The sequence below is a fragment of the Paenibacillus sp. cl6col genome, from assembly GCF_900102125.1.
GTDB lineage: Bacteria > Bacillota > Bacilli > Paenibacillales > Paenibacillaceae > Paenibacillus_B > Paenibacillus_B suaedae.
This window is the reverse complement of the sequence record NZ_FNAZ01000002.1, coordinates 700,130-815,472: the sequence shown is the minus strand read 5'-3', so window position 1 is coordinate 815,472 and position 115,343 is coordinate 700,130. Positions and strand designations below refer to the sequence as shown.

The window sequence follows — 115,343 nt, the reverse complement described above, 5'->3', positions numbered from 1 at the left end:
GATAATCTGCGCGGATTATCGTCTTGCCGAGCATTTTACTCACAACAAGCACCAGTATTTCGGGCTTTACAAACATTTCATCATGGTTGTTCATTTCTTGTGTCCTCCCTTTTTACCCTTATGTTGCATGGCAATCGACTTTTGCCACGCCCGTTTATTTATGAGATACCCCGTTTTATCATCCACAAACTTGTTTTCACGCTTCTGTACAAGGTAACGCTCCCAATGCTCTGGCGCCAATGATCCATCGGCAAGAGCGACAAGAACTGCGCAGCCCGGCTCCGTCTGATGGCGGCAGTCACTGAAGCGACACTGTGTGATTAAATCCTCCACATCGTGAAATCCCGCGCTGATCCCGTCGTCCGCACCGAACAACCCAAGTTCACGCATTCCCGGCGTATCAATAACCATCGCGCCTGAAGGGAGCATGAAAAGCTGGCGATGCGTTGTTGTGTGCCGACCCCGGCTGTCGGCCTCGCGGATACCCTTGACAGTCATTACATCCTGATTCATCAATGCGTTTAGCAGCGAGGATTTCCCCACGCCGGACATGCCGAGGAATACCACGGTTTTTCCTGGTTGCAGATATTCACTCAACTCATCTAAGCCACTCCTGGTATGACTGGAAACTGCGTGTACCGGCACACCAGGGGCGGTTTTCTGAACCTCAGCTAACGGTGTGCTGAAATCCGGGATCAAGTCAGCTTTTGTTAAGATTACGACAGGCTGACCCCCGCTCTGCCGTGTCTGTGTCAGGTAGCGCATGATGCGGCTGACCTTGAAATCCCAGTTTAGGGACGACGCGATAAATACGTAATCAAAATTCGTTGCTACGACTTGTTCCAGTATGGTTTTGGCATACCCTGCTGCGTGTCCCGAATAATCAGCGCGGGAAAATTTCGAGCGGCGAGGCAGCAATTTGGCAATGCGCGAAGCGCCGCTTTCGTTGTATTGTAGAAATACAAAATCGCCAACGCACGGAAACTCCTCTCGAGTCCCCACAGAGTGGTAGAATGCACCCTTCAATACAGCCGTCACTTCTCCTTGTTCGGTGATGACGGTATATTGGTCCCGCTGAAGTTCCGTAACCCTTCCGGGTATTAATCCTATCGGCGGCGTTTCGGCTTCGATATAGCCGTATTGTTTTAAATCAATCATTGAGCCGATCCTCTCCTAAAATTAAAGTTGTTTTTGGGCATAAAAATACCGCGAACAAGCAGCCTCCTAAGAAGCTGCTGTTTCGCGGCGAAAAGCCAAAAGTCGGCTTATAATCAAAAAGGGATACGACCTACGTCGTATCCCGCTAACAGCAGTATTCACGAAAGGTTACTGTTTACGGCATAGCAAAAAAACACGGGTAGTTCTCCCGATTGCTCTCATTCCAAGCTATAATTAAAGATTGGAATTTACTATGCCCGATATTCGGCTAAGTTAAAATCACCAATACCATATAAGCAGCCATTTAAAACATCTCCTTTCGAGGGAAAAAGTGGAATTACAATTTCACTTCTATAGTTTTACATAAACCTTTGTGGAAATCAATTGGAAATTAGTATTTGATCTTTCGTACATATTGATCCTCGCCCTGATTTTTCACAACGATTCCTAGTTCACGTAAGTCCATTTTTAAATTTGTGGCCTTTTTCTTATCCCCTTCCCTAATTGCATTTCGACGTTCATATAAGATAGAATTCGCATTTTCTCCACATGCATGATCATCCAGGTTCCAAAGATTGAATTCATCTTTATACGGATCCTGTTCACTCCATGGGTAATGATGATACAGGAAGATTTCTCGTATTTTTTGTTACTGTTATCGATTCCAATGAATCCGTATCGGCCGTAACCGAAGGATTGTTCGAAGAGGATAAAATTGTCACCGGCAGCCAATCGTTCAACGTTCCGTTCCAGTCGAATACAATTTGCCACATCATCACAATGGAAGCGGCGGGCACTACGAGCGGCATTACAAAGGCAGTTTGCAGCCAATTGCGGATAAACAGCCTTTGGTTCAGAAGATGGGCAAAAATAGTGACAGAGCAACGATTAGCGGTATGCATACACCGGTAAATAAAAAAGTGTTAGCTGCCGCTTTGCGGAAGGAAGCGCTCTCCAACAGTGACTCATAATTGTGAAATCCGACAAAAGAGCCGTTCCCCGGGCTATCTTGAAATGAATACAGAACCCCCATGATAAAGGGAATCAAATAAAAGATGGCAAAGCCGAAAGCTTGGCGACAGGAAGAGCGCAGCCACGGCCATTTCATTGCGCAGCAGCTTATTCATTCAGTAACGTGGTTACCCGATTTTGAATCAGCTCGGCCACAGCTTCCGGAGTTTGCTGCCCGCTGAAATAGGCAATCGACTCTTCCTGCACAATTTGATCGATTTTGTTAGTATTTTTCTGAGGCGAAGAAGCAATAGAAATGGTTCCGCTCACGAGCTTCTCCAAAACATGATAGTTGGCTCCGTTCACAAACTTCTCTAAATCGTCAATATCCTTTTGGATAATCTCAAATACTTGGCCTTTCATAGGGCCGACTTCTTGATCGGATTCCACCTTCCCCGTTTTCAGCAGTTCCTTCGCTCTCTTCTCATAGGAAGCTTTATTTATTGAGAAAGCGCTCATGCGGCACCATTTCGAAGCGATCCTCTTGAAGCAGAATCAAATCCATCAGCTTCAGGGATAACGATTCCAATCGTTTTCCTTCGGAATAAATCACATTCAAGCCGTCGAGGAACACCTCCTCGTTGTACTTGGTCGTCCTCATAAAATTGGCATAGCCGATAATGGAAGTTAAAGGCGTTTTTAACTCATGAGTAAAATTATCGATAAACCGTTGCTTTTGTTCATTGAGCCGTTCAAGATCCGAAATTTTATCCTCTACGACTGCCGCCATTTCATTAAAGTTGTTGGCGAGCACTCCGATTTCGTCCTTGGACTTCAATCGAACCCTTTCCGAAAAGCCACCTTGAGCGATAACCTTCGCTGTCTTGTTTAGCCGGTCTATGGATCGTGTCAATCCTCTGCTCACGAAGAACATAATCAACATAAACAGGAAGCAGGCAGCCAAATCCACCTTAAAGAAAAAATGATATTGATCCACCCGATCCTGATATACGGGAGTCACATCTACCATGTAAGTAAACATATAAGGTTTATGATTGATATTCGCCAGGTTCGAAGTGAAGAGAATCGTGCGCTGGTCGATGTCCCGCAAAATATAGCGGATTTCATTCTCCTTCAGCTTGTCCAGCTCGTTGCGCTGAGCAGGCAGCGGAAAATTTATATTGCTGAACACCGGCCGGTTCGTTTTGTCCCTGATATCCAGGTACACCCGTTGATCACTGTTTTTATGTATAAATTCATTGGCAATTCTCGTTAATACCGTTTTCTCGTAATCAATAGAGTCATAGATGCGCAAAATCGGTACAATCGCCTCAACGCTCGTATGGATACTCATATGTTGACTCATCGCGTTGTTGATTTCTTGCTCTAGCATTTTGTTATGGCTCCGCTCAATGACCATGATGGAAGCTGCATGAAAGATGAGGAGAAATACGAGGATCGTGAAGACATAAATTTTCTGCCAAAACTTCATCCCCTAGTCCTCCAGCCGGTAGCCCATTTTGTATATCGTCTTGATATGATCATGGAGATCCAATTTCTTGCGAAGCGATTTGATATGCATATCAACCGTTCTCGTCTCCCCATAATAGTCGTATCCCCATACTTTTTCGATGAACTGTTCTCTGGAGAGGGCAATATTTTTGTTTTTCAGCAGAACGATAAGCAAGTCGTATTCCTTCGGCGTTAGCTCGACGGGTATCCCTTGTTTGATGACTTCTCTTTTGTCCAAATCCACTTGAATCGTTTGAAATGCCATCAGCCGCTCTTCTTTTCCATATCTTCGCAACACAGCTTCGATCCGGGCCAGCAGCTCAATCGCTTCGAAGGGCTTGACGATGTAGTCGTCCGCTCCGAGCTTCAATCCGTCGACCTTGTCGTATACTGAGTTTTTCGCTGTCAGAAAAATGACCGGAATGCGGTAGGGCCGAATTTTCTCCATCAATTCGAATCCGTCCAGATGCGGAATCATTACATCCAACAGGATGAGGTCGAACGGCCCCCGCTTCAGCGCCTCCAGCGCTTCCAAGCCGTCGTAAGCCTCGGCGGTCTCATAGTTTACTAGATTGAGGTTCATTTTAATAATTTTCGAGATATGAATATCGTCTTCGACAATCAATATTTTTTGTGTCATGACCTCAGCACTCCTTGCAAGCAGTTCTTATGTTCCATAATAAGGAGAATAGATTGCGACAGCAAGTGCAACTGCGAGGCGGAGGAAAATCGTTACCGGATCGCGACTACCAATATAGTAACTGACAAAGGATCTGCCTGGCGGCAGTTTTCTACCTTTCCAACAGATCCTTTGTTCTGTAAGCAGTTTATTGTGACCTTCTTAATTAACCGCATCGTTTCATACTGTAAGTATTATGGCAGACCGGCAAACGAACCGGGATTACTGTTTCGTTTGTTGTTCTTACAGATCCTGTACAATCTCTCGGATGAGCGAATCATACAGGAAGCTCAAGTAAATCCGGCATACAAATGGTTTATTGGGATCAATCCAGAAGACTCGCTTCCAGATGCGCGCTTCGGCTGGAAGAGCAGTTCCAAATCGTTTTTTGGGTACAAAGAACATATTGCAATGACGGAAGAAGAAATTATTACCGCCCTAGAGGTGACACCGGGAAGCACCGACGAAGGGAAGCAATTGTTGGCGTTGCTCGAACAGACAACAGCAAATGGCATAAACGTAAGCGAAGGCTTCGAATATAACAAGGACGCCGATTTCGTCGTCTGTCCAGCTGTTGTAAACGCAAAGCGGATGGTAAAACTAATAGAGCAAAAGCAGCCTATTCCTCAAGTGAGGATAGACTGCTTTTTTCTCTTATGAGACTACTGCAAAACGAATACAGTTAACGTCTATTTGCTCGATCTGATGTACACGGGTTTCTTTTCAGCATCCAACGCTGCTTGCAATACCGTCTCTTTACCTTTAACAAAATAATAATCTTTAAATAGGTTGTCCCACTTCACTTCACATCCCGAAATATCGATATTGAATAATTCCTTGGCAAGCGGAGCGACCACTTCCTTTGCATCTTTTTCCGTAACCTCTTGGTTGGTCGTTACCTTTTTTCTTGTATTATTAAATACGTTCAAGACCTTTCCCTTTTTTGCTTCCATCTGAAGTGACACATCGTTATCCTTAAGTGATAACGTTTGAACTTTGTCACCTTTAGAATAAAGTTGAGCTTCTGTGATTTCAAAATCATGATCAAATGCCGTTTTCATCGCTTTTGCTGCCGTTTCCAGCGACTTTGACTCGAGCTCTTCCTTGGCAAGCTTTATTAAAACTCTACTCTCAAATTCCGCCTTACCCGATGCTTCCCAATGTGCCTCAAAATCCTTCCCTGTCAACCAATACGAAAAATAATCATCTTTTAGTTTTTCATTTTTACCATCATAAAGGCGACTCAGAACCACTTCTTTATCAAGGACGTATGTTTTCTTCGCGTATGCACTTTTCAGTGCTTTCAGGATCTTCTCCTGATCCTGTTTGCTGATTTTATCGATTGGGATCGTTCCGCTGATTTGCCTTACTTCTCCTTTTTCATAATCGAAGTAGACGACATATTTTCCATCAATCGATGTAACCTTTGCATCTGTAGCAAATGTAGTCTCGGCAGCCTCCTGCAACTTTATCTCTTTCTCCGCGAATTGCTTTACCGCTTTTTGCAGCTTGGCCGCCAGCTTCTGGTCGATCTGAACCTTCTTATTATCCGTTTGCTTCTGCGCTTGCGCAGCCTCGGCTCCTGCAACAATCGGGCCTGCCACGGCAACTAACATACTGGATACGATCATAGACGCTAGAATTGCTTTTTTTAAATTCATACTAAACCCTCCTACATATTCTCATTGCGTACCACTGGTGTATCGCTGATACTGAGTCAAAATATAATTAAATGGTTCATTTGCAACGTTTATTTAGATTTCACTTCCATATCTGCTACATAACCGTCGAACTGCGCATCAGCAGCTTTCCCAGCGCATATGTATACAATCTTTTTATTCGCATCGAGCGCTGCTCTCACATTCATGCCATTTTTGCTGGTGAAATAATAATCCTTCCTGTGTTCATCCCATTTCACGCTATGTCCATTCATGTCGATATTAAATAATTTCTTTGCTAACGGGGCAACCGCTTCTTTCGCCTCTTTTTCTGAAATTCCCTTATGATCTCGTACTCTTATTCCAAACTCATTGTACATGCCTTTTATTTCTCCTGTATTGGGATCCGCATAAACCGTAACTTTGCCATCATGAAATACCCACGCTGCCTCTGCTTTATTTTTCCCATGAGCCGTTATTGGGAATACATTAACTGCAAGCTGAGCACTTGTCATTTCAAATTTATGTTGAAACGCCGTCTTAGCAGCAGCTATAACTGTTGGCAGCAATTTCGGATCAAGCTCTTTCTTATCAAAATCAATACGGAGATAATCAGTTTTCAGTTGACCATCATCATCAAAATCGATTGAGAAAGTGGAGAAATCTTTTCCTTTCAATTCGTACCGTTTCTCCTTAGATAGCTTTACTCTGTCAAGAGGATTAAATGCTCTAACGTTTAGTTTACTCACCCAAACTTCTTGTTCAAAGGCGTACTTCTTCTTTGCATACTTGGCATACTTCGCATCTATTACTTTCAACCACTTTAAGACTTCTTCTTGATGCTGCTTGCTGATTTGGTCGATCGTGGTTTGGCCGCCTACCCACAAGATAATTTCCTTATCCTTAAGACTGTCAAATTGTACACAATATTTTCCATCTACCGATCGAACTTCTGCCAGACCTGCAACAACCTTATTATAAATTAATTCACGCTTGCCCACCTTCTGCAATTCAACATCTTTCCCGGCAAATAATTTTATCGCTTGATTCAGCTTTTCAGCAAGCTTCGGATCTATTTGAATCGTCCGGTGATCCGATTGTTTCTGTTCTTGCGCCTTGGCCCCCGCAGGAATCGGGCCTGCCAATGTAGTCAGCATGCTGGATACGACCAGTGTTGCGACGATTGCTTTTTTCAAATTCATGATAAATCCTCCTATGTAATTACTTGAATATAAAATCGATTAGATATTTTAGCGTAGGAATTGGTAAATAACCACATAACATTCCATTAACATCAATTAAGAACACGTTACTATTCCTTAAGGCTTCTTACCTGACGCTGCTCGCGCTTGTATAAGCAACTCTTGCGCCTTGGCCTCCAATACGGCAGCCGCTTCATCCACTGACTTCTTGTTATCGACAACGGCTTGCAGCTCTTCCCGCAGCGGCTCATCGAACAGCGTGAAGAACTTGAATGGAACACGACCGCTCTGCCGTATGGAGTCAGCCTGCTTGACCTTCAGCATATAGAACGCTTCCATGCTCTTGCCCTTGAATTCCTTCACATATCCGGTACGCGAAGGCAAAGTGCCGTCCATCGTTTTCGAACGGGCATGAGCCATTTCCGGGCCGCACACGAACTTGACGAATTCCCAGGCAGCTCGCTTATTAGACGAGTCGGCGGCAATCGCAAAGAGAGAGTCAAGGTACACGCCTGTAGATTTATCCGCAGGATCAATCGGTACCGTGACAGCTTCCCACTCTACCGGCACCTTATCCGCGTTAAATCCGAATTCTCCGGCATGGGGGACACCTTTGAACGTCATCGCGGCCACGCCGTCGTCGAAGAGGTTTTGCGACGAATCGAGTTGAGCTACGGGGTCGAAATATACCACATTGTTGCGTACTGCATCCGTAGCCAGACTCATCGCCTCTTTCCAGCCTTTGGAATTAATGAGCACCTTCTCTCCCTTCGGATCGAACAGCTGCAATCCGTAGGTCTTGGCGATATCGTACATCAAATCGCCAACACCTCTCAAGTCATCAAGAAAAACGCCGCGCACCGGACGATCGCCGTGTTTAATATTGGAAAATATTGCACCTAGCTCGAAAACCTCCCGCCAGGTCATCTTGTTCGTTGGTGGATCGATCTGATTCTCCCGGAACAATGCGGTGTTATAGTGCAAAGCCTTAATGCCGACTGCAGGAGTCAGCCCATATAGCTTGCCGTCGCCTAAATTTTTGATGACATCGATCAGTCCCGGCATGAACCCTTCGATATCATAGTTGTCCTGCCGAATCGCTTCCTCTATGCCGTACAGCTTCCCATTGGCGGCGAATTGCTCAAAATTTTGCTGATCCAGCAATAGCACATCTGCACCAGAGCGCTCCAACAACTTCCTTACCTCTGAATCATATTCATCTGGATTAATCATTTTCCCGAGATTTTTCAGTACCTGAATTTTAGGGATGACTTCAACTTCAATTTGCGGGTAGTTCATCTTAAAATATTTTCCATAATCTAGGTCAAATGCTTCCTCAGTCTGATAGATCACCTTGATTTTGCTTGGCTGTATAGGCTCCAGCACTTCCTTCTTGCCGAAGCAGCCGCTCATTAAGGAAACGATCATTAGCAGCAAGATCACAATCTTCCATCTATTATGCATATTTTCTATCTCCCTCTTTGTTCAAGCGCAGTTTGCAATGAACCCTGTACTTCTTCTAGTTTCAAACTGAAAGAAAGGTTAATCAGATAACGTCTATTTGCTCGATCTGATGTACACGGGTTTCTTATCAGCATCCAACGCTGCTTGCAATACCGTCTCTTTGCCTTTAACAATCTTTAAATAGGTTGTCCCACTTCACATCCCGAAATATCGATATTGAATAATTCCTTGGCAAGCGGAGCGACCACTTCCTTTGCATCTTTTTCCGTAACCTCTTGGTTGGTCGTTACCTTTTTTCTTGTTTTATGATACACGTTCAAGACATTTGAACCTTGTCCCCATCAGAATGAAGTTGAGCGGATGTTAATTCAAAATCATGAACAAATGCCGTTTTCATTGCTTTTGCTGCACCACTTCTTTATCAAGGACGTATGTTTTCTTCGTGTATACACTTTTCAGTGCTTTCAGGATCTTCGCCTGAGCCTCTTTACTGATTTTATCGAGTGGAATCGTTCCTTCTACCGCCGATACTTTACCTTTTTTATAATCGAAGACAACGACATACTTTCCATCTACCGATTTAACTTACGCCTCTGTATTAAATGTAGACTCGGCAGCATCCTGCAACTTTACCTCTTTCCCCGCAAATTGCTTTACCGCTTTTTGCAGCTTGGCGGCCAGTTTCTGGTCAATTTAAACCTTCTTGTTAACTATTTGCTTCTGCCCTTGCGCAGCCTCGGCTCCTGCAGGAATCGGTCCTGCCACGGCCACTAACATACTGGATACGATCAAAGACGCTAGAATTGCTTTTTTAATGTTCATTTTATTTCCTCCTATAATGGAACAACTGATAGCTATAATGCTAATGAATGGAATAGAACTTTACCACGAAACTTTATATGAATAAAAATTAAGAGAACATTAATGTTTGGATAGAAGTATCGGAGCACATAAAAAAAAGCACCCTTTCGGATGCTTCAAATGGATAATCTCTACTTCTACTTTTTTGCATTATTCCTCTAGTCTACTTCTAACAGGGCTTTCTCCTCCAGTAAGTGCATTATCCCCGGATTTAAGGTACACTACCTTTTTATTGGCATCTAATGCCACTCTTACTCTGGTTTCTTGATCTTTAACGAAGCAGTAGTCTTGATATAAGCTATTCCACTTTACTTCGTATCCCGTAATATCGATACTGAATAATTCCTTGGCAAGCGGAGCGACCACGTCTTTAGCCTCTTTTTCCGTATTTTTTTGTTAGTCGTTACCGCTTTACGCGCTTTATGAAATACGTTAGTTACCTTTCCCAGCTCCTTTCAACCGATACATCCGTATCCTCAAGCATCCATCTAAAGCCGTTTGTTAGTTTAGCATATTTTCCGTCTATGGATTCAACCTTTGCACCATCAGGAGAGGATTCTATCTTCTCGCCGACACTCTTCAGCTTAATCTCTTTCCTGCATATACTTTGATTGCTTTTTGCAGATGGAGGCTTCTCCCATCCAGTATAGCAAAGAGCCTTTTTTAATTCGCTTATTACCCCTACTTGGTTTACCGCAATCGATCTAACATTTCTTGCCGCTTGATCTGAAGCTCGGCAACCGCATCGTCCAGCGTTTCCTCTTTGTTAATAATGGATTTCAGCGCAGCCGACAATAACGAATCGAATTCAGCTTGGTAACGCTGGGGCTATATCCAGTTATTAAACAATTTAAACCTCGTTACCTCCACTTGAAATTGTTATAATGTTTTTAATATTTTTATAATGGAGGGCTAGAGAATGAAAATTGCAATAGTCTGTTTCGATAACTTTACTGATATAGATGTTTTTTTACCATGGGATTTATTAAATCGTGTACGTCTAGTTGGCGGTATTTCTGATTGGAGTGTCCAACTATTAGGAACGGAAAAAACTCATATATCCATGTCTGACTTACGTATCCCCATGACAGGAAGCATATCTGATATACCTTCCGCTGACGCTGTAATATTTGCAAGTGGTAAGGGTGTACAAGATTTATATCAAAATCAAGAATATCTTAATAGCATTCATGTAGATCCTCAAAGACAATTAATAGGCTCTATGTGTTCTGGTTCACTACTACTAGGAGCTAAAAAATTGTTAACTGGCAAAAAAGCAACTACATATCCATCCGTAGTAGAACAACTTAAAGAATTTGATGTAGACGTTATTGAGCAAAGTTTCGTAAACGAAGGAAATATCTCGACTGCCGCAGGTTGTTTTGCTGCTCAAGATCTCTCAGCTTGGATTATAAGAACCCTAATTAATGAAGAAATGGTTGACACTGTGCTAGAAACTGTTCAGCCAGTGGGCAAAGGTTTATATTTTTAATTTCAAATCAAGTCAGAAATAGATAATGCTACACGACAGCTACTCAACTCGGCGCCTTCGGCTACCGCTTCTGGAGCAAGCCGATGCCGAAGCTGAAACGATATCTTAAAAAGGGAAAACCACATCCGTTGGAGCAGGTCACCGACAAGAAAGACAGACAGCGGATTCGATTGACATTTCAGGCCATCGAAGGATTCGTCATGTGCAGTTGCTTCGTAACGGGACTGGTACAGATGATCTCCTTGCGCTTTTCTCTTTTCTGAGTGCGCTCCTAACCTGCTCTTCCGCTATCTCCGGACTCCATCCAAGACCGTCATTACCGGACGGTCACTGGGTTATATTACATGATCCCTCTACGGTTCTGTTTAAACAGCTTGATCGTGTTATCAATTTTCGCTTTGATCGTGTTGAGCGGCATTTCCGTCATCTCCGTAATTTCTTCTATCGTATATCCTTCTACATACTTCAGTTGAATAAGCAATCGCGTCATTGGCGACTGTTGTTTCATAAAGGCTTGCAACTCCAAATTCTCTTCCGTCGTTTGGCGTTTCACAAGTCCCTTAACTTCTTCATCATCGATGAAGACAATTAATTTACTATTGAGCAAATGGGATTTGCATTTTCGCAATTCGGTACGATTCGTCTTGAATTTGTTGTATTAACATACGCGAAGCTGTTCATATCGCCCCGCTGCGCACGGTCAATCATCATCTTCTGATCCATAGTTTCTCCTTGGCAACGAGGCATGAGTGCTCAAAATAGTTCTGGAATCTTCACATATAATTATATTCGGATGTTTTTTTAAAACGAAGATTCTGTCACTGTGGCTCTCTAGCAGCATTGTTATCATTCCCCCCGGTTCCATTAAGTCTAAAAATGTCTTTGATTATAGAGGTATTGTTCGTAAAAGCGGTTAATATCACGCTAATGAGGGTAACTGACAAAGGATCTGCCTGGCGGTAGTTTTCTACCTTTCCAACAGATCCTTTGTCTTGTAAGCAGCTTATTGTGATCTTCTTATGATTTCAATCGCTATTCGGGTTAATTTTTCAGGCCCTTCATCGGCTGCTGCTCGAATGTATGGAATGTCCCTTTTGGATTGACAAGCGCGATAACGGTCGGCTGTCCTTGCTTTGTGAACGTATAGCGGTCGAGCTGTATCGCTACCTTCGTTCCCTTCAAATCAACGCCAAATAGCTGCTTTACCTTCGGCGCGGCCTTGGCTATCGCCTGTTCGGACGTGAGTATCGGCTGGGCAAACGCTTGCTTATATTCATCATCGGATTTAAAGGATTCTTCTTCTCGAAGCAATACGGCCCCCCATATCTTCCCGGTAATGGCTCCGATGTGGAGGATACATATCTTCAATTCTGCATCAATGAACTCTAGTACCTTGCCCTCCTTGTTCTGAGGGTTATGATTCAAGTTCACCCCATTAAGTACCTTTACGTCCTGCCCGCCGTTTAATAGTTTCATCGTTTTGCGCGCAATATCAACCTTGGAGTTGTCTGGCGCCTTCGCATAGCTAACTGTTGCCTTTGTTACTTTGCCGCTTTTGCCATCAATCGTGACAGAAGCGAAATTCTGACCTTGCAGGATCCATGTATCCTGTCCTCTATATGCGCCTTTCACCTGTGCCATCTTCGGATCCAATTCTTTCAATTTATTCTTGCCCGTTGTCAAAATGGACATAGGTACATCCTTAAGATCTGCAACTAAGCTGAAAGATACGATTTCTCCAGATTGCGAATTGACGATAATGTCTCCGCGTTTATCCTTAAGCTTGAACATAATGTACTCCCCATCAGGCAGATTCGGCATTCCTACCCGCGAATAATCGACAATTTCATAAACCGAATTTGGCATGGCATCCTTTATTGCCTTTTTCACCTTCGCAATGATGTCTTCGCTAACTTCGATTTTGTCCTTCGATTGTTGGGCAAAAGCCCTTGGCAAATAAGCCGCTTCGGATAAGACCCCTATAGAGAGTGAACTTACAAGCATTACAGCGACAACTGTTTTCTTCACATTCATTTCGATTCCCTCCTAAAGTTGAAATATTATAATGTATACTTCATAATCGAACGATTGGATCGTTATAAGACAAAAGGGCAATCCTTTATTATTCACTTGAAAGAGAACGTCAGAATACAGAAGGTTCCCCTGTAATCAACTTTTCAGGGAGAGGTCTGCTCTTTTTTCTCCCTCTCCTCTGTATGCGCCTTGTTCAGCATTTGCTGCCCCTTCGCTTCCAGTTCATTGACCGCCTCATCCGGCGTCATCTCGCGCTGCATGACCGCTTGCAAAGTTTTGTCCAACAATTCACTGAACGGTGAGTAGAAGTCTTCCGGCACATGTTTGTTGCCGTACCCTACCCAGAATCCCAAGCTCCCTTCAACAGGGGAAGATTCCGTAGATGACTTGGGTTTCAACATATAGAACGGTTCTGTGCTCCTGCCCTCCAATTCCTTGAAAAATTGGTTTCTCGTCGGCAAAGTAGATATCGGATTGCGGGAAGCAACCTTCTCCATGCTCGTTCCATTGACGAATTGGACGAACTCCCAGGCAGCCCGCTTGTTCGCGGAGTCCGCCATTACCGCAAAAATTTCCGACAAGCGCACCTTGGAGGACTCGTCAGGTCTTGCTAAGTCGATCGGTACCGTAACGATATCCCAATTGATAGAGCTCAATTTTTTATCGCGCAGAGGGGCACGCCGCAGCTCTTTGGCGAACCAAGGGCCATCCATGACCATGGCCGCCTTCCCCTGAAGGAACAGATTGTTCATTCCTTCTACTTGTCCGGGCGGATAATTCCGCACCGCATCCGTTGCCATCCGAATGGCTTGCTTCCACCCGTCGGATCGGATGCGCATCTTCGCTCCCTTCGCATCAACGACTTGAAGGGAAGAAGTCGATGCAATATTTATCAATAATTCGGAAGGCCTTTGATACAAACCGTAAATTTCGTTATTGCCAGTTCTCATATCGTCAAAGCGCTTGGATAAAGACAGCACTTCCTGCCAGCTCATCTTGTTGCGTGGCAGTTCGATGTTGTACGCTTGGAACAAGTCGCGATTGTAATAAATCACTTGATTATAAAAATAAGGGGACAACCCGTACAGCTTCCCTCTTCCTTTCGTACGAATCATTTCGATTAGGCCCGGCATGTAGCCTTCCAGGTCGAATTTTTCTTGTGCAATAATGTCATCCAACGCATAGAGCTTTCCTTGCTGCGCATACGATTCGAACATATGCTCACTCAGCAGCACAACGTCCGGCTTGTGCTTGTCCAGCAGTTTTTCCATATCTGCTGCCGTATCCGCCTCAGCAGTGCTAATGATTTCAACCTCAATATTCGGGAATTTGACATTGAAATAGCTTCCGTAATCGCGGTAGAACGATTCCTCACCGTAATAAGTAACTTTTATTTTCCCCTTGTTTTCATCCAATGGATCCAATACCGGCTTTTCCAAAAAACATCCCGTTAATACAGACAACATGCTCAGCAGCAATATGCCCAACCTCCATCTTTTACTCAAGTCTTTCTCCCCTCCTTGTATTTGAATAGCCTCTCGGCATTCGCCGAGTCAGCTTAATTTTATATGTACCGACTGCGATGCTTCCTGTTCTTTTTCGGCTCCATTATTACATGCTCTCATTTGCTGCATATGCGAAGGAAATTACCGGACAGTCACTGGGTATATTACATCCTCCCTCTACGGCTCTGTTTAAACAGCTTGATCGTCGTGTTATCAATTTTCGTTTTGATCGTGTTGAGCGGCATTTCCGTCATCTCCGTAATTTCTTCTATCGTATATCCTTCTGCATACTTCAGTTGAATAAGCAATCGCGTCATTGGCGACTGTTGTTTCATAAAGGCTTGCAACTCCAAATTCTCTTCCGTCGTTTGGCGTTTCACAAGTCCCTTAACTTCTTTATCATCGATGTAGACGCTTAATTTACTATTGAGCAAATGGGATTTGCATTTTTGAATCACAATCCGATTGAACCAAATATTGAATCTTTCCGGATTATCGAGTTTTTGGATATGAATAACGGCTTCTTCCACAGCATCACATACCGCGTCCATGCTGGCGGCTTCATCGAGTAGACAGCTATTAGCAATTCGGTACGATTCGTCTTGAATTTGTTGTATTACAAACGCGAAGCTGCTCTTATCGCCCCGCTGCGCACGGTCAATCATCATCTTCTGAACCATAGTTCCTCCTCGGCAACGAGGCATGAGTGCTCAAAATAGTTCTGGAATCTGCAAATATAATTATTTACGGATGGTTTTTTTAAACCGAAGATTCTGTCACTATGGCTCTCTAGCAACATTGTTTTCATTCGATTTTTTTGCAATCATGGTAACTCCCGGTTCCATTAAGTCTAAAAAAAGTACCCTTTTATTAAGTTCATATCACGCTAATGAGGGTAACTGACAAAGGATCTGCCTGGCGGTAGTTTTCTACCTTTCCAACAGATCCTTTGTTCTGTTTGCAGCTTATTGTGATCTTCTTATGATTTCATCGCTTTTACTTGTTAATTTTTCAGGCCCTTAATCGGCTGCTGCTCGAATGTATGGAATGTCCCTTTTGGATTGACAAGCGCGATAACGGTCGGCTGTCCTTGCTTAGTGAACGTATAGCGATCGAGCTGTATCGCTACCTTCGATCCCTTCAAATCAACGCCAAATAGCTGCTTTACCGTCGGCGCAGCCTTGGTGATCGCCTGTTCGGACGTGAGTATCGGCTGGGCAAACGCTTGCTTATATTCATCGTCGGATTTATAGTATTCTTTTTCTCGAAGCAATTCGGCCTCCCATACTTTCCCGGTATCCGCTCCGATGTGCACTTTGTGCAGGATAGAATTCTTCAATCCTTCATCAAAGAACTTCAGCACCTTTCCCTCCTTGTTCTGAGGATTATAATTTAGGTTCACCCCATCAAGCACCTTTACGTGCTGTCCGCCGTTTAAGAGCTTCATCGTTTTACGCGCAATATCAACCTTAGATTTATCTGGTGCCTTCGCATAGCTAATGTTTGCCTTTGTTACTTTTCCGCTTTTTCCATCAATAGTGACAAAAGTAGCTAAATTCATACCGTGCAGGGTCCAAGTATCCTTGCCTCTAGATGCGTCTTTTACCTGCGCCATCTTCGGATCCAATTCTTTCAGTTTATTTTTGCCTGCAGTTAGAATGGACAAAGGTACATCCTTGAGATCCGCCACCAGGCTGAAAAGCACGATTTCTTCGGATTGTGAATTGACGACTATATGTCCACGTTTGTCCCTTAGCTCGAAACGAATGTACTCCCCGTCAGGCAAATTCGGCATTCCTACCTGCGAATAATCGACAATTTCATAAGCCGAATTTGGCATGGCATCTTTTATTGCCTTTTTCACCTTCGCAATCATTTCTTCGCTAACCTCGATTTTGGCCTTCGCTTGTTGGGCAAAAGCCCTTGGCAAATAAGCCGCTTCGGATAAAACTCCTGTAGATAGTGCACATACAAGCATTGCAGCGACACCGGTTTTCTTCACATTCATTTCGTTTCCTCCTAAAATGAGCAAAACCTAAGTGACTTATTTGTCTTCTGTTGGCATTGGCAATGGTACTTTCCAATTCAGGTCATAGCTCTTTTCTGCCAATTCTGAAGTAAGACTAAGCTTTTGAGGGAGTTCTTTCATGTCATAGCTTTGCAATTTCATTCGGATATGGTTTCTGCCTTGTTCATCTTTTCCTATCATTTTAAAGTCTCCACCTGTTACATCGTATACTTTGCCCGCTTCATCCTTAATCGTCCAACCAAAACGATTTATAATTTTATCTGTGTCATCATCCATTAAAATCGTATCTGCTATATTAATATAGGTTATATCCTTTAAATAAGCCTCTAGTAAAATCGTAACGTGCTTCTCAGTCTTGGGAGATGCTTCATTTATTGGTTCATCAAAGGATACGGACTTGATCTCAATCGTTTTGCCATCCATATCTACTCGTACAGGTTTGTCGGCAAGCTGTTTTGGCTCAAATGATATGCCTAGCTCATACGGTTCTGTTTTTACTAAAGAATCCAATACTAGCGTATATTGATGATCAGGAGACAGTGGAGCAAATCCATACTGCCGATTCGAATGACCGTATTCTCCCAAGGCCTTGCGTGGCGCATCAAGCGCCCTAGTTAAATCACTTACTTTCTCTCCTTTTTCATCTTCAACATGAAAATTCAGTTTAAAATCATCATAGCGAACATAAGGATCAGCTGAATCTAATTTTCCTTTCACTTGTTTGCTTTCCTCTACTAATCTTTTCTTTGCCTCTTCCGTCCATTTCGTTTCATAATCCACAAGAGCAGCAGTTGGTGAATGCATAATGCTGTTTAGTTTGATTTGCAGTCCCTGTGGTGTGGTATACGTCTTATCGATTGGCAGCACCTGAGAAGCCTTTGTTGTTTTTTCTAAATCAAAAGGAATCTTTAAGGCCCAATTTCCCTTAACCGAGTCGATCTGATTTCCCTCGAACTGTAATACAAGCTTCTGTTCTTCTGTTTCCCCGGGTTTTTTTAGAGTGAGATATCCGTAATTTTCTTGCTTTTCTAACTGATATATTTCAGTTTCTTTAATGACATTCCCTTTCAAATCTGTTACCTCTACGTTACTTATTTGAAGCTTATCCGGATGAATAAAGTTCTTTTGCTGATCCTTGATCGAATAAACGGCTACAATTCTCATTGGATCGGCCAATATCTCCTCTATTTCAAGGGTATAGCCCTGATCAGTAACAGAGGCATTTACCTTCTGTGAAAAACCCTCTTGCACTGCATGTTGCAGTTCTTGATCAGAACTATCAAATAATGATTTAACATAGGCCGCAAAGGTAGGACTCACCGAAATCGTTAAAAGCAGAGCGCAGCTAATGGAGACGGGAAGTACCCAAGTGCCTAGTAAACGCGACCTTTTTCTTTTAGCGGCTACCACTTCGTAAGGGATCACAAAATTAGGCTGATCCAATTCTCCAGCTACTTTTTTTAGAGTTTGTGTAATCTGTTGGTCAAGATTAGTCATGCACGACCACTCCCATCTCAGTAATTACCTGCGTTTCTTTCTTCGCTTGTATGTTTTCAGCAATTAACTTTCTGGCCTTATGTAACCTTGATTTTACCGTTCCCTCAAACACACCGAGGATTTTGGCAATTTCAGCTATACTAAACTCTTCATAATAGTAAAGAATAACGGCAGAGCGATGCTTCGGCGTCATCAACTGAATCGCTTGCCAAATCTGCTGCTCCTGCTCCCTTTGCAGAATACTCTCCAATGGATTTTGCCCAGGGTCAATAGTGTCCATATATTCTTCCGTTTTTTTCTTTCTTCGCACTATATTAAGTGCACGATGTGTCACAATTTTCATAAACCAAGCTCGAAATGATGTCCCTTTTCGTTCATCATATCGATAAAGGGATTGATACGCTTCCCATAGAGCTTCTTGAACGGCATCCTGAGCTAGATGGTAATCATGGACGATCAAATAAGCAACTCGAAATGCACTAGTTAAGTGAGGTTGAACAAGTGTTTCAAAATCATCTGGATTTCCCTCCCTGGGTATTGGATAATGATTGCTTTCTTTCACTTCAAAGACCTCCTCATTTTTCCTTTCACTTCTTATTCACCAGTTCTCGTATTTTGGTTCATAAATAGAGAAAAAAACTTTTCCCTTACTTGGGTGAACTGGTTGATGATCAGATTGACAGAGCTTTTTTACATCTGTAATTGACTCTGGGAAATACAAAAAAAGAGCCGCAACCGCGACTCAAACAAGTCAACTGAAAAACTGCCGTCAAATATGGTTCCATATCCGTAAATCAACCGGTTCGAGGATATACCCATCAGGCAGAGATAGCTCGACCGGGACCATAGCCTGCGTTTCAGTGTGTATCTGTGTCTCATCCGGATTGTCCTCTGAGAAAAGTAATGACCAGCCTACAACCTCATTATAATTAATATATTTTTGTATTTCATTAAAGCGTTTAAAAAGGGCTTTGACATGGACAAGAATTCTGTGTATCAAACAAACAGCTTCTATTGGAATACAAAAGGAAGCGACTTCTTAGGAGCAATCGTGCTTCCTTTTTACGGAGCATTTGTCTCCGAAGAAAAATGCCAGCTTTTTGGCGATGTCTCAGGGAAAAAGATGCTGGAGATAGGCTGTGGAAACGGTCAATCCTTGCAATATCACGGGGAACGCAAAGCATCTGAACTATGGGCTGTGGATATATCAGAACAACAACTCGAAAAGGCAAAGCATCACTTGACGGCATGCGACTTGTCAGCAAAATTGATCTGCTCTCCCATGGAAGAAGAATGTGGCATACCAACGGATTATTTTGACTTTGTTTATTCGATTTATGCCATAGGCTGGACCACCGACCTTGAGGGTACTTTTGGCCGAATCGCTTCTTACCTTAAAAAAGACGGCGTATTTATTTTCAGTTGGTCTCACCCCATACACAAATGTGTTGTTGCAGAAAACGATATGCTTGCTTTTAATAAATGTTATTTTGATGAATCTTGGTATTCGGTATCTCTTGATGAAGGTGCGCTAACATTATCGGATCGTAAACTTTCAACCTATGTGAATGCGTTGGCAAAAGCGGGATTTGTCATTGAGCAAATGATTGAGGAATCTGATGATGAAATTTTGCAATCGCAGGACGATAACAACGATTTTGCAAAAAAAGCGAAGATGCTCCCTGTAACTTTTGTAATCAAAGCAAGAAAACGATAAACAGAACTCTCCAGCGGTAAAGAATCTTACATATTAATTCATTTGTATACGGGTGGTGTCAGCTAGCTGGTACTACCCCTATTACATATGAAAGACTGTTACATATGCCTAATTAACGACATCAGAACGCGTCTTTCTTCAATTAACCCGCATGAACCGATACGAGCCTCTGAAAGCAAGAATACCGGTTAGATCGCTCTAAACGCTATTTCAGCTTCACTCCTATCATATAACGGCCACCATATCCTCTTTTATTTGGTTACAATCCCATTAGCCGCTACAAGTTTGCATAATGCTTAAGTCTCCAGAAAATAATAACATGATTAAACAATGAGCTATTCCGGAGGCACTGCGTATGTCAGAAAACAGTAAGAATACTAAGAAACTGCAATGGTGGCAGCTCTCTTTGCTTGGTGTAGCTTGTACAGTCGGAACGGGGTTCTTCTTAGGTTCACATATCGCGATCCAAGTCGGGGGCCCATCAGCTGTCATTGCATACGCATTGGCTGCATTTGGGGCCTACCTTGTCTATGATTATCTATCTCAAATGACGGCAAAAGATCCGATGGAGGGCTCCTTTCGCTCCTACGCAAAGAAAGCATTCGGTCAGTGGGCAGGCTTCAGCAGCGGGTGGGTATATTGGTCGGCGGAATTGCTGATTATGGGGAGCCAGCTAACGGCCCTATCCCTGTTTTCCCGATTCTGGTTCCCGCAGATCCCGATGTGGTGCTTTGCAGCAGGCTTCGGAATTCTTGGATTGTTAATCATCACTTGGGGTACGCAAGGCTTCGAACGAATGGAAAGTATTTTCGCCGTGATGAAAATAGCTGCGATCCTCGTCTTCTTCATCATTGCTGCTTTGGCGTTATTCGGCGTATTAAAAACGAATTCCCATGGCCCGGATTTCCCAAAAAATTGGCTGCCTACAGGGATAACGGGGTTTTGGGCGGCCTTAATATTCGCATTCTATGGTTATGGAGGTCTGGAAGCGTTAGGACTAATGACGACGCGGTTAAAAGATCCCAAAGACGCCCCGAAGGCAGGCAAGAGTATGCTGCTTCTTCTAATGTTGACGTATGTCGTATCAATTGGTCTGGTGCTTATGTTGGAGCCATGGCAATCCTATGCGGCGAAAGAAAGTCCATTCGTAGTCGCATTAGTGGATTACAAGCTGACGTTTGTCCCGCATTTTTTCAACGCGGTGCTCATTATTGCAGGATTCTCAACGATGACGGCTTCCCTATTTGCCGTTACATCAATGATAGTAACACTGGCCTCCGATGGTGATGCCCCCGCCTTTTTCGCAAAAACAAGAAAGAAGGAAGAACGGAAACCATGGGCAGCCATTGGATTAACGGCTACCGGGCTTGCCGGATCGGTTCTATTCGCCTTATTGATGCCAGAGAGCATATATGAGTATATTACGACCGCCGCGGGCATGATGCTGCTCTATAATTGGCTCTTTATATTGCTGACGTCAGGCAGGCTGCTTCGATTGAATGGATGGGGAAAGGCAAAGCGTTACATTGGCATGGCATTAGTTGTATTAGCCTTGAGCGGCACCCTATTCCATAAAATCAGCAGGCCGGGATTTTTCATCAGTCTCGGGTTCGTTGCGGTCATAGGGTGCGTCACTCTAATCATGAGGCATTTTTGGAACAAGCAGGAACATGATTCCTTTGAAGAAAGTCGATTTACACCCGAAACAAAACGCGATAGGCTTCGAAACCGAAATAAAGGCCGAATCCGATAAGAGATAAACCGGAGATAATCGATATCGCTGCCAACAGGCGAGCAGTTAAAAATTTTCTGAACATGCTGGCTACGAGTGCCATTAGAACATCCCACAACAAAATGCCAGCCATTATCGCCGAGCTATATAATAGAACTTCTTTAGCATTGTACTTGGCAATCATGTCAGCCAGAACGGAGCCGTATATTCCGACCCAGAACAAAATCGAGAGCGGATTGGAGATCGACATTATGAAGCCGGCGCTGAACGATTTGGCTAGTGATTCTTTGCTGCTTCTCATTTCGTTTCCGGTTTTCCCTGCGTTAATCAGGCTCTCGATACCAATGTAAGTTAGGATAAAGAACCCGAACAGCAGCAGAAACGTCTTCATAAACGGAATGTTCAGGAAATGAATCACTCCAAAATAAACGAGCAGCATAAATACTCCGTCGGCAACCATTGCACCAAGGCCGACGAGCCAAGCATGCAAAAATCCCCCCCTTATCCCTCGATCCATCTGAGCGGCATTGATCGGGCCAATGGGAGCGGCCAATGATAAACCTAACAGAAAATGGTTAATCAATATATTCACTTTCGTACCTCCTCATATACACTGCTTATAGATAATATGAGGGGAATGTGGCTTGTACGACTACTTTAGATCAAACAGAAAGCTGCAATCTTGATGGTGGCAGCTTACGTTCAAAAAATGTTTATCTTTCAGATAACTCAGCAAATTTACCCATAGCGTATTCAAAACATTCGAGTAAGGTGAATAAATCTACTCTCTTGGAGCACATTACTTAAAAGATTCAATCTGTACCTAAATTTGCATGACTGGATAGGAGGATTTGCTGTGAATAATCAACTTGCAACGCATGAGGTATTGGAGATCCATGAACTGATGAATAGCAAAAACACCTGCATGAACAAAACGGCATCTATGTACAATTTGGTTTCTTGCGAACAGTTAAAAGCATTGATGGAAACCGACATTCAAAACTCAGCTCAAGCGATAGCCGACTATAAAAACATTCTGACTCGCATCCAACAATAAAGTGACTATCACAGAAAGGTGAACGAATTATGAATCACTTAGCTAAAAATTTTACCGGAATGAACGGAATGTCCGATCAAATCATTGCCTCTGACATGCTTATCACCGCAAAATCCGGAGTTAAAGATTTGGCGGTTGCCATTACAGAAGCCGCAACGCCGGAAATCAGAAATGTACTAAAAAAACATTTGGACACGGCCATTCAAACCCATGAAGCAATCACTTCCTACATGGTGGGAAAAGGTTTTTACCATCCTTACAACGTGCACGAGCAGTTGCAGGTAGACATAAATGCTGCAAATACATCCTTACATTTATTTAACGCTGAAAGGTAAAAGGAGCATAGAATATGGGAATTCTAACCGGTAATCCGAAAGATGAGCCATTACATTATGGAGAGATATTCGATGTATGGGGATTCTCAACCAAAGCTAAAGGGTGCGTCTCTGTATATCGAGCTTACCTCAACCATGCTGGGGACAAGGATCTAAAAAGGTTATTAGAGGACTTAGTTAACCAGGCTGAGCTTGAAGCAAAGGAATGCGATCAAATATTAATCGAGAATGGAATAGCACCTAGTCCGTACCCGCCTGAGAGACCGGAAGCCAAACTTGAGGAAATACCTGTTGGGGCTCGACTTGCGGATCAAGAAATTGCACCGTTGGTTTCTGCTGATACGGCAGCCAGCATGGTTGCCTGCAGCCAAGTAATGGGGAAATCCATTCGGGAAGACATTGGAGCACTGTTTGGAAAATACCACATGACTAAAGCAGCTCTTGGATTGAAAGCTCTTGAAATGAGTAAGGAAAAAGGGTGGCTAATTCCGCCTCCTCTGCTAATAAAGAGACCGGAAACAGATTAGAAGAATAAACGACAAGTTAGAGCAAAAAACTTAACACTCCATCTGTTGTTTAGATTAATCATCGCGTAGCGGTGTGGATATTAACGGTATCAAGAGCAGAATATTGACAATTGAGCAAAATAGAGGGTGCAGAGTTTCCTCGGCACCCTGATTTCTCACTAAAATATGGAGCTAGTCCTGTTTATCCTGTTCAGATCCGGTATTATTATCAACTTGATCGCCTGCCTTATTGCCTAACGATGCGCCTACGATACCACCTACAACAGTTCCTACAGGGCCCAAAGCAGAACCAACTACAGCACCTACAGCACCACCACTTACTGTTCCTACAGTCTCTCCAGTTCCCAGACCAGCCGTGTTGTGTTTAGAATCATCGTTTCGGTTACGTTCGTTGTGTTTAGCCATTTTTGTCACTCCTCATTTTGTGATAGGAAACGCTGCTGTTGCCTGCGTATCATTCCAAAACATATCTTTCCCTACCCTAACTAAATTGATTCACCAAGCTGGAGACGCACAACCAATAAGGAAAAATTTAATGAATGCATGGCTTCTACTATATTTGTATTTCAAACTCCCACAGAGCTCCTAAATGCCCCATGTTTTGGAGAGCATCTACCCAGGTGTGCTAATGCTGTTCATGATGATGCAGTTGATTAGGCATGATGTATAACATGGTGTGATCTCCTTCGAAAACTCCTGATAATGGGTATTGAGCATCGCTTCAATGATATAGTGGGAAATAAACAGCATGCCTCAGGCAATCATCCATACACCTTTATCATACCGATCATTTACTAATGATGACTTTCAAATCGACTGTTTTCTAGAGGGGAAATAACAAAGCGATGGGATGTGTGATGAATGGGTGGAAAGAAGCTCCGTAGAGTAAAAAACACCAACAAAAGGCTTCCCAAGAAAGGGGCTTGTACTGAAACACCTTAAGATTAGGAGAAAAGCGAAAAATACTGGGACTAGTACCTGTAGAGGAAAAACCGTTCATGTACTGAGGCGTGGTAGTCCGCCTGTGCTAACTGGAGATATTGTTCGACCAAGTAATCCAGAATATCAAAGCGCGCGGCAGGAGTTTAACCGCTACTTCAACAAATTCCCTCGGGTCATTGTTTTCGCTCGGGAAACTAAAGATGTCGTAAACGCTGTTCGCTGGGCTCGTTATTATAACGTCCCCCTTCGCATGCGTTCCGGACGTCACAGTTACGAGGGATTATCAGTCGTTACTGGAGGAATTGTAATTGACGTGACCAACTTGCATGAGGTAGATGTGAACCGGAAGAACAACACTGCCACTGTAGGGACTGGGATTCGCGGCGGTATGTTGAACCAAGCGCTCTGGGAGGAGAGACTTGTCGTTCCGGTCGGACTCTGCCGAACAACAGGCATCGGAGGGGTTACCTTAGGAGGCGGTCACAGTATTCTTTCTCGACAATATGGTCTCACACAGGACCACTTACTCGATGCTGAAATAGTCACTGCCGACGGACGTGTTCTCCATGCTAACGCCAACAATCATGCTGACCTATTTTGGGCGTTGCGTGGCGGTGGAGGCGGAAACTTCGGCATCTGTACCAAGTACCGATTCCGTACTCACCGCATTGAAAATGTCGCCTATGCTGAAATCACCTGGGACTTACGTGATATGGAACCAGTAATTCGAACATGGCAACAGCTTACTGCTCCCGGCTCAGACCCAAGATTGGGTCCCCTTCTCGCTATTAATAACGGACAACAAGGGCCCCCAGAGAAACCTATATTTTTTCAAGGCGTATTTCTCGGTACAACCACAGAGCTGCAACAATTACTCCAGCCATTACTGCTGACCGGCTCTCCAAGGAACGTATCCATTGAAGAGATAACATGGATCGATTCCGTAAACCGAATAGCGGATGCCCAGGTTTCGCAGCCTTATCCTTTTAAGGGCGTAGCTCCCTATGTTGAACACCTGCCTGACAAAGGCATATTCACCATTAGGCGCTTTATCGAAAATCCACCCACCTCCTCGGCAGGCGCCTTTTTTCATGGCTTGAACGCGGCGGTCGCCAACGTGCCAAGGCGGGCTATAGCTTACTTTTGGCGTAAGGCTTGGTCAGATGTGACAATCCAGGCTACTTTGGGTACATCAGTAGAGAACAAGCGGGGAATCCGTTGGGTGGAAGACTTTCGCCGAGCGATGCTTCCATTTACTCATGGAGTTTACGTCAATACACCAGACCTCTTCATTAAGAAATGGCCCCGGGCTTACTACGGCGCTAACTTTGCACGACTAACACGGGTTAAAAGGAAGTATGATCCGAAAAATTTCTTTCATTTCCCGCAAAGCATTCCGCCCACCCGCTGCTAAACTGCACTACCCTATCTTAATCTAAGCATTACGAAAATACTTTTTTTCTATTGGAGCGATAACGCGGCGATGGTTCTAATACATCTCGTCTTATCGGTACTTTGACTCTGTGCGCATTAACTAATAACAAAAAAGGATAGAACCCCACTGAGATCATCAGGGCTCTATCCTTTTTCGATTGATTATTTCCCGCCGGCGTTCGTTAAAACGTCAACCATTGCTTGGTACCCATGTTTTTTTTGCATGTTGCAATGGTGTCACTCCACTACTATTAGCCAGATTCACGCCGGCTCCCTGGTTCTCAACTCGCATGGATCCTATGTCATCGCCGAGGAAGATCGACTCTTCTTGTTCTGTCAGCGGATTAAGCTGGTAATGGACTTTATAGAAATCCCGAATGCTATGAATGTCGCCTGTCGCCGCAGTCGTGAACAGACCAGCAATCAAGAAAAAGACGGAAAGGCTAATGATAAGCATCGCTGTATAAGACAGCAGTAGTTTGACTCTAATTGACATAACTCACCTCAGCCCTTTTTGACAATGAATGCCCTATTCATCATTATTATAGTAAGAATCGAGTACGAACGTCATCGTACATGCAAACTAGAAAGAATCGATCTTAGACTCCAATATTAAGGAGATGGAATTAGAAGCTTTCTTTACTCAAAGTCTTGGTAAGGTTTATGAACATGACCAGCTGCACGGAACGAGCTATATCGTAACGTTAGAGCATAACCATCTTAATATAAGTGAAACAGCTAAAACATTGTTCATCCACAGAAACACGCTGATCTATCGCATTGAAAAAATCAATGAAATTCTAAACACTGACTTGAAAATCGCAGAGGAATTACTGAAAATCCAGTTAGCTCTAAAAATAGCTAGGCTTTTATAAAGATGGATAAATGATTGATATTGCACAATATACAAGCGGTAAGGCCATGATGATATTAAACGGCTTCCTGTTTATAATGACATAAAGAAAAAAACCGCATTTTAGCGGTTTTTTTAACGTCACTATGTTCTTGTCATCCGACAAACTAGTACATGTGACTCTCTCAAGTCTCAAGCCATCAATTGTTCAATCAGTTGCTTTAATATATATATCGCGACAGCCCAAATAATAATGGCCGAAATCTTATTGATATTACGGATTAACCTACCATTGCTATCTAATTTTCCTACGGCCTTCCCTGCAATCGCGAGCGCAAAAAACCAGCACCAAGATACAACGACGCAGGCAACAGTGAATACAAATTTTTCATTCCCCGTATAACTTAGTGAACTTGTGCCAATGACGCCTATCGTATCTAAGATTGCATGAGGATTTAGCAACGAGACAGAAAGTGCAAACAATATCTGCTTCTTGGCATTTAATACATTCCCGTCCTGCTCCGTGTTAGGAGGCTCACTCTTCCAGACGGACCATCCCATATAGACTAGAAATACCAGCCCAGCACCAAAGAGAATAAGCTGCAGCCATGCAAGCTGTAACACAACGAGTGAGACACCCAGCACAGCCAGCAAGATTAGCAAGGTGTCACATAATGCGGCAGTTAGAATTACGGGTAACGCTCGTGAAAATCTCTTCTGCAATGCTCCTTGATTAAATACGAATACGTTTTGCGCCCCAAGTGGAATAATGAGACCAAAAGCTAATGCGACGCCATGAAAAAATGCAACAGTCAAGATCCTTCCTCCTATTGTCCTGCTGAAATGCTATTCTATTCTTTTATTGCGGCTATTGCGGCCAAAGTGCCTTCCACAGATGTCTTCGATGGCGCTAAAGAAGCCGGGAACAAATGATTTAAAAAATCCAGTACAGTGATGCGCCTTCCTATATTCCTCGTCCTCCATTAGCATTATATGGGCTTTCTTCAAGTTGTAATGAGGTACAGCCGGAAATAGGTGATGAACTAGGTGGAAATTGTCGTGGTGGGGGTGAATTAAAAAACGTTCAATTGGATTGCCGAACGTGTTGCGGCTTGCGTACAGTTCATTGTCTGTCTTCAGACCGGAATGTTCTGCCATCTCAGCCCAATATCGAAAAATTTGAAAGGTCGTTAGCAATGGCACAAACCAGAATAATAAAAGTTCTTTCCAAAAACCGAAAGAAATACTGCTTGCTATTATTGTAAGCCAATAAATTGATTTGGCAAGCTTTTCTGACCGTGGTTCTTCCTTGGAAAGGATGTTTACGCGAATCGTACCGTAAATATACTTGGGAACATGTGTTAGGGTTAAGGGCTTGAGGATGTGACGAATCAGAAACTGTTTGATACTGTCCTGTGGCTTATCCAGCCCGATCAACGCGTAGCGTTTCGTATCTGGGTCATATTCTGGATCCCACAGGTGCTTGTGATGCATGTAATGTGATTTGCAATAAGTCGTGTAGGAAGTGAATACAGGAAATGCTACAAAAAAGCAAGCCATCCACTTATTCAGGTTGCGGTTCTCGAATAACAGAATATGACTAGCCTCGTGCATTAAGTTGTCGAAGGCTCTCATCCTACTGCCAATTAAGCAGAGACTAATCAAATACATCCACCAGCTTGGATAAGCTTTAGCGAGATAGATACCTCCTGCAATAATCAGCCAGTCGTAGCTAATTGCGAAAAAATTATACCAATTGTTCCTTTTCTGCAGCTTTTGTACTTTCTTTCGTATCTCAGTTGAGAATATCGCCTTCTTCACGATATGTTTCTCGCTGCGTACATCTTCCTCCATCATTATGCCTCCTTCTTAGGTTTCTCTACATCAACAAGGATTCTGTCTTATTAAAGAAGTAATGATACTAGGTGACATATCTTGATGGGCAACGGGTTGAATTCGCCGATTATCTCCGATACAAGCCTCCACCGCCTTCCATAAAGGGGCTTGTAATGGTAATTTTTATATATTTAACATCTATATATTACCTTATCTGATACTTTGTGTAAACAGCTCTTTAAAGGTTTAACGGTGTCAAAACAAATCCCCCTGATGTCAACTTCATCAGGGGGATCTTATTAATTATTAGTCAGTTTAGCTACACTAACAGCTACCTTTTCGATTTGGCTGCTGCTCAGTGAACCGTCAGGGGAGCTGAGCGTCACCGTCCGGTCGTCCAGTTTGAAACTCAGCAGTGGCGTATCTGAAGGTGTATACCACTTAGCGTTGACGCCATTGGACAGCTTTACCTCCTTGAATTTATAGTCGGAGGAATAATCCCGTGGCGACACATTAACGATCATATGTTTAAAGATCAGGTTGACTCCATCCTCTGTCGCTCCCACTTTAACATAGCTGTCGTTTTTGGCCATTTGCTTAGGAGCATAGGCCGTCTCAAAAGATTCAAAATCGGCGTAAGCCTCTTTGATCGCCTTTATCTGTGCTTTATTGTAATTGACCGTTGTCCATTCCCCTGCTGGCTGGCTATCGCCTGTCTGCTTCGTTTCCAGCCGAATCTGCTGGCTGGCTGCATCATACCCGACATTGATTCCAGTCATGTCGGAAATGACCCGCACAGGCAAATACGTCGTATTTTGATAGGTGATCGGCACCAGCCTATTGCCATTACTGTCTGTTAAGGACTGATCGGATCCGTTTACTTTAAAGATAATGCCGTGATTGAGATAAGCGTTGATATTCTCCAGCTTGCTTCCGGCATATACACCGGCGGCTCCCGATAGAGTCATTCCCAATACGATAGTGGACAGAAGTACTTTTTTCACAACGAATCTCTCCTTTTTATTGAACAAATTCATTTTTTGAAATCGACAATATGGGTTACGGCAAGCTTCTCTTTGTCATCCACGGTGATACCCAGCCTGGAGCCGGAAGGGTTCCAGCTTAGCGGGTATGCCGGATAATACGGTAACCCTAGCGGCGAAACCTTACCGGAGACTGTATCAAAAATATAAATCCCATTCATGCCGCCCTTATCCTCGGTATAAACAGCGAAGGCCAGCTTGGAGGAATCGGGAGACCAGGTTTGGTGGGACAATAGATCACCTTTGCCAATGAGCAAGCCTTGCAAATGACCACCCGTATCGTATATGAGCAGGCGCGATTCTCCCTGCCCGCCGCTGCCCGCCGTGGAGACGGCAATCCGCTGACTGTCAGGAGACAGGCTTAAGGTGGAGACATCAGCTGCAAGTAGGTTTGGCTTAGAACGTGTGGGGGTGAAGCTTTTCAGGCGGCTTTTAGCATCTGTGTAATATATCATTCCGTTACCCACAGCAAATTCGGTGAAGCACTCTATTTCGGAATCCTTCAGCTCGATCTTTTCCCGGGTACCGTCTACGGATATGTTCCATATCTCGCCTCGCCCCTCCTTCGAACCGGCTGCTAGAATATAGGAGGCAGAATTGAGCCAACCGCCTACTTCCATATAATTGTCGACCGCGACTTCACGCTGCTCCCCTGTAGCCATATTTTTGATCGCATTTACAGCCTCATATTTATTCTTCCAAGTCTGAATGAAGCTGTATTTCCCATCAGGGGATAGGAATGCTTTGATGAACTCTTCCTTTCCCGCTCCTGTCTGTTCCTTGATGCTCAGCCGCTTTCCAGTCTCCAGATCAAAACGGAATCGGCGGTAGCTATATTGCGCTTCATTCGCAGCGGTGGCCTGCTTCTCCAACGTGGTTACTTGGATATCCAGTTCATGGTCTGACAGCCATTTCTCTATATTTGCGCCATCAATCCGGTGTATATGCTGAACGGCAATTCCCTGCTCAGCAGGCGGTTTGCTCTCCTTGACCACTGTCAGTTCACGTTTTTCTCCTCCATCTCCAGTGCTGATTTGGCCTGTTGTAACCAGCGTACTGCTCTTCTGCTCTGCATCACAGCCGAATAAGATGCCAGCTGACAGCAAAGTCGCGGCAAGCAGTCCGGCGATGTATATTCCTTCGTTGATCTTCATCGGGGTCCTCCTGCTTCAAAATGTTATTCGGACCCAGGTCGCTTGATCCAGTTGTTGTCACCTTCCGAACCAACCGGCTGCAAGCTCCCCCATGCCCTTAGAATAGTGAGGCAATATTGCGCAAATATATCTGGCTTGTAACGAACTTGTAAACAATTCAGAAAGCTGGAATCAGATGAACGCTTAACCATTGTGAAGAGCCCGGATGATTTCATTCATTCCGGGCTTCGCCTTTGTCATTGGTGTATAGATTGACCTTTTCATTCGAAGCATGTAGTGGAAGCTCGACCCTGAACAGCGAACCGTCCGCTCCCGTCTTGGCAAGCTGTACAGTTCCTCCTTGCTTTTCGGCCAGATTGCGAACCAACGCTAACCCAAGTCCTGTCCCGCCGCTGGTTCTGGATCGGTCTCTGCTGACCGTATAAAACGGATCGAAAATGCAGGATACAGCTTCCTCCGGGATACCGATTCCTGTATCGGCAACCTCGATAATCATCCGGTGTGCTTCGTCTGCTGGCGCTATAGTGTAGTTAAGCAGGTGAATATGTCCGCCTGGCCGGTTATATTTCACCGCATTGTCCAGTAAATTTAGCATGATGTGCATCACGTTCTCTGGATCAGCCCACACCTCACCTGCAGCAAGCGAAGTAAGGATCGTAACCCTGCAGCTATCCGCCTTTCCTTGCAGCTGGGCCACTGCTTCCTCCAGCAATGGCTGCAGCGGAACCGCCTTCGCATGTGTCTCAAACTCGTAAACATCCATCGCTGACAGCTGTATTGCCTTCTCCACAAGACTGTATAACCTCTGTGCCTCCTTATGGATGCGCCTTCCGGCATCATCCAACAGGGCAGGATCATCGCTGTACATATTCAACAAATCGGCGTAGGCGATTATCGAGGTTAACGGCGTCTTCAGCTCATGGCTGATATTGCCGATGAACTGCTTTTGCTGCCGCTCCAGTTCTCGTAGTCGCCCCACGGTCTCTACCAGCTTCTGTTTTTCTTCACGCAAAGCACCGACTGACGTAGAGATGCTTCTGCTCATTTCATAGATTCCATGTGCCAGCTCACCCAGCTCATCCTTTCTGACTACCGAAGGGGCCGACAGGTAATCGCCTTGCCCAATTTGCGCTGCCGCCCTGTTCATCTTGTCAATGACATTAACCTGCCGCCGGACATACAAGTAACCGATGAGAAAACCGACACCTAGCACGATGCCTCCGGCAAATAGAAACAACCGGCGAATCTGGGCGTAAAACGTATTTTGCTCGGTGAGCAAAGCATGAAATTGCACCGTGCCAAGGCGCTGATCGGCATTGTACAGAGGAGCAAGAAACAACAGCTGATCCCCTTCAGTAATGTACGCCGACTGCCCCTGTGCTGTAAATTGCAGCGCATCCTGCACATCTGCCTGTGGCTGAAATGGCACTGAGGTGCCGGCAATGGAGCCATCCACTGTATACATCGTCACCGCCATACCGCTTTGTGCGCCCAAATCCACGGCCAGCCGTTGACCCATCTGCTTCATAAACTGATCCGGCGGCATCCTTCCTTCGGTCAGATATTCCTCCCGCACGCGCAGATTGGCAGCTTCAACCTGCCGGGTAAAAGACTGCTCCAACATGGTTCGCTGGTTCTCCCGGATGCCGCTCAGCACCAGCACGCTCAGGCAGGTCACTACAAAAACGAGCAGCAAAGCAAGCAACAAAGACATTTTCCCCTTCAGGCCCAGCCGAAATCTTCCGGTCATCTAGGGTGACCCCATGCTTTTATAACCGATTCCGTACACGGTCTGAATAAGCCCGTGGTGACTGCCCAGCTTTTTGCGCAGCCGCTGCACATGGATATCTACGGTACGAGTACCGCCCGCAAAATCCATATCCCACACCTTCTCCAGCAGCATTTCCCGTGAATAGACCCGCCCCGGATTGCGCATCAGCAAGACCAGCAGATCAAATTCCTTAGGCGTTAAATCCAGCAGTTCTCCTTGGATAGTTACCGTGCGGCTGAATATCTCTGCGGTCAAATCCCCTAGTCTCAGCAAATCCTCCTGCTGCTCCTGCTGCATTTGATGTACATAGCCTCCCCGGCGTGATAGAGCCTTGACTCTGGCCAGCAGCTCCCGCATATCAAAAGGCTTGGTCATGAAATCGTCAGCGCCCAGCTCCAGCCCCAGCACTTTATCGACAATATCATCCTTGACAGTCAGCAGCAGAATCGCAGGCCGCGGCTGTCCATCCAGCTTGCGACATACATCATAACCGCTTACACGAGGCATCATGACATCGAGCACCATAACCTCAGGTGAGAACGTCTCCACCTTTTCCAGAGCCTCCTGACCGTCCGCAGCTGTCTCCACTTCATAACCTTCCCTGCTCAGCGCGTACACTAATGCCGTCTGGATGCTGCTCTCGTCATCCACTACAAGTATTTTGATCATGGACATCTCCACTGATTTATTTATGGTTTAGCTCAACAATCCTTTTTGACGTTATGAGTTCTTATGGAATATAATACCTATTCGATGGTAACATAAGTTTGCTGCTAAGTGTACAAGAAAACCATAACGACGATGTACGAAATGTTTTATGTACATACAACCTTTTGATGCTATCTTCCCGCGATAGGCAGAATCGTGTTTTACTCTAATGCCGAATCAAATGCCTTTTCGATCTGCTCAGCATCAGCTGAGACCACAAACAGAACATAGTGAGACTTCACCTTTAGTACATGGTTTTCAAGCAGAGCATATTCATCAGGGCGATAATCTTTGAATTTAACGGCTTGAGCGTCGATTCTTTGTGCAATACTTGCTTTGACACTGTCTATTTGGCTTTCGTCTTTCACTTTAAGGACAACAATTTCATCCGCTCTAACGTTAGAGGAAGCAGTATATAGCAGGAAGTCCTCAACTTGTTCCAAACCAAGGTCGTACAGCTTCTTCAGCCTATGCGCGTCCCCTTTTTTCAGCTTATCCAACTTGACCGATTGTTTCATCTGATCCTCTATCTTGGCAGCAGAGACGTTGATGTCTGACTGCTCCGAAGCACATCCCGATAACACGCTAATTGTAAAGATGAATATGAGCAATGCGAAGAATCGTTTATTTTTAGCAATATAATGATAAGTGCTCATGGGTATGATCCTGTTCCTCCTTTACCCTTCTTCGTTCGCTAAATAATTGATTGATGGATCTTCAATGAATGTATTCATGTTATACAGAATCAACATGTCATGGATTTGATGCTGCCTCGCAAGCGCTGCTACATCTCCTTCATAATAGCGAAGGTCAACCATATAAATCTCACTGAAATGCGATGTTAAAAAAGGCACAAAGCTGTTCGCATAGGAATCCTTGACCACTAGCAGCTTCTTCCCTTCCCGATGACTTGTTTTCAACTGAATAAGAGAATGATTGCCGTTAAAAAACACAGTATACTTGTCCTTCTTCTTCACATTGTCCATCGCATACATCGAATTCGCGGACTGTTGCTCTTCGACATAATCGACGGTAACCTTCCCTTCATTCTTTGGTACATACAAATCTATACTATCCGAGTGCAAATTCCGAAATCCGCTCTTTGAATATAAGGAGCCATAGAAATCTTCCGTTACCGTTCGGATCTCGAATTCCTCTTCCTTCATCGGCTTGTATCCCATCCAATTGCCTAGCTGTTGGTACGCATAGTAAGCACCCTTACTTGTCCAATGATGATCAGTTTTATAGTAGATCGATTCATTCTGATGCGAAGACAGTGCAGGGTATACATCGACATAGCGAATGCTTGGATTCAATGATGTTTTTACGGTATGTAGAGCATCCAGCTCTCGATTCTCAGATACGTATTTAGGGAGCTTGCTTTGAATCACACTAACAGCGGTCGGAGCAAGGATTACATACTTATTAAGTTCAGGTGTCACTGTATGAAAAGCATTGATCGATTGGATTTTCTCTTCCAGCGCTCCTTTTTTCATTACAGCGAATTTCTGAATTAAATAACCGTCTTTACCAAGGTACACACCGTTACTTTCTTTTTTACCTATCGCTTGATCCGCATTAGACTTTATACCAATCCATACGTCTTTAACTACGAATTGATCCGTTATAAACTTTTCAAAGTTGGAGGTGAACTTCCCCGAAATAAAGCTGTGAAAGGAATACGTCGGGAACTGCTCAAGCTTCCGATTTTCTGCCTCTGAGAATTCCCGCTTCGGCAAGATCAGGTTGAGTACGAGAACAAGGCCGATTAATGAAAGAAACAAAATAGCGACAACAGACTGAGACAACTTGTCATAACGATTCAAGCGAAATCACCTCCTTTGTAAATTGTGATGTACGACTTCTTAAAATCGAAAGTATAAGAAGGGATTATACGTGTCATTGACCAAATAGGCTGTAGAAAGAAACAGGAACAGAACATACAGGATTGGCGATAAAATTGCGCTCCCTAATGGGTATCTTTGCTTTAGTGCTAAAAACATCCTCTTCGGCAATGGCGTCGCTGCCAGGATCGCAAGCAGCAATATAATCAGATTCGTCGACAAGTAATAATAAGTGTTGTTATCAATAAAATGGTGTGTGCCTAAGCCAAACATAGCCTCTACATATGCTAGGGCTGCTGATAAACGATCAAGATCAAAGAATACCCATCCAACCATGACAATGAGAAGTGTATATAAATTCCCTATTCCACGAGGGAGATGCTGCAACCATTTGTGCAGGAACAGATTCTCCATCACAATAAAGCATCCGAAATAAAGGCCCCATATGATAAAATTCCAGCTTGCACCATGCCACAAACCGGTCAGAAACCACACAACAAACAAATTGCGAAGCTGCTTTACGATCCCTACCCTGTTCCCGCCTAAAGGAATATATACGTACTCTCGGAACCATGATCCTAGTGACATATGCCATCTACGCCAAAACTCTGACACGCTGGTTGCTATATACGGATAGTTGAAGTTCTTTGTGAGCTCAAAGCCGAACATTTTTCCAAGACCACGTGCCATATCCGAATACCCGCTGAAATCAAAGTAGATTTGCAACGTAAAGGCAAGGATACCGATCCAGGAAGTTGCTACTGTCACGTCAGACATAGCTGTAGCTTTGATGCTTGACCAGAGCATGCCGATATGATTTGCAAGCAGTACCTTTTTTGCAAGTCCTCGAATGAATAATTGCGTTCCTTCCCCAAATAACGATATTGTAATCTGGCGGTTTGCGAGTTGTTTCGATACATCACCATATGCAACGATAGGCCCTGCAACTAGCTGTGGGAACATCGTCACATAGGTACCGAAAGCGATGAGATTTTTCTGAACGGGAACTTTATCTCGATACACGTCGATTATGTAAGACATGGTCTGGAACGTGTAAAAGGAAATGCCGACAGGGAGCGGAAGTGTCGTCACTTCGAAATGCAAGCCGAACAAAGAATTGATGTTCTCTACCAGAAATCCGTAGTATTTAAAGAAACCGAGAATCCCAAGATTTCCGACAAGGGAACAGACCAATAACGCTCTAGCTGTGCTTTTTCGATACCGATATTTATCAATAAGCAGCCCATACACATAATCGATTACCGTTGAAAAGAGCATGAGAAAGATGTAAACAGGCTCTCCCCATGCATAGAACACTAAGCTTGCTACAATCAAAATTGCATTACGCAGCTGATTCGGTGTTATAAAATAAATCAGAAGTGTTATCGGCAAGAAGAAGTACAAAAAAATCAGACTGCTGAATACCAACGCTTGTCGACCTCCTTCATGAGAAGCGTATTACAGTTCGCCTTTCAGAAAATCGAGCAAAAGCGGATAAAATTCAGCTTTGAAATGAATGCCGTCTTCCTCATAGAGGGCTGGATTCTGCTCAGCAATAGAGGACACATCTACATACTTCACTTGTTTTTTGCCAGCCAGTTCTTTTAACATTTGATTGTACGCGGCAATATTGGAGTACCTCGGCTCTTCTTTTAACGCTTTCTCTGTTACCGGGGTCACCGACAAGATCGTTATTTTGGTATGAGGGAGCTCCTCTTTCATTTTATCGAGCAGCAAACCGTATTGTTGAATCGCGAACTGTAATGGATTATCTGTTGGCCAAAGGATGTCATCTGAGCCGAGTGCGATAAATAGATGTTCCGGATTTCTCTCGACCAGTTTGGCCACGTCATTGTCTTTTAAGGCGAAAAAGGCTGTTTTTCCGGCCTCTCCAAATACATTCCTGATGTCCAAAACATCATGAAACATAAATCCTTCTGTAATGGAATCGCCAAAGAAAACACTTTTGTTGAATAATGCTTTCAGTTCATCATTTTCATTCATTGATGTTGAGGCTTCTTTTAACGTTTTTGCGTCTTTGTTTGCTGACGTTTCTGTATCACCTTCCTGCAGAGATGCCCCGCCATTTTGATTTACACAAGCTGTTAAGGAGACAACAATCATCCCAGCCAGAAGTATCGTTTTCCATGTGTTCAACATAATCTTCTACCCCTCCTGTGACTCACTTTTTGTCCATTAATGTACGTGACGTCCTTATCTCATAACAATGGATAGTTTAATGTGGAGAGATGCAGATAAAGTGCAGACGAGATTGATATCAAATAAAAAAAGAGCAGTTCTTGATATTATCAAGAAACTGCTCGCATATATAACGAATCTGAATGGGTTAGGCTTATTTAATAATTGCTTTTCTTCAGGTAGAAATAGAAGAGAACACCGTCCGTTGTATTACATGCGCCATAATCGACTTCATGCAATTCCAATATTTTTTTGGAAATGGCCAGTCCAAGGCCAGTCCCCCCAGTAGAACGATGGCGGGAAGCTTCTCCACGGTAAAAGCGATCCCATATTTTCTCGATTTTCTCTGACGGTATATGGACACCTGTATTTTCAATACATACCTTCACCGATTCCTGTTCCTTATTCATGGAAATATGAATGGAATTCCCCTCAGGTGTGTAGCGTATCGCATTCGTGATAAAGTTGAGGATTACTTGACCGATGAGGAGTTGATTGGCCACGACTTCGACCGGAACAAGAGATACATGTAAACTCAAATTCTTCCCAGTAATTTCTGTAGAGAGCTTCTTACATGATTCTTCAATGACTGTATCGATACGGAACGTGTCTAGTTGTATTTTATAGGTACCTGATTCATATTTCGCTAATTTCAACATGTCCACGATGAGAAGATCCATCCTCTTCACTTCACTCTCCATCGCGGCAAAGTAATAATCCTTCTTGTGGTTCGCTACCCCATCCTTCAAGATCGACAGACAACTCTGGATGACACTCAGAGGGGTTTTCAATTCATGCGATACACCGGAAATGAATTCCTTGCGTGTATGCTCCAACTGCTTTTCTTTTTCAATGTCATGCTGAAGCTTTTGGATATAGGAATGTAACGTGTCCGATAACTCATTAATATTGCGGGAGAGATCCCCGATTTCATCCTTTGAAGTAATCGGAAGCTTTTCAGAGAAATCCAGCTCCGTTATTTTCTTGGTCATTTGATTAATTCGCAATAAAGGTCTTGCGATACCTTTAGAATAATAGAACGAGGCCAGCAATATAAGAACCAGAACGAATACAATGAGATAAAGATAATAATCATGGATCATCTGTACAGCTTCATCAACTGGCTGCAGGGAGGTCATTGCAAATAGATAAGCGTCCTTCCCCTCTTTGTCTCTTATAGGCAAAACAAACTGTTTATATTTGATATCATTCTCTTCGTACGTACCTTCTAATGTAGCTGCTGCCTCCTCTGCATTCTTCACCAGCAATTCCGCTTGAAATGCTCTGATTCGGTCTAAGAACAGGTGGTTCGAATAAATAAATCGTATAGGTTCATTTTTTGCAGGAAGCTTCGTTTTCGTTATGGTTCCGTATAAGGAGAATATAGGGAATTTCCCAGCATTCTTATCTCCTTCATATCCATTTGGAAAAAGCTCATGCTCTTTTTTTGCGATTTGATTATTCTCCCACGTAAGTGCGAAGTTATATATGCTCATTCGATAAGGAATAACTTCTGTCCCTTTTCTAAGGACTTGAATTACGGCGTCGGTTCCTTTTCGTAGAAATTCATGTCCTTGTCGGATTCCCTGAAAATCAGTAAAGCTATATAAAGGGATTGTGATGGTTTTGGTCGCGTAATTCCCACCGCTAACGCCATTTATTTCAATTCCGATTGAGGAGTCATCATTGCTTCCTTTAATATTGCCGAGTTGATCCAGTACAGTTACCCATGTATTATGCTCTCGATAAAATTCCTGTTCCAACCGCTGTATCTCTACCGTGTGATTGTCTGGGTTAGCATAGTCTTGAGCGAATGCTTCAAGGCTTGCTTTCACATTCTCTACCTTTTGGTGAATATAATATTTCTTGAAAAATACGGTCTGGCCAAAATAAATGATGGCGAGGATGAGTAAACATAATGCGGTTGTTAACACAAATAATTTGAATACGATACCTTTTTTCATGTTATCTCCTCAAATTTATAGCCAGACCGAACAACCGTTACGATGCAATCAGATTTGTCCCCTAGTTTTTGACGCAAATTCCGAATATGACTGTTGACCGTCCGTTCATCGCCTTCAAAGTCATATCCCCATATTCTTGTTATCAATTGTTCGCGCGTGATAATAATCCCTTTATGCTTCATTAAGTATGTTAATATTTCAAATTCAGTATGAGTTAAGCCACAGCTAACTCCGTCTACTGTAACCGTGCGAGACTGCACATAGATTGAAATGCCGCTACTAGAGATGATTTCGTTGTCCATTTCTTGCATTTGTCGGTTTTCTAGCAATCTCTTCGCTCGAGCGAGTAAGATTGGTGGGCTGTAAGGCTTGGTAACGTAATCGTCCGTACCCAGTTCAAATCCAAGCAGTGTATCATCTTCATCGACGCGAGCGGTTAGCATAATAATCGGTACATTTGAAGTTTTGCGAATTCGACGACATACGGACCAGCCATCTAATTCTGGCAGCATAATATCAAGGATAAGCAGATCCACGTTATTTTCCTGAAATAGTTGTAATGCTGCTTTGCCATCCCCTGCTTCTAGAACGTTATATCCTTCGCTACTAAAATAATCTTTCATAATTTCCCGCAATATATGTTCGTCTTCGACAATTAAGATTGTTTTTGTCATGTTTGATACCCCGTTGATTATTGTAGAGTGAATACAAGCTGATCTTACAAGAAGTTTAACCATGATCCGGTATATATTTCAACCGTTTCATCGGGGGAATGCATAATGAAGGGATAGAAAAACAATGATAACTATGATTGAATACCATTTATGAAAAGGGGATTATTCACCATGCATTCTGATTTCGAAAACGCATTTACACGAATTCATCTGTTGTATCATGCGAATCAACATGCACTTACACCTGAGGAGATCCAACCTGAAATTAACAGCCACGGCTATCAATTTAGTCCACAGCAAATAAAACAAGAGCTGGATCATCTGACGAACGAAGGCTATTTAACTATAACAGCTTCCCAATACGATATTACATTAAGGGGAAAAGATGAACTTCGAGACGCTCAGCAGCATCTGGAGACATTATATCAAGAAGTCGCAAAGAAAAAAGTATAAGCAGCTGCTTGTATACACCAAAACCAATCTCCCATACGGTTTGTAATAACCGGGCACGAGATTGGTTTTGACATATATCTTGGATAGATCCAGCCAATCCTAATCGTAATGTAAGGTTATTACGCTTGGGAAGTGCATAAGTAGAAAGGGAGGAACAATGAAGATCCCTCCCCCTATATTTCAAAGTGAATTACAGCAGAAGCCAGTCAACTGTCTTAGCTATTGCTTCAGCAATGGCTACACCGTATGAATCAGGAACACCTGCCATGCGAAGGCCATCAAGAACAATGGTTCTGATGTCTTCAGTCGCATAATCCTTTGCCGTATCGATTTTGGCGATTGCGTTATCGATACCTTCAATGATTTTGCTGGAGTTGTTGGAAAAATATTTTGCCGTATCTTTATTAAGCCATTTTGCAACATTGTAGAGTACTTCACCACCAGTGTTAACAGATCCCTTAATTACACCGAGAGCATCACTAACCAGCACACCCAACTTTCCGGAAGCTTCAGCTTGTCCATCCATAACTTTGACAGCTACTGATGTTACAGGTGCAGGCTTTTCAGCAGCAAACGTTTGTGTCGCCGGAAGTATCGCACTACAAAATAGAACAGCGGCCATTGAAGTGATCATTAATGATTTCTTGAACAATTGGCAACCCCTCCTGGAATGAGAATGTATGATGGAGTAAATGCCCATCACCGATAATGATTATAACATTCCATATTTAGCCAAATGAGGTTCTGTTGAACTATTTTGTAAGTGATAAAGTAAATATTAGTGCAGAAAATTCTGTTATATTGTCGAACTATCACTACAGAGCGAATCCAGTCCACAGCATCGAAAGTCCTGAACACAAGAGGAGAACATCCAATAATATCGGAATGAGGCAATACTCATACGCTGCGCCACTCTCTTGGCAACGAACGTACCGAGCATGAGAGAGGTACCTACAATAACACCCTTTTGATATTAATCCGCTCTCTTTTGAAACAAAGCTGCCCATAATCCTGATGTGCCAAAACAGTCACTTGGTTGTTTTATAACCTTCATTCTCCGGATTTCAACAATTTGAAAGTCTTTAAATATCATCTTTAATTTCTCAGGAGTATATCCAAGTCCTCCTGCGGAGCAATATGGTGAAAGCATCCAGAATCGTATATTACATCGTATTGTATCTTCTGAATGTCCAAATCAAAAATGTTTTTAAAAATAAAACGAATGCTGACCCCTTGCTCTTTAGCCCTTTCCTTCCCCCATTGCAAAGCCTCATTGGACAAGTCTACTGCATCAACGTCATACCCTTGCTTAGCCAAATAAATAGCGTTTCTTCCCGATCCACAACCCAGTTCTAGGCCCCTTCCTCCTGGTGTAATCCATTTTTCCTTGAAATATTGAACCAAGTTTTCATCTGGGGAATTAACGAAAAACGGAACTGGCCTACCTCTTTCAGAATAGAAAGTATCCCAATTGAATGTAGATTGTTCTTTTAATAAGGAATCGAGCATAGTCAGGATATCCTCATTCGTATAAATTGTCTCAACCATAACGTTCCTCCTCGTCGACTTAATGTAAATAAACAGTCAAGTCCGGATACGACAATGCCAATCTTTCTATTTGTTGATTAAGTGTATCTCTATCGAATCCTCTGCCAAATAATTCAGGGTCGGGTCTAATGGTTATACTAGTACCATTAAATTGTGTTACGCCTACCGTCATTAGATCGGATTGTGGAATCCCGTGCTTATAATCTTGGCGATAGATATAACCTTCTCTTTGGACTTCAACAGTAAGACGGTAGGTAAGAGCGTTGACGATTGCAATGCTGATACCTTTTTCCGCGCCAGGTGCTTGGTACGGAGCCTCACTGCTAAATCTTTCGATGTCTGTTAATACAGTTTGTACCGTTGATTTATTACTGTTTTGAAATGCTCCAACGGGTATGCCTCTACCGTTATCGCTAACGGTTGCATCCCCATGTTGATGCAAGAAAATATGAACCTCACTCACGTAACCGGCAACGTGCTCAAGTATTGAATTCTCCAACACTGCCCATAAAAGCAAATTAGCATCAAAACCATCCTTGCTTATTTCCCCCAGATATGAACCTGCAGAATTTCTTACCTCGACCATGTCTAAATAATCGCTAGTATCTAACATATCCACCACGGCTGATAACAACAAAAGTAGTGGTAATTTCCGATGATCAGGTAATGTGTAGCGTCCACTTTTGTCCTGTGATAACAAGTCTGCACCTTGCAATGCCTTCAAATGGTGATATAACTGGCCAGTGGTACCCAAACCTAACTTTTCGACGATTTGTGTACCAGTAAGTGACTCGGTAAGAATGGATATTATAATATCGAGACGCGGTTTACTGCCTAAGGCTGAAAGTATTTTTGAAATTTTATCGGTGCCTATATGAAGTAACTGCTTTAATTGTCTTTCTTTTGGTTCCCAACGCAATAATTGTCCGTTTGATTGATACTGACCAGCATAATAAACGGAACCAGACGATTCACTTTCATTACTTGCATGAATCTCGTCCGACAGCTCAACAGAAGGACGACTGGTTGCAATATTTCGAACGAGTCGTTCTAGTCCTGCCATTTGTGTTTTCAATGCGTCTATCTCAATACGCAATTCTTCGTTGCTAATGAATACCACCTCCAAATATACGTTATTACGTAATATTTAATTATGTATTTACTATATCAATATTCTGACCACATGTAAAGGATTACCATGTAAGTGTTTCAATAATTAAGTAGGCCACCACTGTGATTGTGGCGGCCTACTTTGGCAAGCAACTAATTATCGAATTAAAAAAGCCAAGACGGAAATTATCTGTCTTTGGCCCTTAAATAGTATCTATTCCTATTTATTAATTTCGTATCCTGCTTTCTCAAAAGCATTCCGCATCGGGATATTTTCCACATCCGTATCGGCAAAAATTCTCCAAACTCCAAGTTCTTGCAATACTCTTGTTGACCTTAAAAGCAAATCATTAATAAATCCTTTCCCACGGAATTTTGGGATGACACCTATATAATGAATCGTCCCTTCCATCAATCCATTCTTCTCGCATCCCTTAAATACAACAGGCTGGATGACTCCTACAATTTCTCCATTATAGTAGGCCAGTTCTCACCATTCTTTATTGTATTGAAAATACTCCTCATCTACGTTACAAATGTTCTCCACGAGTTCAAGCACGTTTCAATTCCTCCTTAGGTTCAATAAAACTGCTTCCTCGCTACAGTTATGGTAATTTAGTTCAATAAACCATCGGCAGTATAGAACTTCATTGTTCCGACCTAAGGCCCGATGGCTTTATATTCGGGTCAGTCTAACACTCATTCTTCTTCGAACAATTTCTCTCCTCGATGGAGCCTCCATGCGATTGTCGCCGTATGAGGAGTCTCTCGTGAGGTAGGAGCATGCGCCGCTAAATAACGGGTAACCGCAAGAATCAGTGTTTCACGGGCTTTCTCTGCGAACGTTCCCGACTCGGAAGCCCAGCGGTCATATTCTGCTATGGCCGCCTCGTACATCTGGAAGGAGTGGAATTCCGCATCCTCTCGAAGCAGCGCATGCCCCAATACATTAAATAAAGGCTCCGGCTTCCCGCCGCTGCGCAGATATCGGATTACCCATTCCGCTGCCGGCGCCACCTGTTGCTGCTTGTCGAGAATCTCAAGCAGCTCGGCGGGCTGCGGCACTTCCTTGGTCGCACCAGTTGCTGACGGTCTCGGAGCCGCAGGGATGTTCAAAAACCGATCAAGGTAAATCGTAGCCGCTGTATGAAAAATTCCACGAACCAACCATGGGTCGGCGGAACGGATCAAACCTTCGTGAACAGCGTGAGCGTGCGTAAACGTGTGCAGCACCGAAATCCAGTCTCCGAAATCGTTTTGCATATGAAACCGGACAACCCGTTCAGCCGCTGCCAATGTGGCAATTTGCGAGATTCGAACCGGAGAGGCGCCATTGAGTAAAGCTTCCTTCAGCATGCTAACCGTCCTGAGCGGATCGTCTCCGAGTAGAGCAAGGAGCAGCTCCTCTTCATCGATGCCAGATTCCTCCCTGCTATCAGATGCAATCCTCTTATTAGACAGCTCCTCGAACGCTTCTTTTAATGGCTGAACCAAATTGATCGGAGACTGCCAGCTATGAAGCTCTTCGCTTCGAGATGCGCTTCCAAACATCGGAACGAGTGAAGCAAGGACATAATTACGCTGCTCTTGCCCGACATACTTCAAGCTCTCAAATGCTTTATTATGAAAATCCAGTGTATGGCCTCCGTTAATATAGAAGTGATCCGTTGCCGCCATGCTCATCATTGAGAATAATCGCTTCTCATCCGCCCCTGCCTTCACGAGGGTCAGCAGCACCCTTTCCGCGCCTTGCGTATCCCGAACTTCGATGCAATCACGATACCATTCTGTTAACCGTTCTTCGGAAACGTCTGTATTAGGGAGCGAATCGAGCAAGAAGCGGGTTCCACTTCTGGCAAAGTCGCGCGCCGTATGTAGCAAGCCTTGAAATAACGCAAGAATTCGACCTTGTTTATCAAGCTTAGGTAGGATGTTGACCATCGCGGTCAGGATCGTTAATCCAGATCCCCACCCTTGCCTACGTTGTTTGACTCCTATTTCGAGCCCGATTGCAGCGATTTCCGTCTCAGGAACGCCAGCTTCTATTAATCCGACTACAGCTTTGGCGATGACAAGGCCGATATTTTGCTCAATACCACTCAGAAGTCGGTCTTTATACAGTTGAACTTGATTGCCGTTCCGGGAATTCGGGTTGACCCAAATGAATCCGTCATTAACGGTTATATCGTGCACAGGTACATCATCCGCCCAAGGGTCAAGCGTTCCTCCACTGCATACGTCAAACCGCGCATGATGCCAATGACATGTCAAAATTCCATTGCACACACTTCCCATGTGAAGCGGAAAACCAAGGTGAGGGCACCGATTGTCAAGCGCATGCACTCTATCCTCGTGATAAAAAACAACGATGCCACCCTTGATTAGCTTCGATCCCCGCTCTCTCAGCTCATCTACCGTACCAGCCTGAATCCAACCATTCATGAAAACGCCTCCATTTTCAATATCAGATGACTCCCATATTTAGGATATCTTATTTCCAACACTTTTGAAACATATTTGTTTAGAAAGTCGATATTATTTTTTCTATGCCTTAGGTCATAACCTTTTTCCCTAATGGAATTCTCACCATCTGTTGGCTGTAATTCTTCAATATATAAAAAAATAGACTATCGAACCGCGATAATCTATTTCCCTCTTAGCTATTTATGCTTTTTTCTCAAAGATGATTTCGAAACTCAGAGTAGTCGCCCCATGATATGGTGGGATAACTTGAACTAAGCGCCAGCCGTCCTTAGCATGTTCGTGGATGATCTCTTGCACCTTAGTTTCTACGTTTTTTTGCGACGACAACCCAATCTTTACTTTCTCAAAATGATACGTATACATGTATGTATCCTCCTCGTGAGCCCCCTGCTTGATATACTCAGTCTAACACTTTATTTTTCAGTCTAGTACTTTCATTTTTTTACACTTCTGATCACAAACAAGGGTACCTTTGAGTCGTTTAACAGCATAAAATATGTTTCATTACATGGTTAATGTAGTCTAAATCTCATATTTTCACTTATGAAATTCGGTCAAAAATAAACTTTTGCATTTGATAAGCAAGGTCAATCGCATGTTCATCCTTGCCATGTTGTAAAGTCCAGTGCAACAATACCATGGCGTTTGCCACATACAAGTGGGACAGATATTCCATTGATATAGCCGGCGCCGTAACTTCCTTTTCCAGAAAGGATAAACAAGTTTGATATAAAATCTTCTCGAATTCCACATGCAAATCCGCCGAAGGTACATGTACGTTTAACAGTGTGGAAATTACGGTATTTTGCTTAACCGTTTGTTCGACGATCATTTCGATAACTTCAGCCACATTGTCTTGTTTCATGGAGTCAAAACGCCGCAATATTTCTTGCTCGAATGAAGCTGCATGCTGTTGAACAAGTTTCTCCAGAAGATCGTATTTATCGATAAAATGGCTGTAAAAAGTGGATTTGCTCGATAAAGAGAGGGTGCAGATATCTTTTACCGTAATGTGGGCAAAGTCCTTTTCTTCCAGTAAATGAATAAGTGCATCAGCAATGTTTTTCTTTGTTTTAAATACGCGAACATCTTCCACCATACAATCGATTCCTTTCTAAAAGTTGTTTTCCGAACTCTTGGCGTACATATCGTTCGATTTCGTACGCAAAGAACTTTTTTGCTTGTTGCTGGGTAAAGCCCCTTCCAATAAGATGGCCTTGTAACAACGCAAAGGAGGGATTGTATGTTTAAACACTATGTTGCCAATGAACAATTCAATTTGCAAATCAACCGTTTTTTAAATGATTACTATCAGGAAGACGAACGGGCAAACAGCGATTTGCAAGGAATAATTCCAAGATTGAAGGATATGAACAGCTGGTATGAATCTTGGCTGGAATATGCGGTTATGCGGGAAGAACGCCAGGATTATGATCTGGCTTCCGTCTATTATCAGGCTGCTGAATTTTATCTGAATCCGTCGAATCCGGCTAAAGAGAATATGTATCAAAAATACCGCGAGACTTTCTACAAGGGTTTCCATGATTTTGACTATGAGTCCTATCAAATTCCGTATGAACATTCCTATCTGCCAGCGATTAAATTGGTGACGCCTGGCGCCAAGCAAACGCTGCTCGTATTTGGCGGATATGATTCATACATGGAAGAAATGGTTAAGATGATGAACTTCATAAAAGGAATTCACTATCATATTATTGTTTTTGATGGTCCGGGACAAGGTACGGCACTTAAAAACGGCTTGAAATTCATTCATAACTGGGAAAAGCCGCTTGCAGCGGTTATCGATTACTTTAAAATCGATCGCGTAAGCATCTTGGGGGCTTCATGGGGCGGTTATTTGGCGATGAGGGCCGCCGCTTTTGAGAAACGAATCGATAAAGTGATTGCGTTCAATATTTTCTATAGCGGTCTGGATGCATTGAAGATTCGAATGCCTGAAGATGTCTGGAACAAACTAAGCACCCTTTTGGATGCCAATGAAGCTGATCAAGTTAATGCCATGATCGAAAACATGATGAAGGAAAGCATCGATTTGAGCTGGAAAGTCATGAAAGGAATGGAAAACACGGGCGAGAAAACGCCGTTCGCTCTGCTCAAAAATTTCGAGAAGCATACGATGGCCGGGATCGGCTCGTTAATCAATCAAGATGTATTGCTGCTGGCCGGAGAAGATGACCAGTATGTTCCGATCAGCCGACTGCCGCAAATTCAAAATGAACTATGCAACGCGGCGTCCATCACGACGAAGGTGTTCACCAAGGAAACAGGCGGCGAGCAGCACTGCCAGGCAGGACATCGCGATTTGGCTTTCAACGAAATGATCAAATTTTTACAAGCGTAATGCCGGATTCACCTAGTGTAGGATGAGGCAGCCTTATATAGGGCTGCTTCTACGCAGCATATCATACAGATTAGGAAATAATTTCCTTTAAAGGCAAGCCGTTAATAAATCCTTTCCCACGGAAATTAGGAATGACACCTATATAATGAATCGTCCCTTTGAAAATATTCTTCGTCTACGTTATAAATGTCGTCCACGAGTTCAAGATGACTCTCCGGTGTGATGTGTTTTTTACCCTTAAGTTCATTAAAACCTGCTTCCTAGCTACAATGAAAGTCTATTGACTGATTGATGTTGATTCTATAAACGGGCGGACACCCTGCCCCGAAGGAGGCAGCTGTTTGAAACAATAACGTTCTTACTACAACTCCTCCTGTTTCTTTGCTTGCATTTTCGATATTTTGACCAATTTCTGAAGAGTACTATGAACCGCTTCGAGGTCATCCATGCTCACCTTGGAGTAATAATCCCTTACCAACAACTCATCGATTCGGTGCAACAAAGCGGAATATTCCAGACCGCGCTCCCCTAATCGGATCAGCGCTTCCCTTTTATTTTCCGGATTCGTCCAGCGAACGATCATTTTTTGTTCCTCGAGTTTGGGCATAACGTGGCTGACGGCACTCATCGAGACGTCCAAATATAAAGCGATTTGTCTTGCCGTTACGGGCTCATTACGGACGATATAGTACATAATGAACTCCTGCTGCGGGGTTAGGTGGAAATGTTCCAGTTGTTTCGCTTCCGCTACCTCCCTTTGAACGATCGCCGTGAATTGCTCAAAGGCTTGATTGATTTGTTCTACTATTTTAAGATAATCTTGCATCGCCGCACCTCAATCAATAAAGTTACCTGTAGCATAAAAAAGTATTTCGATTTCGTCAAATCATACTAGTTCCTCTTTTTATTCGCTTCATAGTCATAAAACTGATTTACATGCTCCTCTTTCAACAACAAGGGATCAATCTCTTCATTCATAACATAATGATTAAAGTAAGCTACAATGTAGCGATTCATCACTTGATGAAATTCTTCTATATCGATCCCCTTCGACAACAGCGGCGATAAAAATGGAAAATCGGAAAAAGAATAATGATCTCCGGCATTAAAAATAAGTTGATAAGTATCTGCCCTAATCCCCTCTCTAAAGTGATAATCCGCAAGCTTTTTAATTTGACTATGATATTGCCGGAATTGCTCTGGCGTGATAGATGTATATTTAATTTCCTCATCGTCTAAATCCAGATAGTCTTTATTCAAAATAAACATAAATGGCCTTTCGAGCCCTTTGCTTGCTACCGGTTCATGCAATGGGCCGTCTATGTTGACCCCCGCCAAAATTCTTGCATCGTCCAATAACGACTGAGCAGCGGTTGAACCCCCGTAGGAGTGCCCCAAAATACCGATTCGTTCCATGTCCAGTTTGCCGGTGAACAAACCTTCGGGATCCCACTCATTCAATACCGTCAATTGATCGAGGACAAACGTCATATCTTCCGATCTTGCCCTCACATTTCGTTCATCTTCGATCGTAAATGAATACGAATAAGCATCGGCCTTACTCATGACTTCTCGCCCATCGGGAAATTGCGTAAAGGCCGCATCAATCATATGATCCACACTGACAACGATATAGCCATGGCTGGCCAGTTCCTCCATTTGAGAAAAGCTTTGCATTCTCGTGCTGCCAAACCCATGGGAAAATAACAGGATGGGGTATCGGTCTTGTTGATTGGACACGGCAATATCTTGTATGCTGTTGGTTCGGCCATATTTGAGATAGTCAAAAAAGAAGCGGGGCGTAGAAAAAAGAAATTCCATAGTTCCTGCCCATTCTGCATAGGGAAAGGATTGGTAACGGATAGGTTGTATGTCGTCATTGATTTCGGCGGGATACCATATTTGGATCATGAGCTCTTTTCCTACTCGCTCCGGCAAAGCGGCGTTCGTTCGAGATTCTTCAAGCAAGTGTCTAGAGCTCATCCCCACTTCGAACGATCCGGTTGGCTTGGGAAGTTGGAATACGGGAATCAATGTTGCAGGAGCGACGCTGCCGAACGCATACAGAATGAGCAGCAAGGCAAATAAAAGTTTTTGTGCTTTCCTTTTTTTTCTGTTCTCTGTCTTATCTTTCCTTCGAAAATATAGCATAAACGTGACTACAGTCAGAACAACAAACAAAGTATAGGTCACCGCCATCTGCCAGCGATAACCTTCTGCTGCCATGTGAAGAGTTAACAGAGCGAATGCGGCTATATTGGCACTTATTTTGATTTTGGCATCCGCCCTGAGTGAAAAAGAAAACAACCAAGCGATATGAACAAATATCAGAATACCTTCAAACAACCTCACTCATTTCATCTCCTTTTTAAAATGAAGTAAATCTTTTTAATCAACCCTCTTACAAATTAGTTTACTTTAGTAAAGTAAACTATAATTCAATATTATCTATTTATTTCCTGTTCGTCAACCTGGAAAATCACGATGTCCCACCGTGGCGTAATCCGATGCATAGAGGTCGTATTCCATTCGCCATGAATCTGGATCACCATAACGCTCAAATTTTTTTGTGTTTTCCAAACCACCTTATATGGCAGACTTTCACCATCGGAAGTTTCAACCATATCTGTTACAAGCTCAACATCTCCTATTGTCTCACCTTGCAACTCTTTGAGTTGATAATCTGCGTGGATTATCGTCTTAAAATCACCAACGCACGGAAAATCCTCCTGAGTCCCCGCATTCGGTAGAACGTGCCCTTCAATACAGCGTATTGTTTCAAATCTATCATTTGCCAGTCCCTTGTCGATCAAATAAAACGTATGACCATCATCTGCATTGCGGAGAATTGGGGATTTGCTAATTGCCGACAGCATATTGATGCCGTCTATCTTTCCAATCGCCTATGCTGAATCTGCACCTACATTAAGCTAATTGTAAAAGAAAATACGATAACAGAGCACCTTCCCACCATAACGGATCGCGGTCGAAACCTCGTCCCACATCGATTCGTTAGCGAAGCATTGGATGCGCAAGTAAAGTGGGATGATACACGCACACGCTAGACCAAGTTTTAAAGCAAAAAAAGCAACAGACATTTTGGCCATGTCCCGTTGCTTTTTTTTGTTGATTGAACTTATTTATTTTTCCTTTTTAATTGCCAAATCAATCGATTTCAGTTGTACTTTAGAGTTGATTACAACTCAAGATATATCCATGAATCATCATTTATTCTTTTAGTTGTGCTATCTTGTTTTATCAATTTACCATTTTTATCAAATGCACCAACCCAAAATCTGTATTTATGACCACTGTCCACATAGGTGAGATGCTTATTATCATTATTTTCCCTGTTAAAATATTGCCGGTCGGTATCTAAATTCCTGATGGAGATCTCATACCAAGCAGCACCGGGTACGTCGTTCCATACAATTTTGGCCAGTACCCTTTCTGCGGCTTGACTCACTGCTTTTGCCTCAACAGCAGAGGCTTGAAGCGGCTCCGCAAGAACTGCACCAGAACTAGCAGAGAACAACGTAGTTGCTGCAAGGATTGAAACAGAAAGCTCTTTTAACATAGTATTACCTCCCAAAATAATTTTGAGGCGGAAAGGAATCTGGGATGTTGTTCTATGTATCATTTTACAATTCAAACATGCTGCCAACTAGGGGAGCGTCATGACATGATTCACTGAATTTTTTTACTATTTTTGGGTTATACATCCAGAATAGGAAAATCAACATTTCCAATAAACCATCCTAACTAAAAGTGTTTGGTACAGTTGTATAATTGACATGCCCAATCGTTGTTAGTATGCGTAAGAATAGTTAAAGACGTACACCTTGTTTGACAACTGTTTCAAACACCTTGCAGCAAATATCTCTTTTTATTATCATTAAGAATTACTTCTTGACTATCACAGCTTCACTCCCAACGAAAGGGGTATCGTCAAAATATTGAATAATTTATACTAATCTATTTCCTTACTTCCACCATTGATCGAATGGTGCTACGGGCAGTTCACGTTTGTGTTGTGTCACCGCATAGCGGGTTTCAATATTCTCCTTCGCTTCAGGAGCAACTTCGTTACCGACAAGATATTCATCCAACAACTCATATTCCAAGCCAAGCTCAGCTTCATCAGCTTGTTGCGGCGTGTTGTCGAGAAGATCTGCTGTTGGCGTCTTCAGATATAGACGTTCCTGTGCATGCAGCTCGATCAAAAGTTCACGCCCTTGACCTTTCGTAAGTCCAGCTAGCGGGAGAATATCCGCTCCGCCATCACCAAACTTGGTGTAGAAGCCAGTGATTGCTTCTGCGGCATGATCGGTTCCCACAACAAGACATTGATGCTCGCCTGCCACAGCATACTGTGCAATCATACGCATTCTTGCCTTCACGTTCCCTTTATGGTAATCCGAAAGGGCCCTTCCGTCAGCACCCTCATAAGCTTCTGCCATAGCATTCACAGGAGTCTCAATATTGAATGTCAGCGTATCGTCAGGCTTAATAAACTGCAAAGCAAGCTGAGCATCGTCCTCATCTTGTTGTGTCCCATAAGGCAGACGGATCGCAATAAACTTGGCTTCATAACCTTCTGCACGAAGCTCTTCAGCCGCCAATTGGGTTAATCGACCAGCAAGTGTCGAATCCTGCCCCCCGCTGATTCCTAACACAAATCCATTCGCTCCCGTTGTACGGCAATACTCCTTAAGGAAATTCACTCGATTACGGATTTCTTCCGTAGGTACAATCGTGTGTTTTACATGCAATACGTTGATGATTTCGATTTGCTTATTCATATCCCGCATCCCCTTTCATTATTTGTATAGGTGATTGATTTGAATGTAATCGTAAACTCTATCAGGAACCAAGTAGCGCGGTTCTCCACCCATTTTGAATTCGTCTCTGATATAACTAGAGCTAATCTCCATTGCCAGCCCCTTGTCGATCAGATGAAACGTGTGGCCATCATCTGCATTCCGAAGAATTGGAGATTTGCTAATGGCCGACAGCATATTAATGCCGTCTCTTGCCATGACAATAAACTTATTATCACGAATTAGTTCCTCAGCCCGCTTCCATTTCCCTTCACCGATATCGACGAGCAGATCAGCACCCATGATGAAATACACTTCGTCATTCGGATATTTCGCACGAAAATGCTTCATTGTTTTGTACGTGGCAATTTCCCAACCAGGTTGATTCATCTCAAAATCGTCAACTTCAAATTTGTCGTTGCCCTCAATCGCAATCCGAACCATGCTCATTCGATGTTCATCCGACACATTCATTTGTTTATCTTGCCGCTTACTGGAACAAGGCAGGAAAATCACCTTGTCCAGCTTGCAACGATGCGCTACGGTGCTTGCTGTCCAAAGATGGACATTCGTGATCGGATCAAAGGATGAACCATAAATCCCGATTTTCGCCATCTCATCCAGCCTCCTTCTAAGCTTCGAGAGCCGCTTGAACTCTATTTCGAACTTCTTCAATCAACCGCATCTTATTATTCCAGCATTCTTGACTGAGGTTAACAGGGTATTCTGCTGGATTGAGCGTCCGTTTATATTCATCCCATAATACATCAAGATTTTCTTTTACAAACTCCCTAATGTCTTTAAGCGAAGGAACATCGTACACCAAGTTCCCACTTTCAAAGATGGTATGATGAAGTTCTCTCGCTTCAAATCCCGTTACGAATTTTGCAATATACGTGTGAACGGGATGAAACATATGCAAGCGCTGTTCCGACTGCGGTTCTTCATGTTCCAGTGCAATGTAGTCGCCCTCTGATTTCCCATTCGCCTTGTTGACGATACGGAATACACGCTTGCGTCCAGGGGTCGTAATCTTCTCAGGATTCGAGCTGATTTTGATCGTATCGACCATCGTTCCGTTTTCGTCTTCAATCGAGATCAGCTTGTATACGGCACCCAAAGCGGGTTGATCATACGCTGTAATCAGCTTGGTGCCAATGCCCCACACATCTATTCTAGCCCCCTGTGTTTTCAGGTTCATGATGGTTTGTTCGTCGAGATCGTTTGAGGCAAAGATTTTGGCATTCGGGAAGCCTGCTTCATCAAGCATTTTACGGGCTTCTTTCGATAAATACGCTAAGTCTCCACTATCAAGTCGGATGCCCTTAAAGCTGATACGCTCACCGAACTCTTTCGCCACTTTGATTGCCGTAGGGACACCAGATCTCAGTGTGTCATAGGTATCAACAAGGAATACGCAGTCTTTATGCGTTTCTGCATACGCTTTAAATGCCTTATATTCATCTCGATAGGCTTGAACCATTGCATGAGCGTGGGTGCCCGAGACAGGGATGCCAAATAACTTCCCTGCCCTTACATTCGACGTTGCTTCGAATCCCGCAAGATACGCAGCTCTCGTACCCCAAATCGCGGCATCCAGTTCTTGTGCTCGCCGAGTTCCGAACTCCATGCAATGATCCTCACCTGCTACTTGCTTAATTCGAGATGCCTTTGTTGCAATAAGTGTTTGATAATTAACGATATTAAGTATCGCAGTTTCAATTAGCTGTGCTTCCGCCAGTGGTGCTTCAATTCGCATAATCGGTTCATTCGCAAAAACCAGTTCCCCTTCTTTCATCGAACGAACGGTTCCTGTGAAACGAATGGCCCGAAGGTAATCTAGATATTCTTCGCTATACCCTTCTTCCTGAAGATAACTCAAATCGCTATCGGTAAAGCGGAAATCATACAAATAACGAACGACCCGCTCCAAGCCTGCAAAGATCGCATATCCGTTCTGGAAAGGAAGCTTGCGGAAGTACACTTCAAAAACTGCTTTACGGTTATGCATGCCATTTTGCCAGTAGACCTGCGCCATATTAATTTGATATTTATCGGTATGCAGCGCGAGACTGTCATCACCATGATTGAATACCGGAAGCTCAATTTTTTTCATCTTTGTTTTCCTCCTTTTTGACTACTGCAGCTCCGAGCGAACCCTTGAAATGTCTGAGTGCCCATACATGACCTTCGGCATCAAAGCTTGCAACGGCATCCTCATGAACGACAATATCGAAACCTTTATTGTAAGCATCTACTGCGGTGTGGAGTACGCAAATGTCCGTACAAACGCCTACTAGATGAAGTTCATTTATCCCTCTTGCTCGAAGTAAAAGCTCTAAGTCTGTACCAGCAAATGCACTGTATCTTGTTTTGTCCATCCAATAGACATTATTAGCGTCTTTATTTGCTTGATACAGATCCTCCAATTGACCAAATAGCTTCCGACCATCGGTTCCCTCAATGTTGTGCGGCGGGAACAGCTTCGTTTCCGGATGGAATGCGTCATTCTCCTTATGAATGTCGATAGCGAAAACAACGAAATCACCACTTTGAATAAACGCTTTCGTAATTTCAGTCATTCGCCCTTCAATCGCTTGCCCTGGTGCTCCGCAAGTCAATGCCCCATCCGCAGCAACAAAGTCCTTTGTATAGTCGATATTAATGAGTGCTTTCTTTTTCATTGTGTACTCCTCCTTTAATTTAACTATTTCATAATTGTTAATTGTTATTGTAAAAAAGAGTAGTGACAATAAAGTTAAGTTAGCACTTCACACCTCACACATCCCCTTCGAAATGCTATTTCCTTTAGTCACCATCTTATTGTAATCAGCTAACATCCATCACATTCTGGTATGGTAAATGGATTTGTTTAGATCCATTTCGACAAATCGGTACAGCTGTGTCGGTCGTTTCGATGTTCGGGTAGTCTTCTTCCCTACAACCTCTTGGATAAAGGGCAACGATTTGATCTTTCTTGCAAATGCCGGTTCCGAAGCAATTGCGGAATCATCTGTGACCGTAAGGAGAACGGCTTGCAGCTCCGAATACGTGAATTCTGCGGGTAGAAACTCCTTGGCGACAGTCGTTTCGAGAAGCTTCTGGCGAATCACATGAATCGCATCTGCGATGATTTGTGCGTGATCGAACGCAAGATCGAGATACATAACCTCTTTCACCGAGAACAATTGTACATCTGCGGCATCATCGTTTGCCTGTCTGTGGGACAACTTGTGTTCTGGCACAATCGCAAAGTGTGCATTGGTAATCATCCAGCCCCGCGGATCACGTCCAGGTTTATCGTATACACCATAATGTTCAAGATGAATGTCCTCTACACCTGTTTCTTCTTGCAGCTCACGTTGTGCACTTTCATAGGCAGTTTCATTGGGATTAACGAAGCCACCCGGCAATGCCCACTTCCCTGCTTCGATATTCGGCTTTCCTTCGCTGTTTAGCATACTCCGCTGAATGAGCATAATGTTGAGCTCCATCTCGGGCGGTTTGAATTCTTTGATTGTAACAGGTACTATCGTAAAAACAGCAATATCAGATGTATATCCATCTGGCGTTCGATATTGTTTGACATCATATTGTTCCAAAGCCTCTTTGTTTGACACGATAAGCACAACCTTTTCTCTCTTTTAACAATTACCAATGTGTTAATTGTATATTACGAGTAATTCAACCTTTTGTCAACCTATATATTCCATGTTTTTAAAGACCTTTATTCTAACTAATTATAAAGAGCCTCCTTTTGGGGGAGGCTTCTTTCAAAGTTTCATGTCTCAACACGGTTATATGTATGGTTAAACCATTGTTTACAAACTAAAAAAGACACCATTTAATAAACCATAAACCATAACTTTGTCTCCATTAACGTTATAAAATGAGAACTTAGAGAAGAAAATATAATTATCTCTTTCCATCCCCAGAAGCTTAAAAGCAACAGATGCTACAAAGTGATTTGCATCTGCTTTCTTACTCACATAATCAGTAAAGTCATCTTTATTCGGATTCGTAACGGCTAAAATGATCAGTAATACACCGATAACAACGTATTTGAGCGATGACTTCTTTGTTGTTTTTCCTTCTGTCATGATTGTACAATCCCCTATTTTCTATATATTTTCTCATCCAACACAAAAGACTAATGATATGTAATGATTCTGTATGATAGTTTTGTAGAATATGTATCCTGCATATATCCATGATTGTTGCAGATTATTTCCGTTTTAATTCTTCCAGCCTTTTTGCTCGTTCAAACGCTTTATGTAAAAACTCTTTAGCTGATAAATCCGCATAATCCCAATTCATGGCCTCTATTGCAATCGCGCCTGAATAACCCGTCTCCGCGATTTTTTTCAGGGTTGTAGACCAATCAATCGTGCCATCAAAAGGTAATCCATGTTGGGCATAACTTCCGTTATTATCATGTAAGTGTAGTGCCATCAGCCGAGAACCGTACACAGATAATAAATCATAGTCTGGATAATGGCGGTAGTGATGTCCGGAGTCATAACAGAATCCGATACGCTGGGAATCTACTTGCTCCAGCACATATGCTAAATTGGAAAGGTTCCATAAATTCTCCATTGCAACATTGACACCAAGCTGTTCAGCTTTTTCTGTGATTCGCTTGATTCTATCCAATCCCAATGTGTTATATGGATTGTCTTCGTTAGGCAAATGCACCACCATTGTCGGAATCTCAAAATCAGCGCAGTCTGCAACACATTGCAAATAGCAATCCGTTGCGGTTTCACCGTCCAGATTGTCAAGCCAGAGGTTGTTTTCGTTTTGGATTGGTGTGTGGATATTTTCGATAAATAGTCCCGCTTCTCGCGCTATTTGCGGCCCTTTGCGGTAATCGTTCCGACCAAAGCAGTCACGACCAAAGCCATCACTCCACCATATTAAAACGCCATCAAATCCAGCTTCTTTTATTAACTGAAAACGTTCCTTATTCGGCAATTCATAACCAAACCAATCATAAATGGTAAGCATAAGCCTCTTCCTTTCTTGCTTTTTTATCATAGCTTTTCCATAATTCATAGACTTTATCTCATTATAGTATACTTAATATTGGAAGTAGACAATAAATGATATCATTGCAAGAACGTATGATGATATCACCAGTGAGCTTCTCTCCCTCACAGTAATTTCGTTGTTCCATCTGAATACACTTTGATTGCTTCTGGCACCCGTTTTGGCTTGTATTATAATAAAGACTGCCAATAGATAGGCAGTCTTGTAGTCGGTCGTACTTCTAAAGCGGTGAAAACTTCGCAATTTCATCAGAAGTATAGATGGTAACTTTCTGTTCTTTGCTGTGTAAGGCGATAGCTTTCATGGCAAATGCGACCTGTTCTCCTGAAATAGAACGATATTTTCTCGCAGATCCCACAAGTACTGGATTCAGCATTTTCAAGATTATTTCCCCAACCTTTTCCCCTAACCGAAATTCTTCACGATTTCCTGTTAAAAGCGAAGGACGTAAGATGGACAGCCGCGGAAAATCCAGCGCAATCAATTCGCTCTCGATCATCCCTTTTACACGATTATAGTGAGACCATGATTTTTCATTTGCCCCAATTGCGGTAATTATGATGAAATGTTCGACCTTTTGCTTTTTTGCTAAAGCTGCTATGGTGCGCGGATACTCAAAATCCACCTTTTGAAATGCTTCGCGAGACCCTGCCTTTTTGATCGTTGTGCCTAAGCAGCAGAACACATCTTGTACTTCTCCAATATCCTCTTGCATGATTTTATCGAAATCACGAACAAGTACTTCTATCTTCGGGTGTGAATACGTTCCAGGACGTCTAACGATCATTTTCACCAGTTCGTACTCTTCACTGTTACAAAGCAATTTCACTAACTCGGCCCCTATGAAACCCGTTGCTCCTACCACTAATGCTGACCGTTTCGCTTCCATGTTCATCAATCCCATCCTTGCTACAATCCTAATGATATCTATATCGGTAAGAGATAAAATTCTAACGCAAGAACTTTTTGACCAATCTCAGTTTCTTCTCATTGTAAGGAGGCAAAATAAAACTGGTATCGATTTTTGTGGTCTTCTTTACAATGCTCTTATGATGTGAAAAAAGGTCGAAACTATATTTCCCATGATAGGCGCCTATGCCCGAATTCCCAACACCACCGAAAGGCAAATGATGATTCGCAATGTGAAGAATCGTATCGTTTACACACCCGCCACCAAAGGAAATTCTACGCAGCACCTCTTCCTCACAATTCTTATCCTCTGTGAACAAATACAGGGCTAATGGCTTCGGATGTTCTTGAATGGTGTGAATCGCATGGTCTAACTGATCGTATTCCAGAATCGGTAGAAGCGGTCCAAAGATCTCGTCTAACATCACCGCATCCGACCAAGATACTGCCTCCAGTAATGTTGGTTCGATATACAACTTCTCTCTTACTGATTTACCACCATAGACTACGTTATTCCTATCTTTTTCCAGAATTGAATTCAATCTATCGAATTGGCGTTCATTCACAATGCGGCCATAGTCCTTACTGTCCATCGGATCTTCTCCATAGTAATTCACGATGACCTCTTTCATCTTTGAAATGAGAGCGTCTTTGACTTCCGAATGGACCAACATGTAATCTGGAGCAATACAAGTTTGGCCTGTATTCATAAACTTGCCCCATACAATTCTTTTCGCTGCTGCATCTAAGTTCGCAGTCTTGTCTACAATGACGGGGCTCTTCCCTCCAAGTTCTAATGTTATGGGAACCAAATTCTTGGCAGCAGCCTCCATCACGATCTTTCCAACCTGTACACTTCCTGTGAAGAAGATATAGTCAAAAGGTGCATGAATAAGTGCTGACGTTATCTCCTTCTCCCCTTCTACGACGCGGATGTAGCTCTTATCAAAGATCTCGTTAATCATTTCATGAATGACCCGTGTTGTATTCGGTGTATGTTCTGAAGGCTTAAGTACCGCACAATTTCCTGCTGCAATTGCTCCAATAAGCGGTTCAATCAGCAATTGGAATGGATAATTATAAGGCCCTATAATGAGTACTGTCCCATATGGCTCTTTGACAATACGGCTTCTAGACGGCCATAAAGCTAGAGGGGTTTTTACCTTCTGGGGCTTCATCCATTTCTTCACCTGCTTCATTGTGTTCTTCATACTATCCAATACAAAGCCTATCTCCGTTGAATACGCCTCATATTCGCTTTTCCCTAGATCCTGATACAGTGCTTGTGTAATTCGGTCTTCATTACGCTTAATAGCATTTTTTAATTTGCTCAGCTGTTCAAGTCGAAATTCTAATGTTCTCGTTGTCCCTTGTTGAAAAAATTCTTTATGTTGCGCTATTATGCTATCCACTTCCATCTTCTCTACTTGATTCATCCGATACACTCCTTATCTCTTCTCACTATATAAACTCTTTATGCTCTTATCCATTCAACAATTCCGAACATCTAAATATCTAAACGTTCAAACTCTTCGACGTATATACGATTACAAATGCCTTTAGATTTGCTCTAAAGGCACTCATCTTCAAGTAACGAAAGTAGTTTTTTTAACGAATCAACAGCAGGATTCAAGGTTACGGAGTAATACCGCTCTGTACCGATCTTCTCCATCGTAACTAAGCCTTGATCCCGCAGCAATTTCAAATGATGAGATATCGCAGGACGCGATAATGTAGATTGCGCTGTTATTTCACCAACTGACATAGGCCCCTGTTCACTAAGCCACAGGATGATATCTTGACGATGCGGATCAACTAACAGCTGAAAAAATGGAATACATGTGCGAAATTGAGTTAATGCCTGTTGTCCCATACTCTATCCTTTCTTTCATAACGTTATAACGAAAGGTTTAAATACTTAAAGTCTTGAAGTAAGCGTTTTGTTAATCCATAAAGATAACAAGTATCTACAGATCCCCCGCGATCGAAGCATCCTTCTTTGTCAGCTTCAGATAGATCATATACACAATCCCAATGCCCATCCAAATGAACCCGAACTGTTTGGAAGCAGCGTCAAGACTGTACCAGACGTAGCCGATAATTACGAGTCCGATGAGCGGATAGAGCAGATGATTCAAGTAATCCCTGCTCTTCAGCTTCCGAAGGAAATAGTTGATTACCGACAGATGAAGAAACAGGAAGGCTGTCAATGCTCCGAAATTGACGAGCGAGGACAGAATGGCGATATGCGATGAAAAGCTGAGCGTGACGATCAGCGAAATTGCCGCGACGATCAGGACGCTCACATAAGGCGTTTGATACTTAGAGTGGACTTTGGCCAGGATCCCCGGGAGCTTCTTGTCCCGCGCCATGCTGTACAGGATGCGGGAAATGGCCGCTTGGGCCACCAACGAGTTGGCAATCCCCCACGCGAGTGCCGTGGCGATAATGGTTGTCCACTTCAGCCAAGGTCCGCCTGCGAGCTCGGCGATTTGATAGAAGGCGACATCAGCGTTCTCGAAAGTCGTGTAATCCGGCCACAGAAGCGCCGCAACCCAGGTTTGGACGATAAACATGATGCCGATAACCAGCAGAGAGAAGACGATGGAACGACCGACAGCCTTTTTGCCGCCGTTTGTCTCTTCTGCAAGCGTTGATACTGCATCGAAGCCAAGGAAGCTTAGCACCGCAATGGATACCGCCCCCATGATCGTGCCGATGTTGAAATGAGCTTGGTCATATAGGGGCTTAAATGTAAAGGTGGCGCCGTTAACCCCTTTCGCAACAGCAATAACCGCCGCAGTAATGAACACAGCAAGAATGAGCAGTTGCAGCGTGACTATGATTTTGTTTGCTTTTGCCGTAATCTCGATGCCGAAAATATTGATAACGGTATTGATGCCAATAAAGATCAGCAGCCAAACATAGGATGGGATCTCGGGAATTATTGCTCCTAGGGCTGAGGCGCTGATCAAATACAAAAGCGAAGGAATAAGTATGTAGTCGAGCAGAATCACCCACCCGGCAAAGAAACCGGCATGTTCATTGATGCCGCGTTGGGCGTAGGAATAGACGGATCCAGCAATCGGAAACGCTTCCGACATTCGCGCGTAACTCAGCGCCGTGAACACCATGCCGACCATGCCGATCAAATAAGCGAGAGATACCATCCCGAACGAGCCCTGCGCCACGTAGCCGTAAATGCCGAATGGAGCGATTGGGACCATGAATATAAGCCCGTAAATCAATAAATCCCAGAACGATAAGGAACGCTTGAGCTCTTGTTTGTACCCGAACTGTTCCAAATTAGCCAGACGCTCCGGCTGTGACGTCACGTTAGTCTTCAGACTTATCCCTCATCTCTCCCGGAAATTGTTGACTGTTCGAATAATTTGACATGATAAGCATCCAGCGCGCTATTCGGCATGAAGAATCTTGCTGTCATGAGCGGATCGACAATTTGCGAGATTTGCGATTGGCCGATGGCACTGCACAGCATCGTCAGCTCGCCCAAGGACAGCTCCATGTGGGGAAGCAGCGCATCGATCATGACTTCTACAGCCTTACGTGCCGCTTCATCGAGCGTAGGCTTGGATACGATCGAAGCTATCCCTTCTTGATTTTTCACAAAAGGATACGGGATGCTTGTCCCCTTGATGACTTCGAGCGTTACCGTTACACGAGCGGAAACTTCGATGCCGGAGACGCCGACTTCACCGTCCCCCATCGCTGCATGCAAATCGCCGAGGCCAAACAGCGCCCCTTCATGGAAAACGGGAAGATAGAGCGTCGCTCCGGTGGTGATCAGCTTCGTGTCCATATTGCCGCCATGCGCCCCGGGAGTGCCGCAGGAAATAGGCTCACCAGCCGGGGCAACGCCGATCACTCCGATCATAGGGGTCAAAGGAATGTGCAGCTTGTCATTAAATAGCGCCTTGCCGTTTTCTATGGGGATGATTTTGATTTGAAAGGCATCGATACGGTGCCCCATGACGCCAAGTCCGGGCCCTACAGCCATAACGCCTTGCTTGCCCAATTCAATTTCGTTGATATGTACTTTGAGGATATCGCCAGGCATAGCGCCTTCGACATAGATCGCTCCCGAGGCCGGATTGATCTGATTCCAGTCGATGGATTGGAACGTAGCTTGTTCCGATTGAATCTGATCCTTAAAACAATCGAAGGTATGGATGACAACACGGGAATTGGATGGAACGCGCAAAGCTTGCGAATTATCTTTGCTAAATGAGTAGAAAAATTGCTCGTTGGATACAGTAAACACTATGTACAAGCCTCCTTCAAGTTTTGCTTTCATAAAGTTTGTCAAATAAGCGGAAGCTTCAGCTTATTTCTATCGTATAACGGAAAACGATAGGGAGCAGTTTGCAGCCGTTGTCGAAAATAGAATGCCTCCGTCCAGCTTCGTACCTCACGGTTTCTTTTGAGCCCACACGTTGAATAATGGCAAACCGCTGGCCGCAAATATTCACCTCTCTTTCTATGGTTAATTATAGCAAGTTTCTACTCAAATAGAAGAAATCACACTAAAAATAGGATGTAGAAGGACACAACACAAGGAGGAGTCACATCTATATTAAAGGTGTTAAGGCAGACACTGTATCAAGCTGTCCGGAATATCCTGAAGATGTGTATACATCCGCCTGATTGCCTGCTTTGGCAGCCCTGCCATTAGAATATGTTCTCTAAGAAGATCAGCCAGCTTATTACCAAGGCTTCTCCATAATAGAGCTTGAATACATCGCCTATGTCCTGTTGGTTCCGCATGAGCCGATCCAGTACATCCTTTTGATCTGCACGATCAGAAATGGCGCTGACCATATAGGTTCTCGTCCATATCGTATGGTCGATCCAAACCTTCTGCATATCGACTTATGCGATCAAGACGCAGCGAATTTTATGGCTTTACACTTGATTAACAACATAAAGAGACCGAGGAATAGCTTCCTCGGTCTTCTTTGTTTCGGAATTGTGGAGACTACTTTCAGGAATTCCTGCACGGCGCTGAAGAATTACAATATTTCGATATACCCTTCTGTTCCATGCACACGAATTCGTTGTCCATCTTTGATCAGCTTGGTAGCATCCTCCACTCCTACAACTGCAGGCAAGCCATATTCACGCGCGATAACGGCTCCGTGGGTCATTAGTCCGCCAACTTCGGTGACGAGGCCTTTGATAGATACAAACAATGGTGTCCAGCTAGGATCCGTAAAGGCGGTGACTAATATATCTCCATCTTCGAGTTCAGCATCCTCCATGTTCAAGATGACACGTGCACGTCCCTCTATAACTCCGGCAGACACGGGCAGACCTACAATAGCATTCGTGGGGAGATTATCTCGTTTGTACTTCCCTACAATGATTTCGCCATCAGACGTGATAACACGTGGTGGGGTTAGTTTTTCATAGTGGTTGTACTCGTCTTTTCGTTTGCTGATGATGTGATAATCCAGTTTATTGGTGCGTACGACTTCGTGGAGTTCTTCAAGAGCGAGATAGAAGATATCTTCCTTTTCATGAATAATGCCCGCTTTTACGAGTTGTTCAGCTTCTTTCAGTAAAGCCTGCTTATACACGAAGTAGCGATTAATCAAGCTGTACTTTGGATATTCTCGAAACCCGCTGAAATTCCGGATGAGATTGATCATTCTTTTTGTTTCTTTGGCTTTTTGTTCGCCATCCGGCAATTGCTTTAATCGCTCTAATAACTCTTCTTCTTTCTTCAAAGCTTCTTGTTGTCCTTGCTCAAACTTCTGCTTGCTCGCATTAGGCTCAAAGTTTTTGATGTTGCCGAGAATCATGGGGACAAGCGTAGTTGGTTTCTCACTCCAACGCGTTCTCGTCATATCGATTTCTCCGGCACAGCGCATTCCATATTTGGCGAGATAAGCATCGATAGCGTGTCGGGTTTCCTGCCCGCCTTCTAACTTAAGCAGTTCATCCAAGAAGTGATCCTCTTTTACATGTTCTAAATAATCTATGACTTTTGGATAAGGACGGATCACATCTGCGACATCCAATAGCGCCAGACCCATTTCCGAAGTAATATTGCCCGGTACAGATTGAGAAAGTGTATCTGCAGCGTGTTTTTCACCTAACCACTCGTTCATGTTTTCATTGATCCATGCTGCAGCATCCATTGCAACCAGAATCACATCTATAATTTGCACATCAAATACAATCTTCTTTAATTGCTCGAGATCTTCGCAAATAAAATCCAACAAATCCGATCCTGATTTCGTTTGGATATTTTGTCTCAACGCTTCGAGCGATTCTTGATTACGCTTAATTGAATCAGGAACGATTGACGGATTGTTTTCAATTTCACGCATTTTATCTGCGGTGCTTTTATACGGATTTGGTGCTGTGGTATCAACTGGCAACGTCTTTATAAAATCTCGCTCTATTACGGTCATCAATGCGTCTTTGATTAGCGGATCGTTTCGTCCCAGGTAATGTAATGTATTGTCTCTGCTCGCCAGCATTGGGGTCACATCAACAAACAACCTGCCACCGGCTTTACGCATGGGTGCTGGATTTGTAAACTGGAAAAACGACAATCCCAGCGGTTTCATAGGATCGGTCATCATTTGTTGGTGACCGACAGATACATAAACGCGATTTTCCTGATCATTCGCTTCCGGAATCGGATATAACGTCGTGATTGGCCGACTCTGAACTATGTAAAAGGTATCCTCAACCAGACACCATTCGATATCTTGTGGGCAACCAAAATAGGCTTCGATCTGCCTTCCGATGCGTGCTAGTTGTAAAATTTGTTTCTCAGTCAGGGTTTGAGTCTCTTGCAGCTTAGGATCGATCTGTTGTGTCTCTGTTCCGCCTTCTTTTCGTCCATAGACCGCCAATTTTTTGGCCGCGATCCTCTTATCGATGATCTCCCCTTCCTTTACTTGATAACAATCGGCAGAGACCAGGCCAGAGACCAGTGCTTCTCCAAGTCCAAAACTGGCATCGATGGATATCACCTTTCGGTTAGACGTAATCGGATCAGCGGTAAATAAAATCCCCGAAGCTTGTGGGAACACCATCCTTTGAACAATAACGGCTAAATAAACGTGACTGTGGTCGAATCCATTTTGCATCCGGTAAATGACTGCGCGATCCGTAAATAGGGAGGCCCAACATTTGCTGATATGCTGCAGGATGGCTTCTTTGCCGATAATATTTAAATAAGTATCTTGTTGACCAGCAAAAGAGGCATATGGCAAATCTTCAGCAGTCGCACTGGAACGCACAGCATATGCATGTTCCTCGCCAAACTGGGAGAGATATTGAGATACTGCTTGCACAACATCAGAAGGAATTTCTACTTCCAGAATGATTTCTCGAATCTTCCTGCTGATTTCACCAATTTGATCTCGATCCTCAATGTTTAGCATCGTCAGTCGATTGAGCAAAGAATGGTACGTTTCGTTTTGCTCCATTGCTTTTTGATATCCTACTGTTGTCACACAAAAGCCTTCTGGTACTTGGATTCCTTCAATTTTTGATAACTCCCCTACATTCAACCCTTTTCCGCCAACGAGCAATAGCTGGTTATTTTTCATTTCCTGAAAACCGAGAACGAAAGAACTCATACCCTATCTCCCCTATCCATTCATTTTAGAATCAGCTCGGTACAACTGACCACATGCCGCGTTAATGTCCGCTCCGAATTGAGTTCGGACCGTAACGTTCACACCGAACATTTTCAACGTCCGCACGAACGTTTCGATCCTCTCTGGATCAGTTGGCAAGTAGCTCTGAGGCGTTACTTCTGTTGAATTGTAGGGAATGAGGTTCACGTGGTAGAGATGTTCCCAAGCTCCCCTTCCCCTTAACAGCGCAGCAACCGCTTTCGCATGCTCCGCCGAGTCGTTGAACCCTCGAAGTAAAATATATGCGATATACACCTTTCTTCCTGTATGTCGGATATGGCGATCCAAAGCATTCATCACGTCGTGGAGCGAAAACCGCTTATTGATCGGCATCAGTTCGCTCCGTTGATCGTCGAACGGCGAGTGCAGCGAGAAGGTTAGATTGACCTGTGGAAACTCCCGCGTCAACCTCTCGATTCCTGGCAACAGGCCGATGGTGGAAATGGTAATCCTTCGATGTCCTAAACCGAAGAGATTTGGATTGGTCAAAATCGCCAGCGCATCGAATAGGTGCGGGTTGGCGAGCGCCTCCCCCATGCCCATGAAGGACACGCTGTCCAAGGCGTGGCCGTTCAAGTGAAAGTGAAGCAATTGGTCGGTAATTTCGTCGGCGGTCAGATTTCGTTTCAGCCCGATGGTACCCGTGGCGCAAAAGCGGCACCCGAACCCGCAGCCGCACTGCGTGGAAATACAATACGATTTCCATCCCCGTTTATAGGAAAGTCGTACGGCCTCTATGCGTTCATCCCCACCGATGGCAAATAGGACCTTGCTGACCTGCTGCGATGTGAGTTCCTTTACCGGAATAACGCTGGAGACGTTCGGGCCAAGCGTTCGGGCCAACTCTTCTCGTAAAAATTTCGGCAGTATAGTGATCCGTTCGTATTCAGCGATTTTTTGTTTGAAAATAGCGTCTATAATTTGCCCATACCGGTACGCGGGCTGCTTGAAATCGGACAGGATCTGTCCTATCGTTTCATATTTCGAGGTTGGTTTCATGTGTTCTCCTTACCGCCGGAGAAAATGCAAAAAAGCAACCATCATCTGGAGCTTTCATGCGTCATTAACCAACTACTGAGGCAAAAACACGATTGCGTTTGCGGACATCATCGCTACGTGCATCTGTCGATAAATTGGTATACCTCCGGCAACAGATTTATCTTGTTGTGAACCGAGTCAGCCGGTTGGAACCGGTTCACAACATCATCTACAACCTCAACCTCAATGCTCATTGTTTTCATCCTCCTAGGGTGTGTTATATGTTCAGTTCCACCATTTTAGTTGCGATATGTTTGCAAAACTCGCTGTCGTGCTCCACAAATAGGATAGTTGGCGCATGCTCCAGCAGCAGTTCTTCAATTTGCATCCTGGAAATGACGTCGATAAAATTAAGCGGTTCGTCCCAAATATGCAAATGAGCGTGTTCGCAGAGGCTTTTCGCAATCAGTACCTTCTTCTTCTGACCGCCGCTATAAGAAGCAATGTCCTTTTCAAATTGCAAGCGCGAAAAATCGAGTTTTCTCAAAATCGCTTTGAACAAGCTTTCGTCAATCTCGCTGGATCTGGCGAATTCCGACAAATTGCCCTGCAACTGCGAGGTATCTTGTGAAACGTATGAAATTTTCAACTGGCTCCCTTTCCGAAACACACCGGAATAAGGAATCTCCTCGCCGCAAATCAGTTTGAGCAAACTGGATTTGCCAGAGCCGTTCGGACCGGAGAGCACGATGCGATCCCCTTGCTCGATAGTAAAGCTGATATCGCGGCATACGTTCTTCTCTCCATAATGAATCGAAACGCGATCAAGCTCGACCAATTGGTGTTTATGATAAGTCATCTGCGATATTTTCAGGCTTTCCGAGCTATCGACGTTTCTCAGAAGCTGTGATCGTTCCTCGATCGCAGAGTGCTGTCTTTGCTCGATCGATTTGGATCGCTTCATCATTTTGGCGGCCTTGTGACCGATGTATCCTTTGTCGACCTTGGAGCCGGAGTTGCGGGTGCCGTTTTTCGTTTTTTCTACTTCGTGCGACCAGTTGCTCGTTCGCTTGGCCGCTTCGGACAGCCTCTTAATGTCTTTCCTCAGTTTTTCGTTCTCAGCCAGTTCGAAATTATCCTGTCTTTGTTTGTTCTCCCACCAGTCTGAGAAATTTCCGTTCTGAATCTCGATATTGGTCTTATTGATCGAAATGATATGATCTACACAATTGTCGAGAAACGCCCGATCGTGTGACACCAACATAAAGCCGCTCTTCCCGTTCAAATAATCACTTACCAGCTTCCGAGCATGCAGATCCAGATGGTTGGTCGGCTCGTCGATAAGCAAAAAGCTGTTCTCCTTCAAAAACAGGACTGCCAGCATAACCTTCGTCTGTTCTCCGTTAGACAACGAGTCGAACGGTCGGTATAACACATCCTCTGACAACTTCAGCAGCGAAAACTCGCGCATGAGCTGCCAGTGCTCGTAGTCGGGATAGATGTCAGCTACCACATCGAATGTATACTTTTCCTTGTGTTCGACATGGAACGGGAAATACTCGAAGCTGACGTTAGAGGAAATCGTTCCGCTGTATTCATACTTACCGAGCAACAGATTGAGAAACGTAGTCTTGCCCCGGCCATTCCTCCCCGTAAAGCCTAATTTCCAGTTGGTATCGATTTGTAAACTTACATGCTCAAAAATGTTGTCGTAACTGCCGTCATAGGCAAACGTCAGATTTGTTACCTTGATCAATGACATTCCAGAAACCTCCTTGGTTCACAAATAAAAAAGAGCTGCAAGAAAGTTGACCTTTCTTACAGCTCAAAAAAATAAAACAAATCCAACCCTACACAGAGTCAGATAAGGATATATTTTGAGTGAAAAGAATAAGGTAACTTTCTTGCCAATAAAGAATAAAACAGCACAAATAGAACTTGTTTTATTCCTTAAAAGTTAGCAAGAAATTCTACATTACCCTCTTCAACTCCTATCGTAAGTGTTAGCGCAATAGTAACATACCAGAAATTTCATTGCAATAAGAAATGGCAGCATTTAATCTTTATGAGTCATGAGTAATTAGCCGCCACCCACTTCGGTGTTACATTTTCATTTGTAATTTTAATAGTCACGTAAAAGGCGTCTTCGGATTATTTTAGTCTCTTTTTGGTCTTGAATGAAGCACATACCGATTAATTGGTCGCCCTACGCCTCCATAATTCACCTCTAGATAGACATATCCTGTCTTTGACAAATATTCGAGGTATCTTCTTGCTGTCACTCTCGCAATCCCAACCCCTTCAGCTGTTTCTTCAGCGGATAGCTTACCACCTTTATCAGCCATTACCGCAAGCACTTGTTTAAGTGTTACTGGATTTAAACCCTTTGGCAGTTCTTCCATAGGTATAAACAATTCAGCAGGTGATGATGATTCGATAATGTTCTTGTCTCGTATTACACTCTGCCCTAGACTCTGCTCTAGTAGAGAAGATCCATCGTTCACAGTGCTATCCGTTCGGATCTCATCTCCCATTTGCAGAATACGATCAAGCTGCTCTTGGGTAACTGTATGATCGTCGGTTAACGTCTCGTATCGATCACGATAACGTTCCAATGTCCGTCTAACCCGCTCTAGTTTAAATGGCTTGATAATATAATCTACTGCACCATTTCGCATCATCGCTCGCAATGTTTCCGTCTCTTTGGCGGCCGTAACTACGATCACATCCACTGGTAGATTACGCGCTCTAATTTCCTGCAGCGTGCTAATTCCATCAAATAAAGGCATAAACACATCCAGAAAGATTAGATCCGGCTTCAGTTCTTCGATCATCCGCAAGCCATCCTGACCGTTGCCTGCCGTCCCAATCACTTTATAACCATTCACCCGTTCGATGAACATGCGGTTCACTTCCTGAACCATTGGATCATCTTCAATCAGCAATACTTGCACGATATGCTTACATTGCTCCTGCATCTCTTGTCGCCTCCTTCATCGGAAAAACGATTTCCATTGATGTTCCGAGTCCTGGGGAGGATTCACACCGAAGCTGCCCTTTACCTTTTGCAATAATCCCACTTATCAGAAATAGGCCTATCCCACGATGCTCTCCACTTTTGGTCGAGAAGCTGCGTTCCAGCATTCTTGCTTTCGTGTCTTCTGTCATACCACAGCCATTATCCTCAACTAAGATCGATAAATAATCTTCATCTTGTCCAATGTACAGATACACTGTCTTCTGATCAACCTTGATATTGGAAAGTGCATCAAATGCATTTTCAATCAAATTGCCTACCAGAAGCACGATATCTCGCCGATCAAGCGAATCTGGAAATTGACGCAAACCGCAATTCGGATCGATGATCACATCTATATCAAGCTCATTTCCGCGACTGATCTTACCAAGCAGTAAGCCTGCAACTCCATCATCCTCAAAATGCTCCTGCATAAATCGTGTTGTCTCTTCATGTTGATCAGATACCTCAAACAAATATCTTAATGCTTCTTCATGTTTTCCAAGCTGGAGAAGTCCCGCAACGGTATGCATTTTATTCGTATGCTCATGATTTTGGGCTCGCAAGGCATTCACAAATTCTCGCACACCTGTCAGTTCTTCTGCCATATGCGTAACCTCCGTGCGGTCTTGAAAAATCGCTATGGCTCCCTGTGTAACACCCTGCTCGATTATGGGTATTCGATTGCTCCAAATGAGCGTATCGCCAACCAGCAATTCGTGGTTCAAGAGCGGCATCTTTACCTTAAGTACTTCAGGCAAGCGAGAGTCTGGAATCACATCCCAAATGTTCACCCCAATAACATCCTTGGACACACCAAAAATGCGTTTAGCCCGTTCATTGAAAATCGTGATTCGCTCCTTGCTGTCGATGGCGATTACGCCTTCATGCATAGCTTGGAATGCTGCCGTATGTTCACGAAACATCGTGGCGATTTCATGCGGCTCTAGATTATACATCTCTTTCTTGATATGTTTGGCAAGCATCGCTGAGCCCATCATTCCAAACGAAAGCGCTAATATAATCATTACCATAACCGATCTGAGTTGCTCGGGGAAAATATCCTTCATGGTAGGCAGAAGTCCTCCTGCCATTACAACGCCAACCTGCTCATGCTTCGCGTTCATGATTGGCACGAATGCCCGCAAGCCAACACCTGCTTCACCTTTTACTTTGGAAACGTACATATGCTCAGCAAAAGCTGCATCCGCATCGTCGCCACTAAAATACGTTCCTATTCGGTCCGATAGAGGATGTGATAAGCGCTTGCGATTCATATCCAGCACGACAATATAATCAGCCTCATTCAGCATGCGAATTTTGTCAGCAACGGGAGCAATATGCTCTGCTCCATTCTGCTCATTGATATATTCTGCCACTCCCGGTAGATTAGCAACGGTTTGGGCAGTCGTAATAAGCCGTTGACGTAGGCCCTCTTCTTTGACGCTAGTCAAGCTTCCTAGCAAGACTTCCACAGCAATAAGAAGGGAGAACAGAACCAAACCGAATGAAAGTAAAATAATTTTCCAATAGATCCCTATTCGGTTCAAGTCTATTGCCCTCCTTTTCGAAATATTTACCTTTATCTGCTATTGTGCAATAATAAGTCTAATTTAGCAACTGGGAGGAGACAAATTTGAAAGCGATTGCAAGTATTGGAATGTTCATTATTGTTGGATTGTTAGCTGCATATCTCGTCGGATATCAACCAAACTGGAATGAACAGCTCTATCAGGATGATGAACAAACTGGACTTAAGCAACGGATCGTCATCAAATTCAGTCATGTAGTTGCTGAGAACACACCAAAGGGCCTCGCTGCAGCTGAATTCGCTGATCTAGTAAAGAGGAAATCAAAGGATCGCGTCGAGATACAAGTGTTCCCAAATGGCATGCTATATGGTGAGAATAATGAAGTTGCTGCACTTCAGCGTGGTGATATTCAAATGATAGCCCCATCCTTCTCAACCATGAGCGAGATCGATCCAGCATGGCTAGTCATGGATCTGCCATTTGCTTTCAAAGATCAGAATGAAGTTGAAAGCAAGCTGAATGGTTCGCTTGGAGACAAGCTATTCCAAACGCTCAAACCGCATGGCATGAAGGGAGTCGCCTTCTGGTCCAATGGCTTTAAACAAGTGACGAACAATGTACGGCCTATTCTGGGGCCTCAAGATTTCAAAGGACTAAAGTTTCGCATACAGCCCAGTCCATTAATTGAACGGCACATTAAGAACTGGGGAGGGAAGACAAGTGTTATTCCTTTTAACGACGCTTATCGCAATCTAGCCGACGGCTCAGTAGATGGTCAGGAAAACACCATATCGAATATCGTAAGCAAACGCCTCTACCAAGTACAGAAATATATGACGATTAGCAATCATGGATATTTGGGCTATGCCGTTATCTTCAACAAATCCTTCTGGGATAGCCTGCCTTCCGATGTGCAACAGATGCTCATGGAAGCACTGGATGAAACAACAGAGCAGGCAAATAAGAAAGCAGCTAGAAATGAGACTCATATGAACGAGATTAATACGAACCAGAATTTGCAGATTTCCATATTAACGAAAGAACAAACAGCGGAATGGAGGATAGCCTCAAAGGAGCTTTATAAAGATTTCGCATTGAAAATCGGAGCTGATGTAATGAGCGAAATCTCTGGACCTTAAAGACCATAAAGAACAATATGACCATATGCTTGTCACCTTCTCCCCTCTCTCTTACACTTAAGCACATCGAATAAAGCGCTTACAATGGTGAAAGCGAGGGGTAAGAACATGAAGTTAAAAAAAATCATGAAAAACATGACCGTTCAAGTATTAGTCGCGATTCTTCTTGGGGTTCTCTTCGGACAATTTTTCCCTAAATATGCCGTTGAACTGAAGGTGCTTGGAGACATCTTTATCAAGCTTATTAAGATGGTAATTGCACCAATCATCTTCTTCACCGTAGTACATGGAATCGCAAGCATGGGCGATATGAAAAAGGTCGGACGGATCGGTGGTAAGGCATTATTGTACTTTGAGATTGTAACAACCATAGCACTTACAATTGGCCTACTTGTAGTAAATATAGTTAAGCCAGGCTCTGGAATCGATATTTCAAAGGCTACAGGTGACGTTGCACAATATGCGGAGAAAGCGCATGATAATAGTGTAATGGGCTTCATCATGAACATCGTGCCTGATAATGTTATCGGGGCTTTTGCTAGCGGTGAGCTTCTTCCGGTATTGTTATTTGCTGTCCTGTTTGGTTTTGCTCTAACCGCTATTGGTGAAAAGGGGCAAGCCATCATTTCTTTATTTGATAAGCTCTCACACGTATTTTTTGGTATCGTTAATATCATTATGAAGGTTTCACCAATTGCCGCTTTTGGTGCTATGTCATATACGGTTGGCAAATTTGGTCTTGGCTCGTTGTTCACACTTGGCAAGCTGATGGGTTCTGTTTATTTGACCATGTTCCTATTTATAATCGTCGTACTCGGATTCATCGCCAAAGTATTCGGATTCAACATCTTCAAGTTTATCTCTTATATTAAAGAAGAAATCTTACTGGTGCTTGGTACCTCTTCATCCGAATCTGCTCTGCCGCGAATGATGTCAAAGCTCGAGGCATACGGTGCTTCCAAATCCGTTGTGGGACTCGTTATACCAACAGGATACTCCTTCAACCTGGACGGTACATCGATTTATCTGTCAATGGCTGCGCTGTTTGTCGCTCAGGTATCTGGTGTTGATCTAAGCATCTGGCAGCAAATTACCCTTCTGTTCGTATTGATGCTAACTTCCAAAGGTGCTGCTGGGGTTACAGGATCAGGATTCATTACACTTGCTGCAACTTTAGCTGCTTTCCCATCCATTCCGATCGCAGGCATGGCCCTACTGCTGGGTGTTGACCGTTTCATGTCCGAAGCTCGCGCAATTACGAATTTAATCGGTAATGGTGTAGCAACCGTTGTTATCGCCAAGATGGAGAATGAATTTGATCCGAATCGATTAGAAGCTGATGAGTCTACTGTAAAGAGCGGCAGCGGCAACATTGCCTATAATTAAGGCTCTCAGAAAGAGATTTTCGATTATTTATAATTGTAAAAAAGGATGAGTTTAGATCCATCAATAAATGTGGATCTTGCTCATCCTTTTTGTTAATATGCTGCTGTTTTAGAATGGTGACGAGGCCTTTGTATAGATACAAACAATGGTTTCCAGCTAGGATCCGTATAGGCTGTGACTTCCATCTTCTAGATCAGCATCTCCCATCGATCTCTCCGGTACATCGTATTCCATATTTATTGTGAAAAGCATTGATCGCGTCTTGGGTCTCCTATCCACCCTTCAACTGAATCAGTCCATCAGTATAGTTAACTATAATCTTATTATGTAAACTATAATCTTATTATGTAAACTATAAATGACTTCCAATCACTTCTGCGTCATCCAATAGCTCCAGACCCATTTCCGAAGTAATATTATTAGGTACTGAAACCCTGGTGAAGTCTTCCATTCATTGCTTTTAACACTTCCACTTGTTTGATTCAATTTTACTTAGCAATTCTTCCCGAGCCCTGTCATGTCAGAGTGCGATTCTGAGTATTTTGGTAGTAGCCCCCACGATAGATAAGATAAGGAGGTTCATTATGCAGAGGAAGAGTATACATTCAAGTAGAAGGTCTGCTGTAATGGTTGGGTTGTTATTCATAGTCGGATTGGTGGCAGGGATATGTAGTGTTGTGCCTGTTATTGATGGAGCAGACTATCTGGTCAACGCATCCACAAATGAAAATCAGGTGCTAATAGGAGCGTTTGCTCAGTTGTTAATGATTGTTGCCTACGTTGGTATTCCGATTTTGCTGTATCCGATGTTAAGCAAGCATAATAATGGTCTTGCTCTAGGCTCTGTTGCCTTTGGCATCATTTCAGGTGTGTTCATTATGATTGGTGTTATCATTCTTCTGCTGTTATTGACAGTAAGTCAAGAGTTTGCAAAGGTTGATGCTCTGAATGTATCCTATTTCCACACCTTGGGTGAATTGTTGCGGGACGGTCGGGATTTGGTGAACCATGTAGCAACAACACTGACATTTGTTTTAGCTATGTTCTTGTTTACCTGCATATTCATCCAAACCAAAATCATTCCCCGTTGGTTGTCAGTTTTGGGTTTGATTGGCTCGACACTATCTATATTGGCAAGTCTATTATTTATGATTCGCTTCATCGGACTGGACACAACCTACATGATACTTAACGTGCCGATCGCTTTTCAACAATTGGTATTGGCTATATGGCTGATCATGAAAGGATTCAATCGGGCGGAATAGTTTCTATTAAATATTCCGTTCCTCATACTCAAAGGGTTCTTCACATGAGTAAATGTCATGGAAAAAGCCCTTATACGGGATATCCTCTTCCATACATTTTATGAGATACGACAGTACCTCGTCACTCCTTGGCTCCTCACCGCTGTTCTGCATCACCTCGAAGTAGTCGACGATATTTTCCATGTCACACACCTGAATAAATAAAGGTAACTGATCCAACATCGAATCTTCGATCTGGGTCTCGGATCTGTATCCCTCGAGGACTATTTCAAAATAATCATCCATAAACGTTTTACGTTTAGCGGCATCTGGTTCAAATTGTACCCAGCCCACTCCGCTTATCCAGAGACCTGCCAGATCAAACATATACCAAGCGAAACATGAATTATCGAAATCATATACGGTTATTTGCCCGTTATCAAAATCTATCGAATAATTCCCATCGTTGTAATCAAAATGGTTCATACCGAAAGACTCATGGCTTCTGTCCAATCCTTCTAAGGTATGAAGGAGCTCTACCAGCTTCTTCTTAAGAAGAGAGAGGGAGTCGGGTATCAGTTTATTGATATATTCGACATTATATTTGTCAAAAAAGCTATACCTGCGATGGACAGGAGTATACTCTTTCGATATGTGGTGCAGTTTCCCCAGGGTTTTACCACAGTTATAAAAGTATTCGGAGAGAGGAACCCCTTCCCGGTACCGATAATGATTTTCCACAAGCAATTTTCCCTTGGCCTTTTCGAACAGGCAGATATAGAAGGTATGATTTTTATGCGTGATCTCTTCCAGCAGATTCCCCTTTTGGGAGCTGACTACATTCGAGACACTTCCGCCATGCTCAAATAAATATCGGATATACTCCACTTCGGCCAGGAAATCTCCCCGCTTCCTGTCAGGTAAGAAGGCGATTCTGAGAATTTTAGCGTCAGCTCCCTCTTTCTCACAGGTATATACGACATTCCGCCCTCCGTCATGTGCCGGAATAAGCTTAATTTCATAGCCTTCTAATCCGAACAACTCCGTTACTACTGGAAGTAAAAAGGTATCTCCGATTGAAACAACATCGTTATGAGTCATGATATTTTCTTTAGTTTGCAATCTCTAAGTGCACCTTTCTTTGTAAATATTCATCATTAATCTACAACTTGACCTAATTGATAACCACCTTGTTTAGCATTGACATTCCACTCCTTCCAGAATTATCTACTTCAAATTGTACCTAAATATCCCAATCAAAGTCTAGGGATTTTCTATATCCAGCATTTTGCAAAAAAAATCCATGAAGCGATTTTCATCAACGACTTCTGAACTTTAACGGGCCTTATTGGGTCTACCCTATCCATATTGGCAACCATATTATTTATGATTCGCTTCATCGGTCTGGATGCAGTCTACATGATGCTGAACTTTCCAATTGCCATTCAACAATTGGTTATTGCTATATGGTTAAACGTGAAAGGATTATTGCTTATTTGTATATCTGCAAAAAAGAGAACTAAATTCAGTTCTCTTTTTTGCGCTTTAATGATTTCACAAGAAAAGCTAATGGCCGACAGTGATTTATTATCTTCCCAAGGCGCATATTTGAGATTAGAAGACGAAGCAATCCAAGTCACAAAATCCGCTGCCATGATGATGATTGCAACTGTGATGCAAGCGCTGTTGCCTAAATGGTGGCCCTCCGGATCCATCGCCTCCGTCGTTCAATCCGTTATAGTAGCCTCCGAAGAAATTATGCGGTGACCAGTCAGGGCTCGCTTTTGGAGCAGGTGGTGCCAAGGAATGAAACTCTTGTGTTCCGTACACGATCTTGCCTCCTACAACTGTAAAGACTGACTCGATTTTTTTAATATCTTCTTCGGCGACTTGAAAGAAATTGTCCGAGAGAATCGTAAAATCAGCATAATGCTCGGCTTTAATTTGTCCTTTAACATCCTCCTCTTTAGAGAACCATGCATTCCCAGTTGTATACATACGAAGCGCCTGATGTCTGTCTACACGATTGGAAGCAGGGTACAAACTAAGCCCACCAAGTGTTTTTCCCGTTACTAACCAGTATAAGGCCAGCCACGGGTTATAACTTGCAACTCTTGTTGCATCTGTCCCTACTCCGACACGCAATCCAGCAGTCAGCATCTTCGTTATCGGTGGTGCATGTTCTGCTGCCGCTGCCCCATATTGATCAACAAAATACTCTCCTTGAAAGGCCATGCGATTCTGAACGGCAATCGATCCGCCAAGCGTGATGACACGCTCCAAATCTTTTTCCTGAATTGTCTCCGCATGATCGAGAATCCAACGTATGTCTTTGAAAGGAGCTTCTTTATTCACCCGTTCAAATACATCAAGAAAGCGCGTAATGGATTCTCCATAGGTTGCATGAAGACGAAACGGCCATCGATGCTTGGCAAGATGCTCTGTTACTTCGAATAGTTCATCTTCCAGTACGGCGGGCAGCTCTGGACGAGGTTCAACAAAATCTTCAAAGTCTGCCGCGCTGTATACAAGCATTTCTCCGGCACCGTTATGACGGTAGTAAGAGCTGCCCGTATACGGCTGCGTTGTTTCCGTCCAAGCTTTGAAATCGTTCAGTTCATTATTAGGATGCTGCGTAAATAAATGATACGCTGTACGAACTGTAATCTCACTGCGCTTATCCAGCTCTTCAAACACTTTATAATCATCGGGATAGTTCTGAAAGCCGCCTCCAGCATCAATTACACTTGTTACTCCAAAACGGTTCAATTCCCTCATAAACAGTCGGGTAGAATTCATTTGGTCATCATAGGAAAGCTTCGGGCCTTTAGCTAATGTGGCATACAAAATAGTCGCATTCGGGCGAGCGATTAACAATCCCGTTGGATTGCCCTGGCCATCCCGTTGGATTTCTCCACCTGGCGGGTTCGGTGTATTTTTCGTGTATCCGATCACACGCAAAGCCGCTTTATTCAAAAAGGCTTGACGATACAGATTCAGGATAAATACGGGAGTATCCGGGGCAATCCGGTTAATTTCATCTAATGTAGGCATCCGGCGTTCTTTAAATTGAAACTCAGTCCATCCGCCAACAACGCGAACCCAATGAGGCGGCGGTGTACGATCAACTTGTTCTTTCAACATCCTTAAAGCATCAGCCACAGAAGGTACGCCATCCCAGCGCAATTCGAGATTAAAGTTAAGCCCACCCCGAATAAGATGCAAATGCGAATCGTTTAATCCCGGAATTAACATTCGTTGGTTAGCGTTAATCACTTTTGTATTTGGGCCAACAAGCTTCATTATTTCAGCATTGTCCCCTACAGCACAAAATTGCCCGTCCTTTATTGCTAGTGCAGTCGCTGTGGGGTTGTCATCGTTCATCGTTACGATACTGGCATTAATAATAATCAGTTCAGCTTCCATTCGATTCGGCTGCTCAATCATCTTTTGTCCTCCTTCGTTTATTGTTGGTTAAACCATAGTTTGATCCAAGGTACTAGCCTTTGCCCAATAAACATGCTATTCGATTTCAACAGTAAGTCTATAAATTTCAATTGGATTGATCAATAAGGGGATTTCTATGGCAAGCATAAGCGTTTCTTATGCCTGATAAGCCAGCTATCGATTTCGTTATCATATAGTTTTTTACGATGGATCCTATAGAAAATTGAAGATGGTTTGCTCGTTCATGATCCCATAAACTTAAGACATGCAACAGAAGTTCGAAATCAGCTCTTTTCCGTTGCCACCATACTTAAAGAAGGAAGGGATCAACATATGTTTAATGACAAAACGGATTTACTGACACCCGAGAACTCCGTCATCATTCTTATAGACCATCAGCCCCAAATGTTGTTTGGAACACAAAGTGCTGACCGTCAAACGATTATTAACAATACAGTTGGATTAGCCAAAACGGCTAAAGTATTTAATGCCCCCATCATTTTAACAACGGTTGCTTCGGAAACATTCTCAGGCCCTCTTCATCCGCATATTCAAGAAGTATTTCCCGATCAAAAGCCAATTGACCGAACATCGATGAACTCCTGGGAGGACAAAAACTTCGTTGAGGCCGTAAAGCAAACGGGGCGCAAGAAGCTGATTATCGCAGCTCTCTGGACGGAGGTTTGTCTTGCATTTCCAACGATTTCGGCCATCAAAGATGGATATGAAGTGTATATTGTTACAGATGCTTCAGGCGGTACGACGACAGAAGCACATAACACATCCATTCAACGTATGATTCAAGCGGGAGCGATCCCTGTCACATGGCTTTCTGTCCTTCTTGAATATCAACGCGATTGGGCACGTGAAGAAACATACGATGCCGTTGTGAATGTTGCTATCCAACATGCTGGGGCTTATGGTACAGGCGTTGTTTATGCCAAAACGATGTTTGGGGGCCACGGAGGTTAAATTCAAATCCTCTACAATAGCTATCAACATATATATAGGTATAGGTACAGTTCCCATAACACCGGACTGTACCTTTTTGAGAACACGATCTCTTACATGGAAAGTGATTTCGCTGGTTCTAAAAAATAACTCATAAAATTTTGAATCGCGGGCTCAATAAACCGATCCTTTTGAACAATAAGCTTGACTTCACGTGCAGGAATCGGGTCTAAGAAACGTATTACTTTTACTTTCAAACATGATAAGCTTTCTATGAATGAAATTGGCAAAATAGCCACCCCCATTTTTTGCATGACCATATAGAGAACAATGGTGGATGAGGTAGACTGAAATTTCGTTTGAGGAGGCTTGGCAAGTTCGAACCCGGAAGTTTGCATTAGCTCTTCTGTATTTGTATCGCTAACAAACACATCTGAATCTATATGTTCCAATTCGTGAAGAGAAATGGCCGTTCGATCCGCCCATGGATGATCTGCGTAAACGATGAGCGCCTGTTCTTCTTTATATACATGTACAGCATATAGTTCCTTGTAAAGTTCCGAACAATCACTGAAAGCAATGTCAATAAACCTATTCCGTAAGTCCCCATAACCATTTTCGATATTTACAAAATGAAGCGCAATAGCCGGGTTCTGTTTATGAAATTTTAAAAAAAGGGGCATCAAATACGGACAATCGAATGGCGAGATGCCGATCGAGAGCGTGATTTGATTGGCTCGGGGATAGTTTAGTTCATATGTTTCTGTTTTCGACTCATCGATCAGCTCCATTACGGAACGAGCTTTCTCATATAGAATTTGCCCTGCAGCTGTAAGCTTTACCCCTCTACCTGCCCTTTTAAATACAGCAGTACCAAATTCCGCCTCGATATACCGAATCTGCTGGCTTAATGCAGGTTGAGAAATCAGGAGCGATTCTGCGGCTCTAGCAAAGCTGCCTTCTTCGCAAATATGAATAAAGCACTCTAATTGTCTGAACACGGATACACACCTCAACCTCTCTTTGTCATCCAGCCATTTGAGCTCGAATAAACTGATTCATCTCTTTCAAGAATGAACGTGCCGTCATGCTCCATACAAAGGAATTCAGATGGACTAGCGATACGTCCCAACAAGGTACACAGTCTTCAAATCTCACCATCCGAAAAGCATCTTCCTTGAGACTTTCAACCAAACATACCGGAAGAAGCGCTGCTCCAAGCCCGTGACGAATCCACTGAATTAATATAGAAATGGAAGTAGTTTCAATCATGGAACTCACAGTAAGACCACAGGATAATCCATACATTTCGATTACTGATTTGTATTGCTGCAGAAACAAAATGGTATTCATTTGCTTCAATGATCGAATAGGAAGGAAGGAATGAGCAGCCATAGAGTGTTTCGAATGAACGAAGAGCGCCATTTCTTGTCGATACAAGTAAGTCGCTACGATGGAATCCCTAGTCTTTGAATCGGAAGTAATCCCAATATCAACTACTCGTTCTAGCACACTATGTTGCACATCCGCAGTCTCAATAACTTTTAGTTGTACATAGGGATGCTTTTCATGAAATTTTATAAAGCAAGGTGCAAGATATTCAAGCTCAGCAGGACAACAACCAATTGCAAGCGTTTCTCTCACTGCTATCGCTTCGTTTTTCATTTGGTATCTAGCTTCTTCAAGCAAATTCATTATGGTGTTGCCCTTATGTAAAAGAATTTTGCCTGCTTCCGTCATCTCCACCCCCTTTGCGCCCCTATTAAACAATGGCGTATTAAATTCATTCTCTAATACACGAAGCTGCTGACTTAATGTAGGCTGCGTTACCCCCAATTCCGCTTTGGCTTTGGTGAGACTTCCCGATTTGCATATTTGGATAAAATATTGAAGCTGGCGCAGTTCCATTAGCGGCACTCCTCTCTACCTGTATATCAAGCGACTTACTTTTCATTGTAAAAATCGCTGCATAAAATGAACAGGTGCAATCCTATGCGTATCAGTAGCGATATTACTTCATTAAAAAAAGCATGAATCTGTCATGTAGCTGACGAATTCATGCTTCATATGATAATTACGGTGTTACGGGTTGACTTGAATCGTAAACGCAGAGGTTGGATTGTTTATTTGTGTTGTCCCGGACCCCATATTCAGAAATTGCAAGTTATTGAACGTAACGGATCCTACTGGCTGGTTCGCCCAGATTCCAAAGCCCGAATTGACTTCAAATGCATCTTCGCTCTTGCGAACGCCCGATATTTTAATGTTTGATAAAATCGTATCCGTGATCGGGAATTCTGGCGTAGAACCTTTATAGTTCGTCTGAAACATAATCCCATGGTAGGTTGGGTCAATAATTTCCACATCACTTATGCGAATACCTCGGTACTCTTTCGAGGCCGAAAATAGCCAGAGAGCCGGGAACGTCTGATTTCCCCAGAAATGACCGCCTGTACGAAGAAGCGAGACATTCTCGATCTTTGTTGGAGGAGCCGAACCAAAACCGCGGAACGCAATGCCAAAGTCCAGCGAACTGACGGTTAAACCCGAATAAGCGAGTGTGTCCGCAATGTAAATATTGCGAAACGTATTGTTGAAGCCGCCGTATACGGCAAGTCCTGCAGCCCTCCATGTGAGTAGCGATGTTAAATTTTCAAAGACATTGCCTTGATTGTCTTCGGAAGTGCCGCTGTCTACAGCATTAAACAAGGCAAAGCTATCATCACCGGTGCTGCGAGCCTCGTTGTTTGTCACCAAGTTGTTCGTGCTTCCGTTTGTAAAATTGATAGCGTCTGCAAATACGTTTCGAATCCGGGAATTTTTAATGATAGTGTTATCGACGTTCTGTCCCCAGAACATACACATCTGATGCTCGACCCAGATGTTGTCGAAAGTCATGTTGGCTACGTTCGTAAATGCGAATACTTTGCCTGCCCTATCATCACGGTTGTTATAGTTGCCAAAATAAGCAAAGTTGGCAAAAGTGGAGCCGTCAGCGCCTGCACTTGCTTCAAAACCGATATCTGTATTTGTCTGATTGGAAGGAGCTACAAACCGGGTATACCATGGACCAGCGCCGACCATTTTCACAGGCTTGCCGTATACTTGAAACTTGGCCCCTGTTTCATAGGTTCCGGCAGGCAAATATACCCCAATAAGCTTTCCAGTCGGATCCATACGAACTTGATCCAATGCTTGTTGAACAGCCTGGTGTGTAGTGTTTGTAGGTGTTACGTATTGGGAAGGATCTGGATTAGGCAGTGGCGATACTTGCTCCAGGCTGATGAAATCGATCGCATAGGTCGTTGTGTTTGCCGGATCCTTTTGCAGTTTGATCGTACTTCCCGCAGGAATCGTATTATCAAACATAATGTTCGCTTCATCGTAGATAAATCGAGCAGCGCCCGCAGAAGGGGAATTGCTTGGCGATGCCTCATTGCCGTAGAGCCACGAATACCTTGATGTCAGATTGAGCGACTTTGCAAACACGTTGTTGACATAAACATTCAGCGTATGACTCAATCCATTCCCGCTAGGAGCATCAGGTATGGAGAAACGCGCAACAAGCGTGTTCGTACTTGCTTTCGTCTTAAATTCAACGAAACTGCCTGTTGAGTTTAACGTGACTGCTTTTCTGCCGGAAGTTTCTCCAGCTAAATCACCAATGTTTCGGTTCGGACCGACGATAACTGCCCCGCCCCCGATAACGCCATCCTCCGCTTCATACATATCATAAGGCATTGTCGCGCCTTTTTGTGGCACCAAAGAACTGTTGGAGAATTTGAACCAGTTAATATTGAATAGTCCATCCCCGCTGCCCTTAAACTTAAGAAAGACATGGTGTAAACCGCTGATTGGATTTATACTGCAAAATTTTGTCGTCCATGTCTGCCATCCGCCTGTCGGCTCAACTGCGCAAGTACCTGCAAGTGTGCCTGTCAAGCTGTCCAATCTGATTTCAATATGTCCTCCGCCGCCATTACTTGCCACCCGCACCTCAAACTGCGATACACCGGAGCCAAAATCGATATTGTGATAAGCTGTATAGTCATCATTTTCGATAAAGCCGATATTAAATCCGCCTTCACTGGATGCTTCCGTTTGAATGCCCATTTGGTCGTCGTAGCTTTCTGCTTCGATGGTGGACAATGCAGATCTCGGCGCTGCGAACACTCCAAACTCAGATAACTGGGCGGCTATCCAACCATTATTGGCAGTGAAATTCAGTTTTACGTATCTTGCTGCCGTAGCTGGGAACTGGATGGTTACCGTATTCCCGCTGATTGGATCAAACGAATAGCTGGCCGAGGCAGCCAATGTCGTATAATTAAAATCATCGGTACTGCCCGACACGGATAAGGTTTGCTCTCTTTGCCCCCATGTTTCCGGGAGCTGTAGAACAACTTGACCGATCGTGCTTACATGGCCAAGATCGACACGAAGCCATTGCGGGAATGCATTGTTCGCACTTTCCCAATACGTCGACGGATCGCTGTCTACTGCTTTATCAGCCGTGTAAATATCGTTGTAACTGCTTGCCCAGACAGGCTTGCCTGCTGCCAAATTGGAGGAGGCTTGCACGGGGGTTGCACCAAGTGACAACTGTGTAAGTATTAAGCTTACAATGAGGGAGAACAAGAGAATCGTGGACTTTCTCGGGAGTCGTACTTGCATGTTCATAACCTTCCTTTCCTTTTTTGTTGAATCGAATATTTTAGACATACTTGTAACGCTAATTTCACACATGATGCTCTCTTATCTGACTGTCATCTGATTGTAAAACCTCTCCTGTACAAGCTGTGCAGCCGCCACCAACACCGTCTTTGGATCTGCATCCTCGCGTGAGAAAATATCCTGAACGACACCGGCCATCGTCGCGTAGTACTCTTGCGTATTGAACTGCGCCTCCAACTTTCCATCCATTAGCTCCAGTGTCTCAGGGGGGTATTGATACACATTGTCGTATTTTTCATAGACCGCCTTAACTTTTTCCGCATAGGCAGAATCAGGTGTGAAATACTCAATAACAGGCGGAACAAAATATTTTTGATCTTTCTGACGCTGCTGGATACTCGCTTCTATCGACAACAGTCCTTTATCGGTGAAATAATCAAACGTAGCATAACGAAAGGCCATCTTTTGTTCTTCACTCGTCGCTTTCGGATTGATAACTAGGAAATCCCCTCCAAGTACACCTATGTGTTTGCCTCCTTGTTCGACCGCCGGCATCGGATATACGACAATATCCTCAGGCTTCATCTTCCCTTGGTTGAGTGCCTGATCAATTGGGCCGTCAGGACCCGATATGATCATCGCCGTTCTTCCTTGAATCAAGGCGCCTATAGCATCTCCCCAACCAAGTGCCCAGTCTTTCGGGATTACCTTCGCTTCCCAAGCTAGATGTTGATAAAATGTGAGGGCTTTAATGCCAGCTTCCGAATGAAATACGGCCGTAATTTTACCGTCATCTGCTTTCTGAATATCGCCTCCTGCTCCAAATAGAAAGTTCGTCCAGTTCCAGCCGGCTTCATTCCCCTTGCCCATCAGTGCGATGCCCGAGATGCCCTTCGCAGGCTCAGCCGCCGCCTGTGCTGTAGCAAGCATGTCATCCCAAGTCCAATCAAAATGGGGCAGCGCAATTTTTTTATGAACTAAGAGACTTTTGTTTATAATTGTGCCGGTAACATATCCTTGCTGGGCAATTCCGTATACCCTGCCTCCAATAATGAACTGCTCCTGCAGTATCGGATTCATTTGATCTTTAAACGCATAATCATGAAACAAGCTCGTGATGTCAGCTGCCCATCCCTTATCTGCCAAAAATCTTCCTTCCGTTGCATATGTATTGAATAAAGTTGGCGCCTCATTGGCTCCCATCTTAATTCCGATTTGATTCGGATCATACTGCCAATCGCTTTTTACAACTTCCACATTCGGGTACTGTGCTACAAAACGTTTGATCTTGTCATCTTCAAGCGCCCTCTTCTCGATTTGATCAGGTGGAGGGTAGTAGATGCTGATCGTTACCTTAGCAGATTCCGCTGAATATTTTGATGCATCGTCAGTGTTGAGACTTGATGAACGACTGCATGCGGTTAGCATCAATGCAGAGATACATATGATTATCGAGGTTACGAGAATAACTCTACGTTTATCCATAAGGATAGTGGCTCCTTTGAGCGAATCTATTTACAATTATTATTGTAATTTGGTAGATTAACGATGAACATGTGTGATTCTCTGAAGATCATAGGCGATTCTACTTTTTGAATTCGCTCAGACTTACTCCATAATATTTTTTGAATATTTTACTGAAATGCTCCGGTGATTCGTAACCGACCTTTTCAGCGATTTCATAGCGTCGCAGATCAGTAGTTAGTAGTAGCAGCCTGCTTTCTTCCATTCTCAGTTTCACGACATAGTCCCATAGGTTGTAACCCGTTATTTTTTTGAATAAATAACTTAAATAATTTGGACTCACATGACTTTTTTGAGCAATTTCCAAGAGTGTTAATCCCTTTTGGGCAAAATACTCATGGATATATTTCTTAGCCTTATCTACAATTTGATTAGACTGCATGTGCACTTCGTCCTTCTTAGGCTCTTCCCCATCATGATTCCAGCAAAAATCTCCATAATAAAATACATAATGATCTGGGAATACGCGGTTAAAGCGGACTGCTCGTCGCGCCTGTTGATCCAATACGCTGATATACTCAAACCCCTGTAAAATATGGCTCATGCCGATCACACATTGCAGTGATAAGTAACCTTGAATGTTCAAGCAGAGTAATCTACCAATCACATCTAATTGACTGATTTTGTCTTCACCTGGATCACCATATGTTTCACTATCCCACTGGAGAATGACCGTAATCTCATGCTCTGACGAACAAAAAGCAATATAATTACACTGCCCTTCAAGCAGCTCATTTGTCATGTTTAAAACGGCATACTGCAGCAACTGAACATCTTCTCCCAACGATCGCTGTCTGTTTACTGGGGATTGCAATTGAAGATCGATTTTGAGCACCGAAAAATAGGGCCCCACTAATGAGAGATCACTCAACTGCTGAACAGCAAAAGCGTCCTTACATACATGATCAGGATGAACAAGCAGCCTGTTTAATAACGCTGTTGTCGCCGGATCTGGTTCGTTCATATGAAAGTGTTCATTTAATGGAGCGGCAACTCCATCGTGTGCGGTCGTTTTTGTCAGCCTCAGCAGCACGCTGCGCACGGAATCTAGGAACTGGCTGCTGTTAATGGGCTTGATCAAATAATCTTTTGCTCCCAGCCGCATAGCCAATTGTGCATATTGAAAAGTCTCATGCGCGGAGACAACAATGGATTGAACGGACGGCTTTGCCATTTTAGCTTGATGCATTAATTCGATACCGCTCATTTCACCCATCTGAATATCTGTAATCAATAAGTCAATGTCTTCCATCCGGATAAAATCCATCGCCTCATATCCACTGTAAGCGATGAAAACATTATGGATATGTAATCCTGAAGAAGCAAGCAGATTGCTTAATCCTTTGCAAATCCATGGCTCGTCATCTACGATCAAAATATTATACATTTAAAAAATTCACCCCATAAGTAGTTGTTTGCCGTGAGCAACTTCGCTTTTAGGCAGCGTAATGGTGACAATCGTTCCCTGATGCTCTTTTTTGCTATAGCTAATCCCATAGGAGCAGCCAAAGTGCAGCTTAATCCTCTGCTGAATGTTGCGGATTCCATACCCGACGGACAGCTCCTCCATCTCTTCATTCAACAATCGATGGATTTCTTCATAATCGACCTCTTTATATCCATTGTCTTCTACTCGAATAATCACAATATCGGATTGAATGTCGGCAGAAACAACAATTTCACCGTCATCCTCCATATTTTTCACGCCATGAATAATGGCATTTTCAATTAATGGCTGAAGGGTAATTTTGGGGATCTGCAAATGGCGCACCTCATCGGCTATATTCCATATAACACGAAACCGAAACTCGTATCTACGCTGCTGCAAACTAATGTAAGCTAAAGCATGCGCCAACTCCTCTTCAATGGTTATTAATTCTCTTCCTCTGCTTAACCCGATTTTCATTAATTTGGCTAAGTCTTTAATCATCTCGGCAGATTGCGTGCTTCCTTCCAACTTGCTTTTCCAGTAGATGCTCTCCAGCGTGTTGTACAATAAATGCGGATTGATTTGCTGATATAAAATTTGCAGCTGCGCTTCCTTTTGCTTAATTTCGTATTGATATTTATCGTTCACAAGATGATTTAGGCGGTCAGCCATATCATATACGGACGTAATCAGTGCACCCAATTCATCATTTCTGTTCCCCTCAACTGGTCTGGCCGCATGTTTCCCAGGTATATAACTGCGAATGAAACGTGATAATTTTTGCATCGGGTTCATCAGCGATCTCCAAAAATAGATGAAGGCCGCAAAAGCGAGTAAGGCGTAAACAATTGAAATGAGCTGAATAATTTGTTTGAGTTGGCTTTGCTGCTGGAGTAAAGAATGAAGCGGGAGTCGATAGACGAGCTTTTGCTGAAGATGATAGCTATAGTTAATAACATAGATGTGACCCGAATGGACAATGTCTAAATAGCCATCTTTTCGCTCGACTTCATTTGCACGGTCTGGAAGTTCCAATATGGCTCCTACTCCTTCCGCTGTTGAGGCGAAAATTTGATTGGACCAATCTGTTAAAAAAATTTCTCCTTGCGGCAAAGAAACCGTACTGAAGTCGTTTTGAATTATTTTTTCAAGCTTAGTGACTACAAGTACGCCAATCACACCGCTAGCCTGAGAAATATTATTGACGGCTCGGACATAGCTTAGTGTCTTTGATTGGGACAAGGAACTCATACTTTCAATGACTTTTAGACGCCCCTTCCCCTGCATCCGAAGAGCTTCCAGAAACCAATCGGGCTTGTCTTGCTCCGTCAAAAAATAGACACCGGCTTGAGGAACAGATCGATCTTTTGGAGCGAACGAATAGTAGTCAGCAGAATCATAAACATACAGGGAAAAATAAACCGCCTCCCCCCCATTTACGCCAATCGAGTAGCTTTTGAGCAATTTGTCCAACGCTTCGTATTTGCTGACCCGTTCAAGAATGGAGTCGGTACCACTCGGAATCATCTGCTGTGTAAGCGGATTTTGAATAATGGTTTTGGTCATAAGATCAATGGAGTCTATATCTCGATTTACAAGGTTTAAGTTCTGTTTATTTAATTCAAGATAGGCGTTGGTGACGGTTTGCTTCAATATGTGCTCTGCTGTCAAGTTTCCATAATAGGTAAGAATAAAAATAGGACTTACCATAAATATAAACAGGAGTAGGAGTTTGTAGGTAACACTCATTTTTGACCTAGGTTTAGAAAGCATTGTTCGCACGCACTTCGCTCCTTCAAAACTTCCGTTTGTTGAATCGGGCGAATCGATAAGAAATAGGAAAGAAAGATAATATATATTCATCAGGAGTAGATCGTTTAGGTTATATGAGGTGGAAAAAATATTTACTAGATTTTAGTAATGTGATTACTCTTAGTATATACGATCTATGGACAGCTGCGAGAAAAGAAATATGCAAATTGATGATCATCATCAATAGCTCAAACAACGGGCAGCATATTTTTTTTGTTATCTTTAATTCTCAGCTGAAAAACAGAGATATTCATTCAGTTAAGACTCTCCTAGTCCAATAGAAAAACCAGCGGTAGTCTTTGACCGGATGATAAGGTCTTAGACTGCCACTGGTTTATTGAAAATGCTTTGTCAATATGGTTACAGCTCAGTAATTGTGATGAACAGTTCATTTACATTACCAGTAGCTTCTAATTCCGCATTGCAGACGAACCAAAGCCTCAAAATAATAATAATCTCCCCAGATCATGTAATCATCCGGCCCACGATTTCCTCGTACGTGATAAGAGCCATGCTGCAGTAAACCTTCTGCATCTGGCATATTCATAGTTGAATAGTTCGCAACAAGGGACTCCATCTGTTCATGCAGCGAATTGGTGAAATACTCATGATCTGGATCCTCCACATCAAGGATTCCGATTAGCTCAATCAGGCCGCAGGCAATGATTGCAGAAGCAGAACTGTCACGAGGCGTTGACGCTTCAACAGGAACGTCAAAGTCCCAATAAGCAACATGATCCTCTGGCAGATGATCGATAAAATATTTCGCCATACGCTTAGAAGTAGCAAGGAAGTCAGGATCTTGCGTATATCGATAAGCAAGCGCAAAGCCATAGACACCCCAAGCTTGGCCTCGTGTCCAGGTTGAGCCATCCTGATAGCCCTGATGCGTGCCTCCACGCAGAGCATTGCCATTCTCCTGATCGAAATAGAAGGTATGGTAGGAAGAGGAATCGCCTCTTACTAGGTAGCGCAAGCTCTTGCGTGCATGCTTATACGCAATATCATAGTATTCCTGTTCACCTGTCTGCTCATATGCAAAGAACAATAACGGTAGATTCAGCATGCAATCGATGATGATTCTGCCGCCGTTCTCAGGATCTCCTTCTGTACCCCATGCTTGAATAATGCCCATCTTCGGGCGCCAGCGATTAGCAAGCACTCGTGCTGCCTGCAAGGCTACCTGCCTTGCTTCTTCACTCTTTGTTATGCGATACTGGGCAACCGCAGATAGTGAATAGAGAAAGCCGATGTCATGATGATCCAAATCCACATGATGATCCAAACGAAACTTAAAGTTCTCCAAGAATTTTTCTGCTGCTTCTTTATAATAGGAATCTTGAGTATATTCATAAGCCAGCCATATCATACCGATATAGAAGCCCTCGATCCAATCGTTGTTCTCTCCCCATTCATAACACTTGTCTCCCGTAATATGAGGAAGCAATCCTGGATGATTGCGCAGATTATTTGCTATTTTAGCCTGTGCATCTTCAATTGCTTTACGCCACATGAACGTTACTCTCCTGTCAGTAAAAGTTTGTAGGTATGCTGATAATTGCGACTAAATGAGGTGCTGTTTGGTTCTAAACTGTTTCCATCATCCTTTGTGATCTGTCCCAAGAGACAAACTCTCTTGGTGTTGTTCCTACATCACGCTTAAATAGTTTAATAAAATAGCTTTTGTTCGAATAACCGAGCAAATCTGAGATTTCCTCTACCGTTTTGTTCGATTGCAGCAGAAGCTCCTTGGCCTTCTGAAGTTTAACTCGATTCACATACTCAATAAAATTGATATTCAACTCTCGCTTAAACAGCCGACTGAAATAACTAGAATTGAGATTCAAATAGCTGGCCATCTCCTCCAGCGTTATCCGCTCCGAAACGTGCTGAATGACATATTGCTGCGCCTTAATCACTTCCGGACGCGAAGATATCGTAATCTCACTTAACTTAGCAGCCATACGTGATAAGTAGTCTAGGAACCACTCCGATAAATGCGACAAGGTTACGATTTGGCTTATCGTCAAATAGAGCTTCTCATCGGAAAACTCGCTTTGAAAATGAAGTGTAACTTTTATTTTCATATGTAAATCCAAAAGTAATTGCAGAACCCATTCTTTTACATAATCAGGATGAAAATGAGAGGCTTTCACCCAATTCGACCAATCTTGTATCGTCACCACGAGTCCAGACTGATTCTTAGCTGCTATATGCTCACTAATCCTGGAATAATATTTTGCATACTCTTGATACATATCAATTTTGCTGAATTCCTGCTTGGCCCATGTACTCACGCTGGATTCTGCACTGTAAAATCGATGCTCCAACTCCTGCAGCATAGGAAGCAGAGCATCTTGAATTTCTTTGGGTTTGCTTACTGTTCGACCAATGAAGCCGGATACATGGATTTTTAAGTACTGTTTGATGTTTGTAATGCAGGTCTGCATCATGTGATACACATATGACTGCTCAACACTCGGATCATCCGTTAAATAGAGAACAACCAAGTCGCGACTATTGTAGTTAAAAATAACGAAATTCCCTTTATCGCTCAATATCTCCTGAAGCACATTCTCCACCGCAAAAATAATCGTATGATCATTCAATCTGTGCACACGAGTCATCTCATTCAACCGATCTACAGAGAGGATCATGGTGACGTACTGTTTTGATTGAAGATTAATACCGTTTATTCCTGCTTTTTCAATCCAAGCATGCTTCGACCAGGAATTTTGATACAGGGTATCCTTCAAAAACTTGTTTCTGACAGCAGTCTGATTCATTTTGCCAAGTTGCTTGTAATGTTGAAATTCAGCCAATTGATCCTGTTTGGAGCATAATCGATGGGTTATCTTCTTTAATATCTGCTCTAATTGCTCTACTTCCAAGCTTTCCTTCAAAATATAGTCCTGAACATTCAGCTTAAGTGCTTGTTGAGCGTAATGAAATTCATCATGGCAGGATATAATAATCGCCGCAAAGTCAGGGTTAATTGAGCTATACTCCGCAATCAGTTCAAGTCCATTCATTTTCGGCATGCCAATATCCGTAATCACGATATCTGGCAATCGCTCGCACATCCGAATCGCTTCCAACGCTTCCAACCCATTGGAATACGTACCGAGCAATTCGATATGAAGCTGGTTCCATTTGACGGCTTGAGACAAATATTGAAGAACAGGGTAATCATCATCTACTACAATCGCTGTAAACATGTAGCTTCACTCCACTTCACGGTTTACTTGGGGTAATTGAAGCGTAATTGTAGTTCCTACATCAACTTCACTGTTAATCCGCATCAGAAACTTTTCGCCATATATTAATTTCAATCGCTGATAAACATTCGTCACGCCAATGCCAGAGAAGCCTGATTTGTTAGGCGCAGCATCTCCCTGCCCATTCTCAAGTTTGGTTATCAATTCTTGCAATCGTTCTGGCGTCATTCCGACGCCATTATCATGAATCTTAATCAAGAGGCTGCTATCTTCATCCACCTTTATCGTGTACGATTCGAGTTCAATTTGGCCGCCATACTGATGGAATCCATGAATGATAGCGTTTTCGATTATCGGTTGGATCATAAATCGAGGAACTAAGACGTGGTCACTACCCACGACAATGTTCTCGATCAACTGAACCTGATTCGCATGCCTAAAGTTCATCAGACGTATATAATGCTGAATGGTCTCGACCTCGTCGCGAAGCGATATCCATTCATTATCCCGATTAATTGTCATCCGAAGCAATGATGATAACGAACCGATTAACTTCGCATTCTCTTCATCGCCGCGAATCAGAATGTTTAAGCGAATCGAATTCAACAGATTGAACATGAAATGCGGATTAATTTGTGCTTGAAGCATCTCAAGCTCTGCTTTGCGTTTCTGCGTCTGCTCAAGCGTAATCTGTTCGATCATCATCTCGATTCGATCCAACATTTGGTCAATCGATTTGCCAAGTTGGCCTACCTCATGCTGTCCCCTAATCCCCGAACGAATATTTAGCTGCCCCATATTGACCTTGGCAACAAATTTACCTAACTGCGTAATCGGATTGGTGATCGCCGAGATCAGAATCATCAGTAGAATGCAGAACCCTGTAAAGAATAGAAACTGCATAATGAAGCTGGTGACTAATATCTGATTGTTAGGACCCACTGCCGAAGAATAGGGAACTAGACTGAGCAAGGACCATTTAGTTCCAGCTACAGGCTCTGACACATAAATATACTTTTCATTGTTGTAGACGAGCGTATTCTCGTTAATCGCATAATCATGGTATCGGAATTGTTGTCCGATGTTTAAGGAGTCCGACTGAGATAAAATCGTTCCTTGATCATCCATCAGCATAATTTTCTGTTCCGAATAGCTGTTTAGCTGACGTTGAATCTTACTTTCGTTCACACTGACAATCACATAGCCAAGCGAATGACCACTTGAGTTTTTCATCGTACGAGCGATGGTAAGCACCTTTGGTGACTTCTGCTTCGCTTCGAAATTGCCGTAGTAATTATCTTGTAAACCAATCCATGCCGTTGAAAAAGCAGCAAGCTTATCCAGTTCCTTGAATTCAATTTTTCCATGAAAGAAATTTGGGTTAAAATCACTAAAAGAATAATTCGTATACGCAAACCCATTTAAACCCAACACAGTGATGTACATATCTGAATTCTGGGCAAACAGATCATCCAGATTCGAAATCAAACGCATGTATTCTAACTGCTGACCTGAGTTATTACCTCTGGCAAACTGCTCCTTGCTAAGAGTTACATGTTTATTGATTTCATTATTCATTAAAATGATATTCGACAAAGATAGCATCTGTTCAACAGTACCGGATACATTGGAATCAACTAATATTAACGTATCCTGCGTGCTAGAAACCGCTTTTTGCAGCACAATATCTTTGGTTACATACGTAGTTAGAAAGTAGTTCACAATAAGTGGGATCATAAAACACATCAATGCCGCAATAACCAGTTTTGTTCGAAGTGAATATCGATCTATTTTCATAAATGGAACCCTCAAACGTTCTTCCTTTTAGAATAGGAACAGGGAAACGATTATCTCATTTCCCCTGTTACCTATATATAATGATCCTATCTAATTACGGTCAAGCAACAAGATCACATTTTCTATTTTTTGTTACTATTGATTACATCTGTGATCTTCTTGTCCATATTTTCAATTGTCTTAGCGATATCTTGTTTATCTAACAAGTACAATTCAACCTCTGCAATGGCGGCTTTCTCGACCTCACCAACGTAAGGAACCGGAACTGGCGCTTGACCAGGCTTCGTGTTTTTCATGGTATATTTTAAGGATTCCATATCTACCTTGGAAGGATCCTTCGAAGTGCTTACGATTTTCTCTGTCAACTTGTCAGAATCTGATTTAGCCCAACCGGAGAATACGCGACCGCCAATCTCCAAGCCCTCAGTTGTATACCATCTAACGAATTTGTATGCTGCTTCTTTGTTTTTGGACTTCGCAGCAACCCCCATGTAAGTAGGTTGTACTGGGGAGTAATGCGCAGCTGTACCATCCAGCTTAGGAATAGGAGCAAATGCTGCATGGAAGGTTGCAGGGATTGCATCCGTACCGCCCGATTCAGCAACCATCCAGTCACCGATTGGCACCATCGCTGCTGCACCGTTAAAGAACTGTGTACGATAATGCAGCTTCTGAGAAATAATGTCTTCGTATGGATTTGCTGTTTTATCTGTGTACATCATCGTTTTCAGCATTTTCAAGCTGGATGTAAGGAGTGGCTCCGTCGCATTGGAGGTTCCGTCCGCTTTCAAGAAATTGTTATCGATTTCTTTACTCTTTAACTGCAAGTTGTAAAGGTCTGGCCAGTTATGGAGGTATGCACCATACACTTTGGAAGCGCCTTCACCTTTTGTGAGCTTTTTAGCATAATCTTCGAAATCAGCCCAAGTCCAATCTTGTGGTACCGGCAATTGTGCTGCGTCCAGCATGTCTTTGTTTAACAGAACGAACCAACGCTGCAGGGAGGAAGGAAGCGCAAAAATTTTCCCATCCACGTGAGTATCTACTAGGTATTCGTCACCGTACTTATAGCCTTCCTTTTCAATGTAGCTATCAAGCGGTTCCAACAGACCAATAGAAGCACGCTGCGAGTAGTTTGTATACGGCATTTCGATAATGTCCAATTGATCATCTGATGCAGCCATCAAATCAAGCTTTTGCATAGATGCAACCGAATCGCCTTTTTCGTTTAGGAGATCAAGCTCTACTTTGATGTCTGGATTCGCCTTCTCAAATTCTGGTATGATTTTGCTCCATTGCGCCTTCGCATCTGTTTGCCAAGTGCTCAGCTTCAAGGTTACTTTCCCTGCAGAAGTGCCATCTGTTGCCGGAGTTGATGAAGAATCAGAGGAATTGCTGCCGCAAGCAGTTAGCGATAAAGCTAGTGACGCTGCTAATACAGTTTGAATTATCTTTTTCATGTAGACCCTCCTCATATGATGATGTCGAAAGTAAACTTCCTAATGTCGGTATAATCGTAACATGATTAAAATCCATTCAAAGCAGACAATTTTTACTGAGGTAAGATTATTTTTACTTCTTTATTAAAAAAGTAGATCATGATGTCGATCATGTTGATCGCCATGGTTATAGGCACTATACCTCGGATCCCAAGTAATCCGCAGATTGTCCAATTAACGAGGATATCTCCACAATCTAAGGGAAGCAGGAGATAAAATCCTGCTTCCCTATGAATTCGTCCATGCTGACAGTAACGTCAATTAATTGCCAGTTGCCTCATCGTACACAGATGCCGTAACCGTTTTTTGATTCATCATTGCGCCTTTAGGGACTTCCAAACCCAATAGATCTTCCTCTACAGTTAGTTCTTTATCTCCAAGCCATTTCGCATATAATACGATATCGCTTGTAACCATATCAGTATCGAAATTCCACTCATTGGTTAATTCTGCATCTCGGTACCAACCACCGAATTTACTTTTAGCTTTGGTTGGTGCTGTTGGCTCGGTAATTGTCCCCCCTATATCAGCGAACTTCTTCGTAACTTCACTGCCACCATTGGAATCAAAAGTTACCACATAAGGGTTGTGTACGCCGATCGAAGGCGTCCTGTCGCCAAGTGGATTGCCGAAGAAGTCCGTTCTCTCTGACCTATGAGGCAGAGCGTTCGCACGATCAACATACGGGCTTATTACCTTGACACCTGAACCATAGGCTATGTTGTCGCCATCGACAATTCGGAATCCGTCCATCACGCTGTAATCAAGCTTAGCATCAACGGTTCCACTGCTGGCAATCCAATGTTCCGGTGTAATCTTATAATCTTTCAATATGGAATATAGTTCATTTTCCGTTACGTAGCGGTTGGCAGCTGTTGTTACACCTGCACCTATATATCCGCCCCCGCCTGCGTTCATACTTCCAAAAAGATTAGCTGGATAGACAATGTTGTTCGTAAACCGTCCGGCTTTAAATGGAGCGGATGTTCCGCCGCCTTTTAGACCAACGCTGCTGTTAGCACCAGTATAAGCAAATATGTTATTTTGGAAGTAAATATGCAGGTTGGAGGCCGCTGGGTCAAACACTAACGAACTGTTATTCTTCAATGGAGAGATGATGATATTGTTATAGAATAATCCGCTTAATTCTTCGCTTGTTGAAGAACCTCCCGCAAGTAATACAAGACTGTTATAACTCTTGTTAAAATCCGGGCTACGACCGTCGTTCACGCTAATGTTATAGCGAACGATGTTGCCCTTGGCAGCATTCATCTGCAAGTACCAACCGCCATAGTTGTTCCGGCTGTAGTTATATTCATACACATTGTCCTGACAATAATTGTCGATATCCCAAGCCATACCGTCATTACTTGCATGATAAGGGTTATCTACAGCTTCATTGTAACGGAAAATCGTGCCTTTACTTGCCATAATCCAAGCTGCGGCATAGTTCTGTGAACCAAGATATGTTGGTGTTGTATTATTTGAACCCCAGTTCGGTACCAGTTTACCGCTCTTATCGCTTAAATAGCTGTATCCACTGTCCGTAACGACATTTCGTTCTACAAGGGAATTGTTCCCGCCGGACAGAACAATGCCATCTCCAACTGAACTAGAAACCCAGTTGTTTCTAAATACAGCGTTAGATGCCCAAGGATAGCTTGAATTGCTCCAATTGAGGCCCGTGTTGTTAGTCCCCGGGTTGTTTGGCCCATAAGCATTGTTGCGAATACCTTCATTATCGCAACGAAGGGTCTTATTGCCTTCAACCCGTACATCTACATAACCATTAATAATGATGCCGCCGGATATCTTACTGGCTCCATTCGCTTGATGCAGTCCATTTACATCATGAACATAGTTGTCTCGAATGACAATTCCTTGCATACGAGCATCCGCATAATCCTGAATGTTAAATTGACCTTGTCCCAACTTGGATATACGAGACATCACTGCAATACCGGAGCGGCCGTCACCTGCTGTAGTGTCGATGTTCGTGACTTCGATTCCACTGACTACCCAATAATTGACGTCGTACAACTCAATTGTACCGTTTAAGGAAATACCTGATGGGCTTGACGCAGTTCCTCCACCATTAATAATCGGTCGTTGGTTAGGATCGGTCGTATTATATTTAGTAAGTGTAATCGGATTTCTTTCTTCGCCGTTGCCGCGCAGTCTGATTTGTTCATTCCATACGCTGTTTGCATCCAAATAGATGGTTGAGCCTGGAAGGAATACGTTTTCATTTATTTTGGAAATTGATTTCCATGCTGTCTTCGGTGTGCGTCCATCGGCACTATCATCACCGTTATTGGAGAAATAATAATCACGGACTTCACGAGATGCAATGTTCAACTCGAAAGTAATTTCAGCAGGGTTCAGGTCGAGTCTAACGGTATATTTTCCTGGCATAATGTTGTTTCTTACAAATGCTTGTTTGTTAATCGTTAATACATTGCCGCTAACCGTATAATCCACAGCTTGTTCTAAGGTTGCATTACCGATTTTCACGCCAGCTAGATCCGCTAAATCAGGATTCACGGTAATTTTATAATCTTCCAAACCAAGAACATAAGTGCTGTCTTCGGAGTGAGTGTACACTTTAGGTAAAAGTTTTAATGTAACAGATGCTGTTGCTGTTTGGGCTGTTACTGCACTATCCATGACATATACGTCATCGATAAAATGCTTGTTCTGCATATCTTTAATCGTTCCGGCTTTATTGCCCCAGTTCGTAGCAAGCTGCAACGCATCAATCTTAAGAACATTGTTCGCTACATTAGTATTAAATGCGCTTCCATCTGCCATTTGTCTCTTTATTACTTGTCCATCAATTTTATAGGTTGTTCCCGTTGATGTAACGAACCATTGGAATTTATGCCAGCCTTTGCTGCGCTTCACGTCGACTGGATAGAACCTTCCCGTCGATCCGATTCTAACTGCGTAGTTGGTCTGGTTCGCCACCCAGTTGCCATCCGCATTCCCATAATTTATGGTGATATGTTCATTCGCGGACGGAGTAAAGCCAAATACCGCGTGATCACCGGATGATACCCCACCATCGTCGTAGTACCAGGCAGTGACGATTGTTGTCTTGCCGGCTTTAGGGGCGTAATTATAGGTTCCTGGGACAGTAGCCACCTGGCCAGCGCCACTCGTTGTCGCAGCCCTTGCTCCTGTGCGGGACATCACGTCACTTTGGACGTACCCGTTCTCACCAGTCGTAAACTTCTTATCCCCTTCAAATCCATCGTAGAACATCGTGTCAGCCTTATTGAAGTAATCAACGCTGGCATTCACGGTTACGACTTCGTTCTCTGTTGGAACATAGCCTTTCTTAACTGTTACGAATCCAGCAGCATCAACTTCGATCTTATCTTTGTCTTTCTCTGCTGCGCTGAAGCTAATGTTATCAGCTACGAACATATCGGCAGTATCAACGATTAGCCGCTGGCGCTCTCCTGCCTGTAAAGTTTCGTTCTGACGGATTAATGCAATGTTAGCTGAGTATGCTGAACTCTCCCCTGATTCATCAGAATCTAAGAAACGTGTTGTTGCGCTTCCAATCGCTCTAACTTTAAACGTATCATCAAAGCTCGGGGACAGAGCTACATCATTACTAGTCGCTGCGACGGGACTTCCTTTTGCAATTCCGTTACTGAAGAGCTGAACCGAATACGCAGATGCATGAGCAACGCTTTCCCAAGTAGCATAGGAACCGTTCCATCTACCATTTACCGGTGTAGATAAGTTCTCGATCGTTAATATTCCGTTAGCTGTAACTTCTTCACTTATGTTCTTTTCTGTATTCATGACGATAGCTGAAACGGTGTAATTACCCGCTCCCAATGCCCTCGCATATGGCAGAACATGATGTCTTTCATGATTGTTAAGCTGGTCAGGCCCCCCATTTTTAGATAAATAATAACCAACGGGTCCACCATCTTTGAACAGTGTTACAAGAGTATCCCCGTAATTGGAACTGCCTGTATAAATCCCTGTGTTCGGGTCAAGCGTCGGGTTAATTGGCGCATTTACCTGTGTATTTGTCTGAATCAACAACGGCGCAGCTTGGGATTTTACAACAGCTCCCTTTGCCGAAGTCACTAGGCAATAATAGAACTTTCCTTGCTGTGAAGCTGAGTCAACATTTGTCAGCATTAATACCGCATCTTTGGCTCCGACGACTTCCTCCCCGTTTAACCCTGTTTCGTCGTTAGCTACATACCATTGGTATGATGCAGCAGCGGCTGATGTCGTAACGCTAAATGTTGCTGTCTCGCCTAGGTTCACTTTTGCCGCGGTTGGTTGCGTGGTTATTTCCAAATCTGACACTCCACCTGGAGGTGTTAACTTCAATGTTAATGTTCTAGTACCCGTTACTGGAGCGACGTCTTTTACAACATAAAAGTCGTCGATAAGATGTTTATTATGAACATAAGAGATGTTGCCTGATTGGTTATTCCACCCTCCAGCAATTTTAGGCTGAATGGTTGACCCGCTCTTCATCGCTTTGTAGATATCATACTTTGCTGAATCAGGAATTGGAATTCCGTCAAGTTGCAAAGTCGCACCGTTCGGTGTAATGAGCCACTCAAATTTATGCCAGCCTGTGGAACGTTCAACCCCGCTGTCTTTCCAACGTTTCGCTGCTGAACCGGCTGATGATGGTGCAAATGCCCAAGTATATTTTGTCGGGTTATGAATAACGTCGACCTGTGAACTTTGATAGAATGTCCCGGCGAAGGTGGCGTTTTTACCATCCAAAATCGCAAATTGGGTTCTGGCAGTCGCTGTCTTCTCCTCATCCGGATACGGATCGTAATACCAAGCTGCCATTTTATAGTTGCTTCCGGCAGGTAAAACTACGTCTTGGCTTACATTCTCCGTATTCGTTGAACTTGTTGGTGTAATCGCTTTCAAACCAGTTCGCGGCTGAGCATCAGACAGTGTAAATGATGAACCAAGTTTGCTCGTTGCTGTCAGCGGACCATTGTTGTTCTCGAAGTCCTCCATGAATAACACATCTGAGTCATGATAATAACTCGTCGTGGCTGTGATCGTCACCGGGATGCCTGGTTCACCCGGAGCTGCAAATGTATAACCATTAGCTAATGCCACATTTCCGTTTTCATCAACCGTTAGTAAGTTCGAATTGCTTGAATCATAGCTGAACGCATCGATAACCGGCCCTTTAATCAGATTGCTTAATGGTGCACCTTTGTAAGTAAGGTTCACTCTGCCTGCATGATCCGTCGCTTGTGTCAGTTCCAGTGCAACAGAGTCAAAAGATTCAACCACTCTCTCTGCAGCCGAAACGTCAGGTACAGGCATTAAACCAGTCAGACCTGAGAATGTCAAAGTTGCTGCCGTAACAATCGATAAAGCTTTTTGCATCCATTTGGATCGTCTCATCTGGCAATCTCCTTTTCTATGAATTCATATTTATATAAATCTGAACCTATGAGAACCAAAATAGATTCAGATTTATATAAACGTAAGAATAGAATGTAACCTATTTCACTTCTAATTCATTGAATTGATTGCCGTTATACACAATCTTCGTCTTATCAGCTCTAGATGCAATCAACGCCCGCAAGTCAAATTCAGCCCGCCCGTATATCATGGAATCTTTCACTTTTTCCAGTGTAAGGTTGGTTATTTCCGGCTTTGTCATTAATGTGGCGATGACATCCTCACCCATGTATTTACCGATTACCGTCTCACCTACAGAGGCGGCCGCCAATGACTCCCAAAAGTATAGAGATTCAGTATCATCCTTGGATATATCCAATCGATTTAGTACTTTCTCTTCCATTGCTTGTCCAGTTCCTGCGAGCATGACCGTTAATTCATCGGCAGTGCGAACATATTCTACGCTCCTTGAAGCATATTCATCTTGTAACTCAGCATCGCCCATTTTCGTTTTTTGGACCTGGGTTTCAACCAACTCCGGCCAACGGGCGCCACTTACATATTGCATGTATTGGTATAAATCTAACTGAGGTAAACCGTAGTAAGTATCCCCTATATCCTCCATCTCAGCCCGCTTCTTGTTTTCGTCCTCCATGTCGGATTTCAGCTCGTCAAAACTTTTGTATGGGGCAATATCCCGCTCGTCAGCAATAATTTGCTCCTGTTTAACTCTTAGCAATGCAGTCATCGCAGATTTTTTGGCATACTCAGATGGTGTTTCCTGATTTTTTCCGTATTGACGTGTCCAGAAGCCTTCATCTACTTGCGCACCATAGGTTCTGTAGAAATAATCTACTGTTACCGCTCTCTGGTCGTTGATATAAAATAGAAATTCTTCATCTGTCACAGCGTATCCATCCACTGTAAACAACCAATTCTCAGGCAATGCAGCTTTTTTGTTAGTTAAAATTATCATGAATACAGCAAGTACAATTAGTATTACGGCTGTAAACCATATGATCACTGTTGGTTTTCGTCTTGTAAAACCCATATCAACCCACCTTTCTAATATGCAACTAGCTCAGGACAGGTAATAGTCATAGATGATAAGAATAAAACACTCGTTGAAAACGCTTTTATTAATAAATATATCTATTTTCATATGACCGACCAATTTCATATTTTGACCTTTCTCAGACGATTTTGACCGGATACTCCCCCCATAAGACAAAAGAAATGAACGCAATGGTTCATTTCTTCTAATTAACTATCTATCAAATTGTAGTGCTTCTATCCTTTTAAACATTTCTATCCCTTAACGCCTCCGAGCGCAATCCCCTCAATCACTTGCTTCTGCCCGATGATAAAGATAATGACCAGCGGCAAGATTGCTGACACAGCACCAGCCATCATCAAGGAATACGTATCTCCATATTGGTCACCGAACAATCTGATTCCAAGCTGAATGGTAAACAACTCTTTGCTTTTCAAGAAAATCAGCGGATACTGATAGTCGTTCCATGTCCAAATAAATCTGAGGATCGCATAGGTTGCGATGGCTGGACGAATAAGCGGCAACGCGATTTGGAAGAAGCTTCGCGCATGTCCAGCTCCGTCTATTTTGGCTGATTCGATATATTCGTTGCTGACACTCATAAAGAATTGTCTAAGCATGAAAGCTCCAATTACGCTAAATCCGTTCAGCAAGATAAGACCAAGATGAGAATCAAACAAATGTAAGGAACGGAAGAGCAGGAACTGCGGAACTAATGAAGCTTGAGGTGGAACCATATAAAGCGCGAGGACGAGAAGAAACATCGTATCTCTTCCTCTGAACTGGATTTTGGAAAACCCATAAGCCGCAAGTGCGCACACCGATACATTGAGCACAGTGGTTGCCACTGTTACATAAATCGAGTTTGCATAATATTTGACGAAGCTCCCTGTCCACACTTCCGCATAGTTCTCAAGCGCATTCCAGTTTCTCGGAATCCATTCAATTGGGAATGTAAAGACATCCGCCTCAGGCTTGAATGATGTCGATAACATCCATATGAAAGGAAGCAGGAATAGAAGTCCTATAGCAGCCATAATCATTGTGAAAATGATCTTTGAAACCGAAATTTTTTTCATGGATATTATTCCTCCGTTCTAGATCTCTTCTAGTAGTTAACCCATTTCTTCTGGGCAATCCATTGTCCGGCTGTTATGAATAAACAAATGAGGAACAATATGAGCGCCATCGAAGAGGCATAGCCTGTTTTCAACTGATTGAATGCAGTGTCATACAAATCGTAAACGATTACATTTGTTGAATTCGCAGGTCCGCCTTGCGTTAATACTTGAATGAGATCGAACACCTTGAAGGAACCGATGATTCCTGTTACTAGCAAGAAGAAGGTCGTTGGTGAAACATTTGGCACTGTGATTTGACGAAATTTCACCCATGTTCCTGCGCCATCGATATCCGCCGCTTCATACAGATCCTTCGGAATGGACTGCAGCGCAGCAATGTAAATAATAATGTTATAGCCAAGCATAATCCAAACTTGAATCATCATGAGGGAAGGCAATGCATAATCGATATCTGCCAACCATTTAGGTGGATTCTCAATGCCAAATGACATTAGCAGCTGATTTACCGGACCTAATGATGGATGGAAAAGAACCTGCCATACCATTGCGACGGCAACGACACTGGAGATATAAGGCAAGAAATAAACAACCTTAAATCCATCTTTGAAATAAACATGTTTGTCAATGAGAATCGACAGCAACAGCGATAAGATCAAGGTTATCGGAACCGTTATGATAAAGACCAAGTTGTTCAATAAGCTTTGTATAAACACATCGTCTTGGAACAAACGAATAAAATTATCAAAGCCTACGAATTTAATAGCGCCATATCCCGCTACGAAATTCCACTCCGTAAAGCTCAGCAATAGAGAGCACACAACAGGAATAAGTGTTAGGACCATTAATCCGATCATTAAGGGGGCTACAAACATATAGCCAGCTAGTGTCTCTCTAGCGCTAATTCCTAGTGATTTCTTACCTTTCATTTCTTATTCCTCCTCTGAGAAAATACGTCTTGTTCTATAGTGTCATTGTAATAAGAACGAAAGTCGCAAATAAGAACTAAAAACGTTCATTTTGAAACGAATTTTACTTTTCTCAGCTCATGCACTTGATAAAAAACAAGCGTTCTCTGAGTCTATAAAGAGAACGCTTCATATAATTATTTTAGTTGCGCGCTTGCTTATATGCCTTCACATACTGATCAGCCTTGGCACGAACGAGTGTATAATTGCCTGTTTCAATGGCTTCCTTCGTAAGATCCGAACCAATTCCTACTGCAAATGCACCTGCTTTGATCCAGTCACCCAAGTTCTCTACATTCACTCCGCCGGTCGGCATTACATTCGCGTGAGGCAATGGGCCTTTGATATCCTTGATCATCCCTTGCCCGAATTGACTTCCCGGGAACAGCTTTACGACATCCACTCCTAAATCTAGAGCGCTTTGGATATCGTGAATGGTCATAACGCCCGGCATGATTGGAACGCGATAACGATTGCACTGCTTAATCGTATCTGGATTCAACGTAGGGCTCACTACAAATTCAGCGCCGCTTAGCATTGCTTGGCGTGCCGTTTCAGGATCGAGCACCGTACCGACGCCAATTATCGCATTCTGAGCTGAATCAGGATGATTCCATGAATAACGGTTGGCAAGCTCTTCGATCGCCTTAAGCGCATGCGGAACCGTCATCGTAATCTCAATCACCTTAATGCCGCCAGCAATGGCTTCCTCGGATAGTCGCACCACCTGCTGCCAATTCTCTCCCCGTAATACCGCTACAACTCCTTCTTCATGAATCCGATTAATAATGCTCAGTTTCTTCAATTTCCTCTCCTGCCTTTCATTTATAGATAGATTCATTGGACTTAACGTTCAACATGCACTTTTCTACTAAGCTTCGCTTCTACCTGTGCCATTGTTGGGAGACCCTGCCAATCGCCTTCCGTCTGGATCACCATAGATCCAAGCAGATTTCCGATGCGAACAGATTCCTCAAGGGATTTATTTCTTAGTAAACCGCTAAGGAAGCCGGCACAGAAGGCATCGCCAGCACCAACGGTGTCTACTACGTGATCAGCAGCAAAATAAGGAATTCTAGCTTCCTTTCCGCCCTGTAATAAAACGTTTTCATAATCTCCGCCCTTGACGACGCATACGTTGCCAAGCTCATGCAGCTTCGCGAACAAAGCACTTTCGTCGTTAATTCCATAGAGCAGCTTCAATTCATCAAGCCCTGGCAGGAAATAGTCTGCTTCCGCCGCTAGAGGCAGAATGAATTGCCGAGCCTTCTCCACGCTCCAGAGCTTCAGGCGCAGATTTGGATCAAAGCTGACTTTAACGCCATGCTTGCGTGCAAGACGCACAGCCTCAATAACTGATTGACATGCCGTTTCGCTTATTGCCATCGTAATGCCGGTTACATGCAAAATGCGAGCACCTGCTATGTACGCCTCATCCAGCATAGCAGGCGACATTAGACTCGCAGCCGAATTTCGCCGAAAATAATAAACGGAGGATTGTCCGGCTATTACCTCACGCATCATGAGACCCGTTGAAGCAGCAGTTGTGCACTTCACGCGTGAGACATCAACGCCTTCGCCCCGCAATGCTTTGATCATCATCGTCGCCAGCGGATCTTCACCTAGTTGAGAGAACCATCCGACACGAATGCCAAGCCTAGCCAAACCGATGGCTACGTTGGTTTCGGCCCCACCGAAGGTGCATTCCAACGTATGGCTGTATTCGATTCCTTTATTTCCCATAGGCAGCATGAGTGCCATCGATTCCCCAAAGGTAACTACCTCAGGGCTTGTTTGCATATGGGACATACTTTGATCCTTCATCGACTTCCCTCCCCTTAGGTAATGAAAAGACTGTCATGGGTAATCCATAACAGTCCCCATTTTATGGGTTAATTCTATTGAATCGTTCATTCGGTCAATGCTTTTCAGGATTTGGATGATACATAACGAATATCCATGTTTATACTTTCGGCTATACATATATTTGGTTCTAATCCAAAGCTCATAAATATGATTGTCTTAACTATACACAGTCGAAATTTGCGGTACAGGACATATATTCGTGCATTCTCAAACGAATTTGACATGTTTACAAAAAAAACGATCCAAATGCTTGGATCGAAATGTATAAGCTATTTCTATATTTGCTCCATGAAACGAAAAAAAGCTTTTTATAGTTACCCTTGTGGGAACATAAAAAGCTTTACTCTGCAATCGCTCAATGAGTACATGACCCAATTCAATTCTGATCGCCACCAATGGAAATGGAAATTAAAGAAGCTGACTCCACTTGCAATAAGCGTAAATGTATCCATTCTACATAGGACATGTAGAATGGGGTATTCTACTCTGGCAGAATGGCAACTAAGGGAGAATGCCTGTCCAGTTGACTACTCCACACTTGGACTATGTTAATGGATTGAATGGATTCGTTGTGCTTAACCATAGAGCGTATGGTACAGGATGGAATACTGCGAGGTGATGAGACGCTAATTAGCGGTTAATTTCCAGTTTCATTACCCATTCATTATTGTTCCAAATATCGGGGTTATCAATGGTCTGATTCTCTCCACGCACCATAGAATCATAACTATCCTTTCCACTAGAAAACCAATCCGAAATTACTAACCTTCCATTCAAGTTCTGTACAAGGAATTCAGTCGGTTCTGCAAAGCTGCCTACATCCTTTTTCAAGCGCGTGTCTAGTTTGAAGTAGAAATAAGGGTTATCTTCACTAACAAGCTCCACTTTTCTAGCACCAACATCGATATCTGTCACCAAATTATCGGTTAGTTTGTTCTTACGGAATAATTCATGCTGGGAAGTAACTTTCTTTTGCATATATTGTTTCAGGCTTTTATTATCAATGAAAGCATCCAAGTTGATATCCGTGCCGTTCCAAATCGCCTTGTAATATGCAGACAGAGCACGCTCACACATTTCATAAGCGGTTTTATAATCCCAAACAGACAGACCATTTTTATCTTCTGCTAAAAATTCGAGAGAACTCTTCAAAGCATTCTCTTTCGTGATGGTTGAATTTTCTGTGTTTTTGGCTACCTTCACGTTGACTTCCATAGGAGTATTTTTTTCGTCGATATTCCCAGCAGCATTATTACACGCGCTTAGAGCGAATATAAGCACTAATAACAGGCAAACACGTTTCATTCTTTTCCCTCCCGTAAAAAATAATGATCATGGAGCAGCCATTAGGATTGATGCACACCACTTCTATAAGAATAGTTTGAAGTGATGTGCATCCTTCTTCAAATTTTACTTATAATAGCCAGACAATTTGATAACTCTTTTGCTATCACCTGGATAGACTTCTTCTGCCTTCTGGTTATTATTATATGAACCTTTTCCACTACGACCGGTTACCAATGCTCCTAAAACTAAAGCCGTATTAGTCTCGTAGTATTCCGTGATTATAGTTGAATGCCTCCAATTGTTATATGAACCACTCAAATAGAATTGCAGGATATCTCCAATAGCATATGGGTAACCTGAATTAGGATTATATTTGAATGTTGAGTAAGTAGTTACGGATCCAGCCGGTCCTTTTGTAGTATTGTTCACCAGAAAATCATGCAAGTTAGGGACACCTGACCAGGATGAAGAACGATTGCTCAGACTTCTGTAGTACCAACCCTTAGAGGAAATACCTGATCCATTTGTGTCATAGGGAATTGCGCCGCCAGCAAGCAAAGCATGAGATACAAAGTTAGTACAATCCCAATTTCCGGATATCTGAGAAAAATCGTAATAAGATACATTAGATCCGCCACTTGCAGGTGAATCTTTAGCCTTGTTGTTTTTTGCATAGTTGGCTATGGCTGTCTTATTTAACGAAGCAAGGGTAGCCAATGGTGTTATCTGTTATCACTTGATTGGTTGCCTCCACCCCGTCTGTACTAGTCATTTCTACTGGAAGTTCTCGATTAACCGAGAAATAATCAGTAATTTTTTTCTCAAGTTCCGTTTGTTTTTCGGCAATATTGGAGCTTTCTGAAATAGAGTTCATTGTAAGGTTACTTGAATGATCCAATGATCCTCTGACAAATTCATCATAATAGTCATCTGGCATATACCAATCGGACATCGTTAATCCCGTATCAGTATAGGTAAATACCACATTCGATACCTCGCCAAACCCAGACTGTACCTCAATTCCGACATAATTAAATGAAGCTTCTGTACTGATTGTTAGGAGAATCCCTTCTTTGGTCACTTCTGAAGATAGCAAGTTGAATGTTAAGACATAATTTTCTTTTTGTGCATTTGCAGCTTCTACGACAAAGTGTTTTGTATTCATTTTCTTTTCTACATATTCAGAGAGGTTATGGGCAAGCAATTTGGTATCATCAGTGAATGTTCCTTTAACTGATTGCTCTGTGCCAAGATCAATACGTTCATAATAATTTTTCAAAATATCTTTTGCCATAGAAAAACAAGATTCAACCGCTGACAAATCTAAGACATTCGATGAAGACTTATCGTTCAAATCATTGAGTTTATCAGATGATAGCAAAGTATCTTCAACAGGGCTCAAAGGTGAGTTGCTCTCAGCTAGAACAGTAGAACTACCCAAACTACTGACAAGTGCTGCAACGAGTGCAACAGTTAATAGCTTTTTCAATGATACGTCATTCCTTTCCTTTAATTTGTACCACATTAGTTCGCGGACAATCTGCTCTCAGTCGTAGCTATCAGGTAATGATAAACAAAAACAATGAATAACTTGCCTAGCATCGACTCCTCACTTTTAATATTAGTAAGAAGGCTAATCTAAGAGTATAAAATCGCTTGTATGTAACTCCTTACCTTAAAAAAGACGCTCATACGCTTATATGTGCAACACAATTATTCAGATTTTTTTTCCAACAAAACTGTTGGTACCTATGATCGATCGGACGCGAAAAGTTTGTATTTTGTTGCATAAATTAGTAAGAGTTTTTCTGCGACAATCGAATGTCGCTATAGTGAGTTCAAAGCGAGGGTACCGGGACGAGAAAGGAGGTGAAACTGCGGAACATCTGGATTTTATCAAAAGGACACTACAATGAATTGAACAGCATCAACCAGCCCATCAATTCGACAAGGCCATTTTGAGCAGTAATTCATCATACTCATCCATTAGAGCTTGATGACTCCCGGAAATTTTTTTAGTCACTCTCCCTCACCTCATTTTTCAGGAGATTCAATGCCCTACGTCTGGCTCGTGTTAAATACTGTCTAACGTTATTCACAGGGATACCCAATTGCCGAGAAATTTCACTATCTTTCATATCCATATTGCACTTGTAATAGAGCAAAGTTTTATCGCGATCTGTCAGCTTAGACAGCCTACTAAATATCTCCTGTCTGTCTTCTCTCCTGAATATCAATTCTTCTACGCTCAGTTGGGAGTCGGGAAGTTGAAAAGTTGATTAATCATATCATCGGTTTGTGCTGTACTGACCAATATTTTCTGCCGCTTCTTTGCTCTAATATAATCGACACCCATGTTTCTAATAGAATAAATGATGTAAGAAGTCTTTTCGCAATTTTCCATGGTTTGTAAAAGGGGAGTTTTTGGTATCAGTTTTAGGAAAACGTCTTGAATTAAATCATCTACTACATTGTAATCATTGGTTACTTCGTAAGCTTTCTTTCTCATAAGAGGGTAATACTGGTAAAATAAATCAATTAAAAAATCCTGATCTTTTTCTTCTTCAATGACTGAAAAAAGAATTAGTAGCATCTCTCAAACCGCCATTCTTAAATAGGTTCATTACTTTCTATATTAGTCAATTTGGAACTATATGTAAATAAAGTTCATTAATATGTAGAGTTACTTCATTACAAAATTTTTAAGCTTTAGATCCATAGCTACATTAACGATTCATTAAACGAAAAAAAGCTTTTTATAATTACCCTTTCGGGTGAACATAAAAAGCTTTACTCTGCAATCACTAATGCAATTCGTTTAAAATTTTTCGGGAAACTGTTTGACAATGCCTTCTGTCAGGATGTCGGCTAAATGAATCATATGGATCTCGTTTTTGTCGGTTGCTGCAATATCCGCTTTCCAATCTCCTTTGAGACAGCTCAGCACGATTTCCGTAATCAATTGAAGGTGCGTATACAGCATATCCTGAAGCTCTTTAAACTGCCAGTTTGGATTCGCATCGCTCAAAAATTTTGCGATCTCATCAGCGTTTTTATGCCAGTCTTCCTCTAGCCTCTTCACATCTGCCTGGTTGCCCGCTTTGGCCGCCTCTACGATTTTAACTGCGATTAAAATATGTTCTCTTAGAATTTCAGCCAGCTTATTGCCTGCGGCTTCCCCGTAATAAGGTTTGATTACATTTCCAATATCCTGCTGGTTCCGTAAAAGCCGATCCAGTACGTCCTTCTGGTCAGGACGATTCGAGATAGCACTGACAATATAGCTTCTCGTCCATATCGTATGGTCGATCCAAACCTTCTGCATATCGGTTTTCAGCTGCACCATTTTGGGACTCAGGCAAACCGAATCCTTCTTCTCGCTCATTTTCTCATTTGCCTGCACGGGTGCTGTAACCTGCGTCATGCTAACAACGAGTACTAAGGTTACAAGCAGCGCCAGCAACCATTTGTTTTTCATATTTATCTGCTCCTCCGTATGTGTGGATTAAAACAGGTTGTCTTAGTATGAGTTGCAGTTTCCATTTTAATACAATATTGTTCCGCTATTCTGCGAAGTCATGAATTGAGTGCATTCACCATCACAACAAGGGGTAATACCACCCAAATTTCTATGCACCGTAGTTTATCTCGGAGAGCTTGTAACACGCTAATCTCGAAGTTCAGGGATATCCCGGATCACTCACAAAAAGAACTCTCCAGACACAGAGGGTTCTTACATTCTTCTACAATGCCAAGAAGAAGACGTACATTCACAGATGAATTTAAAAGAGAAATGGCGAAATGTAAACGAATATAAACTGACTGCATCTGTACTGGATCGACGGATCAAACAAGCAAAACACTCAGGCTCCTTCTCTGAGAGGGACAATCGCATTCCTAAAGAGAAGAAGAATATTGTGGTAGCGAATTCAAAAACAAGTTGATCGATGAACCGCATACTACGTTCCAAATCGAACGTTGAAAGGGTTCCCTTATGATAACGCCGTTGCTGAGGCATGAAGCTGATGGTTCTTATAAGCTCCTAGCTTTTTCTCTTAAATAGTGCAGTCAATAAAGCTTCAGTACCGAATACATGACTTGGTTGTTTAACTTCTCTCATTTTGCGCATCTCAATAACTTCAAAGTCATGGAATATTAATTTCAGCTTATCTTCGGTGAATCCTAAACCTCCTTTTAAACTTCTTACCCGATACACGTCCCAATCTGACATCTCGGCCCCGCCGAATTTGCCACCTAAGACAAAACAAGTAATGGCAAATAATCCATCAGGTTTTAGGGCTTTATTTATTAATTCCAAGTAGCTGATTCTACGATGCGGTGTGATATGATGCAGGCAGCCTGAATCATAAACAATGTCATATGAAGCCTCTTCAATATCCAACTCAAAAATGTTCTTATGAAGAAAATTCACCGTTAATTCCTTTTCTTTTGCACGCTCTTTTCCCCATTCAATTGCTTCCTTCGATAGGTCTATGGCATCCACAGTACATCCACGCTCTGCTAAGTATATGGCATTACGGCCAGGACCACAGCCAAGTTCAAGCACCTTTCCAGGGTTTAATCGTTTGTTTTCGAAATACCCCACTAAATTCTCGTCAGGAACATTCACAAAGAAGGGAATGGGTTTGCCCCTATCGGAGTAAAATTGATCCCAATTAAACTTGGATTGTTCCTTAAGAAGAGTGTCCAGCATTTCAAACACATGTTCTGTTCTATAAATAATTTCCACTGGCATATACTATTCCTCCTTATTTTTGAAATGAAAATGAATGGATAACAGAGGATAAATGGAACTGCGATACTGATTCCATTTTCCAAGCCAGGGGCCTGATAGGCTTCACCTTGTCTTAGTTGGGTCATGTCTATAAGTGTGTTCTCAGCTACAATTTTATTTGTACTGAGGCTTTGGTAGGAATGCCTCGGCCGTTATCAGAAACCGTTGCACTTCCATCCTCATGCAAGAAGATATTGACCTCATTACAATGTTTAGCTTTGTACTCAAAAATTGAATTTTCAACTATGACCACTAGCAACAAATGCGAATCATATTTTTTTCTGCTTTCCCCTAATAAATGCTTGGTTATCTCTGACTTCGGACATGCTCAAGTAGTCGCTGGTCTCCAGCAATTCCGAGCTTGCAGCGAGAAGCAGTAAAATGAATATCATATCCAGACCTCTTATAGAGCCCAGAGTATGAGATCCGCGCGACAACGCCGCTTTCAATATTGGTTTGTAAGTCATGGTGAGGTTTCCGTACCAACGATTGAACCGTTTCTTGAAGTTATTTGACCTATCTTTTAAGAAATTTCAATTTTAATTTCAACCGAAATACTATCATTCACCGCTTTCATTATTTTATGTTATTACGTAATTACGTTTTATTTTATCATGAGTATGTCCAGTTGTATATAATTTCCTTCCCTTACCCTTCAAGAAAAAAAAGATTGGCCAAAGTGAATTGGTCAAATCTTTTGTGTAAGTTAAACTATTCTGCTCGTTATCTTAATGAAGTATCGTCAGTCTATCGCTTTATTTTTTAGTCTAGAACTTTATTTTCTTCTGACATCTGGAAGAATGGTCGCCCATCTGATAACTTCAATTTCGTATTTGAAAAATGGACAACAAACATAAAGAACTCCCGCGGTATAGTATTTCACGGGAGTTCGTCTTCAATCTGAGCCCGGCCTTAGGCCTAGTTGTGTGAAATTGTTTTATTTTTGCGTCCACTTTTTAGGCAAATATTTATTGATCGTATGAATTCCCTCATCGTTGATTGCATAGTACATACATAATTCCCCGTTAGCATCCAGCTCGTAATGAACCTCGTCAATTAGTCCGTTAGCCTGCAACGACAGCATATGATCCAGAAAGTTTGCTCTTGTAAATTGACGTTCTCCACCATATTCGCTTTTCAATGCGTCCATTGCATCATCAATATTTGCTTGCTGCACAGTAGACATGAAAAGCAGCACCCGGGAGCGAATCGGCAACAATGGCATTTGCTTACGCCTCCTTCTTCTTGAACAGATCCATTGGATTCATCGAAACTAAAAGTGCTCCAAGTGTAATAATAACTGCGCCGGCAATTATTGTTGGAGTCAATGAACTACCGAGGAAGATAGCAGCAAAGACAACCCCCCACAGTACATAGGTAATATTGAGCGACATTCCGACTGCAACACCAACCATACTATTGGCCATATACCATGTCAGGAAAGAGATTGCCGTAAACAGGGCTGCGGCCGCAATAATGAGCATAGGCGACACGGAGCCAAGTACGGAAGTAAAGAGATCTGTCGCGCTGAAGATCGGTATCAGCACAGCAATATATACGAGTCCGGAAACGCCCTCGCGAATGGTAATGGCGATATTGGAATCAAGCATAGACATCCCGAAAGTAGCAAACACGCCTTCCAATCCCCAGCCAAGTGCGGCCACCAGAGCAAAAATAATGCCTAGTGTGAAATTATCCACGCCACCTTCAGGCTTGACATAAGAAATGAGTGCAGCTCCAATAACACAGATGAACATGCCGACGGCCACCCGTTTATCAATCTTCTGCTTAAGGAACATTCGCGCGAAAATAGCACCAAACATTGGACAAAGCGCCGAAATAGGAATAGCCGCCGCTCCAGCCATATCAATTCCAACCAGATAGGCTCCGTTAGCAATTGGGCCGCCAAACACCGCGGCAATTGCGACCATCAACCCCGGTATGGTTACCAGACTGCGGCCGATTTCTTTGATCATCCCATTCTTGAAGTTCCAAATCAGAAGCCAGATCGCGGCCAATGCATCATTGATCGCTGATGCCACTATAGGAGCGGCAAACGCTCCTACAACTCCCAGAAAAGGCTCCTTCATCATGGCCAGGGCAACGACGGTACTGTAAAGGCCGAATGTTAACCCGGAAATCAGTCCGTAAGCGATTCCATTTCTTCGGAAACGACTGTTCATCTTTTGTTTCAGCATGCCGGCCGAAGCCACTGCTTCCTTCATCATCCATACACCTCTGTTAAGTAGATTTGTCTTCGTAGATGTATCTTCATTGTATAGTAATGCGGCCATTGCACCTGTCACTAACCGTACCTCTTGTTTGGACTTCCTGAATCACTTTTTTCTTCAATCTGGTACTTTTCGTACTTTTAGGACGACATCGTAAAATAAAAAAACTCCGGCCCGATATTTAGTCGGGCCGGAGTTTCCTTGATTCTATCCTATACAGCGTTTTTACACTCGCGCTAGAGCACTTTTTTTGTATTCCTTCGGTGTCATTTTCATTTGCTTGTAGAAAACCCGGTTGAAATAAGACGGATCGGTAAAGCCGCATTCTGTGGAGATGCGATAGGCGGGATACCCGGTAGTCTCAAGCAGCTTGCAGGCATGTGCAATCTTGAGCTTGTTCACATAATCCGTATATGTAACGCCGAGCTCTCTTTTGAATATGCGGCTAAAATATTGAGCATTCATGTACACATGACTCGCCACCATTTGCAGGGTCAGCTTATCTTTGTAATTCTGCTGAATATAATCGACGGCTTCTTGAATAAAGCGCTGACATTCTTGAGTGGAATCTATCTGGTGAGTTTCTGTTACACCATCTTCTTCTGATTGAGCGGCCCTCTCCAGCCCCTTACGAATCAATTGCCGCAATTTGTCCGGCTTGACAGGCTTAAGCAGATATTCGTGTACCTGCAGACTGATTGCCGCCTGTGCATAGGAGAAATCCGAGCTGGCCGACAAAATCGTCACGGAGGC

The 115,343-nt window shown here is 43.0% G+C and carries 102 protein-coding genes and 6 pseudogenes (2 of these 108 running past the window's edge); 17 read left to right on the top strand and 91 right to left on the bottom strand.

The genetic code is table 11. The features are described 5' to 3' along the window. The 6 genes and pseudogenes from BLS15_RS07780 to BLS15_RS07750 form a co-directional block, all read right to left on the bottom strand. Positions 1-94, bottom strand: partial view of an aminoglycoside phosphotransferase family protein gene (locus BLS15_RS07780; RefSeq protein WP_021253332.1) — the beginning only. 923 nt of this gene lie to the left of the window's left edge; only the first 94 of its 1,017 coding nucleotides appear in the window; its start codon is at positions 92-94; its stop codon lies beyond the left edge, outside the window. Beyond that, positions 91-1,158, bottom strand: a complete 1,068-nt coding sequence (gene rsgA / locus BLS15_RS07775) for a ribosome small subunit-dependent GTPase A (protein ID WP_090510832.1) — start codon at positions 1,156-1,158, stop codon at positions 91-93. The genes BLS15_RS07780 and rsgA overlap by 4 nt, the downstream gene beginning before the upstream one ends. A 725-nt stretch (positions 1,159-1,883) precedes the next feature. Beyond that, a pseudogene (locus tag BLS15_RS29400) lies at positions 1,884-2,285 on the bottom strand (carbohydrate ABC transporter permease); the annotation flags it as partial. Continuing rightward, positions 2,278-2,628, bottom strand: coding sequence for a hypothetical protein (locus BLS15_RS07760; RefSeq protein WP_021253329.1), 351 nt, complete (start codon positions 2,626-2,628; stop codon positions 2,278-2,280). The gene BLS15_RS07760 and the pseudogene BLS15_RS29400, both read right to left, overlap by 8 nt. Continuing rightward, positions 2,606-3,601: a HAMP domain-containing protein gene (locus BLS15_RS07755; protein WP_231515136.1), complete on the bottom strand. Its 996-nt coding sequence runs from the start codon at positions 3,599-3,601 to the stop codon at positions 2,606-2,608. Before BLS15_RS07755 ends, BLS15_RS07760 begins: the two co-directional genes overlap by 23 nt. Before the next feature lie 3 nt (positions 3,602-3,604). Continuing rightward, positions 3,605-4,261 (bottom strand): response regulator transcription factor, encoded by a 657-nt coding sequence (locus BLS15_RS07750; RefSeq protein ID WP_028532883.1) that lies wholly within the window; start codon positions 4,259-4,261, stop codon positions 3,605-3,607. 171 nt (positions 4,262-4,432) lie between these two features. On the opposite strand from BLS15_RS07750, the pseudogene BLS15_RS07745 reads away from it, so the two are divergent. Then, positions 4,433-4,891: pseudogene (locus BLS15_RS07745) on the top strand (transposase); the annotation flags it as partial. A 98-nt stretch (positions 4,892-4,989) separates the two neighbouring features. Here BLS15_RS07745 and BLS15_RS07740 read toward each other — a convergent pair. The 5 genes from BLS15_RS07740 to BLS15_RS29780 form a co-directional block, all read right to left on the bottom strand. Continuing rightward, positions 4,990-5,961: a hypothetical protein gene (locus BLS15_RS07740; protein WP_090510828.1), complete on the bottom strand. Its 972-nt coding sequence runs from the start codon at positions 5,959-5,961 to the stop codon at positions 4,990-4,992. A gap of 89 nt (positions 5,962-6,050) precedes the next feature. Beyond that, entirely contained in the window at positions 6,051-7,160 is a 1,110-nt protein-coding gene (locus BLS15_RS07735; RefSeq protein WP_090510826.1) for a hypothetical protein, read from the bottom strand. Positions 7,161-7,277: 117 nt separating this feature from the next. Then, positions 7,278-8,624 carry an extracellular solute-binding protein gene (locus BLS15_RS07730; RefSeq protein WP_021253323.1) on the bottom strand — a complete coding sequence of 449 codons (1,347 nt, stop codon included), beginning with the start codon at positions 8,622-8,624 and terminating at the stop codon, positions 7,278-7,280. Between the two features lie 176 nt (positions 8,625-8,800). Then, positions 8,801-8,944 (bottom strand): hypothetical protein, encoded by a 144-nt coding sequence (locus tag BLS15_RS29395; protein WP_254777307.1) that lies wholly within the window; start codon positions 8,942-8,944, stop codon positions 8,801-8,803. Between the two features lie 373 nt (positions 8,945-9,317). Then, positions 9,318-9,446 carry a hypothetical protein gene (locus tag BLS15_RS29780; protein ID WP_268744441.1) on the bottom strand — a complete coding sequence of 43 codons (129 nt, stop codon included), beginning with the start codon at positions 9,444-9,446 and terminating at the stop codon, positions 9,318-9,320. Positions 9,447-10,404: 958 nt separating this feature from the next. Between BLS15_RS29780 and BLS15_RS07715 the strand changes: the two genes are divergently transcribed. Beyond that, positions 10,405-10,977 (top strand): DJ-1/PfpI family protein, encoded by a 573-nt coding sequence (locus BLS15_RS07715; protein ID WP_090510822.1) that lies wholly within the window; start codon positions 10,405-10,407, stop codon positions 10,975-10,977. A gap of 83 nt (positions 10,978-11,060) precedes the next feature. Then, positions 11,061-11,240: a hypothetical protein gene (locus BLS15_RS07710; protein ID WP_090510817.1), complete on the top strand. Its 180-nt coding sequence runs from the start codon at positions 11,061-11,063 to the stop codon at positions 11,238-11,240. Between the two features lie 77 nt (positions 11,241-11,317). Here BLS15_RS07710 and BLS15_RS29390 read toward each other — a convergent pair whose 3' ends face one another. The 7 genes from BLS15_RS29390 to BLS15_RS07675 all read right to left on the bottom strand — a co-directional run bounded on the left by BLS15_RS29390 (position 11,318) and on the right by BLS15_RS07675 (position 18,604). After that, the gene (locus tag BLS15_RS29390) at positions 11,318-11,530 is read right to left on the bottom strand and encodes an RNA polymerase sigma factor (protein WP_231515137.1); all 213 of its coding nucleotides are present in this window, start codon (positions 11,528-11,530) and stop codon (positions 11,318-11,320) included. A 488-nt stretch (positions 11,531-12,018) separates the two neighbouring features. Beyond that, positions 12,019-13,011, bottom strand: coding sequence for a hypothetical protein (locus tag BLS15_RS07700; protein WP_028532888.1), 993 nt, complete (start codon positions 13,009-13,011; stop codon positions 12,019-12,021). 143 nt (positions 13,012-13,154) lie between these two features. Then, positions 13,155-14,516, bottom strand: coding sequence for an ABC transporter substrate-binding protein (locus tag BLS15_RS07695; protein WP_036590771.1), 1,362 nt, complete (start codon positions 14,514-14,516; stop codon positions 13,155-13,157). 164 nt (positions 14,517-14,680) lie between these two features. After that, a complete protein-coding gene (locus tag BLS15_RS07690; protein ID WP_021253316.1) occupies positions 14,681-15,196 on the bottom strand; it encodes an RNA polymerase sigma factor in 516 nt (171 codons plus the stop codon). A gap of 323 nt (positions 15,197-15,519) precedes the next feature. Continuing rightward, a complete protein-coding gene (locus BLS15_RS07685) occupies positions 15,520-16,524 on the bottom strand; it encodes a hypothetical protein (RefSeq protein ID WP_028532890.1) in 1,005 nt (334 codons plus the stop codon). A 36-nt stretch (positions 16,525-16,560) separates the two neighbouring features. Beyond that, a complete protein-coding gene (locus tag BLS15_RS07680) occupies positions 16,561-18,042 on the bottom strand; it encodes a DUF4179 domain-containing protein (RefSeq protein ID WP_021253314.1) in 1,482 nt (493 codons plus the stop codon). Continuing rightward, on the bottom strand, positions 18,035-18,604 hold the full coding sequence (locus BLS15_RS07675; protein ID WP_021253313.1) for an RNA polymerase sigma factor: 570 nt from the start codon (positions 18,602-18,604) through the stop codon (positions 18,035-18,037). The genes BLS15_RS07680 and BLS15_RS07675 overlap by 8 nt, the downstream gene beginning before the upstream one ends. A 414-nt stretch (positions 18,605-19,018) precedes the next feature. Here BLS15_RS07675 and BLS15_RS07670 point away from each other — a divergent pair, with 414 nt between their 5' ends. After that, positions 19,019-19,759: a class I SAM-dependent methyltransferase gene (locus BLS15_RS07670; protein WP_028532892.1), complete on the top strand. Its 741-nt coding sequence runs from the start codon at positions 19,019-19,021 to the stop codon at positions 19,757-19,759. A gap of 355 nt (positions 19,760-20,114) precedes the next feature. Next, a complete protein-coding gene (locus tag BLS15_RS07665; protein ID WP_021253311.1) occupies positions 20,115-21,512 on the top strand; it encodes an amino acid permease in 1,398 nt (465 codons plus the stop codon). Here the strand turns inward: BLS15_RS07665 and BLS15_RS07660 are convergent. Continuing rightward, a complete protein-coding gene (locus BLS15_RS07660; protein ID WP_021253310.1) occupies positions 21,454-22,083 on the bottom strand; it encodes a LysE family transporter in 630 nt (209 codons plus the stop codon). The genes BLS15_RS07665 and BLS15_RS07660 overlap by 59 nt on opposite strands. A gap of 264 nt (positions 22,084-22,347) precedes the next feature. Between BLS15_RS07660 and BLS15_RS07655 the strand changes: the two genes are divergently transcribed. Genes BLS15_RS07655 through BLS15_RS07645 form a run of 3 tightly spaced genes read left to right on the top strand, consistent with a single transcriptional unit; the run spans position 22,348 to position 23,410 of the window. After that, on the top strand, positions 22,348-22,548 hold the full coding sequence (locus tag BLS15_RS07655; RefSeq protein ID WP_021253309.1) for a hypothetical protein: 201 nt from the start codon (positions 22,348-22,350) through the stop codon (positions 22,546-22,548). Between the two features lie 29 nt (positions 22,549-22,577). Then, complete coding sequence (locus BLS15_RS07650; protein ID WP_021253308.1) at positions 22,578-22,883, top strand: spore coat protein; 306 nt, start codon at positions 22,578-22,580, stop codon at positions 22,881-22,883. 14 nt (positions 22,884-22,897) lie between these two features. After that, positions 22,898-23,410 (top strand): DUF3231 family protein, encoded by a 513-nt coding sequence (locus BLS15_RS07645; protein WP_090510812.1) that lies wholly within the window; start codon positions 22,898-22,900, stop codon positions 23,408-23,410. Between the two features lie 171 nt (positions 23,411-23,581). Here the strand turns inward: BLS15_RS07645 and BLS15_RS07640 are convergent, their stop codons facing one another. After that, on the bottom strand, positions 23,582-23,815 hold the full coding sequence (locus BLS15_RS07640; RefSeq protein ID WP_021253306.1) for a glycine zipper domain-containing protein: 234 nt from the start codon (positions 23,813-23,815) through the stop codon (positions 23,582-23,584). Positions 23,816-24,434: 619 nt separating this feature from the next. Between BLS15_RS07640 and BLS15_RS07635 the strand changes: the two genes are divergently transcribed. Next, positions 24,435-25,766: an FAD-binding oxidoreductase gene (locus tag BLS15_RS07635; protein WP_231515138.1), complete on the top strand. Its 1,332-nt coding sequence runs from the start codon at positions 24,435-24,437 to the stop codon at positions 25,764-25,766. Between the two features lie 330 nt (positions 25,767-26,096). Here BLS15_RS07635 and BLS15_RS07630 read toward each other — a convergent pair. Continuing rightward, positions 26,097-26,282: pseudogene (locus BLS15_RS07630) on the bottom strand (two-component sensor histidine kinase); the annotation flags it as partial. A gap of 124 nt (positions 26,283-26,406) precedes the next feature. On the opposite strand from BLS15_RS07630, the gene BLS15_RS07625 reads away from it, so the two are divergent. Further along, positions 26,407-26,661 (top strand): helix-turn-helix domain-containing protein, encoded by a 255-nt coding sequence (locus tag BLS15_RS07625; protein WP_028532894.1) that lies wholly within the window; start codon positions 26,407-26,409, stop codon positions 26,659-26,661. A 170-nt stretch (positions 26,662-26,831) separates the two neighbouring features. Here BLS15_RS07625 and BLS15_RS07620 read toward each other — a convergent pair whose 3' ends face one another. From BLS15_RS07620 to BLS15_RS07565, 12 genes are all read right to left on the bottom strand, one after another. Further along, a complete protein-coding gene (locus tag BLS15_RS07620; RefSeq protein ID WP_028532895.1) occupies positions 26,832-27,455 on the bottom strand; it encodes a LysE/ArgO family amino acid transporter in 624 nt (207 codons plus the stop codon). Positions 27,456-27,485: 30 nt separating this feature from the next. Further along, on the bottom strand, positions 27,486-28,493 hold the full coding sequence (locus BLS15_RS07615) for a fatty acid desaturase family protein (RefSeq protein ID WP_036667261.1): 1,008 nt from the start codon (positions 28,491-28,493) through the stop codon (positions 27,486-27,488). Positions 28,494-28,774: 281 nt separating this feature from the next. Continuing rightward, entirely contained in the window at positions 28,775-29,479 is a 705-nt protein-coding gene (locus tag BLS15_RS07610) for a stalk domain-containing protein (RefSeq protein WP_028532897.1), read from the bottom strand. Positions 29,480-29,508: 29 nt separating this feature from the next. Continuing rightward, the gene (locus BLS15_RS07605) at positions 29,509-30,672 is read right to left on the bottom strand and encodes a TolB family protein (RefSeq protein ID WP_028532898.1); all 1,164 of its coding nucleotides are present in this window, start codon (positions 30,670-30,672) and stop codon (positions 29,509-29,511) included. Between the two features lie 211 nt (positions 30,673-30,883). Next, positions 30,884-32,422: a sensor histidine kinase gene (locus tag BLS15_RS07600; protein ID WP_090510808.1), complete on the bottom strand. Its 1,539-nt coding sequence runs from the start codon at positions 32,420-32,422 to the stop codon at positions 30,884-30,886. Next, positions 32,423-33,112, bottom strand: a complete 690-nt coding sequence (locus BLS15_RS07595) for a response regulator transcription factor (RefSeq protein WP_090510803.1) — start codon at positions 33,110-33,112, stop codon at positions 32,423-32,425. A gap of 200 nt (positions 33,113-33,312) precedes the next feature. After that, positions 33,313-33,807, bottom strand: coding sequence for a DUF4358 domain-containing protein (locus BLS15_RS07590; protein ID WP_021252292.1), 495 nt, complete (start codon positions 33,805-33,807; stop codon positions 33,313-33,315). 21 nt (positions 33,808-33,828) lie between these two features. After that, positions 33,829-34,977, bottom strand: a complete 1,149-nt coding sequence (locus BLS15_RS07585) for a DHHW family protein (RefSeq protein ID WP_090510800.1) — start codon at positions 34,975-34,977, stop codon at positions 33,829-33,831. 39 nt (positions 34,978-35,016) lie between these two features. Beyond that, the gene (locus BLS15_RS07580; protein ID WP_090510798.1) at positions 35,017-36,423 is read right to left on the bottom strand and encodes an MBOAT family O-acyltransferase; all 1,407 of its coding nucleotides are present in this window, start codon (positions 36,421-36,423) and stop codon (positions 35,017-35,019) included. Between the two features lie 30 nt (positions 36,424-36,453). After that, positions 36,454-37,155: a GDSL-type esterase/lipase family protein gene (locus BLS15_RS07575; protein WP_021252295.1), complete on the bottom strand. Its 702-nt coding sequence runs from the start codon at positions 37,153-37,155 to the stop codon at positions 36,454-36,456. 197 nt (positions 37,156-37,352) lie between these two features. After that, on the bottom strand, positions 37,353-39,158 hold the full coding sequence (locus tag BLS15_RS07570; protein ID WP_090510796.1) for a sensor histidine kinase: 1,806 nt from the start codon (positions 39,156-39,158) through the stop codon (positions 37,353-37,355). Continuing rightward, positions 39,155-39,832 carry a response regulator transcription factor gene (locus BLS15_RS07565; RefSeq protein WP_028532906.1) on the bottom strand — a complete coding sequence of 226 codons (678 nt, stop codon included), beginning with the start codon at positions 39,830-39,832 and terminating at the stop codon, positions 39,155-39,157. Before BLS15_RS07565 ends, BLS15_RS07570 begins: the two co-directional genes overlap by 4 nt. Before the next feature lie 171 nt (positions 39,833-40,003). Between BLS15_RS07565 and BLS15_RS07560 the strand changes: the two genes are divergently transcribed. Next, entirely contained in the window at positions 40,004-40,285 is a 282-nt protein-coding gene (locus BLS15_RS07560; protein WP_021252298.1) for a hypothetical protein, read from the top strand. Positions 40,286-40,475: 190 nt separating this feature from the next. Here the strand turns inward: BLS15_RS07560 and BLS15_RS07555 are convergent, their stop codons facing one another. From BLS15_RS07555 to BLS15_RS07525, 7 genes and pseudogenes are all read right to left on the bottom strand, one after another. Beyond that, the gene (locus BLS15_RS07555) at positions 40,476-40,937 is read right to left on the bottom strand and encodes a hypothetical protein (RefSeq protein ID WP_090510793.1); all 462 of its coding nucleotides are present in this window, start codon (positions 40,935-40,937) and stop codon (positions 40,476-40,478) included. Between the two features lie 321 nt (positions 40,938-41,258). After that, positions 41,259-41,833 (bottom strand): annotated as a pseudogene (locus BLS15_RS07550) (class I SAM-dependent methyltransferase). Between the two features lie 19 nt (positions 41,834-41,852). Then, positions 41,853-42,908, bottom strand: a complete 1,056-nt coding sequence (locus BLS15_RS07545) for an ATP-binding protein (protein ID WP_254777306.1) — start codon at positions 42,906-42,908, stop codon at positions 41,853-41,855. A gap of 255 nt (positions 42,909-43,163) precedes the next feature. Then, positions 43,164-43,430 (bottom strand): GNAT family N-acetyltransferase, encoded by a 267-nt coding sequence (locus BLS15_RS07540; RefSeq protein ID WP_090510790.1) that lies wholly within the window; start codon positions 43,428-43,430, stop codon positions 43,164-43,166. 212 nt (positions 43,431-43,642) lie between these two features. Continuing rightward, positions 43,643-45,385, bottom strand: a complete 1,743-nt coding sequence (locus tag BLS15_RS07535) for a Rieske (2Fe-2S) protein (RefSeq protein WP_090510787.1) — start codon at positions 45,383-45,385, stop codon at positions 43,643-43,645. A 222-nt stretch (positions 45,386-45,607) separates the two neighbouring features. Next, positions 45,608-45,790, bottom strand: a complete 183-nt coding sequence (locus BLS15_RS07530; protein WP_044356691.1) for a DUF4177 domain-containing protein — start codon at positions 45,788-45,790, stop codon at positions 45,608-45,610. A 178-nt stretch (positions 45,791-45,968) separates the two neighbouring features. Then, positions 45,969-46,526, bottom strand: coding sequence for a TetR/AcrR family transcriptional regulator (locus BLS15_RS07525; protein WP_021252306.1), 558 nt, complete (start codon positions 46,524-46,526; stop codon positions 45,969-45,971). Positions 46,527-46,670: 144 nt separating this feature from the next. Between BLS15_RS07525 and BLS15_RS07520 the strand changes: the two genes are divergently transcribed. Further along, entirely contained in the window at positions 46,671-47,789 is a 1,119-nt protein-coding gene (locus tag BLS15_RS07520) for an alpha/beta fold hydrolase (RefSeq protein ID WP_090510784.1), read from the top strand. Positions 47,790-48,150: 361 nt separating this feature from the next. On the opposite strand, the gene BLS15_RS07515 is transcribed toward BLS15_RS07520, so the two are convergent. The 3 genes and pseudogenes from BLS15_RS07515 to BLS15_RS28485 all read right to left on the bottom strand — a co-directional run. Then, positions 48,151-48,615 (bottom strand): MarR family winged helix-turn-helix transcriptional regulator, encoded by a 465-nt coding sequence (locus BLS15_RS07515; protein WP_021252308.1) that lies wholly within the window; start codon positions 48,613-48,615, stop codon positions 48,151-48,153. 65 nt (positions 48,616-48,680) lie between these two features. Next, the gene (locus tag BLS15_RS07510) at positions 48,681-50,141 is read right to left on the bottom strand and encodes an alpha/beta hydrolase family protein (RefSeq protein WP_090510780.1); all 1,461 of its coding nucleotides are present in this window, start codon (positions 50,139-50,141) and stop codon (positions 48,681-48,683) included. A 434-nt stretch (positions 50,142-50,575) separates the two neighbouring features. Further along, a pseudogene (locus BLS15_RS28485) lies at positions 50,576-50,677 on the bottom strand (nicotinate (nicotinamide) nucleotide adenylyltransferase); the annotation flags it as partial. Positions 50,678-50,701: 24 nt separating this feature from the next. On the opposite strand from BLS15_RS28485, the gene BLS15_RS29940 reads away from it, so the two are divergent. Further along, positions 50,702-50,854, top strand: a complete 153-nt coding sequence (locus tag BLS15_RS29940; protein WP_081819943.1) for a stalk domain-containing protein — start codon at positions 50,702-50,704, stop codon at positions 50,852-50,854. Between the two features lie 131 nt (positions 50,855-50,985). On the opposite strand, the gene BLS15_RS07495 is transcribed toward BLS15_RS29940, so the two are convergent. From BLS15_RS07495 to BLS15_RS07405, 19 genes and pseudogenes are all read right to left on the bottom strand, one after another. Beyond that, complete coding sequence (locus BLS15_RS07495; protein ID WP_028532911.1) at positions 50,986-51,366, bottom strand: hypothetical protein; 381 nt, start codon at positions 51,364-51,366, stop codon at positions 50,986-50,988. Positions 51,367-51,772: 406 nt separating this feature from the next. Then, complete coding sequence (gene nadE / locus BLS15_RS07490; RefSeq protein ID WP_028532912.1) at positions 51,773-52,591, bottom strand: ammonia-dependent NAD(+) synthetase; 819 nt, start codon at positions 52,589-52,591, stop codon at positions 51,773-51,775. Positions 52,592-52,609: 18 nt separating this feature from the next. Next, positions 52,610-53,224 carry a nicotinate (nicotinamide) nucleotide adenylyltransferase gene (nadD, locus tag BLS15_RS07485; protein WP_028532913.1) on the bottom strand — a complete coding sequence of 205 codons (615 nt, stop codon included), beginning with the start codon at positions 53,222-53,224 and terminating at the stop codon, positions 52,610-52,612. Between the two features lie 16 nt (positions 53,225-53,240). Then, a complete protein-coding gene (locus tag BLS15_RS07480) occupies positions 53,241-54,725 on the bottom strand; it encodes a nicotinate phosphoribosyltransferase (RefSeq protein ID WP_028532914.1) in 1,485 nt (494 codons plus the stop codon). Further along, on the bottom strand, positions 54,712-55,293 hold the full coding sequence (locus BLS15_RS07475; protein WP_028532915.1) for a cysteine hydrolase family protein: 582 nt from the start codon (positions 55,291-55,293) through the stop codon (positions 54,712-54,714). The genes BLS15_RS07480 and BLS15_RS07475 overlap by 14 nt, the downstream gene beginning before the upstream one ends. A 159-nt stretch (positions 55,294-55,452) precedes the next feature. Beyond that, positions 55,453-56,229: an NUDIX hydrolase gene (locus tag BLS15_RS07470; RefSeq protein ID WP_028532916.1), complete on the bottom strand. Its 777-nt coding sequence runs from the start codon at positions 56,227-56,229 to the stop codon at positions 55,453-55,455. Between the two features lie 201 nt (positions 56,230-56,430). Then, complete coding sequence (locus BLS15_RS07465; protein ID WP_028532917.1) at positions 56,431-56,709, bottom strand: hypothetical protein; 279 nt, start codon at positions 56,707-56,709, stop codon at positions 56,431-56,433. 124 nt (positions 56,710-56,833) lie between these two features. Next, positions 56,834-57,664 (bottom strand): sugar phosphate isomerase/epimerase family protein, encoded by an 831-nt coding sequence (locus BLS15_RS07460; RefSeq protein ID WP_231515139.1) that lies wholly within the window; start codon positions 57,662-57,664, stop codon positions 56,834-56,836. Between the two features lie 214 nt (positions 57,665-57,878). Next, positions 57,879-58,553, bottom strand: a complete 675-nt coding sequence (locus tag BLS15_RS07455) for an NAD(P)H-binding protein (RefSeq protein WP_231515140.1) — start codon at positions 58,551-58,553, stop codon at positions 57,879-57,881. A 55-nt stretch (positions 58,554-58,608) separates the two neighbouring features. Next, complete coding sequence (locus BLS15_RS07450; protein ID WP_028532919.1) at positions 58,609-60,003, bottom strand: aldehyde dehydrogenase; 1,395 nt, start codon at positions 60,001-60,003, stop codon at positions 58,609-58,611. 134 nt (positions 60,004-60,137) lie between these two features. Next, a complete protein-coding gene (locus BLS15_RS07445) occupies positions 60,138-60,440 on the bottom strand; it encodes an ArsR/SmtB family transcription factor (RefSeq protein ID WP_028532920.1) in 303 nt (100 codons plus the stop codon). A gap of 94 nt (positions 60,441-60,534) precedes the next feature. Beyond that, positions 60,535-61,902, bottom strand: coding sequence for an APC family permease (locus BLS15_RS07440; protein ID WP_254777305.1), 1,368 nt, complete (start codon positions 61,900-61,902; stop codon positions 60,535-60,537). Between the two features lie 14 nt (positions 61,903-61,916). Beyond that, the gene (locus BLS15_RS07435) at positions 61,917-62,852 is read right to left on the bottom strand and encodes an acetamidase/formamidase family protein (protein ID WP_231515164.1); all 936 of its coding nucleotides are present in this window, start codon (positions 62,850-62,852) and stop codon (positions 61,917-61,919) included. A 367-nt stretch (positions 62,853-63,219) separates the two neighbouring features. Beyond that, positions 63,220-63,457, bottom strand: a pseudogene (locus tag BLS15_RS07430) (glycosyltransferase); the annotation flags it as partial. Between the two features lie 140 nt (positions 63,458-63,597). Continuing rightward, entirely contained in the window at positions 63,598-66,186 is a 2,589-nt protein-coding gene (ppsA, locus tag BLS15_RS07425) for a phosphoenolpyruvate synthase (RefSeq protein WP_028532923.1), read from the bottom strand. Between the two features lie 12 nt (positions 66,187-66,198). Then, complete coding sequence (locus BLS15_RS07420; protein ID WP_028532924.1) at positions 66,199-67,245, bottom strand: Cfr family 23S rRNA (adenine(2503)-C(8))-methyltransferase; 1,047 nt, start codon at positions 67,243-67,245, stop codon at positions 66,199-66,201. Positions 67,246-67,501: 256 nt separating this feature from the next. Then, on the bottom strand, positions 67,502-68,986 hold the full coding sequence (locus BLS15_RS07415; protein WP_090510777.1) for an Lsa family ABC-F type ribosomal protection protein: 1,485 nt from the start codon (positions 68,984-68,986) through the stop codon (positions 67,502-67,504). Between the two features lie 394 nt (positions 68,987-69,380). Continuing rightward, positions 69,381-70,202: a response regulator gene (locus BLS15_RS07410; RefSeq protein WP_090510772.1), complete on the bottom strand. Its 822-nt coding sequence runs from the start codon at positions 70,200-70,202 to the stop codon at positions 69,381-69,383. Then, a complete protein-coding gene (locus tag BLS15_RS07405; protein ID WP_090510769.1) occupies positions 70,186-71,790 on the bottom strand; it encodes an ATP-binding protein in 1,605 nt (534 codons plus the stop codon). Before BLS15_RS07405 ends, BLS15_RS07410 begins: the two co-directional genes overlap by 17 nt. 86 nt (positions 71,791-71,876) lie before the next feature. Between BLS15_RS07405 and BLS15_RS07400 the strand changes: the two genes are divergently transcribed. From BLS15_RS07400 to BLS15_RS07390, 3 genes are all read left to right on the top strand, one after another. Beyond that, complete coding sequence (locus tag BLS15_RS07400) at positions 71,877-72,911, top strand: DctP family TRAP transporter solute-binding subunit (RefSeq protein ID WP_175460733.1); 1,035 nt, start codon at positions 71,877-71,879, stop codon at positions 72,909-72,911. Positions 72,912-73,019: 108 nt separating this feature from the next. Continuing rightward, entirely contained in the window at positions 73,020-74,297 is a 1,278-nt protein-coding gene (locus tag BLS15_RS07395) for a dicarboxylate/amino acid:cation symporter (RefSeq protein ID WP_090510765.1), read from the top strand. Between the two features lie 584 nt (positions 74,298-74,881). After that, positions 74,882-75,562 (top strand): DUF4386 domain-containing protein, encoded by a 681-nt coding sequence (locus BLS15_RS07390; protein ID WP_090510761.1) that lies wholly within the window; start codon positions 74,882-74,884, stop codon positions 75,560-75,562. Between the two features lie 6 nt (positions 75,563-75,568). On the opposite strand, the gene BLS15_RS07385 is transcribed toward BLS15_RS07390, so the two are convergent. Then, complete coding sequence (locus BLS15_RS07385) at positions 75,569-76,642, bottom strand: phosphotransferase enzyme family protein (protein WP_090510984.1); 1,074 nt, start codon at positions 76,640-76,642, stop codon at positions 75,569-75,571. A gap of 513 nt (positions 76,643-77,155) precedes the next feature. Further along, on the bottom strand, positions 77,156-78,988 hold the full coding sequence (locus BLS15_RS07380) for an amidohydrolase (protein WP_090510757.1): 1,833 nt from the start codon (positions 78,986-78,988) through the stop codon (positions 77,156-77,158). Positions 78,989-79,321: 333 nt separating this feature from the next. Between BLS15_RS07380 and BLS15_RS07375 the strand changes: the two genes are divergently transcribed. Then, positions 79,322-79,960, top strand: a complete 639-nt coding sequence (locus BLS15_RS07375) for a hydrolase (protein WP_090510752.1) — start codon at positions 79,322-79,324, stop codon at positions 79,958-79,960. Positions 79,961-80,052: 92 nt separating this feature from the next. Here BLS15_RS07375 and BLS15_RS07370 read toward each other — a convergent pair whose 3' ends face one another. The 27 genes from BLS15_RS07370 to BLS15_RS07240 all read right to left on the bottom strand — a co-directional run. Beyond that, a complete protein-coding gene (locus BLS15_RS07370) occupies positions 80,053-80,940 on the bottom strand; it encodes a LysR family transcriptional regulator (RefSeq protein WP_090510748.1) in 888 nt (295 codons plus the stop codon). 25 nt (positions 80,941-80,965) lie between these two features. After that, positions 80,966-81,847, bottom strand: a complete 882-nt coding sequence (locus BLS15_RS07365; RefSeq protein ID WP_090510743.1) for a LysR family transcriptional regulator — start codon at positions 81,845-81,847, stop codon at positions 80,966-80,968. Positions 81,848-82,021: 174 nt separating this feature from the next. Continuing rightward, positions 82,022-84,613 carry a carbohydrate-binding protein gene (locus BLS15_RS07360; RefSeq protein ID WP_254777303.1) on the bottom strand — a complete coding sequence of 864 codons (2,592 nt, stop codon included), beginning with the start codon at positions 84,611-84,613 and terminating at the stop codon, positions 82,022-82,024. Positions 84,614-84,694: 81 nt separating this feature from the next. Next, positions 84,695-86,098 (bottom strand): ABC transporter substrate-binding protein, encoded by a 1,404-nt coding sequence (locus BLS15_RS07355; protein WP_090510736.1) that lies wholly within the window; start codon positions 86,096-86,098, stop codon positions 84,695-84,697. Between the two features lie 100 nt (positions 86,099-86,198). After that, the gene (locus tag BLS15_RS07350; protein WP_090510732.1) at positions 86,199-87,524 is read right to left on the bottom strand and encodes a response regulator; all 1,326 of its coding nucleotides are present in this window, start codon (positions 87,522-87,524) and stop codon (positions 86,199-86,201) included. Positions 87,525-87,533: 9 nt separating this feature from the next. Continuing rightward, positions 87,534-89,219: a sensor histidine kinase gene (locus BLS15_RS07345; protein ID WP_368087121.1), complete on the bottom strand. Its 1,686-nt coding sequence runs from the start codon at positions 89,217-89,219 to the stop codon at positions 87,534-87,536. A 556-nt stretch (positions 89,220-89,775) separates the two neighbouring features. After that, positions 89,776-90,891, bottom strand: coding sequence for a glycoside hydrolase family 88 protein (locus BLS15_RS07335; RefSeq protein WP_090510725.1), 1,116 nt, complete (start codon positions 90,889-90,891; stop codon positions 89,776-89,778). 73 nt (positions 90,892-90,964) lie between these two features. After that, positions 90,965-92,596: a response regulator transcription factor gene (locus BLS15_RS07330; protein ID WP_021255550.1), complete on the bottom strand. Its 1,632-nt coding sequence runs from the start codon at positions 92,594-92,596 to the stop codon at positions 90,965-90,967. A 6-nt stretch (positions 92,597-92,602) separates the two neighbouring features. Next, entirely contained in the window at positions 92,603-94,393 is a 1,791-nt protein-coding gene (locus tag BLS15_RS07325; RefSeq protein WP_021255549.1) for a sensor histidine kinase, read from the bottom strand. A gap of 122 nt (positions 94,394-94,515) precedes the next feature. Next, entirely contained in the window at positions 94,516-95,853 is a 1,338-nt protein-coding gene (locus BLS15_RS07320; RefSeq protein WP_090510720.1) for an ABC transporter substrate-binding protein, read from the bottom strand. A gap of 300 nt (positions 95,854-96,153) precedes the next feature. Continuing rightward, the gene (locus BLS15_RS07315) at positions 96,154-101,310 is read right to left on the bottom strand and encodes an InlB B-repeat-containing protein (protein WP_090510717.1); all 5,157 of its coding nucleotides are present in this window, start codon (positions 101,308-101,310) and stop codon (positions 96,154-96,156) included. Positions 101,311-101,410: 100 nt separating this feature from the next. Further along, positions 101,411-102,361, bottom strand: coding sequence for a hypothetical protein (locus BLS15_RS07310; RefSeq protein WP_090510714.1), 951 nt, complete (start codon positions 102,359-102,361; stop codon positions 101,411-101,413). 257 nt (positions 102,362-102,618) lie between these two features. Next, the gene (locus BLS15_RS07305; protein ID WP_021255544.1) at positions 102,619-103,443 is read right to left on the bottom strand and encodes a carbohydrate ABC transporter permease; all 825 of its coding nucleotides are present in this window, start codon (positions 103,441-103,443) and stop codon (positions 102,619-102,621) included. A 29-nt stretch (positions 103,444-103,472) separates the two neighbouring features. Further along, positions 103,473-104,372 (bottom strand): carbohydrate ABC transporter permease, encoded by a 900-nt coding sequence (locus BLS15_RS07300; RefSeq protein WP_021255543.1) that lies wholly within the window; start codon positions 104,370-104,372, stop codon positions 103,473-103,475. A gap of 181 nt (positions 104,373-104,553) precedes the next feature. Next, entirely contained in the window at positions 104,554-105,216 is a 663-nt protein-coding gene (locus tag BLS15_RS07295; RefSeq protein ID WP_090510709.1) for a bifunctional 2-keto-4-hydroxyglutarate aldolase/2-keto-3-deoxy-6-phosphogluconate aldolase, read from the bottom strand. A 41-nt stretch (positions 105,217-105,257) separates the two neighbouring features. Next, on the bottom strand, positions 105,258-106,235 hold the full coding sequence (locus BLS15_RS07290) for a sugar kinase (RefSeq protein WP_090510705.1): 978 nt from the start codon (positions 106,233-106,235) through the stop codon (positions 105,258-105,260). A 672-nt stretch (positions 106,236-106,907) separates the two neighbouring features. Beyond that, positions 106,908-107,582: a hypothetical protein gene (locus tag BLS15_RS07285; RefSeq protein WP_090510701.1), complete on the bottom strand. Its 675-nt coding sequence runs from the start codon at positions 107,580-107,582 to the stop codon at positions 106,908-106,910. A gap of 105 nt (positions 107,583-107,687) precedes the next feature. Further along, positions 107,688-108,281, bottom strand: a complete 594-nt coding sequence (locus BLS15_RS07280; RefSeq protein WP_175460732.1) for an amidase domain-containing protein — start codon at positions 108,279-108,281, stop codon at positions 107,688-107,690. After that, on the bottom strand, positions 108,256-109,053 hold the full coding sequence (locus tag BLS15_RS07275) for a hypothetical protein (RefSeq protein WP_139170647.1): 798 nt from the start codon (positions 109,051-109,053) through the stop codon (positions 108,256-108,258). The genes BLS15_RS07280 and BLS15_RS07275 overlap by 26 nt, the downstream gene beginning before the upstream one ends. A gap of 526 nt (positions 109,054-109,579) precedes the next feature. Then, on the bottom strand, positions 109,580-109,801 hold the full coding sequence (locus BLS15_RS29935; protein WP_175460731.1) for an RNA polymerase sigma factor: 222 nt from the start codon (positions 109,799-109,801) through the stop codon (positions 109,580-109,582). An 11-nt stretch (positions 109,802-109,812) separates the two neighbouring features. Next, positions 109,813-110,157, bottom strand: coding sequence for an RNA polymerase sigma factor (locus BLS15_RS07265; RefSeq protein WP_090510685.1), 345 nt, complete (start codon positions 110,155-110,157; stop codon positions 109,813-109,815). A 225-nt stretch (positions 110,158-110,382) separates the two neighbouring features. After that, on the bottom strand, positions 110,383-111,042 hold the full coding sequence (locus tag BLS15_RS07260; protein ID WP_028532958.1) for a hypothetical protein: 660 nt from the start codon (positions 111,040-111,042) through the stop codon (positions 110,383-110,385). A 564-nt stretch (positions 111,043-111,606) separates the two neighbouring features. Then, a complete protein-coding gene (locus BLS15_RS07255) occupies positions 111,607-112,320 on the bottom strand; it encodes a class I SAM-dependent methyltransferase (protein WP_028532959.1) in 714 nt (237 codons plus the stop codon). A 308-nt stretch (positions 112,321-112,628) separates the two neighbouring features. Further along, complete coding sequence (locus tag BLS15_RS29775) at positions 112,629-112,751, bottom strand: hypothetical protein (protein WP_268632104.1); 123 nt, start codon at positions 112,749-112,751, stop codon at positions 112,629-112,631. A gap of 545 nt (positions 112,752-113,296) precedes the next feature. Continuing rightward, the gene (locus BLS15_RS07250) at positions 113,297-113,584 is read right to left on the bottom strand and encodes a hypothetical protein (RefSeq protein WP_028532960.1); all 288 of its coding nucleotides are present in this window, start codon (positions 113,582-113,584) and stop codon (positions 113,297-113,299) included. A 4-nt stretch (positions 113,585-113,588) separates the two neighbouring features. Next, positions 113,589-114,665, bottom strand: coding sequence for a DMT family transporter (locus tag BLS15_RS07245; protein ID WP_254777302.1), 1,077 nt, complete (start codon positions 114,663-114,665; stop codon positions 113,589-113,591). A gap of 150 nt (positions 114,666-114,815) precedes the next feature. Continuing rightward, a protein-coding gene (locus tag BLS15_RS07240) for a response regulator transcription factor (protein WP_090510681.1) crosses the window boundary here: on the bottom strand, positions 114,816-115,343 show its 3' portion. 228 nt of this gene lie beyond the right edge of the window; 528 of the gene's 756 nt are visible here — the last part of the coding sequence; its start codon lies off the right edge, out of view; its stop codon occupies positions 114,816-114,818.

Excerpts from the sequence above, each read along its gene's own strand:
- rsgA (WP_090510832.1), bottom strand. The coding sequence starts at position 1,158 with ATGATTGATTTAAAACAATACGGCTATATCGAAGCCGAAACGCCGCCG.
- BLS15_RS07760 (WP_021253329.1), bottom strand. The coding sequence starts at position 2,628 with ATGAGCGCTTTCTCAATAAATAAAGCTTCCTATGAGAAGAGAGCGAAG.
- BLS15_RS07755 (WP_231515136.1), bottom strand. The coding sequence starts at position 3,601 with ATGAAGTTTTGGCAGAAAATTTATGTCTTCACGATCCTCGTATTTCTC.
- BLS15_RS07750 (WP_028532883.1), bottom strand. The coding sequence starts at position 4,261 with ATGACACAAAAAATATTGATTGTCGAAGACGATATTCATATCTCGAAA.
- BLS15_RS07740 (WP_090510828.1), bottom strand. The coding sequence starts at position 5,961 with ATGAATTTAAAAAAAGCAATTCTAGCGTCTATGATCGTATCCAGTATG.
- BLS15_RS07735 (WP_090510826.1), bottom strand. The coding sequence starts at position 7,160 with ATGAATTTGAAAAAAGCAATCGTCGCAACACTGGTCGTATCCAGCATG.
- BLS15_RS07730 (WP_021253323.1), bottom strand. The coding sequence starts at position 8,624 with ATGCATAATAGATGGAAGATTGTGATCTTGCTGCTAATGATCGTTTCC.
- BLS15_RS29780 (WP_268744441.1), bottom strand. The coding sequence starts at position 9,446 with ATGAACATTAAAAAAGCAATTCTAGCGTCTTTGATCGTATCCAGTATG.
- BLS15_RS07715 (WP_090510822.1), top strand. The coding sequence starts at position 10,405 with ATGAAAATTGCAATAGTCTGTTTCGATAACTTTACTGATATAGATGTT.
- BLS15_RS07710 (WP_090510817.1), top strand. The coding sequence starts at position 11,061 with ATGCCGAAGCTGAAACGATATCTTAAAAAGGGAAAACCACATCCGTTG.
- BLS15_RS07700 (WP_028532888.1), bottom strand. The coding sequence starts at position 13,011 with ATGAATGTGAAGAAAACAGTTGTCGCTGTAATGCTTGTAAGTTCACTC.
- BLS15_RS07690 (WP_021253316.1), bottom strand. The coding sequence starts at position 15,196 with ATGGTTCAGAAGATGATGATTGACCGTGCGCAGCGGGGCGATAAGAGC.
- BLS15_RS07685 (WP_028532890.1), bottom strand. The coding sequence starts at position 16,524 with ATGAATGTGAAGAAAACCGGTGTCGCTGCAATGCTTGTATGTGCACTA.
- BLS15_RS07680 (WP_021253314.1), bottom strand. The coding sequence starts at position 18,042 with ATGACTAATCTTGACCAACAGATTACACAAACTCTAAAAAAAGTAGCT.
- BLS15_RS07670 (WP_028532892.1), top strand. The coding sequence starts at position 19,019 with ATGGACAAGAATTCTGTGTATCAAACAAACAGCTTCTATTGGAATACA.
- BLS15_RS07665 (WP_021253311.1), top strand. The coding sequence starts at position 20,115 with ATGTCAGAAAACAGTAAGAATACTAAGAAACTGCAATGGTGGCAGCTC.
- BLS15_RS07650 (WP_021253308.1), top strand. The coding sequence starts at position 22,578 with ATGAATCACTTAGCTAAAAATTTTACCGGAATGAACGGAATGTCCGAT.
- BLS15_RS07645 (WP_090510812.1), top strand. The coding sequence starts at position 22,898 with ATGGGAATTCTAACCGGTAATCCGAAAGATGAGCCATTACATTATGGA.
- BLS15_RS07640 (WP_021253306.1), bottom strand. The coding sequence starts at position 23,815 with ATGGCTAAACACAACGAACGTAACCGAAACGATGATTCTAAACACAAC.
- BLS15_RS07625 (WP_028532894.1), top strand. The coding sequence starts at position 26,407 with ATGGAATTAGAAGCTTTCTTTACTCAAAGTCTTGGTAAGGTTTATGAA.
- BLS15_RS07615 (WP_036667261.1), bottom strand. The coding sequence starts at position 28,493 with ATGGAGGAAGATGTACGCAGCGAGAAACATATCGTGAAGAAGGCGATA.
- BLS15_RS07605 (WP_028532898.1), bottom strand. The coding sequence starts at position 30,672 with ATGAAGATCAACGAAGGAATATACATCGCCGGACTGCTTGCCGCGACT.
- BLS15_RS07600 (WP_090510808.1), bottom strand. The coding sequence starts at position 32,422 with ATGACCGGAAGATTTCGGCTGGGCCTGAAGGGGAAAATGTCTTTGTTG.
- BLS15_RS07595 (WP_090510803.1), bottom strand. The coding sequence starts at position 33,112 with ATGATCAAAATACTTGTAGTGGATGACGAGAGCAGCATCCAGACGGCA.
- BLS15_RS07590 (WP_021252292.1), bottom strand. The coding sequence starts at position 33,807 with ATGAGCACTTATCATTATATTGCTAAAAATAAACGATTCTTCGCATTG.
- BLS15_RS07575 (WP_021252295.1), bottom strand. The coding sequence starts at position 37,155 with ATGTTGAACACATGGAAAACGATACTTCTGGCTGGGATGATTGTTGTC.
- BLS15_RS07570 (WP_090510796.1), bottom strand. The coding sequence starts at position 39,158 with ATGAAAAAAGGTATCGTATTCAAATTATTTGTGTTAACAACCGCATTA.
- BLS15_RS07565 (WP_028532906.1), bottom strand. The coding sequence starts at position 39,832 with ATGACAAAAACAATCTTAATTGTCGAAGACGAACATATATTGCGGGAA.
- BLS15_RS07560 (WP_021252298.1), top strand. The coding sequence starts at position 40,004 with ATGCATTCTGATTTCGAAAACGCATTTACACGAATTCATCTGTTGTAT.
- BLS15_RS07535 (WP_090510787.1), bottom strand. The coding sequence starts at position 45,385 with ATGAATGGTTGGATTCAGGCTGGTACGGTAGATGAGCTGAGAGAGCGG.
- BLS15_RS07530 (WP_044356691.1), bottom strand. The coding sequence starts at position 45,790 with ATGTATACGTATCATTTTGAGAAAGTAAAGATTGGGTTGTCGTCGCAA.
- BLS15_RS07525 (WP_021252306.1), bottom strand. The coding sequence starts at position 46,526 with ATGGTGGAAGATGTTCGCGTATTTAAAACAAAGAAAAACATTGCTGAT.
- BLS15_RS07520 (WP_090510784.1), top strand. The coding sequence starts at position 46,671 with ATGTTTAAACACTATGTTGCCAATGAACAATTCAATTTGCAAATCAAC.
- BLS15_RS07515 (WP_021252308.1), bottom strand. The coding sequence starts at position 48,615 with ATGCAAGATTATCTTAAAATAGTAGAACAAATCAATCAAGCCTTTGAG.
- BLS15_RS07495 (WP_028532911.1), bottom strand. The coding sequence starts at position 51,366 with ATGTTAAAAGAGCTTTCTGTTTCAATCCTTGCAGCAACTACGTTGTTC.
- nadE (WP_028532912.1), bottom strand. The coding sequence starts at position 52,591 with ATGAATAAGCAAATCGAAATCATCAACGTATTGCATGTAAAACACACG.
- nadD (WP_028532913.1), bottom strand. The coding sequence starts at position 53,224 with ATGGCGAAAATCGGGATTTATGGTTCATCCTTTGATCCGATCACGAAT.
- BLS15_RS07480 (WP_028532914.1), bottom strand. The coding sequence starts at position 54,725 with ATGAAAAAAATTGAGCTTCCGGTATTCAATCATGGTGATGACAGTCTC.
- BLS15_RS07475 (WP_028532915.1), bottom strand. The coding sequence starts at position 55,293 with ATGAAAAAGAAAGCACTCATTAATATCGACTATACAAAGGACTTTGTT.
- BLS15_RS07465 (WP_028532917.1), bottom strand. The coding sequence starts at position 56,709 with ATGACAGAAGGAAAAACAACAAAGAAGTCATCGCTCAAATACGTTGTT.
- BLS15_RS07460 (WP_231515139.1), bottom strand. The coding sequence starts at position 57,664 with ATGAATTATGGAAAAGCTATGATAAAAAAGCAAGAAAGGAAGAGGCTT.
- BLS15_RS07455 (WP_231515140.1), bottom strand. The coding sequence starts at position 58,553 with ATGAACATGGAAGCGAAACGGTCAGCATTAGTGGTAGGAGCAACGGGT.
- BLS15_RS07450 (WP_028532919.1), bottom strand. The coding sequence starts at position 60,003 with ATGAATCAAGTAGAGAAGATGGAAGTGGATAGCATAATAGCGCAACAT.
- BLS15_RS07445 (WP_028532920.1), bottom strand. The coding sequence starts at position 60,440 with ATGGGACAACAGGCATTAACTCAATTTCGCACATGTATTCCATTTTTT.
- ppsA (WP_028532923.1), bottom strand. The coding sequence starts at position 66,186 with ATGAGTTCTTTCGTTCTCGGTTTTCAGGAAATGAAAAATAACCAGCTA.
- BLS15_RS07420 (WP_028532924.1), bottom strand. The coding sequence starts at position 67,245 with ATGAAACCAACCTCGAAATATGAAACGATAGGACAGATCCTGTCCGAT.
- BLS15_RS07415 (WP_090510777.1), bottom strand. The coding sequence starts at position 68,986 with ATGTCATTGATCAAGGTAACAAATCTGACGTTTGCCTATGACGGCAGT.
- BLS15_RS07410 (WP_090510772.1), bottom strand. The coding sequence starts at position 70,202 with ATGCAGGAGCAATGTAAGCATATCGTGCAAGTATTGCTGATTGAAGAT.
- BLS15_RS07395 (WP_090510765.1), top strand. The coding sequence starts at position 73,020 with ATGAAGTTAAAAAAAATCATGAAAAACATGACCGTTCAAGTATTAGTC.
- BLS15_RS07390 (WP_090510761.1), top strand. The coding sequence starts at position 74,882 with ATGCAGAGGAAGAGTATACATTCAAGTAGAAGGTCTGCTGTAATGGTT.
- BLS15_RS07385 (WP_090510984.1), bottom strand. The coding sequence starts at position 76,642 with ATGACTCATAACGATGTTGTTTCAATCGGAGATACCTTTTTACTTCCA.
- BLS15_RS07380 (WP_090510757.1), bottom strand. The coding sequence starts at position 78,988 with ATGATTGAGCAGCCGAATCGAATGGAAGCTGAACTGATTATTATTAAT.
- BLS15_RS07375 (WP_090510752.1), top strand. The coding sequence starts at position 79,322 with ATGTTTAATGACAAAACGGATTTACTGACACCCGAGAACTCCGTCATC.
- BLS15_RS07365 (WP_090510743.1), bottom strand. The coding sequence starts at position 81,847 with ATGGAACTGCGCCAGCTTCAATATTTTATCCAAATATGCAAATCGGGA.
- BLS15_RS07360 (WP_254777303.1), bottom strand. The coding sequence starts at position 84,613 with ATGCAAGTACGACTCCCGAGAAAGTCCACGATTCTCTTGTTCTCCCTC.
- BLS15_RS07355 (WP_090510736.1), bottom strand. The coding sequence starts at position 86,098 with ATGGATAAACGTAGAGTTATTCTCGTAACCTCGATAATCATATGTATC.
- BLS15_RS07350 (WP_090510732.1), bottom strand. The coding sequence starts at position 87,524 with ATGTATAATATTTTGATCGTAGATGACGAGCCATGGATTTGCAAAGGA.
- BLS15_RS07335 (WP_090510725.1), bottom strand. The coding sequence starts at position 90,891 with ATGTGGCGTAAAGCAATTGAAGATGCACAGGCTAAAATAGCAAATAAT.
- BLS15_RS07330 (WP_021255550.1), bottom strand. The coding sequence starts at position 92,596 with ATGTTTACAGCGATTGTAGTAGATGATGATTACCCTGTTCTTCAATAT.
- BLS15_RS07325 (WP_021255549.1), bottom strand. The coding sequence starts at position 94,393 with ATGAAAATAGATCGATATTCACTTCGAACAAAACTGGTTATTGCGGCA.
- BLS15_RS07320 (WP_090510720.1), bottom strand. The coding sequence starts at position 95,853 with ATGAAAAAGATAATTCAAACTGTATTAGCAGCGTCACTAGCTTTATCG.
- BLS15_RS07315 (WP_090510717.1), bottom strand. The coding sequence starts at position 101,310 with ATGAGACGATCCAAATGGATGCAAAAAGCTTTATCGATTGTTACGGCA.
- BLS15_RS07310 (WP_090510714.1), bottom strand. The coding sequence starts at position 102,361 with ATGGGTTTTACAAGACGAAAACCAACAGTGATCATATGGTTTACAGCC.
- BLS15_RS07305 (WP_021255544.1), bottom strand. The coding sequence starts at position 103,443 with ATGAAAAAAATTTCGGTTTCAAAGATCATTTTCACAATGATTATGGCT.
- BLS15_RS07300 (WP_021255543.1), bottom strand. The coding sequence starts at position 104,372 with ATGAAAGGTAAGAAATCACTAGGAATTAGCGCTAGAGAGACACTAGCT.
- BLS15_RS07290 (WP_090510705.1), bottom strand. The coding sequence starts at position 106,235 with ATGAAGGATCAAAGTATGTCCCATATGCAAACAAGCCCTGAGGTAGTT.
- BLS15_RS07285 (WP_090510701.1), bottom strand. The coding sequence starts at position 107,582 with ATGAAACGTGTTTGCCTGTTATTAGTGCTTATATTCGCTCTAAGCGCG.
- BLS15_RS07265 (WP_090510685.1), bottom strand. The coding sequence starts at position 110,157 with ATGCTACTAATTCTTTTTTCAGTCATTGAAGAAGAAAAAGATCAGGAT.
- BLS15_RS07260 (WP_028532958.1), bottom strand. The coding sequence starts at position 111,042 with ATGAAAAACAAATGGTTGCTGGCGCTGCTTGTAACCTTAGTACTCGTT.
- BLS15_RS07255 (WP_028532959.1), bottom strand. The coding sequence starts at position 112,320 with ATGCCAGTGGAAATTATTTATAGAACAGAACATGTGTTTGAAATGCTG.
- BLS15_RS29775 (WP_268632104.1), bottom strand. The coding sequence starts at position 112,751 with ATGATATTCATTTTACTGCTTCTCGCTGCAAGCTCGGAATTGCTGGAG.
- BLS15_RS07250 (WP_028532960.1), bottom strand. The coding sequence starts at position 113,584 with ATGCCATTGTTGCCGATTCGCTCCCGGGTGCTGCTTTTCATGTCTACT.